The 115,343-nt window shown below is 72.9% G+C and carries 100 protein-coding genes, 1 rRNA gene, 1 pseudogene and 1 riboswitch (1 of these 103 running past the window's edge); of the genes and pseudogenes, 56 read left to right on the top strand and 46 right to left on the bottom strand.

What is annotated here, in order from left to right; genetic code table 11:
* Together rrf and HNP84_RS45235 are read left to right on the top strand one after the other, a co-directional pair.
* Nucleotides 1-92: ribosomal RNA gene (rrf, locus tag HNP84_RS45230) — 5S ribosomal RNA — on the top strand; the annotation flags it as partial.
* Nucleotides 93-1,414: 1,322 nt separating this feature from the next.
* Complete coding sequence (locus HNP84_RS45235; protein ID WP_185056394.1) at nt 1,415-1,798, top strand: cell division protein SepF; 384 nt, start codon at nt 1,415-1,417, stop codon at nt 1,796-1,798.
* Nucleotides 1,799-1,844: 46 nt separating this feature from the next.
* Here HNP84_RS45235 and HNP84_RS45240 read toward each other — a convergent pair whose 3' ends face one another.
* The 5 genes from HNP84_RS45240 to HNP84_RS45260 form a co-directional block, all read right to left on the bottom strand.
* Complete coding sequence (locus HNP84_RS45240) at nt 1,845-3,146, bottom strand: hypothetical protein (RefSeq protein WP_185056306.1); 1,302 nt, start codon at nt 3,144-3,146, stop codon at nt 1,845-1,847.
* 205 nt (nt 3,147-3,351) lie between these two features.
* Nucleotides 3,352-5,079: an arginine--tRNA ligase gene (gene argS, locus HNP84_RS45245; RefSeq protein WP_185056307.1), complete on the bottom strand. Its 1,728-nt coding sequence runs from the start codon at nt 5,077-5,079 to the stop codon at nt 3,352-3,354.
* 4 nt (nt 5,080-5,083) lie between these two features.
* A complete protein-coding gene (locus HNP84_RS45250; RefSeq protein ID WP_312927142.1) occupies nt 5,084-7,474 on the bottom strand; it encodes an HAD-IC family P-type ATPase in 2,391 nt (796 codons plus the stop codon).
* A gap of 138 nt (nt 7,475-7,612) precedes the next feature.
* Nucleotides 7,613-8,659 (bottom strand): phosphate acyltransferase PlsX, encoded by a 1,047-nt coding sequence (gene plsX / locus HNP84_RS45255; RefSeq protein ID WP_281396491.1) that lies wholly within the window; start codon nt 8,657-8,659, stop codon nt 7,613-7,615.
* Between the two features lie 117 nt (nt 8,660-8,776).
* Nucleotides 8,777-9,391: a DUF1707 SHOCT-like domain-containing protein gene (locus HNP84_RS45260; protein WP_185056308.1), complete on the bottom strand. Its 615-nt coding sequence runs from the start codon at nt 9,389-9,391 to the stop codon at nt 8,777-8,779.
* A 248-nt stretch (nt 9,392-9,639) separates the two neighbouring features.
* Between HNP84_RS45260 and HNP84_RS45265 the strand changes: the two genes are divergently transcribed.
* A complete protein-coding gene (locus tag HNP84_RS45265) occupies nt 9,640-10,962 on the top strand; it encodes a KamA family radical SAM protein (RefSeq protein ID WP_185056309.1) in 1,323 nt (440 codons plus the stop codon).
* 30 nt (nt 10,963-10,992) lie between these two features.
* Here HNP84_RS45265 and HNP84_RS45270 read toward each other — a convergent pair whose 3' ends face one another.
* The 4 genes from HNP84_RS45270 to HNP84_RS45285 all read right to left on the bottom strand — a co-directional run bounded on the left by HNP84_RS45270 (nt 10,993) and on the right by HNP84_RS45285 (nt 14,495).
* Entirely contained in the window at nt 10,993-11,202 is a 210-nt protein-coding gene (locus HNP84_RS45270; protein WP_185056310.1) for a hypothetical protein, read from the bottom strand.
* Nucleotides 11,203-11,472: 270 nt separating this feature from the next.
* On the bottom strand, nt 11,473-12,006 hold the full coding sequence (locus tag HNP84_RS45275) for a YbhB/YbcL family Raf kinase inhibitor-like protein (RefSeq protein ID WP_185056311.1): 534 nt from the start codon (nt 12,004-12,006) through the stop codon (nt 11,473-11,475).
* 688 nt (nt 12,007-12,694) lie between these two features.
* Nucleotides 12,695-13,486: an ABC transporter ATP-binding protein gene (locus HNP84_RS45280; protein ID WP_376772042.1), complete on the bottom strand. Its 792-nt coding sequence runs from the start codon at nt 13,484-13,486 to the stop codon at nt 12,695-12,697.
* Between the two features lie 58 nt (nt 13,487-13,544).
* Entirely contained in the window at nt 13,545-14,495 is a 951-nt protein-coding gene (locus tag HNP84_RS45285; RefSeq protein WP_185056313.1) for an ABC transporter permease, read from the bottom strand.
* Between the two features lie 533 nt (nt 14,496-15,028).
* Between HNP84_RS45285 and HNP84_RS45290 the strand changes: the two genes are divergently transcribed.
* The 5 genes from HNP84_RS45290 (at nt 15,029) to HNP84_RS45310 (ending at nt 20,783) form a co-directional block, all read left to right on the top strand.
* Nucleotides 15,029-16,663: a peptide ABC transporter substrate-binding protein gene (locus HNP84_RS45290; protein ID WP_246519462.1), complete on the top strand. Its 1,635-nt coding sequence runs from the start codon at nt 15,029-15,031 to the stop codon at nt 16,661-16,663.
* A gap of 119 nt (nt 16,664-16,782) precedes the next feature.
* On the top strand, nt 16,783-17,724 hold the full coding sequence (locus HNP84_RS45295; protein WP_185056314.1) for an ABC transporter permease: 942 nt from the start codon (nt 16,783-16,785) through the stop codon (nt 17,722-17,724).
* Nucleotides 17,717-18,733 (top strand): ABC transporter permease, encoded by a 1,017-nt coding sequence (locus HNP84_RS45300; protein WP_185056315.1) that lies wholly within the window; start codon nt 17,717-17,719, stop codon nt 18,731-18,733. The genes HNP84_RS45295 and HNP84_RS45300 overlap by 8 nt, the downstream gene beginning before the upstream one ends.
* 12 nt (nt 18,734-18,745) lie before the next feature.
* Complete coding sequence (locus HNP84_RS45305) at nt 18,746-19,783, top strand: ABC transporter ATP-binding protein (protein WP_185056316.1); 1,038 nt, start codon at nt 18,746-18,748, stop codon at nt 19,781-19,783.
* On the top strand, nt 19,767-20,783 hold the full coding sequence (locus HNP84_RS45310) for an ABC transporter ATP-binding protein (protein WP_185056317.1): 1,017 nt from the start codon (nt 19,767-19,769) through the stop codon (nt 20,781-20,783). The genes HNP84_RS45305 and HNP84_RS45310 overlap by 17 nt, the downstream gene beginning before the upstream one ends.
* Before the next feature lie 135 nt (nt 20,784-20,918).
* Here HNP84_RS45310 and HNP84_RS45315 read toward each other — a convergent pair whose 3' ends face one another.
* From HNP84_RS45315 to HNP84_RS45340, 6 genes are all read right to left on the bottom strand, one after another.
* Entirely contained in the window at nt 20,919-21,152 is a 234-nt protein-coding gene (locus tag HNP84_RS45315; protein WP_185056318.1) for a hypothetical protein, read from the bottom strand.
* Between the two features lie 196 nt (nt 21,153-21,348).
* Nucleotides 21,349-22,548, bottom strand: coding sequence for a lipid-transfer protein (locus tag HNP84_RS45320; RefSeq protein WP_312927149.1), 1,200 nt, complete (start codon nt 22,546-22,548; stop codon nt 21,349-21,351).
* Nucleotides 22,530-22,946 carry a Zn-ribbon domain-containing OB-fold protein gene (locus tag HNP84_RS45325; protein WP_312927151.1) on the bottom strand — a complete coding sequence of 139 codons (417 nt, stop codon included), beginning with the start codon at nt 22,944-22,946 and terminating at the stop codon, nt 22,530-22,532. Before HNP84_RS45325 ends, HNP84_RS45320 begins: the two co-directional genes overlap by 19 nt.
* 43 nt (nt 22,947-22,989) lie before the next feature.
* The gene (locus HNP84_RS45330; RefSeq protein ID WP_221337573.1) at nt 22,990-24,303 is read right to left on the bottom strand and encodes a S8 family peptidase; all 1,314 of its coding nucleotides are present in this window, start codon (nt 24,301-24,303) and stop codon (nt 22,990-22,992) included.
* Nucleotides 24,300-25,037 carry a hypothetical protein gene (locus HNP84_RS45335; RefSeq protein WP_185056319.1) on the bottom strand — a complete coding sequence of 246 codons (738 nt, stop codon included), beginning with the start codon at nt 25,035-25,037 and terminating at the stop codon, nt 24,300-24,302. Before HNP84_RS45335 ends, HNP84_RS45330 begins: the two co-directional genes overlap by 4 nt.
* Nucleotides 25,038-25,230: 193 nt before the next feature.
* On the bottom strand, nt 25,231-26,037 hold the full coding sequence (locus tag HNP84_RS45340; protein WP_185056320.1) for an SAM hydrolase/SAM-dependent halogenase family protein: 807 nt from the start codon (nt 26,035-26,037) through the stop codon (nt 25,231-25,233).
* 294 nt (nt 26,038-26,331) lie between these two features.
* Between HNP84_RS45340 and HNP84_RS52220 the strand changes: the two genes are divergently transcribed.
* Together HNP84_RS52220 and otsB are read left to right on the top strand one after the other, a co-directional pair.
* Nucleotides 26,332-26,577, top strand: a complete 246-nt coding sequence (locus tag HNP84_RS52220) for a DUF3263 domain-containing protein (RefSeq protein WP_221337588.1) — start codon at nt 26,332-26,334, stop codon at nt 26,575-26,577.
* Nucleotides 26,578-26,598: 21 nt separating this feature from the next.
* Nucleotides 26,599-27,468 (top strand): trehalose-phosphatase, encoded by an 870-nt coding sequence (otsB, locus tag HNP84_RS45350; protein ID WP_185056322.1) that lies wholly within the window; start codon nt 26,599-26,601, stop codon nt 27,466-27,468.
* Here otsB and HNP84_RS45355 read toward each other — a convergent pair.
* Nucleotides 27,465-28,898, bottom strand: coding sequence for an alpha,alpha-trehalose-phosphate synthase (UDP-forming) (locus tag HNP84_RS45355; RefSeq protein ID WP_185056323.1), 1,434 nt, complete (start codon nt 28,896-28,898; stop codon nt 27,465-27,467). The two genes, otsB and HNP84_RS45355, sit on opposite strands and share 4 nt — an antisense overlap.
* 105 nt (nt 28,899-29,003) lie before the next feature.
* On the opposite strand from HNP84_RS45355, the gene HNP84_RS45360 reads away from it, so the two are divergent.
* The 5 genes from HNP84_RS45360 to groL all read left to right on the top strand — a co-directional run bounded on the left by HNP84_RS45360 (nt 29,004) and on the right by groL (nt 35,903).
* Entirely contained in the window at nt 29,004-29,564 is a 561-nt protein-coding gene (locus HNP84_RS45360; RefSeq protein WP_185056324.1) for an RNA polymerase sigma factor, read from the top strand.
* Nucleotides 29,565-29,675: 111 nt separating this feature from the next.
* Nucleotides 29,676-29,818, top strand: a riboswitch (SAM riboswitch).
* 14 nt (nt 29,819-29,832) lie between these two features.
* Nucleotides 29,833-31,101, top strand: coding sequence for a threonine synthase (thrC, locus tag HNP84_RS45365; RefSeq protein WP_185056325.1), 1,269 nt, complete (start codon nt 29,833-29,835; stop codon nt 31,099-31,101).
* Nucleotides 31,102-31,153: 52 nt separating this feature from the next.
* The gene (locus HNP84_RS45370; RefSeq protein ID WP_185056326.1) at nt 31,154-31,432 is read left to right on the top strand and encodes a MoaD/ThiS family protein; all 279 of its coding nucleotides are present in this window, start codon (nt 31,154-31,156) and stop codon (nt 31,430-31,432) included.
* A 2,105-nt stretch (nt 31,433-33,537) separates the two neighbouring features.
* On the top strand, nt 33,538-33,738 hold the full coding sequence (locus HNP84_RS45375) for a cold-shock protein (RefSeq protein ID WP_055507665.1): 201 nt from the start codon (nt 33,538-33,540) through the stop codon (nt 33,736-33,738).
* A gap of 539 nt (nt 33,739-34,277) precedes the next feature.
* Nucleotides 34,278-35,903, top strand: a complete 1,626-nt coding sequence (groL, locus tag HNP84_RS45380) for a chaperonin GroEL (RefSeq protein WP_185056327.1) — start codon at nt 34,278-34,280, stop codon at nt 35,901-35,903.
* 54 nt (nt 35,904-35,957) lie between these two features.
* On the opposite strand, the gene HNP84_RS45385 is transcribed toward groL, so the two are convergent.
* Nucleotides 35,958-37,166, bottom strand: a complete 1,209-nt coding sequence (locus tag HNP84_RS45385; protein ID WP_221337575.1) for an MFS transporter — start codon at nt 37,164-37,166, stop codon at nt 35,958-35,960.
* Nucleotides 37,167-37,249: 83 nt separating this feature from the next.
* Here HNP84_RS45385 and HNP84_RS45390 point away from each other — a divergent pair, with 83 nt between their 5' ends.
* The 3 genes from HNP84_RS45390 (at nt 37,250) to HNP84_RS45400 (ending at nt 39,478) form a co-directional block, all read left to right on the top strand.
* Nucleotides 37,250-37,723: a winged helix-turn-helix transcriptional regulator gene (locus HNP84_RS45390; protein WP_185056329.1), complete on the top strand. Its 474-nt coding sequence runs from the start codon at nt 37,250-37,252 to the stop codon at nt 37,721-37,723.
* A gap of 143 nt (nt 37,724-37,866) precedes the next feature.
* A complete protein-coding gene (locus HNP84_RS45395; protein WP_185056330.1) occupies nt 37,867-38,631 on the top strand; it encodes a protein-sorting L,D-transpeptidase LdtCP in 765 nt (254 codons plus the stop codon).
* 46 nt (nt 38,632-38,677) lie between these two features.
* Nucleotides 38,678-39,478: a choice-of-anchor P domain-containing protein gene (locus HNP84_RS45400; RefSeq protein ID WP_185056331.1), complete on the top strand. Its 801-nt coding sequence runs from the start codon at nt 38,678-38,680 to the stop codon at nt 39,476-39,478.
* A gap of 428 nt (nt 39,479-39,906) precedes the next feature.
* On the opposite strand, the gene HNP84_RS45405 is transcribed toward HNP84_RS45400, so the two are convergent.
* The 3 genes from HNP84_RS45405 to HNP84_RS45415 form a co-directional block, all read right to left on the bottom strand.
* A complete protein-coding gene (locus tag HNP84_RS45405) occupies nt 39,907-40,338 on the bottom strand; it encodes a GNAT family N-acetyltransferase (RefSeq protein ID WP_185056332.1) in 432 nt (143 codons plus the stop codon).
* 36 nt (nt 40,339-40,374) lie between these two features.
* Nucleotides 40,375-41,046 carry an Abi family protein gene (locus HNP84_RS45410; RefSeq protein ID WP_185056333.1) on the bottom strand — a complete coding sequence of 224 codons (672 nt, stop codon included), beginning with the start codon at nt 41,044-41,046 and terminating at the stop codon, nt 40,375-40,377.
* A 180-nt stretch (nt 41,047-41,226) separates the two neighbouring features.
* Entirely contained in the window at nt 41,227-43,272 is a 2,046-nt protein-coding gene (locus HNP84_RS45415; protein WP_185056334.1) for a HelD family protein, read from the bottom strand.
* A gap of 135 nt (nt 43,273-43,407) precedes the next feature.
* Here HNP84_RS45415 and HNP84_RS45420 point away from each other — a divergent pair, with 135 nt between their 5' ends.
* The gene (locus tag HNP84_RS45420) at nt 43,408-43,731 is read left to right on the top strand and encodes a hypothetical protein (protein WP_185056335.1); all 324 of its coding nucleotides are present in this window, start codon (nt 43,408-43,410) and stop codon (nt 43,729-43,731) included.
* A gap of 245 nt (nt 43,732-43,976) precedes the next feature.
* Here HNP84_RS45420 and HNP84_RS45425 read toward each other — a convergent pair whose 3' ends face one another.
* The 3 genes from HNP84_RS45425 to HNP84_RS45435 form a co-directional block, all read right to left on the bottom strand.
* On the bottom strand, nt 43,977-45,623 hold the full coding sequence (locus tag HNP84_RS45425) for a DNA repair helicase XPB (RefSeq protein WP_185056336.1): 1,647 nt from the start codon (nt 45,621-45,623) through the stop codon (nt 43,977-43,979).
* 120 nt (nt 45,624-45,743) lie between these two features.
* Nucleotides 45,744-46,337 carry a hypothetical protein gene (locus HNP84_RS45430; RefSeq protein ID WP_185056337.1) on the bottom strand — a complete coding sequence of 198 codons (594 nt, stop codon included), beginning with the start codon at nt 46,335-46,337 and terminating at the stop codon, nt 45,744-45,746.
* 85 nt (nt 46,338-46,422) lie between these two features.
* Entirely contained in the window at nt 46,423-48,813 is a 2,391-nt protein-coding gene (locus tag HNP84_RS45435; protein WP_185056338.1) for a helicase C-terminal domain-containing protein, read from the bottom strand.
* Between the two features lie 101 nt (nt 48,814-48,914).
* On the opposite strand from HNP84_RS45435, the gene HNP84_RS45440 reads away from it, so the two are divergent.
* Nucleotides 48,915-49,973, top strand: a complete 1,059-nt coding sequence (locus HNP84_RS45440; protein ID WP_185056339.1) for a hypothetical protein — start codon at nt 48,915-48,917, stop codon at nt 49,971-49,973.
* Between the two features lie 3 nt (nt 49,974-49,976).
* Here HNP84_RS45440 and HNP84_RS45445 read toward each other — a convergent pair whose 3' ends face one another.
* Entirely contained in the window at nt 49,977-50,600 is a 624-nt protein-coding gene (locus HNP84_RS45445) for a TetR/AcrR family transcriptional regulator (RefSeq protein WP_185056340.1), read from the bottom strand.
* A 173-nt stretch (nt 50,601-50,773) separates the two neighbouring features.
* Between HNP84_RS45445 and HNP84_RS45450 the strand changes: the two genes are divergently transcribed.
* Together HNP84_RS45450 and HNP84_RS55645 are read left to right on the top strand one after the other, a co-directional pair.
* Complete coding sequence (locus tag HNP84_RS45450; RefSeq protein ID WP_185056341.1) at nt 50,774-51,391, top strand: HAD family hydrolase; 618 nt, start codon at nt 50,774-50,776, stop codon at nt 51,389-51,391.
* A gap of 125 nt (nt 51,392-51,516) precedes the next feature.
* Nucleotides 51,517-51,912, top strand: a complete 396-nt coding sequence (locus HNP84_RS55645) for a cold-shock protein (RefSeq protein ID WP_185056342.1) — start codon at nt 51,517-51,519, stop codon at nt 51,910-51,912.
* A gap of 69 nt (nt 51,913-51,981) precedes the next feature.
* Here HNP84_RS55645 and HNP84_RS45460 read toward each other — a convergent pair whose 3' ends face one another.
* Entirely contained in the window at nt 51,982-53,538 is a 1,557-nt protein-coding gene (locus HNP84_RS45460) for an MFS transporter (RefSeq protein WP_312927163.1), read from the bottom strand.
* A gap of 1,015 nt (nt 53,539-54,553) precedes the next feature.
* On the opposite strand from HNP84_RS45460, the gene HNP84_RS45465 reads away from it, so the two are divergent.
* Nucleotides 54,554-55,399 (top strand): DUF3027 domain-containing protein, encoded by an 846-nt coding sequence (locus tag HNP84_RS45465; protein WP_312927165.1) that lies wholly within the window; start codon nt 54,554-54,556, stop codon nt 55,397-55,399.
* A 127-nt stretch (nt 55,400-55,526) separates the two neighbouring features.
* A complete protein-coding gene (locus HNP84_RS45470) occupies nt 55,527-58,508 on the top strand; it encodes a sacsin N-terminal ATP-binding-like domain-containing protein (protein ID WP_185056344.1) in 2,982 nt (993 codons plus the stop codon).
* Between the two features lie 10 nt (nt 58,509-58,518).
* Here the strand turns inward: HNP84_RS45470 and HNP84_RS45475 are convergent, their stop codons facing one another.
* Complete coding sequence (locus HNP84_RS45475) at nt 58,519-59,412, bottom strand: AraC family transcriptional regulator (protein WP_312927199.1); 894 nt, start codon at nt 59,410-59,412, stop codon at nt 58,519-58,521.
* A gap of 47 nt (nt 59,413-59,459) precedes the next feature.
* Nucleotides 59,460-59,747, bottom strand: coding sequence for a DUF2530 domain-containing protein (locus tag HNP84_RS45480; protein ID WP_312927167.1), 288 nt, complete (start codon nt 59,745-59,747; stop codon nt 59,460-59,462).
* Between the two features lie 143 nt (nt 59,748-59,890).
* Between HNP84_RS45480 and HNP84_RS45485 the strand changes: the two genes are divergently transcribed.
* The 5 genes from HNP84_RS45485 to thpR all read left to right on the top strand — a co-directional run bounded on the left by HNP84_RS45485 (nt 59,891) and on the right by thpR (nt 64,987).
* Entirely contained in the window at nt 59,891-61,405 is a 1,515-nt protein-coding gene (locus HNP84_RS45485) for an NCS2 family permease (RefSeq protein ID WP_185056346.1), read from the top strand.
* Nucleotides 61,406-61,504: 99 nt separating this feature from the next.
* A complete protein-coding gene (locus HNP84_RS45490) occupies nt 61,505-62,308 on the top strand; it encodes an ABC transporter ATP-binding protein (protein ID WP_312927169.1) in 804 nt (267 codons plus the stop codon).
* Between the two features lie 60 nt (nt 62,309-62,368).
* Nucleotides 62,369-62,830, top strand: coding sequence for a MarR family winged helix-turn-helix transcriptional regulator (locus HNP84_RS45495; protein WP_185056347.1), 462 nt, complete (start codon nt 62,369-62,371; stop codon nt 62,828-62,830).
* Nucleotides 62,737-64,371 (top strand): MFS transporter, encoded by a 1,635-nt coding sequence (locus HNP84_RS45500; protein WP_312927171.1) that lies wholly within the window; start codon nt 62,737-62,739, stop codon nt 64,369-64,371. The genes HNP84_RS45495 and HNP84_RS45500 overlap by 94 nt, the downstream gene beginning before the upstream one ends.
* Entirely contained in the window at nt 64,325-64,987 is a 663-nt protein-coding gene (gene thpR / locus HNP84_RS45505; RefSeq protein ID WP_185056348.1) for an RNA 2',3'-cyclic phosphodiesterase, read from the top strand. Before HNP84_RS45500 ends, thpR begins: the two co-directional genes overlap by 47 nt.
* A 105-nt stretch (nt 64,988-65,092) precedes the next feature.
* Here the strand turns inward: thpR and HNP84_RS45510 are convergent, their stop codons facing one another.
* The gene (locus HNP84_RS45510) at nt 65,093-66,061 is read right to left on the bottom strand and encodes an aldo/keto reductase (protein WP_185056349.1); all 969 of its coding nucleotides are present in this window, start codon (nt 66,059-66,061) and stop codon (nt 65,093-65,095) included.
* 85 nt (nt 66,062-66,146) lie between these two features.
* On the opposite strand from HNP84_RS45510, the gene HNP84_RS45515 reads away from it, so the two are divergent.
* Nucleotides 66,147-67,292 (top strand): YjiK family protein, encoded by a 1,146-nt coding sequence (locus HNP84_RS45515; RefSeq protein ID WP_312927173.1) that lies wholly within the window; start codon nt 66,147-66,149, stop codon nt 67,290-67,292.
* Nucleotides 67,293-67,384: 92 nt separating this feature from the next.
* Nucleotides 67,385-69,721: an SCO7613 C-terminal domain-containing membrane protein gene (locus tag HNP84_RS45520; RefSeq protein ID WP_185056350.1), complete on the top strand. Its 2,337-nt coding sequence runs from the start codon at nt 67,385-67,387 to the stop codon at nt 69,719-69,721.
* 144 nt (nt 69,722-69,865) lie between these two features.
* Here the strand turns inward: HNP84_RS45520 and HNP84_RS45525 are convergent, their stop codons facing one another.
* Nucleotides 69,866-70,228: a hypothetical protein gene (locus tag HNP84_RS45525; protein ID WP_185056351.1), complete on the bottom strand. Its 363-nt coding sequence runs from the start codon at nt 70,226-70,228 to the stop codon at nt 69,866-69,868.
* 183 nt (nt 70,229-70,411) lie between these two features.
* Between HNP84_RS45525 and lhgD the strand changes: the two genes are divergently transcribed.
* The 3 genes from lhgD to HNP84_RS45540 are packed head-to-tail and all read left to right on the top strand — an operon-like array spanning nt 70,412 to nt 73,757.
* Nucleotides 70,412-71,602: an L-2-hydroxyglutarate dehydrogenase gene (lhgD, locus tag HNP84_RS45530; RefSeq protein WP_312927176.1), complete on the top strand. Its 1,191-nt coding sequence runs from the start codon at nt 70,412-70,414 to the stop codon at nt 71,600-71,602.
* Between the two features lie 26 nt (nt 71,603-71,628).
* Nucleotides 71,629-72,342 (top strand): response regulator transcription factor, encoded by a 714-nt coding sequence (locus tag HNP84_RS45535; RefSeq protein ID WP_185056353.1) that lies wholly within the window; start codon nt 71,629-71,631, stop codon nt 72,340-72,342.
* Nucleotides 72,342-73,757: a sensor histidine kinase gene (locus HNP84_RS45540; protein WP_185056354.1), complete on the top strand. Its 1,416-nt coding sequence runs from the start codon at nt 72,342-72,344 to the stop codon at nt 73,755-73,757. The genes HNP84_RS45535 and HNP84_RS45540 overlap by 1 nt, the downstream gene beginning before the upstream one ends.
* A gap of 27 nt (nt 73,758-73,784) precedes the next feature.
* On the opposite strand, the gene HNP84_RS45545 is transcribed toward HNP84_RS45540, so the two are convergent.
* On the bottom strand, nt 73,785-75,362 hold the full coding sequence (locus HNP84_RS45545) for an efflux RND transporter periplasmic adaptor subunit (protein ID WP_185056355.1): 1,578 nt from the start codon (nt 75,360-75,362) through the stop codon (nt 73,785-73,787).
* A 145-nt stretch (nt 75,363-75,507) separates the two neighbouring features.
* Between HNP84_RS45545 and HNP84_RS45550 the strand changes: the two genes are divergently transcribed.
* The 6 genes from HNP84_RS45550 to HNP84_RS45575 are packed head-to-tail and all read left to right on the top strand — an operon-like array spanning nt 75,508 to nt 81,586.
* Nucleotides 75,508-76,644 carry an efflux RND transporter periplasmic adaptor subunit gene (locus HNP84_RS45550; protein ID WP_185056356.1) on the top strand — a complete coding sequence of 379 codons (1,137 nt, stop codon included), beginning with the start codon at nt 75,508-75,510 and terminating at the stop codon, nt 76,642-76,644.
* Nucleotides 76,641-77,372 (top strand): ABC transporter ATP-binding protein, encoded by a 732-nt coding sequence (locus HNP84_RS45555; RefSeq protein ID WP_185056357.1) that lies wholly within the window; start codon nt 76,641-76,643, stop codon nt 77,370-77,372. Before HNP84_RS45550 ends, HNP84_RS45555 begins: the two co-directional genes overlap by 4 nt.
* Nucleotides 77,369-78,658 carry an ABC transporter permease gene (locus tag HNP84_RS45560; RefSeq protein WP_185056358.1) on the top strand — a complete coding sequence of 430 codons (1,290 nt, stop codon included), beginning with the start codon at nt 77,369-77,371 and terminating at the stop codon, nt 78,656-78,658. Before HNP84_RS45555 ends, HNP84_RS45560 begins: the two co-directional genes overlap by 4 nt.
* A gap of 28 nt (nt 78,659-78,686) precedes the next feature.
* On the top strand, nt 78,687-79,310 hold the full coding sequence (locus tag HNP84_RS45565) for a hypothetical protein (RefSeq protein ID WP_185056359.1): 624 nt from the start codon (nt 78,687-78,689) through the stop codon (nt 79,308-79,310).
* A gap of 22 nt (nt 79,311-79,332) precedes the next feature.
* The gene (locus tag HNP84_RS45570) at nt 79,333-80,043 is read left to right on the top strand and encodes a response regulator transcription factor (RefSeq protein WP_185056360.1); all 711 of its coding nucleotides are present in this window, start codon (nt 79,333-79,335) and stop codon (nt 80,041-80,043) included.
* Nucleotides 80,018-81,586: a sensor histidine kinase gene (locus tag HNP84_RS45575; RefSeq protein ID WP_185056361.1), complete on the top strand. Its 1,569-nt coding sequence runs from the start codon at nt 80,018-80,020 to the stop codon at nt 81,584-81,586. The genes HNP84_RS45570 and HNP84_RS45575 overlap by 26 nt, the downstream gene beginning before the upstream one ends.
* Before the next feature lie 10 nt (nt 81,587-81,596).
* Here the strand turns inward: HNP84_RS45575 and HNP84_RS45580 are convergent, their stop codons facing one another.
* The gene (locus tag HNP84_RS45580; protein WP_246519464.1) at nt 81,597-82,406 is read right to left on the bottom strand and encodes an ABC transporter permease; all 810 of its coding nucleotides are present in this window, start codon (nt 82,404-82,406) and stop codon (nt 81,597-81,599) included.
* Complete coding sequence (locus HNP84_RS45585; protein ID WP_312927182.1) at nt 82,403-83,344, bottom strand: ATP-binding cassette domain-containing protein; 942 nt, start codon at nt 83,342-83,344, stop codon at nt 82,403-82,405. The genes HNP84_RS45580 and HNP84_RS45585 overlap by 4 nt, the downstream gene beginning before the upstream one ends.
* 113 nt (nt 83,345-83,457) lie before the next feature.
* Here HNP84_RS45585 and HNP84_RS45590 point away from each other — a divergent pair, with 113 nt between their 5' ends.
* The 4 genes from HNP84_RS45590 (at nt 83,458) to HNP84_RS45605 (ending at nt 88,439) form a co-directional block, all read left to right on the top strand.
* A complete protein-coding gene (locus tag HNP84_RS45590; protein ID WP_185056362.1) occupies nt 83,458-84,201 on the top strand; it encodes a TetR/AcrR family transcriptional regulator in 744 nt (247 codons plus the stop codon).
* 110 nt (nt 84,202-84,311) lie between these two features.
* The gene (locus HNP84_RS45595) at nt 84,312-84,797 is read left to right on the top strand and encodes a hypothetical protein (protein ID WP_185056363.1); all 486 of its coding nucleotides are present in this window, start codon (nt 84,312-84,314) and stop codon (nt 84,795-84,797) included.
* Nucleotides 84,798-85,131: 334 nt separating this feature from the next.
* A complete protein-coding gene (locus tag HNP84_RS45600) occupies nt 85,132-86,880 on the top strand; it encodes a P-loop NTPase family protein (protein ID WP_185056364.1) in 1,749 nt (582 codons plus the stop codon).
* Complete coding sequence (locus HNP84_RS45605) at nt 86,877-88,439, top strand: YfjP family GTPase (RefSeq protein WP_185056365.1); 1,563 nt, start codon at nt 86,877-86,879, stop codon at nt 88,437-88,439. Before HNP84_RS45600 ends, HNP84_RS45605 begins: the two co-directional genes overlap by 4 nt.
* A gap of 5 nt (nt 88,440-88,444) precedes the next feature.
* Here the strand turns inward: HNP84_RS45605 and HNP84_RS45610 are convergent, their stop codons facing one another.
* From HNP84_RS45610 to HNP84_RS45650, 9 genes are all read right to left on the bottom strand, one after another.
* Nucleotides 88,445-88,891, bottom strand: a complete 447-nt coding sequence (locus HNP84_RS45610) for a CBS domain-containing protein (protein WP_185056366.1) — start codon at nt 88,889-88,891, stop codon at nt 88,445-88,447.
* A gap of 9 nt (nt 88,892-88,900) precedes the next feature.
* On the bottom strand, nt 88,901-89,866 hold the full coding sequence (locus tag HNP84_RS45615; protein ID WP_185056367.1) for a helix-turn-helix transcriptional regulator: 966 nt from the start codon (nt 89,864-89,866) through the stop codon (nt 88,901-88,903).
* Nucleotides 89,867-89,921: 55 nt separating this feature from the next.
* Nucleotides 89,922-91,007: an SPFH domain-containing protein gene (locus HNP84_RS45620; RefSeq protein WP_185056368.1), complete on the bottom strand. Its 1,086-nt coding sequence runs from the start codon at nt 91,005-91,007 to the stop codon at nt 89,922-89,924.
* Nucleotides 91,008-91,011: 4 nt separating this feature from the next.
* On the bottom strand, nt 91,012-91,443 hold the full coding sequence (locus tag HNP84_RS45625) for an NfeD family protein (RefSeq protein ID WP_185056369.1): 432 nt from the start codon (nt 91,441-91,443) through the stop codon (nt 91,012-91,014).
* Between the two features lie 161 nt (nt 91,444-91,604).
* A complete protein-coding gene (gene fahA, locus HNP84_RS45630; protein ID WP_185056370.1) occupies nt 91,605-92,798 on the bottom strand; it encodes a fumarylacetoacetase in 1,194 nt (397 codons plus the stop codon).
* Nucleotides 92,795-93,664 carry a hypothetical protein gene (locus tag HNP84_RS45635; RefSeq protein WP_185056371.1) on the bottom strand — a complete coding sequence of 290 codons (870 nt, stop codon included), beginning with the start codon at nt 93,662-93,664 and terminating at the stop codon, nt 92,795-92,797. Before HNP84_RS45635 ends, fahA begins: the two co-directional genes overlap by 4 nt.
* Nucleotides 93,661-94,833: a homogentisate 1,2-dioxygenase gene (locus HNP84_RS45640; RefSeq protein ID WP_185056372.1), complete on the bottom strand. Its 1,173-nt coding sequence runs from the start codon at nt 94,831-94,833 to the stop codon at nt 93,661-93,663. The genes HNP84_RS45635 and HNP84_RS45640 overlap by 4 nt, the downstream gene beginning before the upstream one ends.
* Nucleotides 94,834-95,019: 186 nt before the next feature.
* Nucleotides 95,020-95,655, bottom strand: coding sequence for an IclR family transcriptional regulator (locus tag HNP84_RS45645; protein ID WP_246519465.1), 636 nt, complete (start codon nt 95,653-95,655; stop codon nt 95,020-95,022).
* 25 nt (nt 95,656-95,680) lie between these two features.
* Nucleotides 95,681-96,811, bottom strand: coding sequence for an NAD(P)/FAD-dependent oxidoreductase (locus HNP84_RS45650; protein WP_185056373.1), 1,131 nt, complete (start codon nt 96,809-96,811; stop codon nt 95,681-95,683).
* A gap of 157 nt (nt 96,812-96,968) precedes the next feature.
* On the opposite strand from HNP84_RS45650, the gene HNP84_RS45655 reads away from it, so the two are divergent.
* Entirely contained in the window at nt 96,969-98,285 is a 1,317-nt protein-coding gene (locus HNP84_RS45655; RefSeq protein ID WP_185056374.1) for a hypothetical protein, read from the top strand.
* A 38-nt stretch (nt 98,286-98,323) separates the two neighbouring features.
* On the opposite strand, the gene HNP84_RS45660 is transcribed toward HNP84_RS45655, so the two are convergent.
* Nucleotides 98,324-98,704 (bottom strand): pyrophosphohydrolase domain-containing protein, encoded by a 381-nt coding sequence (locus tag HNP84_RS45660; RefSeq protein ID WP_185056375.1) that lies wholly within the window; start codon nt 98,702-98,704, stop codon nt 98,324-98,326.
* Entirely contained in the window at nt 98,701-98,916 is a 216-nt protein-coding gene (locus HNP84_RS45665) for an EF-hand domain-containing protein (RefSeq protein WP_185056376.1), read from the bottom strand. Before HNP84_RS45665 ends, HNP84_RS45660 begins: the two co-directional genes overlap by 4 nt.
* A gap of 226 nt (nt 98,917-99,142) precedes the next feature.
* Here HNP84_RS45665 and HNP84_RS45670 point away from each other — a divergent pair, with 226 nt between their 5' ends.
* From HNP84_RS45670 to HNP84_RS45690, 5 genes and pseudogenes are all read left to right on the top strand, one after another.
* Nucleotides 99,143-100,822: an alpha-amylase family protein gene (locus tag HNP84_RS45670; protein WP_185056377.1), complete on the top strand. Its 1,680-nt coding sequence runs from the start codon at nt 99,143-99,145 to the stop codon at nt 100,820-100,822.
* 26 nt (nt 100,823-100,848) lie between these two features.
* Nucleotides 100,849-101,847, top strand: coding sequence for a DNA polymerase ligase N-terminal domain-containing protein (locus tag HNP84_RS45675; RefSeq protein ID WP_185056378.1), 999 nt, complete (start codon nt 100,849-100,851; stop codon nt 101,845-101,847).
* 76 nt (nt 101,848-101,923) lie between these two features.
* On the top strand, nt 101,924-102,733 hold the full coding sequence (locus tag HNP84_RS45680; protein WP_185056379.1) for a methyltransferase domain-containing protein: 810 nt from the start codon (nt 101,924-101,926) through the stop codon (nt 102,731-102,733).
* A gap of 70 nt (nt 102,734-102,803) precedes the next feature.
* Nucleotides 102,804-103,955, top strand: a complete 1,152-nt coding sequence (locus HNP84_RS45685) for an FAD-dependent oxidoreductase (protein WP_185056380.1) — start codon at nt 102,804-102,806, stop codon at nt 103,953-103,955.
* 143 nt (nt 103,956-104,098) lie between these two features.
* Nucleotides 104,099-105,142 (top strand): annotated as a pseudogene (locus HNP84_RS45690) (RNA polymerase sigma factor); the annotation flags it as partial.
* A 34-nt stretch (nt 105,143-105,176) separates the two neighbouring features.
* Here HNP84_RS45690 and HNP84_RS54350 read toward each other — a convergent pair.
* Entirely contained in the window at nt 105,177-105,725 is a 549-nt protein-coding gene (locus tag HNP84_RS54350; protein ID WP_312927189.1) for an ATP-binding domain-containing protein, read from the bottom strand.
* A 39-nt stretch (nt 105,726-105,764) separates the two neighbouring features.
* Nucleotides 105,765-107,270, bottom strand: a complete 1,506-nt coding sequence (locus tag HNP84_RS54355; protein WP_312927190.1) for a HelD family protein — start codon at nt 107,268-107,270, stop codon at nt 105,765-105,767.
* A gap of 57 nt (nt 107,271-107,327) precedes the next feature.
* Between HNP84_RS54355 and HNP84_RS45700 the strand changes: the two genes are divergently transcribed.
* The gene (locus tag HNP84_RS45700; RefSeq protein ID WP_185056381.1) at nt 107,328-107,948 is read left to right on the top strand and encodes a TetR/AcrR family transcriptional regulator; all 621 of its coding nucleotides are present in this window, start codon (nt 107,328-107,330) and stop codon (nt 107,946-107,948) included.
* Nucleotides 107,949-108,365: 417 nt separating this feature from the next.
* Here HNP84_RS45700 and HNP84_RS45705 read toward each other — a convergent pair whose 3' ends face one another.
* Nucleotides 108,366-109,280 (bottom strand): helix-turn-helix transcriptional regulator, encoded by a 915-nt coding sequence (locus HNP84_RS45705; protein WP_185056382.1) that lies wholly within the window; start codon nt 109,278-109,280, stop codon nt 108,366-108,368.
* A 214-nt stretch (nt 109,281-109,494) separates the two neighbouring features.
* On the opposite strand from HNP84_RS45705, the gene HNP84_RS45710 reads away from it, so the two are divergent.
* The 5 genes in view from HNP84_RS45710 to fxlM are tightly spaced (at most 40 nt apart) and all read left to right on the top strand, a layout consistent with a single transcriptional unit that may run on beyond the window.
* Nucleotides 109,495-110,445 carry a carbohydrate ABC transporter permease gene (locus HNP84_RS45710; RefSeq protein WP_185056383.1) on the top strand — a complete coding sequence of 317 codons (951 nt, stop codon included), beginning with the start codon at nt 109,495-109,497 and terminating at the stop codon, nt 110,443-110,445.
* Nucleotides 110,445-111,266 carry a carbohydrate ABC transporter permease gene (locus HNP84_RS45715; protein WP_185056384.1) on the top strand — a complete coding sequence of 274 codons (822 nt, stop codon included), beginning with the start codon at nt 110,445-110,447 and terminating at the stop codon, nt 111,264-111,266. Before HNP84_RS45710 ends, HNP84_RS45715 begins: the two co-directional genes overlap by 1 nt.
* Nucleotides 111,267-111,295: 29 nt before the next feature.
* Complete coding sequence (locus HNP84_RS45720; protein ID WP_221337578.1) at nt 111,296-113,911, top strand: alpha-L-rhamnosidase; 2,616 nt, start codon at nt 111,296-111,298, stop codon at nt 113,909-113,911.
* 2 nt (nt 113,912-113,913) lie between these two features.
* Nucleotides 113,914-115,188, top strand: a complete 1,275-nt coding sequence (locus HNP84_RS45725; protein WP_185056386.1) for an ABC transporter substrate-binding protein — start codon at nt 113,914-113,916, stop codon at nt 115,186-115,188.
* 40 nt (nt 115,189-115,228) lie between these two features.
* Nucleotides 115,229-115,343, top strand: the 5' portion of a protein-coding gene (gene fxlM / locus HNP84_RS45730) for a methyltransferase, FxLD system (RefSeq protein WP_221337579.1). 1,076 nt of this gene lie beyond the right edge of the window; only the first 115 of its 1,191 coding nucleotides appear in the window; it begins with the start codon at nt 115,229-115,231; its stop codon lies beyond the right edge, outside the window.

Below are 115,343 nucleotides of genomic sequence, written 5' to 3' on the forward strand. Positions count from 1 at the left end.
CACCCGGTTACATTCCGAACCCGGTAGTTAAGCCCTCCAGCGCCGATGGTACTGCACTGGGGACGGTGTGGGAGAGTAGGTCACCGCCGGACAAACATTGATCCGAAAGGAGTCGCCCGACTGGGCGGCCCCTTTCGTGTTTTCCGGCACGGGTTGGGCCTTCTGGCGCTGGTGGGGGGCGCGATCGGGAGGTTGGGGCACGATCGGGGCCGTGGCGGTTCTTCGGGTGTGCCGGCCGATTCAGATGCGGTCGTGCGGCGAAAGGGGGCCCTCCTACAGGGGTTCCTTCTGCAGGGGTTCCTTCTGCAGGGTCACTCCTGCGGCGAATGTGCTGCCGACGGGAGGTGCGGTCGTCTGGGGGCGGTCGTGCGGGGAAATCCAGCCCTGCGGCCAATCCAGCCCTGCGGCCAATCCAGCCCTGCGGCCTCCGGCCCTGCGGCCAATTCGGCCCTGTGGGGAGTGCGGCAGTGTGGGAACGAGGTTGTGCGGTACCCCTCCTGCCGGGGCAGGTGCAGGGCGAGTCGGCGCTCTGCCTCACAGGGGCGATAGCGCACGCATCCCGGAGCCCTGCGGCCTCTCCACCCGGATGGCAGTGCCGGAGAACGGCCAGAACGGGCTCCCGCCTCCAAACCCCCCTGGCTCCATCCCCGCGGCCGGCCCTGGTGGGCACGCGCGGGCGTCGGTCGGCTCCATGTGCGACGTCACGCGAAGTGTCGTAGGCGGCGAGCACAACTCGCTCGTCGAGCCGTCCCGCCGGGTATCGCCGAACCGGGCCCATGGAAGCGGCGCTCATTCGCGGCGGCACCCGGGGCAGGCGCCCTCATATCGGAAGCACGCCGCCCAGAGCCACCATGCTCGTCGGGTACACACCGGCGGGCCCCACATCCCCCGGCGGGGGGCGCACTCCCCGCAGGGCCACGTTCGCCCCACGACGGTGCTCCGGTTCCGGGACGGGAGTTCCAAAGGGGATCGGATGGGCAGAGGGATCGTGTCTGAGTGGGATGCGAACCTGGAGGCGGGTTGTGGCGTCTAAGCGGGTAGCAGGGTGCGGAATGGTGCCTTGACAGGAGGTGTCGTGACGCGATTTGCCGGTTGTAATTGGACGCCGTCGTGGAACCGGGCGTCATTGGCGCCGATCGCCGTAGGTGAGCGTATGTTGTCGGCGGGTGATGTGCGCAGGTCGGAGTGGGTGCGGCTACGCTGGAAAAGATGCTCGGGGCGGCTGGTACGGCCGGGGGCGCTGAGCGGGGCGGGTTATCGGGGGTCGCGGATAACCGGTCGAGCGCGAGAGGCGCGACCGTACAAAATGGAAAAAGCGTTGGGCGTGTCGCGCGGCGGGCGCTGAATCGTCGGTTACCGTCCATTGTGTCGGGACTCGCCGGATGCGGCGCGTTCCTGAGGAAAGGACATGCCGATGGGGGCAGTGCGCAAGGTGGCGACCTACCTTGGCCTGGGCGGAGTCGACCAGTACGACGAGGCCTATGACTACGACGGCGTCGAGGAGGACGAGTGGATGCCCGCAGCCGAGCGGGCGGCTCGCCGCTGGCAGTCTGTCGAGGAGCCCGCGCGGATCGTGATGCTGCGGCCGACGCAGTACAGTGACGCGCCGACCATCGGAAGGCACTTCCGCGAGGGTAAGAGCGTGATCATGGATGTGAGCGGCATGCCCATGGCGGAGGCGACCCGGATGGTCGATTTCGCGGCCGGTCTCGCCTACGGATGCGAGGGGCGGATCGAGCGGATCGCGGAGAAGGTGTTCCTGCTCACGCCGGTGGACGTGGAGGTCACCAGCGAGTAAGGGCAGTCCGCCCGGGGTCGGGGGGCTCGTGGGCGGACTGCTCTGTTTATGCGGCTCTGGGGCCGCGGCGAATCAGCCTGGTCAGTTCGGCCAGGTCGGTGGCCGCGGCCTTTTCCTTTTCCGCGGCCTCGCGGGCGTACTCGTGCAGGGCCCAGACCGCGCCCTCGGCCAGCTCACGCAGCTCGCTGAGCTGGGAGGCGACGTACTGCTCGTCGGCCTCCTGCTGCAGCCGGGCGCGGTGCAGCAGGTAGGCGCCGGCCGCGCCCAGGACCACGGCGGCGACCAGCAGCAGGAGCGTGGTGACGAAGGCGGCCAGCAGGGCCACGGCGCCGCTGCCCAGCGCGGCGTAGGCGGGCCACCACTGGTGCGGGCGCCGGGGCACGCCCTGCGCGCCGATCCGGGCCTCCGCCGAGGCCAGGGAGGCCGGGTCGGGGCCTTCGGGGCGCAGGACGACGTCGTGGCCCAGGATCGGGATGGTCACGGTGGAGGGCGGGTCGAGGTGGGTGGCCTGGGCCAGTTCCTCGGCCACCCGGCGCACGATCGGGGCCACGACGTGCAGCGCGCAGGCCGCCAGATCGGGGTCGGCGCCGGGGCTGAGGTCGTCCAGCAAGTGGGAGGTGAGCGTGCCCATCGGGCGTTCGGGGCCGCCGGAGCCGACCAGCATGCGCAGCACCGCGAGGGGTTCGTCGTGGGAGGAGGCGGCGGGCGTGCGGGAGCCGTCGCCGGGCCGTCGTGGCGCGGTGATCTCGGCGCACCGGCCGCGCAGCCGGGCGAGCCGGGCCGCGGCCTGGGCCGGACGGGCCAGCGCGGGGATCTCGGCCAGTTCCGGGAAGTCGGCGAAGGAGCGCGGCACCACGACGGCGGGCTCGCTGGGCACCAGGGAGCCGAGCCAGCGGTCGGCATCCACCTTGGCGGGCACGGCCACCGCGTCGAGCTTGCGCAGCACGAAGATCTTGCCCGCCGGCCCGTACGCCCCCCGCGCCGCGGCCACCCACAGCGCCCGCTGCCCGTGCGTGACCGGCCCCTCGGCGGACAGGTCGCCGAAGGCGATGCCGAGCCACGAGGCGTGGATGCGGTCGCCCTGACCGGCGACGGCGAGCGCCAGGCACAGGAACAGCGCCGTACGCCGCTCGTCGCGCTGCGCGGCCCGGGTCAGCGCCTCCAGGGCCTCCTCACCGGCGGTGATCGCCATGAGGGCTTCGATGGCCGGCGGCAGCCAGTAGCCCTCGACGTCGTTGATCCTGGGGAGGGCGAACGGCGTGGTGCCGCCGGCTGCGAGGTGCGCGAGGAGCGCTTCGGCGCTGCGTTGCAGTTCCGTCGCGGCGCGCGGGCTCGCGGTCAGATCCATGCTCAATGCGGAGAACTCCCCGACACGTTTGGGAGCGCCCGGACATGGGAGACCCCAGCCGGTGTCTCACGCCGGACATTCCAATGACCGCGCAAAGCCTAACCCGGCCTCTCTTCATGTCCACGGAGGCGCGCCCGGAGCCCTGTTTTCCGGCATTCACGGCGAGCCGGTCCACATCCGCTCCGGGCGGCCTGGTCGTCGTCGGTCACATGCGGCTGGGCACCTGGACGCCCAGCAGGCCGAGGCCGGTCTCCAGGACCTTGAGCGTCAGCGCGCACAGCGCCAGCCGGGATGCCCGGGTCTCGGCCGGGACGTCGTCGCGCAGCACCGGGCACTTCTCGTAGAAGCCGGTGAACGCGGTCGCGGTGTCGAACAGGAACCCGCACAGCCGGTGCGGCTCGGACGCGTCGGCGACCTGCTGCACCACCGCGCCGAAGCCGAGCAGTTGCAGCGCCAGGGCGCGCTCGGCCGGCTCGCCGAGCACGATCGGGCCGGTCGCGGTCTCGGGGTCGATGCCGCCCTTGCGGAAGATCGAGCGTACGCGGGCCGCGGCGTACTGCAGGTAGGGGGCGGTGTTGCCGGTGAAGGCGAGCATGCGGTCGAAGTCGAAGATGTACTCGCTGTCGTGGCTGACCGACAGGTCGGCGTACTTCACCGCGCCCATGCCCACGGCCTGGGAGATCTCGGCCTGGGTCTCCTCGTCGTAGCCGCGGGCGGCGATGGCGGCCGAGGCCCGCTCGACCGCCTCGTCGAGGAGGTCCATCAGCTTGACCGACTCGCCGGAGCGGGTCTTGAACCGGCGGCCGTCGGCGCCGAGCATCATGCCGATCTGGACGTGCTCGGCGGAGACGGTCTCGGGCAGCCAGCCCGCCAGCCGGGCCGCGGCGAAGACCATCTGGAAGTGCAGCGCCTGGTCGGCGCCCACGACGTACAGGATGCGGTCGGCCTTGAGGTCGTGCACCCGGTAGCGGATCGCGGCGAGGTCGGTGGTGGCGTAGCCGTAGCCGCCGTCGCTCTTGCGGATGATCAGCGGCAGCGGCTTGTCGTCGCTGCCGGTGAACCCGGGCGGGAACACGCACAGCGCGCCCTCGCTGACCACCGCCACGCCGGCGGCCTCCAGGTCGTCGCAGACCGTGGCCAGCATCGGGTTGTACATGCTCTCGCCGGCGATGTCGTCGTCGGTGAGGGTGACGCCGAGCATGGCGTAGACCTTGTTGAAGTAGCGGATGGTGGCGTCCATGAAGACGTGCCACAGCCGCAGGGTCTCGGGGTCGCCCGACTGCAGGGTGGTCACCCGCTCGCGCGCCCGGCGCTTGAAGTCGTCGTCGCCGTCGAACTTGGCCCGCGCCGCCTGGTAGAACGGGGTGCCCTCACCGGCTTCGAGCTGGGCGACGGCCTGCTCCTCGCCGACGTCGAGCAGGTGCTCGATGAGCATGCCGAACGGCGTGCCCCAGTCGCCGAGGTGGTTCTGCCGGACCACCTGGTTGCCGAGGTGCTCGTGCACCCGGGCCAGCGCGTCGCCGACGATGGTGGTGCGCAGGTGGCCGACGTGCATCTCCTTGGCCGCGTTGGGCGCGGAGTAGTCGATCACGATGGTCTGCGCCGGCGCGGCCACGCCGACGCCGAGCCGCGGGTCGGCCAGGGTCTCGGCGGCCCGCTCGGCGATCCAGCCGTCGGCGAGCGTGATGTTCAGGAACCCGGGCCCGCTGACCTCGACCGTGCCCGGGAAGTCGCGCAGCTCGTCGGCGATGGCCTGGGCGACCTCCCGCGGCGCCCGTCGCAGCCGCTTGGCCAGGCTCAGCGCCACGTTCGCCTGGAAGTCGGCGAACTGGGAGGGCCGGATCAGCGGATCTGCGTCGGCGAAGTCCGCACCGAAGGCGGCGCCCAGGGCTGCCTGGACGCGCTCGGTGAGGACGAGCTGCGGGTCGGTCATGCGTCTAGGGTATCGGCTGCGCGCAACCCGATTCGGCCTTACGGGCGCGCCTGCGCACGTACGCGATGGCGGCCGACAGGGCCACGGCGGCGAGCGCGCCGAAGCCGACCGCCACCAGGTCGTTGCTCAGGTCCTCGGGGCGCAGCGCGAACAGCTCGCGGCTCGCCGGCACGGCCAGCGCCACCGCGAACAGCCCGGCCATGGCCGCGACGAGCACGACGCGCCACCAGGTGAGCGGCATCGCGATCAGCACCAGCACCCACCACGAGGCCAGGAAGAGCGTGATGACCGCGGCGGTGCGGTCCTGGTCCAGGCTGGAGGTGCCGGTGTGGGCGAGGGTGAAGGAGGCGAACATGGCCAGCGCGCAGATCACCCCGGCCGGTACGGCGAAGCGCAGCACGCGCGGCACGAACCCGGGCCGCGAGCGTTCCAGGCTGGGCGCGAGCGCCAGGAAGAACGCCGGGATGCCGATGGTCAGCGCGTTGACCAGCGTGGAGTGCCGGGGCGCGAACGGGAAGGCCAGCCCGGCGACGCCGGTGAGCAGCGACAGGACGATCGCGTAGAAGGTCTTGGTCAGGAACAGGTTGGAGACCCGCTCGATGTTGGCCAGCACCCTGCGGCCCTCGGCGACGACGTGCGGCAGGGTGGCGAACCGGTCGTCCAGGAGCACGACCTGCGCGACCGCCTTGGTGGCGCCGCTGCCGGAGCCCATGGCCACGCCCAGGTCGGCGTCCTTGAGCGCGAGCACGTCGTTGACGCCGTCGCCGGTCATCGCGACGGTGTGGCCGCGCGACTGGAGAGCACTGACGAACAGCCGCTTCTGCCGCGGCGTGACCCGGCCGAACACGGTGGTGCGGTCGAGGATCTCGGCGAGCTTGTCCGGGTCGTCCTCGGGGAGCGTGCGCGCGTCCACGGCGTGCTCGCCGCCGGGGATGCCGAGGGAGGTGGCGATGGCCTTGACCGACTCGGGGTTGTCGCCGGAGATGACCTTGATGGTGACGTTCTGCTCGGCGAAGTAGCGCAGCGTCTCGCGTGCGTCGGGCCTGATCCGCTGCCGCAGCACGACCAGCGCGGCGGCCTGCGGCGATCCCTCTCCGCCGGTCAGGGCGTCGGGCGCGTCGAGGGCGCCGTCGGGCACCCGGCACAGCACCAGCACCCGCAGGCCGGTGGCGGCCAGCTCGCCGGCCCGCTCGTACGCCGGGGTGCCGGGCGGCAGCAGCACGTCGGGCGCGCCCAGGATCCAGGCGCCGTGCTCCTCGAACCGGGCCCCGCTCCACTTGCGCGCGGAGGAGAACGGCACGCCGAACCGTACGCGCCAGCCCGGGTCGTCGCCGTAGCCGGCCCGGATCGCAAGCGCGGTGGGGTTGGGACGCGGGTCGCAGGCGGCGAGGGCGGCCAGCGCCCGGTCCACCGGCAGGCCGGGCTCGCCGACCGGGATCACCTGGTCGAGGTCCATGCCGCCCGCGGTGAGCGTGCCGGTCTTGTCCAGGCACAGCACGTCCACCCGGGCCAGGCCCTCGATCGCGGGCAGCTCCTGCACCAGGCACCGGCGGCGGCCGAGGCGTACGACGCCGACGGCGAAGGCGATGCTGGTCATCAGCACCAGGCCCTCGGGGATCATGGTGACGACGCCGGCGACGGTGCCGGTGATCGCCTCGGCGAAGGAGGAGTCGCGGGTGAGCTGGCTGTAGGTGAGCAGGGCGCCGATCGGCACCACCGCCCAGGTGATGTACTTGATGAACCGGGTGATGCCCTCGCGCAGCTCGGAGCGGGCCAGGCTGAACGCGCTGGCCTCCTCGGCCAGTTTGGCGGCGTACGCGTCGGTGCCGACCCGGGTGGCGGTGTAGCAGCCGGTGCCGGCCACCACGAAGCTGCCCGAGAGCACCTCGTCGCCCGGCTGCTTGTGCACCGGGTCGGCCTCGCCGGTGAGCAGCGACTCATCGACCTCCAGGCCGTCGGAGGCGGTGACGGCGCCGTCCACGAGCAGCCGGTCGCCGGGGCCGAGCAGCACCAGGTCGCCGAGCACGACCTGGCGGGGCGGGATCTCGCGTTCGGCCCCGTCGCGGCGTACGCGCACGGGGGCCTCGTTGACCACCGCGAGCCGGTCCAGGGTGCGCTTGGCGCGCAGCTCCTGCACCACGCCGATCGCCGTGTTGGCCACGATGACCAGCCCGAACACGCTGTCCTGCCACTCGCCGAAGATCAGGATGAGGGCCCACAGCACGCCGATGACGCCGTTGAACAGCGTCAGCACGTTGGCCCGCACGATCGCCGACAGCGACCTGCTGGACCGGCGCGGCACGATGTTGACCTGCCCCGCCGCCACCCGCTCGGCCACCTCGGCCGAGGTGAGCCCGTCGCGGACCCCCGTCAGCTCCGCCGTGTCTCCACCCACGTAGTCCCGCCCCTCCGTCCCCGGCTACTCAGGGTACGTGCCGAGGCCGCCGCGGGCGGCGGGAACGGTTCAGTCCGTGCTCATCATCCCGTGCTCATCATCCCGTGCTCATCATCAGGGGCTCGTCACAGGCGGTATTCACCACAGGCGGTGGGACCGCCCGGCCGCGGCGACGCGTTCGCCCGTGCGCGCGACGGTGCGCGCCGCGGCGAGGGTGGCGGCGAGGGCGCAGGCCGCGGCGATGCTCCCGGCCCTGGCCGCGCCGTGGGCGATCACGACGGTGCCGTTGAGGCCGAGCAGGACGGCGCCGCCGTACGCGTCGGGGTCCAGCCGGTGCCGCAGCCGGCGGATCTTGGAGCGTTGCAGGAGCGCGCCGAGCCGGCTCAGCGGGCCGCTCTCGACCGTGGCGCGCAGCTCGCCGAAGGCGTACCGCACCGCGCCCTCCATGGTCTTGAGCGCGACGTTGCCGGTGAAACCGTCGGTGACGACGACGTCCACCTTGCCGGTGAGCAGGTCGTGGCCCTCGACGTTGCCCGCGAAGTCGAGACTGGGCGCGGCGGCCAGCAGCTCGTGGGCGCGTTTGACCACCTTGTCGCCCTTCTCGGCCTCGCTGCCGATGGTGAGCAGGCCGACGCGGGGGTTCTCGACGTGCAGGGCGCTTTCGGCGTACGCGGTGCCGAGGTGGGCGAACTGCAGCAGCATCTCCGGCTTGACCTCGGCGTTCGCCCCGGCGTCGAGCAGCACGGTGGGGCGGGGGCGCGTGGGCAGCGCCACGGCGATGGCCGGGCGGAGCACGCCCTGCTGGCCGCGCAGCCGCAGCCGGGCGGTGGCCACGATCCCGGCGGTCGAGCCGGCCGACACGACGGCGCAGGCGTCGCCGCGGCGTACGAGGTGGCAGGCGACGGCGATGCTGGAGCGGGGGCGGCGCAGGCTGGCCAGGGCGCCCTCGTGCATGGCCAGCGCCTCCTCGGCGCGCACGATCGGGATCTCCCGGGTCGCGTCGTGCGCGGCCAGCGCCTCGGCGAGGGGGCGCGGCGCGCCCACGAGCACGACCGGCACGCCGTGCTCGCGCACGGCGGTGACGGCGCCGGCCACGATCTCGTGCGGTGCGTGGTCGCCGCCCATGGCGTCCAGCGCTACCGGAGCTGCCACCGGAGTGACGCCGGGACGGCCGGTGTCGGGCAAATAGTCACCTCACGCACCTCATGCGGAATCAGTCTCACCGCATCGTAGGCATGCGGGTGATGCGTACTTACTGCCGGGTACGCCCTGTATGTGGGCTACGGATACCTCCGCCTGCACCTACCAATAGCCGTCGTTCGCGCGCAAGACGACCACTTTGCCGAACGTTGCCCGTCCGGTCAGCCTGATGAGCGGGCCGGACGCGTCGCCTGTGCCGGGCTCGCCCCCCGAGACCGCGCGCTTGGCGAACAGCGCCCCGCCCTCGTCGATGACCCGGGCGTCCTCGGGCACGCGCACGATCAGCTTGCCGAACAGCGCGTTCAGCTCCAGCGTGACCTCGCGGCCGGGCAGCACGGCCTCGGACAGGTCCACGATCAGGGCCCCGAACGTGGAGCGCAGCTCGGTGCGCCGGCCGGGCACCCACCGGCCGCGCCGGATCACCTTGCTGAACACGGCGGTCACCCGCTGCCGGTCCAGGCCGGGAGGCGCGCCGGCGGCCACGTCGGGCAGGTCGGCGGTGATGGGGGCGAGGTCGCCCACGGTGACGGCGGAGTAGGCGGCCTCCAGCCGGTCGGCGTGCTCCACACTGGTCAGCCGCCCGGTGGCCAGGGCCTCGCCCAGCACGGCGGCGACGTGGTCGCGGTCGGCGTCGGACGCCCGCTGCTGGAGCGGCGCGGCGTACGCGGCCTGGGCCGGGGTCCGCCCGGAGGGGGACGGCGCGGAATGCGGGCTCATGAGCCGAGTGTACGTCGAGACGAGATATGTCGCGAGTGTCCTCCGGTCGAATGCGGGTTTCCGCCCACACCCGCTCCGACCACCGCATTCGCGGCACGACGCGGGTTCTCCCCGCGGGCATCACAAGAAACTTGCACCTCTCCTGGAACCAGGACCAGGGGTCACGGCGTCGGGTATATGAAGCACCCAGACGCGCGAGTGGGCCGAACGGTTTACATCCCAGACCAACTAGGGAGGGGAAGAACCTAGTGATCTTGAAACAGACTGGTAGCCGTGGGTTCCGTGCCTATACCAGTAAGCACCTGGACGAACTGCTGAAGCGCGCCGGCCTCGACGATGGCGAGCGGCTGCGGATCCGAGCGGTCGCCACCGTGCTGCCCTTTCGCACCAACGCCTACGTCGTGGACGACCTCATCGACTGGGCGGCCGTTCCGGACGACCCGATCTACCGCCTCGTGTTCCCGCAGGCCGACATGCTGCCGGCCGACGACGTCAACAGGATCGCCGACCTGCTGCGCGGAGGTGCGTCCACCGCCGAGGTGAACGCGGTCGCCCACGAGGTGCGGATGCGTCTCAACCCCCACCCCGCGGGGCAACTCGACCTCAACCTCCCGCGGATCGGCCACGAACCGATCCCCGGGATGCAACACAAATATCCCGAGACCGTCCTGTACTTCCCCAAGCAGGGGCAGACATGCCACGCGTACTGCACCTACTGCTTCCGCTGGGCGCAGTTCGTGGGCGAGCCCGACCTCAAGATGGCCTCCGACGACGTCCACCAGCTCACCGGCTACCTCAAGGAACACCCCGAGGTGACCAACGTGCTGTTCACCGGCGGCGACCCCATGATCATGGGTGAGCCGGTGCTGAGCCGCTACGTCGAGCCGCTGCTCGGCCTGGAGCAACTGGAGTCGATCCGGATCGGCACCAAGTCGCTGGCCTACTGGCCGCAGCGGTACGTCACCGACCCCGACGCCGACGACACGCTCCGCCTGTTCGAGCGCGTCGTGGAGTCGGGCCGGAACCTGGCGTTCATGGCCCACTTCTCCCACCCCCGCGAGATGGAATCGCCCATGGTGGAGAAGGCGGTCAGGCGCATTCTCGACACCGGCGCGGTGATCCGCACGCAGGCGCCGCTGATCCGCTCGATCAACGACGATCCCGCCACCTGGCAGACCATGTGGCGGCGGCAGCTCAGCCTGGGCATGGTTCCGTACTACATGTTCGTGGAGCGTGACACCGGACCGCAGGACTACTTCGCGGTACCGCTCGCGCGGGCGTACGAGATCTACCGGGACGCGTACTCCAGCGTGTCGGGGCTGTGCCGCACGGTGCGCGGCCCGTCGATGTCGGCCACTCCCGGCAAGGTGTGCGTGGACGGCGTCGCCGAGATCGCCGGCCAGCGCGTCTTCGTCCTGCACCTGATCCAGGCCCGTGACCCCGAACTCGTCGGACGGCCGTTCTTCGCCAAGTACGACCCGCGCGCGACCTGGCTGACCGACCTGCGCCCGGCCTTCGCCGACCGCTTCCCCTACGAACCCGCCATCCCCTCGGCCCGCCTGTCCGCGTGACCCCGCCCGTCGCGCGTCGCGGGTGTCGCCTCAGGTCCCGGCGCCGGTGCTCGCACCGACGCCGGGACCGGGACGGCGTACGCTCGTCCGGCGCGCGATCTGCGCCTGGAGCCGCGCCATCTGCCAGTGCAGCTCAAGCAGTTGCTCGGTGAGCTGGGCCCGCGGGATCTCGGCGGGATCCTCGGCGGCAAGGTAGTCGATCGCGGTGGACAGCTCTCGCATCGCGCGCCCCCACTCCATGACGGCGTCTCCTGATCGAAATTACGTTCGAATCATAGCGGAACGCCGCCGCTGATGTCAGCGAGTCGGATGGGACACGCGGAGTGCACGCGACCACGTCCGCACCGAGGAACGCCAGGGAGCCGGAGCGACGCCGGAAGGCACGCTCTCAACGGCCGCCCAGCCCGCGGGATCAGGGCCCCAGACGGGCGGCCCAGGGTGGTGGCGGTAAGGTCCGCCAGGTTCCACCCGCGGTCGTCGTGGAAGCCTGAGGGCGCGTCGCGGCGGGACTCAGGTGGCGTACTCGGGAGCGATGAACCCGCGGGCCAGCGTGTTGGCGGTGATGTTGAACCCGATCACCGCCGCCGAGGCGTCGGCCCCCACCCCCAGCTTCTCCACACCCAGCGCGTGCACCGCGAAGATGTACCGGTGCGGCGTCCCGGGCGGCGGCGCGGCCCCGCCGTAGCTGTTGAGCCCGTAGTCGTTGCGCCCGTGCACGGCCCCTTCCGGCAGCCCCTTGAACTCCCCGGCCCCCGCCCCCGAGGGCAGCTCGGTGACGCTCGCCGGGATGTCGTACAACAGCCAGTGCCAGAACCCGCTCCCGGTGGGCGCGTCGGGGTCGAAGCAGGTGACCGCGTAACTCCTGGTCCCCTCCGGCCCCGCCGACCACCGCAGGTGCGGCGAGACGTTCTGCCCCGTCATCCCCCAGTCGTCGAACACGTGCGCCTCGGACATGGTCTCCCCGTCACGCACGTCGTCACTCTCGACGCTGAGCGCGGGAACCTGCGGCAGGAAGTCATAGGGAATCGGTGGCCGCTGAGACACGGGTTACCTCCGATGAATGGTCGGCCGAGTAGATCCGTCCCCATCTTGCTCGCCCAGCCCTCCCAGAACAAACGCCCGCACCCGAGCCCGCCACCCCGGGGCGGAGGTCGTAGCCATTCGCGGGCGAGGGCCGGTGGCCCCCGAGGACCGGTGTGAGGGCGGCCGTGCCCATGCGGTTCGGAGTGGGCGGAGGCACGCCCGCTCGTGCCACCGGTCCTGAACCGGCGTGCCGAGAGGGGCGCTGAAGCGCGGGCCATGAGCACAGCCCTCGGTGGGGGCGGCGCGGGAGCGCGGTGTGCCGGTGCGGGGCGCGGGCCATGAGCACAGCCCCCGTGGGGGCGGCCCGGGAGCGTGGCGTGCCCGTGCGGGGGGCGGGCGCGGGGGCACGGCCTGCCCGTGCGGGGCGCGGCCCCGGAGCGCGGTGTGCCCCTGCGGCGCGCAGGCCATGAGCACAGCCTTCCCCCTGTGTGGGGGCGGGCCGGGAGCGCAGCCTGCCCGTGCGGTGCACGGTGTGCCCGTGGGGGGCGGTGTGCCCACACGGGGGACGGGTGGCCGTGCGGGGGCAGCCTGCCTGTGCGGTGCACGGCGTGCCCTTGGGGGGGCGGTGTGCCCACACGGAGCACGGGTGGCCTTGCGGGGCGCGGCCTGCCCTTGCGGAGCGTTGGGGGCGTTAAGGGCGGCGGATCGGTTACGCGCGGTTGTAGGCGGCCAGGACCGTTTGGGGGTCGCCGTCCATCTTGATTTTGCCCTTGTGGAGCCAGATGACGCGGTTGCAGGTCTCCTCGATGACGTCGAGGTTGTGCGCGACCAGGAAGACGGTGCCGGCCTGGGCGCGCATGGCCTTGATGCGCTCCTGGCTCTTGCGCTTGAACTCGCGGTCGCCGGTGGCCAGGGCCTCGTCGATCAGGAGGACGTCGTGGGTCTTGGCGGAGGCGATGGCGAAACGGAGGCGGGCGCCCATGCCGGAGGAGTAGGTGGACATGGGGAACTGGACGAACTCCCCGATGCCGGAAAAGTCGACGATGTCATCGTATTTTGCTTTGACCTGGGCCGGGGTCATGCCCATGGCGTAGCAGCCGAGGACGATGTTGCGCTCGCCGGTGAGCTCGCGCATCAGGGCGGCGTTGACGCCGAGGAGCGAGGGCTGGCCGTCGGTGTAGACGGCGCCCTGGTGGGGCGGGAGGAGGCCGGCGATGGCGCGCAGCAGGGTGGACTTGCCGGAGCCGTTGCGGCCGATGATGCCGATCGCGTCGCCGTGGTGGGCGACGAAGGACACGCCCTTGATGGCGTGGACCTCGCGCATCTGGGGGCGGCCCTGGCGGCGGAGCATGCGCAGCAGCGCGTTGGCGGCGTTGCCCTTCTCGGCGTCGGAGGCCGCGCCGTAGACGCGGTAGACGATGTGCAGGTCGTCCACGACGACGGTGGGCGTGCCGGCGGGCGCCGGCGGCTGGGCCGGCTTCGGCTTGGGCGAGGTCTTCACTTCCTGCTTCGGGTCCCCCGGCTCTTCGGCCTTCACGTGCGACAGCTCCTTGGTCAGCTCAGCCACGGCCGTACCTCTCTTCGGCGCGCCAGAAGTACCAGAAGCCGACGAGCAGTGTGAACACTGCCCAGAATACGCAAGCCATCCATACCCACTCACGCGGGCTGTGCCCCGCGATCAGCAGGTCGCGCATGAACTCGATGTAGGCGGCCGCTGGGTTCAAGTACATGATGTCGGCGACCCACTGCGGCAGGCCCGCCGAGGCGACCACCTTGTCCTGGATGGAGAAGAAGACGCCGGAGGCGTAGAGCCAGGTCCGCATGATGAACGGCAGGAGCTGGTTCAGGTCGCGGGCGAAGGCGCCGACCCGGGCCATGATGAGGCTGAAGCCGATGTTGAACATCGTCTGCAGGAGCAGGGCCACCGGGATCAGCAGCCACAGCGTGGTCACCGGCTCCTGGGTGAGGAGCACGAGGCCGATGAGCACGGCCATCGAGATGAGAAGCTGTTGCAGCTCCTGGACCGTGTACGCCAGGGGGAGCGCCGCGCGCGGGAAGTGCAGCGCCCGGATCATGGACAGGTTGCCCGAGATGGACTTGGCGCCGCCGCTGACCGAGCGCTGGGTGTAGGTGAAGACGAACATCCCGGTGATCAGGAACGCGGGATAGTTGTCGATGCCCCTGCTCGCACCGAGGATGAGCCCGAACATCAACCAGTAGATCGCCGCGTTCAGCAACGGGGTCAGCACCTGCCAGAGCTGGCCGAGTGCGGTGTTGCTGTACTTGGTGACGTTCTTGGAGGTGGCGTACGTCAGCACGAAATGGCGACGCTGCCACAGTTGGCGAGCGTACGAGGGCAGACTGGGCCGCGCGATGGCACGACGAAGCCCGTATCGTGCGGCGAGCTCGGCCAGCGACTCCTTGCCCGGGGCGTTGGGGCCCTGGGACGAGGTGCCGTCTTTGCGGCCGCGCGCCTTGGCGTCCGCGACCGCGGATTCCGGCTGGCTCATGGCAAGGACTCTATTGGATGGAGGTGGACGGGGTGCCTGGGGTTACCTGGGGGTGACTACGGCTCTTGGCGGCGCGGCGGGTGCCGCACCAGGAGTTGGACGTTGTCGTTGTGAGACTGGTTCCAGGGCGATTGCGTGGTTTTCTCCCCTCTACGCCTTGCCGTACACGCGATCAGGTCAACCGTAGCCCAGGTGATGGTGCGATGTCGGCAATGGCGTGACCAGTGTCCTCGTGGAGGTACTTTTACCCGTCAGTTCTAGCCACGCTTGGGGGGAACTGTCGCAAATGTCGCTGATCACGGCTTTGTGCCCCCGTCAGGACGTATGCGGTGTGACGTCGCACACTCACACGTGTGACCGAACTGCAACGCGCCAGAGACTCCCTGGTGAGAAGTAGTGGGGAATAGTCGCGATCGACTGGCAGGGCGTCAACCGACTTGACCGTGTCAGCCAAAACGAGGGGAACCAGGCTCTCGTCAGGCTGTTCGGAGGACACAGAAGTCCACGTGCGACGCCCACCTGAGAGGGAGGAAATGTCCACAATGCGTGTGACCAAGGGCGCACAGATCATCGCCGGTACCGCGCTGCTGGCCCTGGCGGTCGCCGCGTGCGGCGGCGGCGGGGGCAGCTCATCGGAGTCCTCGGGCGCCGACCAGCCCGTCCGGATGGAGATCGGTGAGCCGCAGAAGCTGTTCTACCCGAGCGACACGACGGAGACCGAGGGCTCCGAGGTTCTTGCGGCGATCATGACACCTCTGGTCAGCTATGATGACAACAAGCAGACCGTCATGGAGCTGGCCGAGTCGATCGAGTCAGATGACAACATCACCTGGACGATCAAGCTGAAGCCGGGCTACACCTGGCACAACGGCGAGCCGGTCATCGCGCAGAACTACGTGGACGCGTGGAACTTCGCGGCCAATGTGGAGAACGCTCAGTCGGCCAGTTACTTCTTCGGCCGCATCGACGGCTACGCCGACCTGAACCCCGAGGACGGCAAGCCGACGACCAAGGAGATGAAGGGCCTCAAGGCCATCGACGACAGCACCCTTGAGGTGAAGCTGTCGGCGCCGTTCTCGCAGTTCCCGACCATGCTCGGCTACACCGCGTTCTACGGCCTGCCCAAGGCCGCCTTCGACGCCAACGGCAAGGTCACCGAGGCCTACGCCAAGCAGCCGATCGGCAACGGGTACTTCCAGTTCACCAAGCCGTACAACAAGGGCACCGACCAGACGATCGACCTGAAGCTGTACGACAAGTACCCGGGCGAGAAGCCGAAGTTCCAGAACCTGCAGTTCAAGATCTACACCAGCACCGAGACCGCGTACAACGACCTGCGGGCCGGCAACCTGGACATCATCGACCAGCTCGCCGCCTCCTCGATCGCCAGCGCGAAGACCGAGCTGGGCGACCGGTACATCGACCAGCCCGACGCGGGCATCGGCTACATCGGCTTCCCGCTGAAGTACAACGACATCTACAAGGATGTCCGCGTCCGCGAGGCCATCTCCATGGCGATCGACCGCAAGACGATCTCCGAGACCGTCTTCTCCGGCACCCGCGCCCCCGCCGACGACTTCATCAACCCGGCCATCGCGGGCTACCGCCAGGGCGCCTGCGCGGTCTGCACCTACGACCCCGCCAAGGCCAAGGAGCAGTACGCCGCCGCCAACGGTCCCAAGACCCTGGAGCTCGGCTACAACAACGACGGCGGCCACAAGGAGTGGATCGAGGCCGTCGCCAACAACCTGCGGGCCAACCTGGGCGTCGAGGTCACGGTCAAGCCGTTCGAGAAGTTCCAGGCGATCCTCGACGAGCTGGACGCCAAGAAGTACGGCGGCATGTTCCGGATGGGCTGGGCGATCGACTACCCGTCGCCGGAGAACTACCTGACGCCGATCTTCTCCACCGAGGCCGCGAAGACGGGCTCGAACTACGCGGGCTACTCCAACAAGGACTTCGACGAGCTCCTGAAGAAGGGCGACACCGCCTCCACGCCGGAGGAGGGCCTGAAGTTCTACCAGGAGGCCGCCGACATCCTGATCAAGGACCTGCCGTACATCCCGGTTTACTTCTACCGGGTGAACGCGGGCTTCTCGCAGCACGTCAAGGGTGTGAAGATTAACCTGCTCAACCAGGTTGAGTGGACGTCTGTCGAGAAGGTCTGACGATGCCCTGACGGGCCGGGCGCGAGCCCGGTCCGCAAGGCCCGCTTTGGGGGCAGCCCGCTTGGCACCGTGACCCCGGGTGACGAGGGGCTGCCCTCAGGCATGTACGGGAGGCTTGTATGGGCCGTTACATCATCAGGCGCTTGATCCAGGCGATCCCGGTACTGCTGGGATCCACCCTGCTGATCTTCGCCACCGTCTTCGCGCTGCCTGGCGATCCCATCGCGGCGCTGGCGGGAGAGAAACGGCAAGACCCCAAGGTCGTAGAAGTTCTACGAGATCAATACCACCTCAACGATCCGTTCTTCGCGCAGTACTGGCACTACATCAGCGGTGTCTTCCGCGGCGACTTCGGCCGCACGTACGCCGGCGTGGAGGTCTCCGAGCTGATGGCGGCCAAGTTCCAGGTCACCATCAACCTGGCCATGACCGCGCTGGTCATGGAGGCGATCATCGGCGTCGGCCTCGGGCTGTGGGCGGCGCTGCGCCGGGGCCGCGCGACCGACAGCGCGATCCTCGCGTCCACGCTGATCCTCATCTCGGTCCCGGTCCTGGTCACCGGGTTCGTGCTGCAGCTTCTGCTGGGCGTGCAGCTCAAACTGGTCACCGGAATCGACTTCTTCCCGGTGGCCGGCGTCTTCGACGGCTGGCGCAGCTACCTGCTGCCCGGCTTCGTCCTCGCGGGCACCTCGATCGCCTACCTGACCCGGCTCACCCGGACCAGTCTGGTGGAGACCCTGCGCGCCGACTACGTGCGCACGGCCATCGCCAAGGGCATGTCCCGAAGACGGGTGATCGGCCGCCACGCGCTGCGCAACGCGCTCATCCCGCTGGTCACCTACCTGGGGGCCGACCTGGGCACGCTGATGGGCGGCGCGGTCATCACCGAGACGATCTTCAACATCCAGGGCATCGGCCAGGAGCTGTTCCGCTCCGTGTACGAGCGCCAGCAGCCCGTCGTCGTGGGTATCGTGACGCTTCTGGTGCTGGTGTACATCCTCGCCAACCTGGTCGTCGACCTGCTGTACGCCGTGCTCGACCCGAGGATCCGCTATGAGTGACATCCGACCCGTGGGACCCGCGCATCCCGAGACCGAGCAGGACGCGCCGGCCGACGCCCAGGTGACGGCCGTCGGCGTACCGGAGGCGCCGCCGCTCCAGGAGCGCCCCGAGCAGCCCGACGCCGTGCCCGTCAAGCCCAAGGGCAGGCGCGACAAGCCGGCCAGCCTGTGGTCCGACGCGTGGTACGACCTGCGCAGGCGCCCGCTGTTCCTCGGGGCGTCCGTCCTGATCGCCGTCCTGCTGGTCATGGCGATCTTCCCGCAGCTCTTCACCTCCATCGACCCCTACGACGCCAAGACCTGCGTCCTGGCCAACGCCCGGCAGGACATCAGCGCGGCGCACTGGTTCGGCACCGACAACCAGGGCTGCGACGTGTACGCGCGCACGATCTACGGCGCGCGCAACTCGATCGTGGTCGGCGTCAGCACCACCGTCGTCACCGCGCTCGTGGGCGGGCTGCTCGGCCTGATCGCCGGCTTCCGCAGCGGCGCCACCGACACCCTGCTGTCCCGGACCACGGAGATCTTCTTCGCGATCCCCCCGATCCTGGGCGCGCTGCTCATCCTGGCCATGTTCCGCACCGGCAACGTGTGGACGGTCATGCTGGCGCTGGCCGTACTGGCCTGGCCGATGACCTTCCGTATCATGCGGGCCGCGGTCATCACGGCCAAGAACCAGGACTACGTGATGGCGGCGAGAGCACTGGGGGCGGGCCCGTGGCGGATCATGTTCCGGCACATCCTGCCCAACTCGATCGCGCCGGTGATCGTGGTGGCAACGATCAACCTGGGCAGCTTCATCGCCGCCGAGGCGGCGCTGTCGTTCCTCGGCGTCGGCATCCGCTCACCCGACATCTCCTGGGGCCTGATGATCGCCGAGGCGCGTGACAGGTTCCTGGAGGCGTGGGAGCCGCTGCTGTTCCCGGCGTTCATGCTCAGCCTGACGGTCCTGGCGTTCATCATGCTCGGCGACGCCGTGCGTGACGCGCTCGATCCGAAACTGCGGTAGGAGGGGGGTACCGTGAAGAACACTGCGACCGACGTGTTGCCCGCCGAGGGAGGGCTGGGCAACGAGCCGCTGCTCGCCGTGGACGACCTGCACGTGGAGTTCGTCACCCGGGGCGGCCTGGTCAAGGCGGTCAACGGGGTGAGCTACACGCTTCAGCCCGGCGAGACCCTGGCCGTGCTCGGCGAGTCCGGCTCGGGCAAGTCGGTGACCGCCCAGGCGATCATGGGCATCCTCGACATGCCGCCGGCCAGGATTCCCAAGGGCGAGATCCGCTTCCGCGGCACCGACCTGCTGAAGCTGCCGGAGGACGCCAAGACCCAGATCCGCGGCCAGCGCATCGCGATGATCTTCCAGGACGCGCTGTCGGCGCTCAACCCGGTCTTCACCGTGGGCTGGCAGATCGGCGAGATGTTCCGGGTGCACCGGGGCATGTCCAAGCGCGACGCCGAGAAGAAGGCGGTCGAGCTGATGGACCGGGTGCGCATCCCGGCCGCCAAGGCGCGGGTGCACGACTACCCGCACCAGTTCTCCGGGGGCATGCGCCAGCGCATCATGATCGCCATGTCGATCGCGCTGGACCCCGAGGTGCTGATCGCCGACGAGCCGACGACCGCGCTCGACGTGACCGTACAGGCGCAGATCATGGAGCTGCTCGCCGAGCTGCAGCGCGAGAGCAACATGGGCCTGATCCTGATCACGCACGACCTGGGCGTGGTCGCCGACGTCGCCGACAAGATCGCGGTCATGTACGCGGGGCGCATCGTGGAGAACGCCCCCGTGTTCGACATCTACAGGCACCCGGCCCACCCCTACTCCAAGGGCCTGCTGGAGTCGATCCCCCGGGTCGATCTCAAGGGCCAGGAGCTGTACGCGATCAAGGGTCTGCCGCCGAACCTGCTCAACATGCCCACGGGCTGCGCCTTCCACCCCCGGTGCCCGTACCGTCAGGACAACTGCGTGACCGACGTGCCCGAGCTGTACGAGATCAGCCCGGTGCGCAACAGCGCCTGCCACTACTGGAGGGAGGTCCTCGATGGCACCGACGGATGAGGTCATCCTTGAGGTACGCGACCTGGTCAAGCACTTCCCGCTGACGCAGGGCATCCTCTTCAAGCGGCAGATCGGCGCGATCAAGGCCGTGGACGGCGTGTCGTTCGACCTGCACCGGGGCGAGACCCTGGGCGTGGTCGGCGAGTCGGGCTGCGGCAAGTCCACCCTGGCCAAGCTGCTGATGGCACTGGAGCGCCCGACCAGCGGCTCGGTCAAGATCAACGGCCGCGACATGGCGCGGGCCAGGGGCGGCGAGCTCAAGCGGATGCGGCGCAACGTGCAGATGGTCATGCAGGACCCCTACACGTCCCTGAACCCGCGCATGACCGTCGGCGACATCATCGGCGAGCCGTTCGAGATCCACCCCGACGTGGCCCCGAAGGGCAGCCGGGCGCGCAAGGTGCAGGAACTGCTCGAAGTGGTGGGCCTCAACCCCGACCACATCAACCGCTACCCGCACCAGTTCTCCGGTGGCCAGCGCCAGCGCATCGGCATCGCCCGGGGCCTGGCGCTCCAGCCGGAGATCATCATCTGCGACGAGCCCGTCTCCGCGCTGGACGTGTCCATCCAGGCCCAGGTCATCAACCTGCTGGAACGGCTGCAGGACGAGTTCAACCTGGCCTACATCTTCATCGCGCACGACCTGTCGGTGGTCCGCCACATCTCCGACCGCGTCGCCGTGATGTACCTGGGCAAGATCGTGGAGCTGGGCAAGGACACCGAGATCTACGACCGCCCGGCGCACCCCTACACGCAGGCGCTCCTGTCGGCCGTCCCGGTGCCCGACCCGGAGGGCCGGCAGAACCGCGAGCGCATCATCCTCCAGGGCGACCCGCCGTCCCCGGCCAACCCGCCCTCGGGCTGCCGCTTCCGCACCCGCTGCTGGAAGGCCCAGGACATCTGCGCCACGGAGGAACCCCTCCTGCAGATCCGCCCCGGCACCTCCCACGAGAGCGCCTGCCACTTCGCCGAGTCGCACGACGTGGTCCACTCGGCATAAGCCATCAGCCAAGTGGGCTGGGCCCTCGGTGCGCCCGAGCCCTGCGTATTGCGAAGCAATCGCCAAAAGCACGCGACAACCCTCCACAGGCCGGTCTTGTGGAGGGTTGTCGCGTGGTGTGGTGGTGAGGTGGTGTTACTGGAGGCCGCCGCCGAGGGCGCCGGTCACGCCGCCGAGGCCGCCGGCGCTGGAGCCGCCCAGGACGCCCCCCAGCGCGTTCTGGCCGGACTGGCTGCCCAGCAGGCTGCCGATCAGGTCGTTGACCGGGTCGGCCGACATGGGCACGTTGGTGTGGGCGGAGGCCGTGCCGGCGGAGCCGAGGACGGCGAGGCCGGCGATGGCGGTGGCGGCGAGAATGCGACGGATCATGGTGTTCCCCCGGATCGTGTTCCCGGGCGGTCCCTTGTCGGACCAGGCGTGGCGGGTGGACGCCGCGGATGCCGGACGTCTCCTTCGCCGGACGTCCACCAGCGGTCTGCCGTGCCCGGGTGGTTGGGTTCTGTTACGTCGGCCAGCCTGACAGCGCGGGCGGCCCCCGCGTCCCCTTCTTGACGGTTCGCTCACGTCAAACTGTGGCGATGATGGCAGAGCCATGACCGAACAGCCCCTGATTGGCCGCCAGACCGGCCCGCGGGTCCTCGATCTGACGGGGGCCGGCGGCGCCGCGGAGCTGGCGGGCCAGCTCGCACACCTGGGCGAGGGCCTGGGCGGGGATCGCCTCGCCGAACGACGCCAGGCCGCCGGAGGGGTTGACCGGCACCCGGCCGCCCAGGGCGGTGTCTCCGGCGCGCAGTAGCTTGGCGGCCTCGCCGGGCGGGCACAGGCCGATGTCCTCGCACCAGTCCAGCTCCAGGGCGGTGGACAGGTCGTACACCTCGGCGAGGGACAGGTCGCCGGGGCCGAGCCCCGCCTCCTCGTACGCCGCCTGGGCGATCGAGGCGCGGAAGGCGCGCGGCGGCGTGGCCCCGGGCAGCGCGTCGGTGGCGAAGTCGGGCAGCCCGAGCACCGGGTCTGGGTAGGACGGGGTGACCGTGGAGACCGCGGCGATCCGCACCAGCGGGCGGGGCGCGCCGTGACGGCGGGCGTACCGTTCGGAGGCCAGCACCATGGCGGCGCCGCCGTCGGAGGTCGCGCAGATGTCCATCAGCCGCAGCGGGTCGGCCACCATGGGCGAGGCGAGCACCTCGGCGGCGGTGACCGGCCGGCGGTAGCGGGCGAGCGGGTTGAGCGCGCCGGCGCGGGCGTTCTTGACCTTGACCGCGGCGAAGTCGGCGGGGGTGTCGCCGTACACGGCCATGCGGCGGCGGGCGTACAGGGCGAAGTACGCCGGGTTGGTGGCGCCGAGCAGGCGGAAGCGCAGCCAGTCGGGGTCGTCGGGCCGCTCGCCGCCGACGGGGGCGAAGAAGCCCTTGGGGGTGGAGTCGGCCCCGACGACCAGCGCGAGGTCGCACAGCCCGGCCAGGATGCGCGTACGCGCGATGTCCAGGGCCTGCGCGCCCGAGGCGCAGGCGGCGTAGCAGGAGGCGACGCGGGCGCCGGTCCAGCCGAGTGCCTGGGCGAAGGCGGCGCCGGAGACGAAGCCCGGGTAGCCGTTCCTGATGGTGTCGGCGCCGACGACGTACTGGATCTCGGGCCACTCCACGCCGGCGTCGGCCAGCGCCTCGCGGGCCGCGGCGAGGCCGTAGTCCAGGAAGGGGCGTCCCCACTTGCCCCAGGGGTGCATGCCGATGCCCAGCACGACGACGCTCACGACGGCGGCCCCCACATCCAGACCGTGGCCCCGTCGGCGAGCGGGCCGCTGGTGAGTTCGACTTCCATGCCGACGCGCAGATCGGCGACGGTGAGGCCGGGGATGGTCTGGCCGAGCACGACCAGGCCCTCGGGCAGTGCCACGGCGGCGAGGGTGATCGGCGTGTACGGGTCGGCGGCGACGTACGGGGCCGGGGGCGGGTAGCAGGCGTTGGTGTAGGACCACACCGTGCCCCGGCGCGACAGCCGGGTCTCGGTGAGGCCGGTCGCCCCGCAGCGGGGGTTGCGGCAGTGGCCGCCGCGCGGCGGGAACCACAGGGCGCCGCAGGCGGTGCAGCGTGTGGCGAGCAGGTGGGTCGCGCCGTCCTCCACGATGAACCACCCGCGAACCGCCGGTTCGCCGATCCGGGTCACGCGCCCATCCTCGCACGTGGCCAAGCGCTTGCTCAAGAGAGGGTCATCGCCGCCTGCTCCGGATCACCACCGTCGCCGCCATGGCCAGCGTCAGCATGACCAGCGCGGCCCCGATGGCCGGGCGCGAGCCCTCCGACTCCACCGGCGCAGGGCCGCCGCCGAAGTACATCCGGCCGAGGTCGGCCCCGCCCGGCACCGCGGGCAGGGCCTGGCGCGGGGGCGCGGCCGTCGTGCCGGGGACGGCCGGCGCCCCCGCGCGCCGGGCGATGCGGGCGGCCTCGCGCAGCGCCAGCGCGGCGTTGACCACGCCGTGCCCGTACGCCGGGTCGTGCGCGTGCCCGGGAAAGCGCCCGTACCTGGTGGCGCGGTCGGGGGCCGCCCGGTACGCCGGCGAGGCCGCCGGGCGGCGGGTGACGCCCTGCTCGATGGCCCGGCGGACCTGGGCCGGGCGCAGGGCGGGGTACTCGGCCCGGATCAGCGCCGCCACGCCCGCCACCAGCGCCGCGGCCGAGCTGGTGCCGTCGCCCACGACGTACGACGTCGTGCCGTCGGCGCTGACGATCCGCGCACCGGGCGCGGTCACCGACACGTACGGCTGCCGGTTGGAGAACGAGGTGATCCGCAGCCGCTCGTCCACCGCGCCCACCGCGATCACCCCGGGGTAGGCGGCGGGGAAGTTCTTCCGGTTGGCGCCCGCGCCGTCGTTGCCCGAGGACGCCACCAGCACGGCGCCGCGGCGCAGGGCGTACTGCACGGCCTCCTCCTCGGCCGCCGAGCCCTCCCAGGTGCCGCTGCCGCCGCCCAGCGACATGCTGATCACGTCGGCGCCGTGGTCGGCGGCGTACCTGATGCCCCTGGCCAGCGCGTCGGAGCCGACCGGCCTGGACCGCGAGCGCAGCGGGTCGTCGTTCTCCAGGGTGACCCGGATCGAGAGGATCTCGGCGGCGGGGGCGATGCCGAGCACGCCCCGCTCCCTGCCGGGGCCGTGGCCGCGTCCGGCGATCAGGCTGGCCATGGCGGTGCCGTGGTGGCCCCAGTGGCGGGAGTCGCGCCGGCCGCCGGTGAGGTCGGGCCCCTGGGTGACCACCCCGGCGAGGTCGGGGTGGCGCGGGTTGACGCCGGTGTCGAGCACCGCGACCACGACGCCCTCGCCCTGGCTGCGCCGCCACGCCTTCTCGGCCTCCAGCGCGCGCAGCGGCCACTGCTGGGCGCGCGCGGTGGTGCCGATGTCGTCGCCGGGCCAGGCGCCCAGGTCGCCGGGGCGGGCCGGGGACGCGCCGCAGGAGGCGGGCACGGCGATGGCCAGGCACACCAGCGCGCACAGCACGGGTGCGAGCCGGGCCGCCGCCGGGGTCAACGGGTGAGCTCCCGGTGCAGGGCGCGCGCCAGGTCGCGGGCCGCCCTGGCCACCCGCGGGTCGGCGCGGCGGCCGGGCTCGTACGGGCGGCCGTCGGCGTGGCCGGCGGCGGTGAGCACCACGTAGCGGTCGTAGCCGGCGGCCACGGCCCCGGCGACGTACTGGCGTTCGCCGAACCTCTCGGCGGGCCCGCCGGGGAACGCGGCCGGCAGCACGGTCGGGGGCCGTTCGGGGGCGTGGCGGCCCGCCTTGGGCAGGGCGAGCCCGTGCACGTCGAGCCCGCCCGCGAGGGGCGGGGGCGCGGCGGTGGCGGCGTCGGACAGCACGGCGATGCCCGCGGTCACGACGTAGGTCTCGGTGACGTCGGTGTAGGTGGCGCGCAGCGTGGTCAGGCAGCCGAGCGGGGCCAGCGCGCGGGCGGCGGCGGGCTGCAGCGCGCGGGCGCAGGGGGCCTCGGCCGCCACCCCGGCCAGGACGTAGCGGACCCGGGCGCCCGACGGGCTCGTGCCGGGCAGCGAGGGCGGGAAGACCCGGGCCACCGGCCAGGAGCGCCACCGCTCGCGCACCGGCGGGCCCGCGCCGCCGTGGGCGGGCGGCCAGGAGAACGCGACCAGCACGGCCAGCGCGAGCAGGACCGGCGGCACGAGCGCCCAGGCGGACGGCCTGCGCCTGCGGCGGCACCCGTGGCGACCCCGGCGGCCCGGCCCGCGGATCTGGTGACGTGCTTCGGTCACGGCGCCTCGGTCAAGGTCGTGCCCGGCTCGTGGACGAGGGGCGGTGGTACGAGGGCACCGGGCCTGGGCCGGTGCGGGGCTCATTCTGACACGGGGTCCCGCGAATAATCAGGCGCATCGGTAAACACGTAGATACGCGGAGTAACGAGAATTCTGCGCCCCTAAATCGCCATATTGCGTGATATGTCCGGCACTACGCTGCCGGCGCCAGCCGTACGTGCGCCCCCGGCGGCAGCCCGAGGAGCTGCGCCGCGTCGCCCGAGTTGACCGCGAAGGCCACGAGCCCGGCCGAGTCGGCGAACGCCACCAGCTCGCCCGGCGGCACCGACGCGAAGCTCTCCCGGAACGGCATGGACAGCCGTCTGCGCCCCAGCCACACCGCGATCGTGTCGCCCGGCCGCACGCCGAGCGCGGCGACGTCCGCGGCCGTGATCGACAGTTGCGTGTTGCCGTAGCCGTCCACCGAGACCACCTCGCCCTCGACCGAGCCCTCGCGCAGGTGCGAGGTCGGCTCGGGCAGCGACACCAGGCGGCTCAGCTCCAGCTCGGGCCCGAGGTCGGCGGGCCTGCGCCCGGTCACCAGGTGCGCGGCGACCGGCGCGAACACGTCGCGGCCGTGGAAGGTCGGCGAGACCGGTTTGCGGAACAGGGCGTCGTTGGTGATCTCGTACGCCGCCGTCGCCCCGCCGCTGGCGTGGATCGCCCACGACAGCAGCCCGTTGTCGGGCCCGAGGAACACCCGGTCACCCGCCTCGACGGCGACCGCGCGGCGCGGGCCGCCCGCGTTCGGATCGACGAGCCCGACGTGCACCCCGGGCGGCAGATAGGGCACGGTCTGGGCGAGTATGGCGGCCCCGCGGCGCACGTCTCCCGCGGGGACGAGGTGGCAGACGTCGATGATGCGCGCCTGCGGCGCTATGCCGGCGATGACGCCGTGACAGGAGGCCACGAAGCCGTCTTCGAGGCCGTAGTCGGTGAGTAGCGTTATGACAGTGGTCACACTTTGTGACTGTACGTCGCGGCATCGCCCGGGAACAGCGGCCGGTCGCGGACTACGATGGCTCCGGGCCGCGTGCGCGTGGCGCGAATCGCCGCGCGCCCGACGCGAGGAGGAAGCATGGACGCTGCACCGGTCAACGGTGACAGTGCCGCACCCCAAGCAGCCACACCCTCAGCCACAACCGACGCCATACCCGACCCGTCCCCCGCCACGATCCCCCCGGCCGACCATCCCGAGACAGGCCATCCCGAGACAGGCCATCCCGAGACAGGCCATCCCGAGACACAGCATCCCCTGACCGGCCGCGACCGTGACCTCCTCGCCTTCGAGCGCCAGTGGTGGCGTCACGCGGGCGCCAAGGAGCAGGCGATCCGCGAGACCTTCGGTATTTCGGCCACCCGTTACTACCAACTGCTCGGCGAGCTCATCGACAGGCCCGAAGCGCTCGCCCACGATCCCATGCTGGTCAAGCGCCTGCGCCGGATGCGGGCCGACCGCAGGCGCGACCGCGCCGCACGCCGCCTCGGCATGCGTCCTTGATCCACCGGGTAAGGAGAGCGGATGACCGACGAGGTTGCCTCCGTGTTGCCGCCCGCCCGTACGGCCGCGGGCGCCGTCGGGCTGGACGCGATCGTGTCCGACCCGTCCGGGGCCGTGATCGGGCTCGACTTCGACGGCACCCTGTCGCCGATCGTGCCCGACCCGGCCTCCGCCCGCGTCCATCCCGAGGCGCCGGGCGTACTCGCCGAGCTGGGCCCGATGGTCGGCGCGATCGTGGTGCTGACCGGACGCCCCGCGGCCGTCGCGATCGAGTACGGCGCTAGCCCGGGGCCCGGTCCCGGCCTGACCGACGTGCCGGGGCTGGTGGTCCTCGGGCAGTACGGCGCCGAGCGCTGGGAGGCGGGCGAGGTGACCTCCCCGCCGCCCCCGCGCGGTGTTGACGCCGTCCGCGGCGCCCTGCCCGGGGTGCTGCTCTCGCTCGGCGTGCGCGATGCGTACATCGAGGACAAGGGCCGGGCGCTGGCCGTGCACACCCGCAGGTCCGCCGACCCCGACGCCACCCTCGGCGCGCTGCGCGGCCCGCTCGCCCGCCTCGCCCGCGAGCACGGCCTGACCGTCGAGCCCGGCAAGATGGTCATCGAGCTGCGCCCGCCGGGCGTGGACAAGGGGCACGCGCTGCGCGCCTTCCTGGCCGAGCGCGGGGCGCGCTCGGTGCTGTTCGCCGGCGACGACCTCGGCGACCTCGCGGCGTACAACGCCGTGCGCGAGTCGGGCCTGCCCGGCGTCACGGTGTGCAGCCGCTCCCACGAGACCGCCCCCGAGCTCGCCGACCGCGCCGACCTGATCGTCGAGGGCCCCGACGGCGTCGTGGCCCTGCTCCGCGCGCTGACCCGGGTGCTCGGCAAGGGCCAGGCGGCTCAATACGGTTAGGGCGCCGGCTCCAGGGCGGCGAGCTGCTCGGCGAACCACAGGCCGGGCGGCAGGGCGGTGGCGGCGGCGCGCAGCCGCTTGCCCCGCTCCAGCCGCTCCTCCTCGGGCATGACCAGGGCCTCGTGGATCGCCTCCGCGGTGCCGCACACGTCGTACGGGTTGACCAGCAGCGCGTCGGCGCCCAGCTCGGCCGCCGCCCCCGCCTCGCGCGAGAGCACCAGCGCCGAGCGCGGCGACAGGATCGGCCCCTCCTTGGCCACCAGGTTCATGCCGTCGCGGATCGGGTTGACCAGCAGCACGTCGGCCAGCCGGTACGCCGCCAGCGAGCGCGGGTAGTCGTCGTTGACGTTGAGGATCAGCGGGTCCCAGTCCTCGGTGGCGTACTCGTCCTCGATCTCCTTGGCGCAGCGCTGCACCGCCGCGGTGTACTCGCGGTACTCCGGCAGGTCGTGCCGCGAGGGGTAGGCGAAGGCGAGGTGCACCACCTTGCCGTGCCACTCCGGGTGCGCGGCCAGGAACTCCCGGTACGCGGCCAGCCCGCGCACGATGTTCTTGGACAGCTCGGTGCGGTCGATGCGCACGATCAGCTTGCTGTCGCCGACCTCCTGGCGCAGCGCCGCCATGTGCGACTCGACGTCGGGCTCGACCGCCCGCGCCCACAGCGCGTCGCCGTCCACGCCCAGGCCGTGCACGCCGATGCGGGTGGTGCGGCCCTCGTGCGTGACCGTACGCGCGCCGCGATCGACGTTCGCGCCGAGCAGCGCCTCGCAGCAGTCCATGAACGCCGCGGCCCACCGCGCGGTGAGGAACCCGGCGTGGTCGGCGCCCAGGATGCCGCACAGCACCTCGACCGCGACCTCGTCGGGCAGCAGCGAGAAGTACTCCGGCGGGGCCCACGGGGTGTGCGAGAAGTGCGAGATGCGCACGTCGGGCCGCTCGCCGCGGAGCATGCTCGGCGCCAGGGTGAGGTGGTAGTCCTGCACCATCACCCGCGCGCCGGGCCCGGCCTCCTCGGCCAGGGCGAGCGCGAACGCCGCGTTGTAGGACTGGTAGGACTCCCACTCGCGCCGGAACCGGGTGTCGAACTGGGGCGCGGTCGGCGTGTTGTACAGCAGGTGGTTGACGAACCACAGCGTGGAGTTGGCCACGGCGTTGTACGCGCGGTGGAAGGTGGAGGGCGGGATGTCCAGCATGCGCAGCGGGCCGGTGTCGTAGCCGGCGTGGTCCAGCCGGCCGCCGGGCGCCAGGCGTACCGCGGATCGGTCGCCGTCGGACAGGGCGGCGCAGACCCACAGCACCTCCATCTCCTTGACCACGCCCGACAGCCCGGAGACCAGGCCGCCGCCCCCTCTGCGCATGGTCAGCGCGCCGTCCTCCGACAAGGTGAAGGAGACCGGGCCTCTGTTCGACGCAACCAGCACCGCATTCATGATCGACCTACCGTTCCCTCGCCTGGGACGCTTGCCGGAAGGTTAACCAACCTTGACGCCCGACCATAGGATGTCCTCGACCATACGCAGGATGGGGACCCCGGAATGGCGCTGGACGAGACGACCGAAGAGCTGGCCCGCGCAGCGGCCCAGGGCGATCACCGCGCGCTCGGTGAGCTGCTGCGGCGGATCGAGCCCGACGTGCTGCGGCACTGCGGCCGCATCCTGCCCTACCACCAGGACGCCGAGGAGGCGTGCCAGGACACCCTCCTGGCCGTGGCGCGCAACATCGGGCGGTTCGAGGGGCGGGCCCGGTTCAGCACGTGGTTGCACATCGTGACGGCCAACTGCGCCCGCACCACGTACCGCTCGCTGAAGCGGCGCGCGGCCGAGCAGAGCTCCGACGAGCTGCCGCTGCAGAAGCCCGACGTACGCCGGGTGAGCGTGATCGCCGGCTCCCGGCTCGACCTGCTCGACGCGATGGAGGCGCTGGAGGCCGACAAGCCCGAGCTGGCCCAGGCCCTGGTGCTGCGCGACATCTGCCAGCTCGACTACGCCGAGGTGGCCGACCAGCTCAGCATCCCGCTCGGCACCGCCAAGTCGCGCATCCACCAGGCCCGCAAGTACGTCCAGAGCGCGCTCGGCGACGCCTACTCCGGCCTGTAGCCGCTCACGCCTCGGCCGCTGACGTCTCACATCCCGAGACGCCAGGTGGTGCGGGCCGATCGGCGAGGTAGAGTGCTTGCAGGCCCGCGTGTAAGGCCCATAACTTCATATTGCTCATCCAGAGGGGTGGAGGGACCGGCCCTGTGAAGCCCCGGCAACCCTCCCGGTTACCGTGCTCGCGACAATGCCGAGGCCGGCCGGGACAGGTGCCAATTCCGGCCCGCGGCCAAGGTGGTCGCAGGCGAAGATGAGGGAAAGGCCTCGCTTCATGGCGCTCGCAAGCACGGAAACCACCGCTACGACCATCGACTTCGGCCCCGCCGCGGCGCTGTCGTGCCGCGAGTGCGGTGCCCGCTACGAGCTCGGCCCGAGCTTCGCGTGTATCGAGTGTTTCGGCCCGCTGGAGATCGCCTACGACTTCGGGGCGGTGAGCCGCGAGCAGATCTCCGCGGGACCCACGAACATCTGGCGCTACCGCTCGCTGCTGCCCGTCCCGGCCGACGTCGCCGACAAGCCGAACATGGCCCCCGGCTGGACCAAGCTGGTGCGGGCCGACCGGCTGGCCCGCGAGCTGGGCATCCGCTCGCTGCACGTCAAGGACGACTCGGGCAACCCCACCCACTCCTTCAAGGACCGGGTGGTCGCCATCGCGGTCGAGGCCGCGCGCAACTTCGGCTTCCACACCCTGTCCTGCTCCTCCACCGGCAACCTGGCCGGCGCCGTGACCGCCGCCGCGGCCCGCGCGGGGCTCGACGCGTGCGTGTTCATCCCGGCCGACCTGGAGCAGGCCAAGATCGTCATGGCCTCCGTGTACGGCGGGAAGCTGGTCGGCATCGAGGGCAGCTACGACGAGGTCAACCGGTTCTGCTCGGAGCTGATCGGCGACCCGCTCGGCGACCGGTGGGGGTTCGTCAACGTCAACCTGCGGCCGTACTACGCCGAGGGGTCCAAGACCCTGGCCTACGAGATCGCCGAGCAGCTCGGCTGGCGCCTGCCCGACCAGATCGTGATCCCGGTCGCCTCGGGCTCCCAGCTCACCAAGATTGACAAGGGCTTCGGCGAGCTGATCAAGCTGGGGCTCGTGGAGGAGAAGCCGTACCGGATCTTCGGCGCCCAGGCCGCCGGGTGCTCGCCGGTGTCCACCGCCTACCGGGCCGGGCGCGACGTCATCCAGCCCGTCAAGCCCGACACGATCGCCAAGTCGCTGGCCATCGGCAACCCGGCCGACGGGCCGTACGTGCTCGACATCGCCCGGCGCACCGGTGGCGCGGTGGAGGACGTCACCGACGAGGAGATCGTGGACGCGATCCGGCTGCTGGCCCGCACCGAGGGCATCTTCGCCGAGACCGCGGGCGGCGTCACCGTCGGCGTGCTGCGCAAGCTCGTCGCCGAGGGCCGCCTCGACCCCGACGCCGAGACCGTGGTCCTCAACACCGGCGACGGGCTGAAGACCCTCGACGCCGTGGCGGGCCACGCCCGCCCCACCGCGGTCATCCGTCCCTCCCTGGACGCCTTCCGCGCGGCCGTCGCCGGCTGAAGCCCTTCTCCCCTACCGCCTCAAACCCGCGATAACGAAAGCGAGCTGGCTAATGAGCGTTTCTGTGCGGATTCCCACGATTCTGCGCACATACACGGGCGGCGCGGCCGATGTCAGTGGCGATGGCGCGACGCTGCGTGAAGTCCTGCAGAAGCTCGACGCCGACTACCCGGGCATCGGCGCCCGCATCCTCGACGAAAACGGAAAGCTGCGGCGTTTTGTCAACGTCTATGTAGGGGATGAGGACGTCCGTTTCGCCGACGGCCTGGACACCGCGACCCCGCCCGGCACCCAGATCTCGGTAATCCCCGCGGTGGCGGGCGGCCAGTAACCGACCGCGCAGGACCGGCCCCGCCCCGCACGCGACCGAAACCGCACCCCGGGTGAGGCCGGCACCGGCTCTCACGCGACCGCCACACCTTCGTTACCCCGCTTATCCGCCTTCTCGAACGGCACCATTGCCGGTCTCCCGGCACAGGCCACGGGCCCCACGCACCTCGCGCGGGGCCCGTGGCCGTTGTATTCGCCCGTCATAACCCGCCCTACGGGCATCCGAATCAGGCCCGAAATCCCCCTGTGATCTGCGCACTCTGTTCTGCTCGCGGTAGCGGTCCTTACGGGAGTGCGGCGGCTAGCCCGTGGGGAAGAAACCGCTGGATCGCACCGGGCGCGCCGCGGCCCCGTCGCGGGGCCCATGGCCTGCGCTGCCTGTGGCTTGCGCTGGGTGTGGCTTGCGCTGCGCGGCGTCTGGGCTGTGCGTGGCCTGCGCTGTGCGTGGCCTGGGCTGCGCGATGTCTGGGCTGTGCGTGGCCTGGGCTGCGCGGCGTCTGGGCTGCGCGTGGCCTGCGCTGCGCGTGGCCCACGCCGCACACGGCCCGCGGCCCGCGCCCCACGCGGCCTGTGGCCGCCTCGACTCCCCGGAGGATTTCCCCCTTCCGGCCTGGCCCTGCGCGGCCCGCAGAGCGCCATCAAGCGGCCTCGACGGCCCCCTGCTTCCTGGCCCGGCACGGGCCCTCTTCCCGGTCCTGTGCCGCGCCTCTTTCCCGTCGGTGCGGGTTGGCCTTCGCGGTCCTGTGCGGGCCCTCCTCCAGTCCTGTGAAGGCTCTCGTCCCGGTCCTGTGCCGGGCCTCTTTCCGCTGGTGCGGGCTGGTCTTCGCGGTCCTGTGCGGGCCCGCATCCGACCCTGTGAGGGCTCTGTTCCGGCGCTATGTGGCATGTCCTGCGTCGGGCTCTTTCCCGCCGTGCTGCGAGCCCTCTTCATGGCCCTGTGCGGCCCTCTTCCTTGCCCTGTGCCGGGCCCCCTTTCCCCGCCGGTCGGGCTGCCCTTCCCGGTTCTGTGGCTCTCGTTCCGGTCCTGTGCTGGGCCCCCTTCTCGCCTGTCAGGGCTGGCCTTCCTTGCCCTGTGTGGGGCCCTCTTCCGGCCCGTGCCGGGGGCCTTTATCGGCCCCGTGCAGGGTCCGCTTCCGGCCCCTTCCACGCCCCCTTTACCCGCCCCGACCTGGCCTTTCCGGCTCTGTGCCGGCGCCTCCCGGCCGTCCATGGGCAGCCCAGAGAGGATTGCCCCTGGCCTGGCCTATCCGCGCGGCGGGGCGGCGCTCGGCGGCTTGGCCAAGAGCAGCCTGGGGAGGTCTGGGCGGCCTGGGGCAGTGCAGAGGGGCCTTCCCTGGGGCCGTCCCTGGTCACCTCGCAGGGACATTCCCCTGCCCGCCTGGCCCTTTCCGTGGCCGTCACCGACCGGAGCGTCGTCAGGGGCCTGGGCGGGCCCTCCCTGGCCGGAGCCCGGTCGCCACGCTCCCGCGCTCTCGTCCGATCTCCTGGCGGGGCGGGCTGCGTCGCGAGCGGGGGCGGCGGGGGCGGTGTATGTGCGGTGACGTGTGTGCTACGCCATACCTTCCGGGGGCGGGCGCATGGGTTGCAGGGTTTTGCGGTATCTTGCGGGCGCGGGGATGATCACGAGCCTGGTGTGGGGATGCGAAGGGCGAAACGGGATTATGGCCGTCCCGAACGTACCGGTACGGGGTGCATACCTAAGGTGAGCGGCCTGCGCGGAACGTGGGGAAAGGGTTGCAATGCGTGGGGAATCAGGGGTTAACCACGGGGATTGCCGGGCGTAGGACGCCCCGCGTGACAGGCGCAATGGGGTTCCGTCTCTTTGGCGTCATACACAATGATGCAACGTTTAACTAAGTATTCGTCAGAAGAAAAGTCTCGTCGTGCCGCCGTGAGCGAACGCAAAGGGCGAGTTTCCGCTCTGACACTGTTGCCCAATGCCGTACCACAGGTATGGTCGAGGCGATCGACGTAGCTGGGTCCGTAAGAAGTTGACTCCCGGGTTAACGGATGAGTTCCGAACTTCACGCGGTAACTCCGCCTCAGAGATCATGGGCCGCGCAGAGGAATGGGCGCGGTCCGGAGCCCAGTAAGAGGAGTCGGAAAGTGGCGCAGGGCACCGTCAAGTGGTTCAACGCGGACAAGGGCTACGGCTTCATCGCGGTAGACGGTGGTAAGGATGTGTTTGTCCATTACTCGGCAATCTTGATGGACGGCTACCGTGCCTTGGAGCAGGGGCAGCGCGTCGAGTTCGAGATCACCCAGGGCCAGAAGGGTCCGCAGGCGGAGTCCGTCAGGACCGTCTGAGCAGCCGGGTAGATCGGCTCGCGGGCGTACGAGGGGCGTGCCCCGGGTCGCCGTGTGAGCGAGACACTCACGGACTCGCCGGCGGGCTCTGGCAGATCACGCGGCAGCGCAGTCCGCGCGGATCTGCCGGAACTCCGCCGGCCGGCTGAAGGGTCCGGCCGTCCTCCCAGCGGCCGGGCCCTTCTCTCACCGCTGCCGTGTCGTCACTCCACCTAGACTGGTGGGCGCGACGCGTAACCGGTCACCCGGTCCCTCCGAGAGGTCGGCGGACGAGCCGGGCGGGCCGGGGCGTGACGCCGTTCCCGGGCGGGTTCGGGAACGGGTTCTACCCAGGTCAGCAGGGTGTGCGCTTGCACTCGATTAGGTAGAGTGCTAGACAGTTCGTTGGCACTCTCATGTGTAGAGTGACAACCGGGTCGAGGCGATGGGGCCTCGCCGACCACGGCGACCGGTGTCGTGGGCCGGCGGGTCCACATGCCGTCGCGGGCGTCGGCTCGATCCACCGCAAGCCACCCTGTGTTACTGGGAGGTCTAGCCGTATGGCAGCCAAGATGATCGCGTTTGACGAGGACGCCCGGCGCGGTCTCGAGCGCGGTATGAACCAGCTCGCCGACGCCGTCAAGGTGACCCTGGGCCCCAAGGGCCGCAACGTCGTGCTGGAGAAGAAGTGGGGCGCTCCCACGATCACCAACGATGGCGTGTCCATCGCCAAGGAGATCGAGCTGGAGGACCCGTGGGAGAAGATCGGCGCCGAGCTGGTCAAGGAAGTCGCCAAGAAGACCGACGACGTCGCCGGTGACGGCACCACCACGGCCACCGTGCTCGCTCAGGCGCTGGTACGCGAGGGCCTGCGCAACGTGGCCGCCGGCGCCAACCCGATGTCGCTGAAGAAGGGCATCGAGGCCGCTGTCGAGCGGGTCAGCGAGGAGCTGTCCAAGCTGGCCAAGGACGTGGAGACCAAGGAGCAGATCGCCTCCACCGCCTCCATCTCCGCCGGTGACACGGCGATCGGCGAGATGATCGCCGAGGCCATGGACAAGGTCGGCAAGGAAGGCGTCATCACCGTCGAGGAGAGCAACACCTTCGGCCTGGAGCTGGAGCTCACCGAGGGTATGCGCTTCGACAAGGGTCTGATCTCGATGTACTTCGTGACCGACCCGGAGCGGATGGAGGCCGTCCTTGAGGACCCCTACATCCTGATCGTCAACTCCAAGGTCTCCGCCAACAAGGACCTGCTCCCGCTACTCGACAAGGTCGTGCAGGCCGGCAAGCCGCTGCTGATCATCGCCGAGGACGTCGAGGGCGAGGCCCTGGCGACCCTGGTGGTCAACAAGATCCGCGGCCTGTTCCGCTCCGTGGCCGTCAAGGCCCCGGGCTTCGGCGACCGCCGCAAGGCCATGCTGACCGACATCGCCACCCTCACCGGTGGTCAGGTCATCGCCGAGGAGGTCGGCCTCAAGCTGGAGACCGCCACCCTCGACCTGCTCGGTCGCGCCCGCAAGGTCGTCGTGACCAAGGACGAGACCACGATCGTCGACGGCGCCGGTGACGCCGAGCAGATCGCCGGCCGGGTCAACCAGATCCGCGCCGAGATCGAGAACACCGACTCCGACTACGACCGCGAGAAGCTGCAGGAGCGTCTCGCCAAGCTCGCGGGCGGCGTGGCGGTCATCAAGGCCGGCGCGGCGACCGAGGTCGAGCTGAAGGAGCGCAAGCACCGCATCGAGGACGCCGTCCGCAACGCGAAGGCGGCCGTCGAGGAGGGCATCGTCCCCGGCGGTGGTGTGGCCCTGCTGCAGGCGGGCGCCAAGGCGTTCGACAAGCTGGAGCTCCAGAACGACGAGGCCACCGGCGCCGCGATCGTGCGCAAGGCCCTTGAGGAGCCGCTGAAGCAGATCGCCGTCAACGCCGGCCTTGAGGGCGGCGTCGTGGTGGAGAAGGTCCGCAACCTCACCCCGGGCGAGGGCCTCAACGCCGCCACCGGCGAGTACGTCAACATGTTCGACGCCGGCATCATCGACCCGGCGAAGGTGACCCGTTCGGCGCTGCAGAACGCGGCGTCCATCGCGGCCCTGTTCCTCACCACCGAGGCCGTCATCGCGGAGAAGCCCGAGAAGGCCGCTCCGGCGCCGGCGATGCCCGGTGGCGGAGACATGGACTTCTAAGTCCACCTGCTCTCCTCCAAGAGGGGGCGGCTCCAGTAATGGAACCGCCCCCTCTTAACGTCTCTCCTCCGGTCGGCCGACGGCCCATACCATCAGGGCCAGCAGGCTGAAGGCGGCGCCGAGCAGGCACACGGCTCCCCAGCCGGCGGCGGCGTACAGGGTGGTGGAGGCCCACGCGCCCACGGCGCTGCCGATGGAGTAGAAGATCATGTAGCCGCCGATCACACGGCCCCCGGCTGCCGGGCGGTGGGCGTAGATGATGCTCTGGCTGGTGACGTGCACGGCCTGGACCGCCAGATCGAGCAGGACGGCGCCGATCGCCAGCGCCCACAGCGACTGCCGGGTGAAGGCCAGCGGGACCCAGGAGAGCGCCAGCAGGAGCAGGGCGGCCCCGGTGGTGGCTCGGGCGTGGCCGCGGTCGTGGAGGCGCCCGGCGGGTGCGGCGGCCAGGGCGCCGGCCACCCCGGCGAGCCCGAACGCGCCGATGGCGGTGTGCGACAGGGACAGCGGCGGAGCGCTGAGCGGCAGCGCCACGCCGCTCCACAGCGTGCTGAACGACGCGAAGATCAGCAGGGCGAGCAGGGCCCGGGTACGCAGCACGCGCTCGTGGCGGAACAGGGCGACGGTGGACCGCAGCAGGTCGCGGTAGCGCATGCGCGGCGGGATCGCGGCCCGGCGGGGCAGGGCGTGCCGCAGGGCCAGGGTGAGGAGCAGGGTCACGGCGGCGGAGGCGAGGTAGACCGCACGCCAGCCGGCCAGGTCCGCCAGCACTCCGGAGACCGTGCGGGCGAGCAGGATCCCCACGACGATGCCGCTGGTGACCTGGCCCACGACGCGGCCCCGCCGGTCGGCCGGGGCCAGCGCGGCGGCGTACGCGACCAGCGACTGGGTGACGACGGCCAGGAAGCCCACCGCGGCGGCCGAGGCCAGCAGCACGGGCAGGTGCGCGGCGGCGCCCACCGCCGCCAGTGCCGCGGCCAGCATCAGTGACTGCGTGGTGACCAGCCTCCTGCGGTCGAGCACATCGCCGAGGGGCACCAGCAGGAACAGTCCGAGCCCGTAGCCGAGCTGGGTCGCGGTCACCATGACGCCGAGCGTCCCGGGGGCCATGCCGAACTCCCGGCCGAGCGTGGCCAGCAGAGGGTGGGCGAAGTAGACGTTGGCCACCGCCGTACCGGCCGCCACGGCGAACAGCGCCGTGGTCGCGCGCGACGGGCCTGCCGCGGCCGGGGGAGCCGTACTCGCCGGGCACTCCGTGACCATGCATCCTCCAGATGGTTTCAAGTTGCTACCACCCTCGACCTTAGAGATTGCTGGTAGCATGTTGCAACTAGGAGGGGTGGCCAATGGTGAAACGGACCCGGCTCGACGACAGCGACTGTCCCGTGGCGCGCTCGGTGGACACCATCGGCGACTGGTGGTCCCTGCTCATCGTGCGCGACGCCTTCGACGGAAGCCGCCGGTTCGGGCAGTTCCAGCGCAGCCTCGGGGTCGCCAAGAACATCCTGGCCGCCCGGCTGCGCGCCCTCGTGGCCGCGGGCATCTTCGAGGTGGTGCCGGCCGCGGACGGGAGCGCCTACCAGGAGTACGTCCTCACCCCCAAGGGCCGGGACCTGTTCCCGGTCATCGTGGCCCTCCGGCAGTGGGGCGAGACCCACTCCTTCACGCCCGGCGAGCCGCACTCCCGGCTCGTGGACCGGCTCACCGGACGTCCGCTGGCCCCATTGCGGGTCGAGGCGGACGACGGACGTGCCGTCGAACCCGGCGACACCGTCGTGATCAAGGTTGACCGGGAGTCGCCGAGGGCCAAGAGCGGGTAGCCCGGATTCAGGATCTGTGCGGGCGGTGGGGGCTCGTGCCAGTGAGCCGTAAACCTTGGGTCTGCTCTGTTCTGCTCGCCGTTCGCGTCTGACGGGGGATCGATAGCCTCCCCGCGAACGGTCAGCCGTACAGGGGAGCTTTCATGGGCCTTCGCGTGCCGAAGGGGATACCGCATCGGCGGATCCTCTGCGTGGCCGCTCTCCTCGCGCTCGCGACTGGGTCGAGTGTGTCGTTCGCGACGGGGGCGGATTCCCTGCCGCAGGCGACCACGTACACGACGCTGCCGCGGGCGCCTCGGGACACCGCGCCCTTCAGTGCGGGAACGGGCGTGGTGGTCCATCCGACCGCTCCGCGAGTGGTCCGCGCCACGCCCGGCGGGGCCGCCGTGGCGGTGCTGCCCAGTCTGCAGCTGGGCAATCCGACCTGGGTCCCGGTCGTGGACACCGCGCCGGGGTGGATCAAGGTCCTGTTGCCGTCGCGTCCCAACCGCGCGACGGGATGGATCTCCGGGAGAGGGGACGATCTGCAGGTCGCCCGGACTCCCTATCTGATCAAGGTCGAAACAGGCGCCCGACGGCTCACGGTTCTGAAATCCGGGCGCGTGACGGGGCAGTGGACTGTCGCGGTGGGTGCCCCCGGCACGCCCACGCCGCTCGGCCGTACGTTCCTGCTCGCCTCGCTCTCCGCGAGCGACCAGAGGTCTGGCTCGCCGGTCCTGCCCACGGGGGCGCACTCGGCGACGCTCGACACCTACGGAGGCGGGCCGGGGACGGTCGCGTTCCACGGCTGGCCGAGGAAGACGGTCTTCGGCAAGGCCGTCAGCCACGGGTGCGTGCGAGTGCCCGACGACGCGCTGCGCGCGCTGTCGCGGGTACCGCTCGGCACCCTCGTCATCATCACCCGCTAGGCCCTCACCTAGCGACCAACCAGGTAGCTCACACCCAGGGGGAAGTATGGGGATAAGAAGGAACCTGCTCGCGGCGTCGGCGCTCGTCGTCGGGGCCGCCGCGGTTCTGGTCGGCGCCGCCACGATGTCGCAGGCGGCGGCCGACGAAACGCCCGGCGTGCCCGGCACGGCGTACGGCCTGTCGGCCGAGGGCCCGGTGCGCATCCAGCCGATCCCGGCGGCGGTGTCGCGGGACGGCAAGACCGTGCACCGCAGCGTGCTGCGCCCGAAGAACCCGCTGGTCAGCGCCTCCGCCATGGAGGTGACCACGAACGGGCGGAACTCGCAGGCGAGCGCGGCGGACGTGAGCACGTTGCAGCGCCAGGTCGCCGCGAACGCGGTGTCCGCGCGGTGCGAGAACGGGCGGGGCGTCTCCAACCTGGCCGGGGCCGTCATCGGCGGACGTGACATCGACGCCAACCCGGCGCCGAACACCACGATCCCGGTCACGATCGAGCGGGTCGGCACGGCCTCGGTGACGCTGAACAAGCAGGTCCGCCAGGCGGACGGCCGGCTCGCGGTCACCGGCCTGTCGATCGACATGCCGATGTCGAACGGCAAGAGGCAGACCATCGACGTCGCCTCGGTGGTCTGCGGGACCCCCACGGACGCCTCCTCCACCAACGAGGCGTCCGGCGACATGGAGGGCCCGCTGGGCGACATGGACGACTCGGGCCGTCCCCGCGAGACCGGCGACACCATCACCGGCCCGACCCGGGACGTCTCCACGCAGGTCCAGCAGGAGCGGGTCGAGAAGCAGGCACCCGCGCCGATCCCGGCCAAGGTCAACCTGCCGGTCGCCGGCTGACGCGGTTCCCCACGGCACCGATGATCGGACGGCCGGGCCGGTGGAGGTCCGACCCGCCACCGCGACGATCCCGCGGTCAGGCCGTCCGGGAGTCGTGCCAAGGCCGCCCGCCGACCGGTGACGGTCGTACCGCGGCCGTCACGCACGGGCCGCGACAGCGGCCCGCGGCAGACACGCCAGACGCGTCGGACACGCCAGACGCGTAGACGCGTCAAATGCGGAAGACGCGTAGACGCGTCAAATGCGGAAGACGCGTAGACGCGTCAAATGCGGAAGACGCAGCAGGCCGCCGGGGCCTTTCCCGGCGGCATGGGGGATGAGCAGGGAACATCGGGACGCCGGCCGGTATCACGCGTTCCGATGTTCCGCCCGTCCAGGCCCGGGTTCAGGTCTCAGGTGCGGGCTCAGGTGCGGGCTCGGGGTCTGGCTCAGGCCCGCAGTGGCTTGACCCAGCGGCCCCATTCGGGCTGGCGGGTATAGCCGGCGGCGGCCCAGGCGTGGTGGGCCAGGACGTTGTCGTGCAGCACCATCGCGTCGGCCCGGAACGCGCCGAACGCCGCGAACCGCTCCTCGGCCGCCTTGAGCAGCGTGGTGGCGATGCCCTTGCGCCGGTGCGCGGGATGCACGGCGAGGCGGTACAGGTGGGCCCGCCACCCGTCCCAACCGGCGATCAGCGTGCCCACCAGCTCGCCGTCCAGCTCGGCGACCAGCAACGCCTCGGGGTCGCGCTCGATCAGCGCCTCCACCTTGGCGGCGCTGTCATGACGGTCGGTCCCCTCGGCCGCCTCCAGCCAGAAGGCGAGCACCCCCGGAATGTCTCCCGGCCCGCCGAACCGTACATCTACCCCGAACTCTCCCACAGCGCCCGAAGCTACCACGGCCCCAGAGGCCGCCCCTCAGAACCGCGTCGCGGCCAGGCCCGCGCAGACGTCGTCGCGCCGTGCCAGGACCTCGGGAACGCGGTCGTTCCGGGCCGCCCAGGTGGCCGCCTCGGGCGAGATGTAGCCGAGCAGGCGCAGGATCGAGGAGTGGTCGGCGGCCAGGTGGCGCTGGTGGATGGGTTCGTGGTGGGCGATTCGGTTGCGCAGCCGCCGCAGGTGGTACAGGTCGCTGTGCACGGGCCGGCGTGGCCCCCGGTAGGCGGGGAACGCCTGGTGCAGCGCGGGCCGCCAGAGCCGCATCTCGTAGGCGTGCCTGGAGGAGAGCAGGGTGGTCCAGAAGCCGAAGGACAGTTCGGCGATCACCCGGCCGGGCGTCGGTGTCATGTGCAGCGCCGCGATCGTGCGCTTGGCCGCGTCGATCTTCTCGGAACTGGTCACGTCGAGCGGGACGGCCGGGGAGTGCCACCAGTCGGCGCGTCCGGCCAGTGCGGTGAGCTCGCGGTGCATCGCGTTGCGGAGCGTGACCTCCAGAAGGTGCAGGGGGCCCAGAATCGCCCCGGAGATCTCCATGTTCCAGGCGTACAGCCGCAGCGCGCGTTCCCGGCAGTGACCGGACGCCGCGAGGTAGGGGGCGAAGCGTTCGGCGGAGATGGCCTCCGCGATGCGATTCGTGACGGGGGTGGCCACGATGTGTCCTCTCCTGATAACCTACAGTCAGGTGCCCCGGGATGAGCCTCTGCAATGCACGCCTCCCGGGGTAAGCACTTTTCTGGGCCAAAGTGCCGCGGTCACGCATTGTGGCGTGACCGCTACCATAGGTTAGCTCTCCGAACACGGGTTCGGAGAGCTTTTCCGTCTCCGGCCTCGCTACGTGAGCTGGGGTGGGAGCGGGCCCGTGTGCAGGATGGTGAGCTTGGTGACGGCTCGGGTGAGGACCACGTAGAGGCGGGCCAGGCCGCGGGGTTCGGCGGCGACTATGTCGGCGGGCTCGGTGACGATGACGTGGTCGTACTCCAGGCCCTTGGCCAGGGTGGCGGGGATCACCAGGAGGCGGTGGTCGGCGGTGGTGTCGGGCGACAGCACCTCGTGGTCCAGGAGGGCCAGGGCGGCCGAGACGGCGGGGACCAGGGCGTCGGGGGCGATGACGCCGATCGAGCCGGGGCGGGCCAGGGCGTCCTGGACGGCCGTCAGGAGGGCGGGGGCCAGGTCGGTGGCGGGGCGTACGGACAGGGAGCCGGTGCCGGGGCGCAGGCTGCGGGGGGCCGCCAGGCCGGGGGCGATGTCGGGGAGCAGGCGGGCGGCGTAGTCGAGGATCTCGCGCGGCACGCGGAAGCCGAGGGTGAGTTCGGTGACCGCGCCCGACGGCTGGCCCAGGTGTTCCAGGACGGTGGTCCAGGAGCGGGTGGACCAGGGGGTGGTGCCCTGGGCGAGGTCGCCGAGGACGGTGGCGGAGCCGGTGCGGCAGCGGCGGCCGAGGGCGCGCAGTTGCATTTCGGACAGGTCCTGCGCCTCGTCCACCACGAGGTGGCCCAGGGACGGGGTGCGTTCGATGAGGTCGGCCAACTCGTCGAGGAGGGCGGCGTCGGCGGCGGACCACTTGGCGGAGCGCCAGGAGCGGGGCGGCTTGCGCCACAGCAGCAGTTCGCGTTCCTCGTCGGTCAGGTCGGTACGGGCGCTGCGGGCCAGGAAGTCGGCGTCGGACAGCAGGCGGTGCAGCACCTGCTCCGGGGTGAGCTTGGGCCACACCTGGTCCACGACCTGCTTGACCGGCTTGGAGCGGGCCACGGCGTCCTGCACGCGGTCGTCGGGCGACTCGCCGCGCTGTTCCATGCGCACCAGTACGGCGTGCGCGAGCCGCTGCGCCAGGGCCGCGCGGCCGGGGCCGTAGCGGGTGGTGCCGCGCAGCGAGGCGACGATCTCGCGGACCTCGTAGTCGGGCACCCGGTAGCGGTTGGAGCCCCGGGTGACCAGTACGCCCTCGGTGGGCTTGACGATGTGCGCCCACAGCGCCCGCTTGAGCACGGCCGCCATCCGGGCGTCGCCCTTGAGCGCGGACACCGCCGGGTCCTCGGGGGCGGAGTGCTCGCCCACCAGGCCCGCGACCGTGGTCTGGTCCACCTTGACCTCGCCGAGCGCGGGGAGCACGGAGGAGATGTAGGACAGGAAGGCCCGGTTCGGGCCGACGATCATGACGCCCGACCGGGCCAGCTTCTCGCGGTGGGTGAACAGCAGGTACGCCGCCCGGTGCAGCCCGACCGCGGTCTTGCCGGTGCCCGGCGCCCCCTGCACGCAGACCGTCTGGCCGAGGTCGGCGCGGACGATCTCGTCCTGGTCGGGCTGGATGGTGGCGACGATGTCGCGCATGGGACCGGTGCGCGGGCGCTCGATCTCCTCGGTGAGGATCTTGGAGGTGGTGAGCGAGCCGCCCTGGTCCAGCGGCTCGTCCTCGTACGCCGTGAGCTCCCCGCCCTGGTAGCCGAACCGGCGGCGCAGCCGCAGCCCCATCGGGTCGGCCGGGCTGGCCTGGTAGAAGGCCCGGGAGACCGGCGCCCGCCAGTCGATCACCAGGGCGTGGCGGTGCTCGTCGTGCACGTGCCGCCGCCCGACGTAGATGGTCGGGGGCAGGTCGCCGTCGCCGGCCCTGTCCTCGGCCCTGTCCTCGGCACGGTCCAGGCGGCCGAAGAACAGCGGGGTGTCGGGGTGGTCGGCGAGGGCGGCGACCCGCTGGTCGAGCAGGCTCTGCAGGATCTGCTGCGACACCCAGTCGCCCGCCGCGTTCGCCGACAGCGACTTGGCGTGCTCCCGCATCGCCGTGAGCGCGGCCCGGGAAACGGCCAGATGGGCGCGTTCGGCTTTCAGAATCTGGTCGGGGTCCTGGCCGGCTATGTCGGGGGCCAGTTGGTGTGCGGGCATACGAACAGTCCTCCTTGACGCACTAGGAGTAGGCGGATGGTCGGGGGCGAACTATCCACCTTAGCGATGGCCCGGAAATGACTCCACGCATTAATCGCGTGACTGGCGGAGTGTGCGGACGGGTACCGAGTCAGGATGAAGTATGGGCGTGTCGGCTTGTCGCCGGCCATTCCGACCGTCGCCGTGTTGCTGCTCGCGGCGCTGTGGGGGTTGTCGGCGTACGCCGGTTGGGGGCTGGAGGCGTTCTGCGCGGATGACGAGAGCTCACGTTCCTGTGCCGAGCGGCTGGAGACGGTGGCCTCGTTCTCCGGGCTGTTCGCGGTGGTGGGAGCCGGGTGCGCGGCGGTCGCGTGGCTGATTCCGGCGCCCCGCGGGTTCATGCCGCTGATGGGCACGGCAATAGCGGCGTGGGTGGTGGCGGAGGCGGTATTGTTCGCGGGAGGAATGCTCGTGCGGTAACCATTCCTGCACCCTGCGTCAAAGTCGCGAAATTTGTCGAGAAACCAAGGCGAAACCGGTGACTTGCGCAGATCATGGGGTATGTCGCTGTTGGTCAGGGAGACCAAGCGAGGGGGTGGTTCGATTGTCCAGGAGCCGCGGGATTTCGTGGACCTGACGACGACGACGTGTTCGGCCAGCGCCGGCCCTGACCGCCGCCCCGCCGGCCCCGCGGCCCCGCCACGGGCCGGGGACCGCGGGCAGGGCTAGTCGCCGGCGAGCACGTCGTCCGCGTCCACGATCTGGTACGCGTACCCCTGCTCGGCGAGGAATCTCTGCCGGTGCGCCGCGAAGTCCTGGTCCACGGTGTCGCGGCTGACCACCGAGTAGAACCTGGCCCCGCCGCCGCCCGACTTCGGGCGCAGCACCCGGCCGAGCCGCTGGGCCTCCTCCTGGCGCGAGCCGAAGGTGCCCGAGACCTGGATCGCCACCGACGCCTCCGGCAGGTCGATGGAGAAGTTGGCGACCTTCGACACCACCAGGACCTGGATCTCCTTGTCGCGGAACGCCTGGAACAGCCGCTCGCGCTCGCGTACGCGGGTCTCGCCCTTGATCACCGGCGCGCCCAGGTGCTCGCCCAGCTCGTCGAGCTGGTCGATGTACTGCCCGATCACCAGCACCTGCTCGCCCACGTGCCGCCGCACCAGCGCCTCGGTCACCCGGGTCTTGGTCGGCGTGGTCGAGCAGAACCGGTAGCGCTCCTCCGACTCGGCCATCGCGTACGCCAGCCGCTCCTCGTCGGTCAGCGTGACCCGCACCTCGACGCAGTCGGCCGGCGCGATCCAGCCCTGGTTCTCCATCTCCTTCCACGGCGCGTCGTACCGCTTGGGGCCGATCAGCGAGAACACGTCGCCCTCGCGGCCGTCCTCGCGCACCAGCGTGGCGGTGAGCCCGACGCGCCGCCGGGCCTGGAGATCGGCGGTCATCCGGAAGATCGGCGCGGGCAGCAGGTGCACCTCGTCGTAGACGATCAGGCCCCAGTCGCGCGCGTCGAACAGTTCGAGGTGCCGGTAGACGCCCTGCCGCTTGGTGGTCATCACCTGGTACGTGGCGATGGTGACCGGCCGGATCTCCTTCTTGGCGCCGGTGTACTCGCCGATCTCGTCCTCGGTCAGCGTGGTGCGGCGCAGCAGTTCCTGCTTCCACTGGTGGGCGCTGACCGTGTTGGTGACCAGGATCAGCGTGGTCGCCTGGGCGTGGGCCATGGCCGCGGCGCCCACGATCGTCTTGCCCGCGCCGCAGGGCAGCACCACCACGCCGGAGCCGCCGTGCCAGAAGGCGTCGGCGGCCTCGCGCTGGTAGGGGCGCAGGGTCCAGCCGTCCTCGGCGAGGGCGATCGGGTGGTGCTCGCCGTCAACGTATCCGGCCAGGTCCTCGGCCGGCCAGCCCAGCTTGAGCAGCGCCTGCTTCAGCGTGCCGCGCTCGGAGGGGTGCACGATCACCGCGTCGTCGCCGACGCGCTCGCCGAGCATCGGCTTGATCTTCTTGGCGCGCAGCACCTCCTCCAGCACCGCCTTGTCGGTGGTGGTGAGGACGAGCCCGTGCACCGGGTGCTTCTCCAGCTTCAGCCGGCCGTAGCGGGCCATGGTCTCGGCGACGTCCACCAGCAGCGCGTGCGGCACCGGGTAGCGGCTGTAGGTGATCAGCGCGTCGATCACCTGCTCGGCGTCGTGCCCGGCCGCGCGCGCGTTCCACAGCGCGAGCGGCGTGACCCGGTAGGTGTGGACGTGTTCCGGCGCGCGCTCAAGCTCGGCGAACGGCGCGATGGCCTTGCGGCAGGCGTCGGCCGCCGCGTGCTCCGCTTCGAGCAGCAGCGTCTTGTCCGATTGGACGATCAGCGGGCCGTCGTTCAAGGGTGTACTCCTGTGTCCTGCGCTCACGCACCGCTATGGCGACTCCTGCGGTGACGCACCGCTATGGCAACAAGGTACGGCCCCGAATCAGTCCCGCGCCCGGCGGTCGCCGGCCGAGTCCTAGTCGAGGTTGCCCGTCGCGCCCAGGAAGATGATCGTGGCCACGCCCAGGATGATCAGCCCGACGTTGATGCCGATGCTGATCCAGGCCCACTTGAGCAGGTTGCCGGCCTTCTGGGGTTCGAGGTCGGCCTTGCTCAGCGCGATCCCGGACAGCACCGAGGCGGCGAGGCCGCCGGGCGTCACGTAGCAGCTCATCGCCAGCACGATGCTGATCACCAGCGCGACGATGGCGTGCGTGCGCTTGCCGTCGGCGTCGGGGTGGCGCGGCGGCTGGGCGTAGCCGTACCCGTAGCCGTAGGGCTGCTGCGGTTGCTGGTACGGCGGCGGCTGCTGGTAGTACTGCTGTTCCCCATAACCGGGGTACTGCTGCTCGCCGTAGCCGGGGTACTGCTGTTCCCCGTAGCCGGGAGTCCCGTACGCGCCGTAGCCGCCGGGCTGGGTGTTCTGCCCCTGGTAGGGGTTGTGCCCGTACGGCTGCTGCTGCTGCCCAGGCTCCGGGGCGTCGGACGGCTCACCGGCGCCGTAACGGCCCTGCTGGTCGTCCGGGTAGCGCGGGCCCTCGGGGTGGCTGGTCACGGTCTGGCCTTCCACTCAGGTTCGGTCGGGCAGTCAAGAGATACCACGATACGTACGATGCCGGGCGCCGCGATCGGGTTCGGTGATGGATTCACGGCGTTCAGGTCAGGCCGCTGACGCCGGTGATGCGGTGCAGCGCGAAGCGGTGCACGGCCGCCCGCGTCTCGTCGTACGCGGTGAGGTAGCCGCCCTCCATGCGGGCCGGCTCCAGGATGCGGCTGGTCGCGTTGCCCTGGCCGTCCACGTAGCCGATCCAGACCCGGGTGCCCTGCCGGATCGCCTCCTGCAGCAGGGCGATCGTGGCGGTGTTGGGCGAGCGCGGCACGGGCCCGCCCGGCTCCTTGACCGGGGTGAGCCTGGCGAGGTGGGCGGAGTCGCCGGCCCGCATCGCGCGCACGGCCGCGGCCACGACGTCGTCGTCCAGCGCGTTGACCACCGCCGACGCGCGGGCCGGCGGGGCCACGTCGGTGCGGCGCGCGTCGAGCTGGGAGACGATCACATCGCCGTCCAGGGACTCGGCCACCGGCGCGTAGCCCATCGCGCGCAGGCTGTCGACCAGCGTCGCCCGCGACGAGCGCGAGGCGATCACCGTGGGGGCCAGCCGGCGCAGCCGCAGCGGCGCCGCCCGCCGGTCGGCGAGCACCTGGTCCAGCACGGCCGGGTCGTCGCAGCGGATGTACGCGCTCGCCGTGCCGACCCGGACCCGGCCGTGGCGGCGGGCGACGTCGGAGACGAGGTAGCGCAGCGGCTGCGGCACCGGGGCGGCCGAGTGGCGCTCCAGCATCGCCAGCAGCTCGTCGGCGCCCTGGCCGGCGTCGAGGGCGCGGCGCACGGACTCCTCGCCGAACCGGTACACGGTCGCGCCGCCGGTGGACTCGACGTCGGCGGCCAGCATCAGCCACCGGCGCAGCTCGCCGGTCAGCGGGCCGGGGGCGACGGCGGTGAGGTCGGCCTGGAGCAGCACGTGGTCCACGGGCTCGGGCAGCAGCGGGGCGAGCAGCTTGGCGGCGGCGGGATCGCCCGCGGCCAGCGCCCGCCCGTGGGCGGACAACACGCCCAGGCCGGTCAGGCCGATCTGCTCGGCCTCGCGCAGGGTGAACTCCACGAGCTGGTCGCGGTGGTGGCCGCGCCGCCGGGGCTGCTCCCACGCCAGCCGGGCGCGTACGGACTCGGGGGTGGGGGCCAGGCCAGGGCCGGCGGCGGCCAGCACGGCCAGCGTGGTCGCGCGCACCTCGGGGGCGGCGTTGCGGCGCAGGTCGGGGTGGAGCGCGCCGCGCAGCCGGTCGCGGTCGTCGCGCTCGCCGACGAGCCCCGGCGCGCGGTCCATGGCCAGCCAGGTGGCGGCGAGCGAGGCCCAGCGGTCCTCGGTCGCGCGGACCCGCCACGCGTCGTACGCGGGCGTCGGCAGCCACTCGCCGTCGGCGCTGCCCCCGGCCGCGATCAGGCCGGCCGCGAACGCCACCTCGATCACCAGCGCCGCCGACCACTCGGGCAGCTCCAGGAGCTGCGAGGTGCGCTTGAGGTCGCGTACCGAGAGCCCGCCGGTACGCAGCACGCCCGGCGGATCGACGCTCCAGCGCTCGCACAGCTCCTCCACCGAGCCGGCGAACGTGAACGCCTGGCCCGCCGCCGTGCGGTCGGAGAGGGACTGCGGGCGCTCGGCCCCGGTGAGGGGCGGCGGGGTGGGGGACAGGTCGCGGTGCAGCCGCCCGCCGCGCAGCCGCAGCGCGACCTCGCGCGGCAGCGCAACGGTCTCCTCGCCGGTCGCGCCGAGCAGGGCGCGGGCGAGAAGCTGCTCGATCGGCGACTGCGCCGTGGCCACCCGCACCTCGCGCCGGGCCTTGGGCAGCCGCCCGGTCGGCGGCCCCCAGGCCAGCTCGTCCAGCGCCGCCCGCGCCTGCGGCGAGACCTCGGCCACCAGGCGGTCCACGGTCTCGGGCGCGGCGAGCAGCTCCGCCAGCCGGGCGCGGGGGTCGTCCCCGGACGAGCCGGACGAATCGGGGGAGCCGGGGGAGATGTCGGCGATCAGCTCGTCCAGGCGCTCGGGCGCGTAGTGGCGGAACACCTCGACGGCCGGCGGGCCGAGGCCGGCGGGGGCGTCGAGCACCTCGCGCACGCCCGGCGCGGGTTCGAGCGCGTCGTCGGGGCCGTAGGCCAGCGCCATCGTGCGCAGCCGCTCGACGGCCTCGGCAAGCAGGGACTCCAGCTCCGAGGAGCTCGGGTCGCCGTCCGGCAGCGCCCGCCGGAACAGCGCGCGCAGTTCCGACACCGGCGTGGGCGGCGGCAGCACCGCCAGCGCCTCGACGGCGGCCAGCGTGAACCGGTCGAGCCGGTCCAGCGCCCGCCCGATCGCGGACGGGCTGGAGGCCCGCGCCGCGAGGCCGGCCAGGTGGGCGGGGACCGGCGTGATCAGCTCCGGGCGTGCGGAGACCAGTGCGCGCAACTGCCCGTCGTCGCGCCCCCGCAGCCACTCGGCGAACTCCGCGCTCATGAACCCACCTTCACCCTTCTCATGGTATGCGCGGGTTCATCAGCGATGATCGCCCCCGGGTGGGCGGGAACGGGTCGCGGATCGCGCCTGGCAGGAGGAACATGGCCAAGGTGACGGAACGTGCCGATCGCCTCGTTCTCGACTACGTGAGCCGGGCGGCCGACATCGCCCACGGGGTGTTGCGCCAGGAGCAGCGGCTGGAGTTCGTCCGCGCCCTGCGCGCCCGGATCGAGGCCGAGCGGGCGGGCAGCGACGACCCCCGGGTGGTGTCGCGGATTCTGGCCCGGATCGGCGATCCGGGCGCCCTGGTGCGCGCGGAGGCCGCCCGCGTGGCCGCCGCCCCGCCCTCGTCCCCGTCTCCTCCGCCCCCGTCCCCGTCCCGTCCGGGGGAGCCGCCGCTCGCCGCGCCGGTCGTGTACCCGCAGGACGCCGACCCGGCCACCGCGGCCTTCCCCCGGGTGCGCGACGACTTCCCCCGGGTGCGCGACGACGTGGACGACGGCGTGGACGACGGCGTGGACGACGGTATGGACGACGGCGAGGACACCGCCGCCCTGCCCGGCTACCCGTCCCCCGCCGCCGGGGAGGGGGCGCGGCGTGCGGTGCCGGCCGGGGTGGCGCGGGCGATCGCCGAGGCGCGGCGCGGCCATGAGCGCCGGATGGCGCGGCGCGGCCGGGAGGGCCCCGTGACGCGCCGCGCCCGCGTACGCAGGCGCCTCCGGCTGCCCGGACGCAGGCTGCGCCGGGCGGCGATGGCCGGCGCCAACCCGATGGCCACCGACGGCAGGGACGCCCGGACGATCCTGATCTACAACGCGCGCGAGAGCGCGGGCATGCTGGTGCTGATCGCCGCCGCGCTGCTGCTGCCGCTCGACCTGCGGCCGATCGCGATCTTCCCGGTGCCGGTGCTCGTGTGGGCCGTGGGCGCGGTGATCGTGCTGCTCGGCGAGGGATGGCGGTTCGGCGACCGGCTGGTGGGGCTGGGCGCGCCGATGTTCGCGTACGTCGTGGGCGGGCTGGTCTTCGGCGGCCTGCGGGCCGGCGACGGCCGGTCGCTGCTGGACGCGTTCTTCGGCGTCAGCGGGGTGATGTTCATGCTGGGCACGGCCGGGGGCGTGTGCTGGCTGGCGTACCGGCTGTTCAACCCGCCCGAGGGGTGAGGCTCACGCCGTCGGGGTGACCGCGGGGGCGGGGAGCAGGCCGAGCGCCAGGCGCACCCACGCCGCCACGAACTGGTCGCGGTCGGCCCGGCCCGGCGACTCGCCCACGGTCTCCTGGAACAGCCGGTAGTGCACCACCGCGCCGCCGAGCACGGCCGCGATGGCGTGCCAGTCCTCGTCGGCGCCGGCGTACTCGGGCTGGGCGCCGAACCAGGTCACGATCGCGTCGTACATGGGCTGCAGCAGCCCCTCGCGAACCACCGCGACCAGCTCGGGGAACTGGCTCAGGTCGCGGAAGAACACCCGGGTCAGCTCGCTCTCCTCGCGCACCTTGGCCAGCCCGGCCTTGCACAGCCGCGCCAGCCGGTCCTCCAGCGCGAGCGAGGCGCCCACGGAGTTGACCTCGGTCAGCGTCTCGGCGATCTGGGCGCGGGTGCGGGTGGCGTGCTCGTTCACGGCGGCGGCGAGCACTTCGTACTTGGACTTGAAGTGCCGGTACAGGCCGCCCGCGCCCGGGGACAGGCCGGACGCCGCCTCGATCTCGGCCACGGACGTGGCGGCGTAGCCCCGCTCGGCGAACAGCCGCAGGGCTTCATCGACGATCCGCTCGCGCGTGGATCTGGTCATCTCGTGCCGTTACCTCCGACATGACCTTAATGGGCAGGTCTATGTGAGCGTTACCAGTAGTACGCCGTGGGCCGGTGAGGAGCGGACGTGCGGTGACGAGTGAGCCCTTTCGTCAAAGCTGCCATACGCGGGCCCGTTGCGTGTAGTGCCGCGGGCTTTGGCATGCTGCGTACGTGCATGCGGTGGGATTCGACCTCGATCTGACGCTGGCCGACACGCGGGCCGGCATCGCGGCCGTGTACGAGGCGCTGGCCGCCCGGCTCGGCGTGCCGATCGACGTCGAGACCGTGGTCTCGCGGCTCGGCCCGCCGCTGGAGCAGGAACTGGCCCACTGGCTGCCGCCCGAGGACATCCCGGCGGCGGCCGATCTGTACCGCGAGCTGTACGCCGGGATCGCGGTGCCGGCGACCACCGTCATGCCGGGCGCGCACGAGGCGATCGACGCCGTACGCGGCGCGGGCGGCGGCGTCATCGTGGTCACCGGCAAGAACACCCGCGACGCCTGGCGCACCGTCCGCGCCCTGGGCCTGAATGTGGACGAGGTCGCGGGATCGGTTTTCGGGGCCGGAAAGGGCACGGCTCTCGCGTCTTTCGGCGCGGCGGCATATGTTGGAGATCACGTCGCCGACATAGCGGCGGCGCGCGCGGGCGGGAGCGTCAGCGTGACGGTGGCCACCGGTCCCTATACGGCAGGAGAACTACGTGAGCATGGAGCCGACGTGGTGCTCGCCGACCTGACCGAGTTCGGCGGCTGGTTCCGTACGTGGAGAGCCGACGCCGCCGGGGTATGAACGAACGGGTGGCGGGCCGCCGCCGGGGTAGGAATTTGTCGGCAAAATACACGGTCGCCCCGCGCGCGCCGTGGGCATAACCTACATCCATTCACCTTCACGACAGTCTGAACGAGGTCACCCCTGTGCCGAGTGGCAAGGTCAAGTGGTACGACGCCGACAAGGGATTCGGCTTCCTCACCCGCGACGACGGCGGTGAGGTCTTCGTGCATTCCTCCGCGCTGCCCAGCGGTGTGGACTCCCTCAAGCCCGGCCAGCGTGTCGAGTTCGGCGTGGCCGAGGGCCGCAGGGGTCAGCAGGCGCTGTCGGTACGCGTCCTGGACCAGCCTCCCACGCTCGCCAAGGGCAAGCCCAAGGGCAAGCGCAAGAAGCCGGATGAGATGGTCGTCATCATCGAGGACCTGATCAAACTGCTCGACGCGATCTCGATGTCCTACCAGAAGGGCAAGCACCCCGACGCGCAGCACGCCAGGCAGATCGCGGCCGTGCTGCGCGGCGTGGCCGACGACCTCGACCCCTGACCTCAGGGGACCCCTGCCCCGGCGCCCCTTGAACCGGTGACCGATGACCCGGTGACCGATGGCCGCTGATCAACCGTGCGGGTTGGTCAGCGGCTTGGTCGATCCGGGCCGGTCGCCCGGCGGATCGTACGGCACCGCCAGCTCGGTGGTGGTCACGTCGCTCGCCGGGCGCTCGCGGCGCTTGGCCCGGCGTACCCGGTCGTCGAGGGCGCGCAGCCTGCGGCGGCGGGTCACCAGCAGCCAGACCAGCGCCGCGGCCAGCACCACCGTGATCGCCCACATGGCCGTGGTGCCCGAGGGCAGCAGCGACATCAGCAGCCCGAGCAGGCCGCCGAACACCCAGGCGAGCTGGAGCAGCGCCTCGACCACGCCGAACGTCGAGGAGCGCACCTCCTCGCCGATCTCGCGCTGCACGATCGCGTCGAGGGCCAGCTTGCCCAGCTCCTGGGCGAACCCGGCGATCAGCGCCACCGCCAGCGCCGCCCACAGGCCGAACAGGATCGCGGTCGCCACCCCGGTCGCGGTCGCGACCGCCAGCGTGACCAGCACCACGATCTGCGGCGAGTGGGTGCGCACCCAGTTGGCCGCCACCGCCCCGAGCAGGCCGCCCGCGCCGGCCGCGCCCGCCAGGGCGCCGATCGTCAGCGTGGGCTCCAGACCGGGCAGGTGCTCGTCCTTGACCAGGAAGAGCAGGAAGAACAGCAGGTAGCCGGAGAACACGCGGATCGCCGCGTTGGCCCGCATCGCCTCGGCCACGGCCGGGCCCACGTTGAGCAGGGTGCGCCACCGCCGCGCCCGGGGCTCGCGCTCGTGCTCCTCCTCTTCCTCCACCTCGTCCAGATCGGGGGAGTCCACGTGCCGCGGCAGCCGCATGGCCTGCACCCCGGCCAGGAAGAACAGCGCCATCGTGCCGCGCAGCACCCACTCCGGCCCCAGCCACGCGGCCAGCCCCGCCGCGATCGGGGCCGTCACCCCCGCGGCGGTCAGGGTGAACAGCGCCACCCGGGCGTTCGCGGTCACCAGGGTGATGTCGGCGGGCAGCACGCTCGGCATGATCGCCGCCCGCGACACGTTGTACGCCTTCGACAGCACCAGCACCGCCAGCGCGGCCGGGAACAGCGTGACGGCGTCGCCCGAGACCACCGCCGCGGCCATGGCCCAGCACAGCAGGCCGCGGGCGAATAAGGTACCGGCCATGATGAACCGGCGCCCCGACCGGAACCGGTCGAGCACCGGCCCCACGAACGGCGCCACGACCGCGAACGGCGCCATCGTGATCAGCAGGTAGAGCACGACCTGGCCGCGCGCCTGGTCCACCGGCAGGCCGAAGAACAGCGTGCCCGCCAGCGCGACCGTGACCAGCGCGTCACCCGCCGCGTGGGCCGCGCTCAGCTCGATCAGCCCGCCCAGCCCGGTGCGGCCCGCCCCCTGGGCGTGGGTCAGCCGCCTGGCCGCCCGCCCCAGCGACCGGGTGCCCCCGACCGCGGCCCGCCCCGCCGTACGCGTGCCACTGGCGGTGGCCCTGCCCGCGCGCACCGTAGCCCGCCCCGCGGCCGCGGCCGACCGCCCGAGCCGCCGCGAGACGTCGCCGGCCGTACGCCACGCGCGTTCCCAGCCACCTGCCACGCATCCAGTCTTACCCGACGCACCCGAAACGCGCCGTAACCGCCCCCACACCCACCCCCGAAAGTCGCCACGACCCCCACACAGGCCCGGGCTCCCGCCACCCCCTCCCGGGAGTGTCCGGGCAATGGGTGGATCTTCCGCAAGGCGGGATGGGGGCGGGTGACGGAAACTGCGCGAACGCGACGCCCTCCCACCGCCCCCTCCCGAACACGGACACACCCTCCCCGTGGGTCGCCACCCCGCAAGGTCCACTGTTACGTGCGGTGGGGTGTGTCACCGTTCGGGAGGAGGCGGCCGGAGGGCGTCGCGTTTCCGCAAGTCCCGGCATCCACCCCCATCCCGCCGTGCGGAAGATCCACCGTTGCCCGGACACTCCCGCGCGGTGCGGTGTTGCGCGCGGTGGGGTGTTACGCGGTGAGTATTTCGCGTGGTGGGGTGTTGCGGGCGGTGGGGTGTTTCGCGAGGTGGGGTGTTGCGTGCGGTGGGGTGTTTCGTGCGCTTGGGTGTCCCGTGGGGTGGGGTGCCTCGCGCGGCCCGCCCGCCCTCGCCGGCGGTGTGGCCCGCCACCCCCGTGGCCCGCTGCCCACGCCCGGGGTGGGGCCTGCGGTCCCGCTAGGTCTGCTGCCCGGCGATGCGCGCGCCCCGCGCGGACCGAGGTCCGCCCCCCTCCCCGAGGCTCGCCAGGCCGCGAGGTCCGCCGCCCCGCGAGGCGCGTTGGCCGCGCTCGGGGCGGGGCCTGCTGCCTGTGTGGCGGGCTGCCCCGCGCGAGGCGCGCGGCTCCGGGTGGCCCGCCGCCCCCCGCTCGCGGTGGGGCCCAAGGCGGGGCCGTCGTCGCCCGGTGTGCCGTCCCCTTTGTGAGGGCGGGTGGCGGGCCCGCCGTTCGTACCTGCGGAATGAGGTGGAGTGGGGCGGACCCGGGTGCTGACAGGTCCGAGGATGGGTGAGAATGAAGTGTGAACTTGCGAGCGGACTGCCGAGCGGACTGCGCCGACCTCCGGCGAGCGGGGGTGGCCTCGTGATTCGCACCCGGACCCGGAGCGCGCCCGCCGATGCGGCCTGCGCCGCCGCGGTCGACCTGGCACGCGCCGCCGCCGAGCAGATCGCCAGGCCGGGCGAGGTGGGCGAGCACCTCGGATTCGAGCCTGAGGGCGACCGCGTCGGCACCCATTACTTCGCCTGCCTCGACCGGGCCTACCGGGGCTGGCGCTGGGCCGTCACGGTCACGCGCGCCTCGCGGGCCAAGATCGTAACGGTGAGCGAGACCTGCCTGGTTCACGGCCCCGGCTCGCTGCTCGCGCCCCAGTGGGTGCCGTGGAGCGAGCGACTGCGCCCCGGCGACCTCGGCGTGGGCGACCTGCTGCCCGCGCCGGCCGACGACGACCGGCTCGCCCCCGGCTACACCGAGACCAGCGACGACGTAGACCGTCAGATGATCTTCGAGTACGGCCTCGGCCGGGCCAGGGTGCTGTCGGCGATCGGCCGCGACCGTGCCGTGCGGCGCTGGCACTCCGGCGAGTCCGGCCCCCACACGCCGATCGCGCACGCGGCCCCCGCCCAGTGCTCCACCTGCGGCTTCTACTGGCCGCTCGCCGGTGCGCTGCGGCTGGGCTTCGGCGTGTGCGCCAACGAGTACGCCCCCGACGACGGCCGGGTGGTCGCGGCCGACCACGGCTGCGGCGCCCACTCCGAGGCCGCCGTCGTCACGCACAGCGTGGAGCAGGCCCCGCCCATCCTCGACGACCTCGGGTTCGACCTGATGGAGGAGCCGGTGGGCGAAGCCGAGGGCGGCGTCGCCGAGGGCGAGCCCGACCTGAGCGGCTCGGTGGACGAGGAGTCGTCGGAGCCCCTCGGCCACTCGTGAGGGCGGCGCCCCGGCCGTCCGTACCACACCGCCCCGCGCATGCCGCCGGCGCGGTCCCCGTCCGTGCACGCATGACGTGACACCACCCCCCGGATCACGTCGTCACGAATGTGAGCTGGCATTCCCTATGACCGATATCTTCGCCACAGACCGGGTACGCGCCGCCGTACTCGCCGCCTGGGTCGCCTCTCCCGCGCGCTTCCGCGAGGACGCCAACGCCGAGGAGGACTTCGCCCTCGGCGGCTACCGCGACCGGCTGATCGTCGAGCTGGCCCAGAACGCCGCCGACGCCGCCCTGCGCGCCGGCGTCCCCGGACGGCTGCGGCTGTCCCTGCGCGACGGGGTGCTCACCGCGGCCAACACCGGCGCCCCGCTCGACGCCGCGGGCATCGAGGGCCTGTCCACGCTGCGCGTCTCCGCCAAGCGCGACGACGTGGGCGCCGCCGGGCGCTTCGGCGTCGGGTTCGCCGCCGTGGTCTCGGTCACCGACGCCCCCGAGATCGGCTCGTGGGCCAGCGGCGCGGTGCGCTGGTCCCGGGAGGAGACCGCGGCGCTGGTGGCCGCCGAGCCCGCGCTCGCCGGGGTGCTCGCCGAGCGCTCCGGGCACGTGCCCCTGCTGCGCCTGCCCTTCCCCGCCGAGGCCGTGGACGTCCCCGAGGGCTTCGACACCGTCGTACGCCTGCCGCTGCGCGACAAGGCCGCCGAGGAGGCCGTACGCCGGATGCTGGCCGAGACCAGCCCGGCGCTGCTGCTCGGCATGCCCGCCCTGGCCGCGATCGAGATCGACGTGGAGGGCGAGGAGCGCACCGTCGTCGCCGAGGGCTGGCATGTCGTGGCGGCGTCGGGCGAGTTCACCCCCGCCCAGGTCGCCGAGCTGTTCGCCGACCGGCCCACCGAGGAGCGCGCGCGGCCGTACTGGATGGTGCGCTGGGCGGTGCCCGAGTCGGGGCCGCTGCCCGCGACCGTGCCGCCGGTGGTGCACGCGCCCACGCCCAGCGACGAACCCCTCGACCTGCGCGCGTTGCTGATCGCCAGCTTCCCCATGGCCACCGACCGCAGGCACGTCGCCCCCGGCCCGCTGACCGACTTCCTGGTGGAGCGGGCGGCGGAGACGTACCTCGACCTGCTGGCCTCCCTGCCGCGCACCCCGCGCCTGCTCGACCTGGTCCCGGGCCCGATGGGCAAGAGCGAGCTGGACGCCGCGATCCGGCGTGCCATCCTGCGCCGCCTGCCCGACGCGCCCCTGCTCCCGGCCCTGTCGGCCCCCGCCGACCCCGCCGAGGACCGGGCGGCGGGCGACGGCTGGGTGGTCGCGGGCCGCGAGGCGTCCGTGGTGGCCGGGCCCGCCGCGTTCCTGGACACGATCGCCGAGATGGTGCCGGGCCTGCTCCCGGCCGACTGGCCGCCGCGCCACCCGGCGCTGGGCGCGCTCGGCGTACGCCGGGTGGAGCTCGCCGACGTGATCGACATGCTGTCCGGCGACGCCGTCGAGAACAAGGACCCCGCCTGGTGGCGCTCCCTGTACGACGTGCTGCCCGCCGACGACCCCGAGGCGATCGGCGCGCTCCCGGTGCCGCTGGCCGACGGCCGCCTCGTACGCGGGCCGCGCGGCACCCTCGTCCTGTCCGAGGGCAACGCGCTCGACACCGCCGCGCTCGCCCCGCTCGGCCTGCGCATCGTCCACCCCGACGCGGCCCACCCGCTGCTGCTGCGCCTCGGCGCGGCCGAGGCGACCCCGCGTACGGTGCTCGACGACCCGCTCACCCGGGCGGCGGTCTCGGCCTCACTCGACTCCGACGACCCCGAGCCGGTGGCCCGCGCCGTGCTGTCCCTGGTCGCGGCGGCCGGCCTGGTCGCCGGCGAGGCCCCCTGGCTGTCCGACCTGGCGCTGCGCGGCGCCGACGGCGAACTGTACCCGGCGGGCGAGCTCCTGCTCGGCGGCGGCGCCCTGGCGGGCGTGGTGGACGCCGAGGACAACCCGTTCGGCACCGCCGCCCCCGACCTGGTCGAGGCGTACGGGTCGCGGGTGCTGGCGGCGGCGGGCGTACTCGACGGGTTCGCCGTGGCCAACGACGCCGACGTGCTCCTCGATCCCGACGAGTGCGACCACGACCTGGACCGCGAGGACGAATGGCTGGAGGCCGTCCTGGACCTCCTCCCCGACCTCGACGTCCCCCCGGTCGCGCCCGAGTTCAGCGCCATCCGCGACCTGGAGTACGTCGCCGACTGGCCGGCCGCGCTCGCCATGCTCACCCGCCCCCCGCTCCGCGCCGCCCTCCAGCCCCTGCGCGTGGTCGCCGGCGGCGAGGTGGTGGAGGTCCCGTCGTACACCGCGTGGTGGCTCAGCACCCACCCGGTCCTGGGCGGCAAGGTCCCGACCTCCCTGCGGGTCCCCGGCGGCGACCCGCTGCTGTTCGGCCTGTACGACGACGCGCCCGCGGGCCTGGACGAGGCCGCCCTCGCCATGATCGGCGTACGCACGACGCTGCCGGACCTGCTGGCGAGCCACGGCGGCCCCGAGGAACTGCTCGACCTGATGGCCGACCCGTCGATCGAACTGGACCGCCCCCAACTCCGCGCCCTGTGGATCGCCCTCGCGGCCGTGGACCCCTCCCGCGCCGCGCCGCCCAAGGCCGTACGCGCGATCCTCGACGGCGAGATCGTGGTCGCCGACGCCGACCGGGCCGTGGTCGTCGAGGCACCCGACCTCCTCCCCCTGGTCGCCGGCCACCCCCTGATCCTGGCCCCCTTCGACCTGGCCGAGGCCCTGTCCGAACTCCTGGACCTCCCTCTGGCCGCCGAGACGACGGCCGGCGAGGTGACCTCGACGGGACAGGAGAAGCAGGTCCCGGCCGAGGTCCGCCGCCTCCTCCCCACGGCCCCGGCGACGTACGTGGAACACGAGAGGCTCACCGTGGACGGCGTGGAGGTGCCCTGGCGCTTCTACGACGGCGTGGTGCACGCCAGCGGCGTGGAGGGCCTGGCCCGCGGCCTGGCCTGGGCCTCGGGCCAGTGGAGCGACAGGCTCGCCGTCAGCGCCCTGCTCCGCGACCCGGCGGCCGTCCCCCTCCTCCTGGCCGAGAACGACCTGGACAGCCTGCCGGGCTGAACCGCCGGGTTCACCTCGGGGGGTCCGCGCGGAGGCGCGCGGCGTCCTGGCCCGGTGGCGCGCCGAACAGGCGGCGGTATTCACGGGTGAACTGCGACGGGCTGTCGTAGCCGACGAGATGGGCGACGCCGGCGATGTCTCCCGCGCGGGCGACCAGCAGCGAGCGGGCCTCCTGGAGGCGGATGCGTTTCTGGTACTGCAGGGGGCTCATGGCCGTGACGGCGCGGAAGTGGCGGTGGAAGGCGGAGACGCTCATTCCGGTCAGGCGGGCGAGGTCCTCGATCCGCATGGGCTCGGCGTAGTTGTCGCGGATCCAGTGAATCGCCCGGTGGACGTGGGACAGGCTGCTGCCCGCCAGGCCGACCTGGCGGATCATGTCGCCGTGCGGGCCGGTGAGCATCCGCCAGAGGATCTCCCGTTCGATCAGCGGAGCGAGCACGGGAGCGTCCGCGGGATGGTCGAGCAGCCGCAGCAGCCGGGTCACGGCGTCGAGCAGGTCGGGACCGGCCTCGCCGGTCGCGATGGCGGGCTGGACTGTCGTGCCGCGGGACCGCTGCCGGGCCGGGACCTGCGGCAGCAGCGGGGCGATGGCGTCCGGCCGCAGCGCGAGGGCCATGCCCAGCGCCGGGGTCTGCGGGCTCGCGTCGATGAAGTGGCCGGTGACGGGCAGGTTGGCGGTCACCACGAGGAACTGCCCCGCCCGGTACTCGAACACCTGGTCGCCGAGCAGAAGGCGTTTGCCGCCCTGGGCCAGAACGACCAGCAGCGGCTCCGTCAGCGAGTAGTCGGGCTCCTCGGTCTCCACTTTGGAGATCGACAGACCGGGGATCGGCGTCCGCAGGTCCGGCCGGGCATGGGTGGCGATGAGGCCGCGGATCTCGTTCAGGACGTCGAAGCTACGCACACCCAACGAAAGCATTCGCGGTGCCGCCGGGCAAGCCCGTCAGGCCGTCACTGGAGGTTCTTGGTGTTGGGCGGGACGGCGGTGCTCGGCTCCACCGGGGGGTCGGACGGCGGGGTGGGGGCGCGGCGGTTGCGGCGGCGGACGTAGAACAGGCCGAACAGGCCGCCGGCGATGCCGGCCAGGCAGGTCCACAGCCACCAGCGCTGGTCGGGGGAGGGCTGGACGATCAGCAGGACGATCGCGGCGACCGCCCACAAGGCCGTGCCCGCCAGGAAGGTCGCCGAGTCGTTGGTCTTCATCGGCTCCAGGTCGGGGCGGCGGTGTGGCTGGGTCACGTGGTCCAGCGTAGGCGACGGGGGACGGATCGACGCGGGTGGTGGTGGGGTACGTCCGCGGGTTGGCCACGAATCGGTTGCGGAAGGGTCAAAATCGGCAGTTGACTCTTTCGAATCGTGTAAGCGGCTGACACTGTGCGGCCGTGAGTGACACCACAGCCTCCCCGAAAGACTCGCCTACACCACCACCGCCGACTCGTACCGGCTTCGCCGGATTTCTTGATCGCTATTTCGAGGTCTCGGGGCGCGGTTCGACGTTCGCCGCCGAGATCCGCGGCGGGTTCGCCACCTTCTTCACCATGGCCTACATCGTGGTGCTGAACCCGATCATCATCGCCGCGGTGCCCGACAAGACCGGGCAGTTCCTCGGTGACGGCGCGGCGCCGAACTTCCCGCTCGTCGCCGCGGCCACGGCGTTCGTGGCGGGCGTGCTGACGATCCTGATGGGCGTGATCGGCCGGGTGCCGTTCGCGCTGGCGGCCGGGCTCGGGCTGAACGCGTTCGTGGCCTACAGCATCGCCTCCCAGATGTCCTGGGAGGACGCGATGGGGCTGGTGGTGCTGGAGGGCATCGTCATCCTGGTCCTGGTGCTCACCGGGTTCCGCACCGCGGTCTTCCACGCGATCCCCAACGCGCTGAAGACCGCGATCAGCGTCGGCATCGGGCTGTTCATCGCGCTGATCGGGTTCGTGGACGCAGGGTTCGTGCGCAAGACCGCGGCGGGCACCGTGCCGGTGCAGCTCGGGTCGCTCGGCACCGGGTCGCTGATCGGCTGGCCCACGCTCGTGTTCGCGGTCGGGCTGCTGGCCACGGCGTTCATGGTGGCGCGGAAGCTGAAGGGCGCCATCCTGATCGGCATCCTGGGCACCACCGTGCTGGCCGTGATCGTCGAGGCCATCGCCGACGTGGGGCCCCAGGTTGTGGACGGCAAGGTGGTCGATCCCAACGCCTGGTCCCTGATCGATCCCGGGATACCGGGCCAGATCGTGGCGACGCCGGACCTGTCGCTGCTGGGGCAGTTCAGCCTGTTCGGCGCGTTCGCCGAGACCGGCGTGGTGGCGGCGGTGCTGCTGGTGTTCACGCTGATGCTGGCCGACTTCTTCGACACGATGGGGACGATCGTGGGCGTGGGGCGGCAGGCCCATCTGGTCCGCCCGGACGGCACTCTGCCGCGGACCCGGGAGATCCTGCTGGTGGACTCCCTGGGGGCCGCCGCCGGTGGGGCGGGGTCGGTCTCGTCCAACACCACCTACGTCGAGTCCGCCTCGGGCGTGGGCGAGGGCGCGCGTACCGGGCTGGCCAGCGTGGTCACGGGGCTGCTGTTCCTGCTGGCGATGTTCCTCGCGCCGCTGACCGAGGTCGTGCCGTCGGAGGCGGCGGCCCCGGCGCTGATCATCGTGGGCTTCCTGATGATGACCCAGGTCCGCGAGATCGACTTCAACGACTACGAGATCGCGATCCCGGCCTTCCTCACCATCGTGCTGATGCCGTTCACGTACTCGATCACGGCCGGCATGGGCGCGGGCTTCGTGACGTACGTGGTGATCAAGGCGTTGCGCGGCAAGTCCCGCGAGGTGCACCCGCTGATGTGGCTGGTCGGGGTGCTGTTCCTGATCTACTTCACGGTGGAGCCGATCCGGCAACTGCTGGGGGTCTGAGTCCACTTCCGCGTTCGATGGGCGAAATAGTGCGGTAAATCCGGCAAGGCAGGATTTACCGCACTATTGCGTTTCGCTGAAGGGGGAGGGTGGGTCGCCGTGGCCTTGCCGCAGGGAGCGCTCGATCACCGGTACCGGGGTGAGCATCCGGTACGCACGCTGGCGTACCTGTTCACGGACGAGCGCGCCCGGGTCGCGCTCGCCGTGCTGGCGTTCGACGACGGCACCCCGGCCGTGGTGGACTTCGACCTGTCCGTACGCCCCGGCGAGACGGTCGCGCTGGTCGGCGCGTCGGGCGCGGGCAAGTCCACGATCCTGAACCTGGTGATCGGGTTCATCCGGCCCGACGCGGGGCGCATCCTGCTCGACGGGCGCGACATGAAGGAGCTGGACCTGCGCTCCTACCGCCGTTTCGTCTCCGTCGTGCCGCAGGAGTCGATCCTGTTCGAGGGCAGCATCCGCGACAACGTGGCGTACGGGCTGCCGGACGTCTCCGACGACGTCGTACGCCGTGCGCTGCGCGACGCCAACGCGCTGGAGTTCGTGGACCGGCTGCCCGAGGGCTTGGACACGCTGGTGGGGGAGCGGGGCGCCCGGCTGTCGGGCGGGCAGAAGCAGCGCCTGGCCATCGCCCGCGCGCTGATCCGCGACCCCCGGGTGCTGGTCCTGGACGAGGCCACCTCGGCCCTGGACACCCGCTCCGAGGCGCTGATCCAGCAGGCGCTGACGCGGCTGCGCGCGGGCCGTACGGTGTTCGTCGTCGCGCACCGGCTGTCCACGATCCGCACCGCCGATCGCATCGTGGTGCTGGAACGCGGCAGGATCGTGGAGGTGGGCACGCACGACGAGCTGCTGCGCCGGCGCGGCGCCTACTCCGGCCTTCAGGCCGCGCAACTCGGATAGCAGGCCCTGACCTGGAAGGAATACCGCGGTGCCGCGTATAGTTAGCAAAGGTAATGACTCATGCTAACGAACACCCCAAAGAAGGACCCCGTCGTCAACCTACGCAGCGACGCCGGTCTGGCAGCCGCCCTGCGCGTGTCCATGGCGCGGCTGAACCGGCGATTGCGCCGCCAGTCCACGGTGGGCTCGCTGACCCCCACGCAGGTCGCGGCCCTCGCGGCCGTCGAGCGCAGCTCCGGGATCACGCCCGGAGAGCTGGCCGAGCTGGAGAAAATGCAGCCGCCCTCGATGACCAGGGTGATCGCCGCCCTGGAGGAGCGGGGGCTGGTCTCGCGCACCCCGCATCCGACCGACCGGCGGCAGGTCACGGTGACCGTCACCGAGGCGGGCTCGGCCTTGCTGAAAGAGGAGCGCCGCCGCAAGGAGGCGTGGCTGACCCAGCGCCTGAAGGAGCTGACTCCGGAGGAGCGCTCGGTGCTGCGCGCCGCGGCGCCGATCCTGGAGAAGCTGAGCCGGATCTAGCCGCGGTTCGCGCCGAGGGCGCCTCCGCCGGCGCCGCGGGCGAGGACGACGCCGTCACGGGCTCCCGCGAGGAGTCCGACGAGCCCGAGGAGCCCGAGGAACCCGGCGCGGCGGCGTCCACGGTCACCGCCGACGCCGTCGCGGACATCCCGCGGAGGTCTCTCCGCACCCGGCTGCGCCGCCGCCTGCCGCGCCGCCGCCGGGCGGCCGAACGGGCCGCGGCGCAGGAGATCCAGGCCGCCGGATCGGGCGGCGCCCAGGTCGTGCCCGAGGCGAAGGCGGCGGGCGGCATGTTCCGCTCGCTGCGCAACTACAACTACCGGCTGTTCGCCTCCGGTGGCGTCGTGTCCAACGTCGGCACGTGGATGCAGCGCACCGCCCAGGACTGGCTGGTGCTCGACCTGACCCACGGCAGCGCCGCCGCGCTCGGCACCACCACGGCGTTGCAGTTCGCGCCGCAGCTCGTGCTCGGGCTGTGGGGCGGCATGCTCGCCGACCGGTACGCCAAGCGTCCGCTGCTGATCGCGGCCCAGAGCGTCATGGGCCTGCTCGCGCTCACCCTGGGCCTGCTGACCGTCACCGGCAACGCCCAGGTCTGGCACGTGTACGCGATGGCGCTGCTGCTGGGGATCATCTCCTGCGTGGAGGTGCCCACCCGGCAGTCCTTCGTGGTCGAGATGGTCGGCCGCGACGACCTCGCCAACGCCATCGCGCTGAACAGCTCCAGCTTCAACCTGGCCCGGGTCGTCGGCCCGGCGCTCGCCGGCGTGCTGATCTACGCGCTGGGCGGCACGGGACCGATCTTCCTGCTGAACTTCCTGTCCTTCGCGGCGGTGATCAGCAGCCTGCTCCTGATGCGCCGGTCCGAGCTGCGCACGCCCGAGCCCGTGCCCAGGGCCAAGGGCCAGCTCCGCGAGGGACTGCGCTACGTGCTGGACCGGCGCGAGCTGCTCGGCCCGATCCTGCAGATCGCGTTCATCTCGATGTTCGTGCAGAGCTTCTCGATGTCGATCGCGCTGATGGCCAGGACCGTCTTCGGCGCGGACGCCTCCTCCTTCGGCGTGGCGTCCAGCGCGTTCGCGGTCGGAGCGCTCGGCGGCGGGCTGCTGGCCGCCCGGCGTACCCGGCCGAACCGCAGACTGCTGGTCGGTGGCGCGCTGGCGTTCGGCGTGTTCCAGATCCTGGCCGGGGCGGCGCCGTCGTACCCGGTGTACCTGGCGCTGCTCGTGCCGGCCGGCATCGCGATGATCACCGCGAACACCGCCGCCAACGCCACCCTGCAGCTCGGCACCACACCCGAGATGCGCGGGCGGGTCATGGGGCTGTTCATCCTGGTGTTCACCGGCGGCGCCCCGATCGGCGCGCCGCTGATCGGATGGCTGTCCGACCTCGCCGGGCCGCGTACCGGTGTCATGATCGCCGGAGTGATGAGTGTGGCCGGCACCGGACTGGCCATGCTGATGACCAGGGTCATCAGCAACAGGAGGAAGTCCCATGCGGTTGTTCGCGGCGCTGCTCCCGCCGCCGGCGTCGCTCGATGAGCTGGCCGGCGCGATCGAGCCCCACCTCGGCGGGTGGCCCGGCCTGCGCTGGCTGCCGCGCGAGAACTGGCACGTGACCCTGGCCTTCTACGGCGAGGTGCCCGAGCAGGTCCTGCCCGGCCTGCGCGTACGCCTGGCGCGCGCCGCCTCGCGCTACGAGCCGATGACGTTCGCCTTCGCCGGCACCGGCGCGTTCCCCTCCGCGCGCCGGGGCCGGGTGTTCTGGTGCGGCCTGTCGGGGCCGCGCGACCCGCTGTCGCGCCTGGCCGACTCCCTGGCCGCCGCCGGACGCCGCGCCGGGGTGCAGATGGGCGAGCCCAAGAGGTTCCGCCCCCACCTCACCCTGGCCCGCGCCCGCGCCGACGTGGACGTGCGCGAGCTGGTCGCCGTCCTGGACGCCTTCGCCGGCACGCCCTGGGAGGTCACCGAGATCCACCTGGTGCGCAGCCACCTCGGCGCCCATGTGCGCTACGAGACCCTGGAGTCCTGGCCGCTGGGCCGCCGCGCCCCCGGGCCGGGCGCACGCCGGGACCGGGGCGGCGGCCGGAGCAGGGAGCGGGGCAGCGGCGGGAGCGGAGAGCGGGGCAGCGGCGGGAGCACAGCCGAGGGCGGCTAGGCTCACTGCGTGGACCGACCCCGACGCTGGCTGCTGCCCACGGTGCTCGCCGTGCTCGTCCTGATCGTGGTGCTCGGCGCCCTGCTCACGTAGCGGCCGGGCGCCCTACCAGGCGTAGTCCTCCGGCGCGGTCTTGTGGCCGGGGAAGATCTCGTCCAGACGGGCCAGCGCCTTGTCGTCCAGCTTGATCTCCAGCGTGCGCATCGTGCCGTCGAGCTGCTCGATCGTGCGCGGGCCGATGATCGGCGCGGTCACCGCGGGCTGGTGCAGCAGCCAGGCCAGGCCGACGTGTGCCGGGTCCTCGCCCAGCTCGTCGCAGAACGCCTCGTACGCCTCGATCTTCTCGCGGTGCTTGTCGAGCTGACGCTCCATGTGCTCGGCCGCCGAGCGGCCCTTGTCGATCTTACGCAGGACGCCGCCCAGCAGTCCGCCCGCCAGCGGGCTCCACGGGATCACGCCGAGCCCGTAGTCCTGGCAGGCCGGCAGCACCTCCAGCTCGACCGTGCGGGTGAGCAGGTTGTAGTGGCTCTGCTCGGAGACGAAGCCCAGGAAGTTGCGCCGTGCGGCGGCCTCCTGCGCCTTGGCGATGTGCCAGCCCGCGAAGTTGGACGAGCCCACGTAGATGATCTTGCCCTGCTGGCGCAGGACCTCCATCGCCTCCCAGAACTCCTCGTAGGGGGTGTCGCGGTCCACGTGGTGCGCCTGGTAGATGTCGATGTAGTCGGTCTGCATGCGCTTCAGCGAGGCGTCGCAGGCCCGGCGGATGTTCAGTGCCGAGAGCTTCTCGTCGTTCGGCCAGTTGCTCATCTTGCCGTTGAGCTTGGTGGCGATCACCGTCTTCTCCCGGCGCCCGCCGCCCTTGGCGAACCAGCGCCCGATGATGTTCTCGGTGATCCCCTCGCCGAGCTTCCAGCCGTAGACGTTGGCCGTGTCGAAGAAGTTGATGCCGAGGTCGAGCGCCCGGTCCATGATCGCGAAGGAGTCCTCCTCCGTCGTCTGGGGACCGAAGTTCATCGTGCCGAGACAGAGCCGGCTGACCGAAAGACCGCTGCGTCCTAGGTGCACATATTCCATGACCTCACCATAAGAACCTTGAGTGCACTCCAGTCGAGCCCGTCGCGCACGTCTCGGTGAGCGGGAAACGGGGCATGATGGCGGGGTGGGGATCAGACCGGGGGCGATCATCGTAGCGCTGTGCGCGCTGGTCATGCTGCTCGTCACGGCGCCGGCCGCGACGGCGTCGGGGGCGGCGGCAGTGTCGGGGGCACGGGCGGTGTCAGGGGCGCTGTCCGGGCCGACGTCGGTGCCGGCTTCAGGGCCGGCGTCGGTGGGGCGTGACGACGGCGAGCGGCTGCTGTTCCGCTTCCAGGACCCGGCGATCACCGAGTCGAGCGGGCTGGCCCTGTCGCCGGCGCACGAGGGCGTGATCTACACCCACAACGACAGCTCGGCCGGGCCGATCTTCTTCGCGGTCGGGCCGAAGGGCAAGACCCGGGCCACGTTCCGGCTGAGCGGGGCGGCGGCGCGCGACTGGGAGGGCATGGCCGTCTCCACCGACCCCGCCACCGGGCGCGGCGTGCTCTGGTTCGCCGACATCGGCGACAACTTCGACGGCGGCTGGCCCGACGTGTCGGTCTACCGGGTGGACGAGCCCGCCACCCTGCGCGACGCCACCCTGCCCGCCACCCGCTACCGGTTCCGCTACGAGGACGGCGGGCGCAACGCCGAGGGCGTCATGGTGCACCCGCGCACCGGGCGGCTCTACATCGTCAGCAAGGAGTTCGCCGGCGGGGTGTACGCCGCGCCGCGCAAGCTGCGTACCGACCGGGTCAACGTGCTGCGCCGCGTCGGCTCCGCGCCCATCATGGCCACCGACGCCGCGTACGCGCCCGACGGCTCGGGCTTCGTGATCCGCACCTACTTCTCCGCCACGATCTACAGCGAGCCCGGCAAGAGCGTGGGCAGGGTGACCATGCCCTCGCTGGACCAGGCCGAGTCGATCGCCTACACCCGCGACGGCAAGGCCCTGCTGACCGGCTCCGAGGGCGCCAAGAGCCCGGTCTACCAGGTGCCGATCCCCACCGGGGTGCTGGCCAAGCTCGCGCCCGCCACCGCGAAGGCCGCCGCGCCGGCCACCTCCCCGCCCGCCTCCCCGCAGGCCCGTGAGCGGAGCGCGGGCGCCAGTGAGGTCTCGGCCGCCGGGCCCTCCGGCAGCGGCGTGCCGGTGCGCATGATCTTCCTGTGGCTGGCCGTGGCCGTGTGCGCCACCGTCATCGTGGCGCTGATCGCGCGCACCGCCCGCTGATCGCGCTGCCGTACTCACCGCGCTGCCGTACTCACCGCGCCTGAGTACGGCAGCGGATGAGGGCGCGGCGGCCGATGGGGCATGGTTGCCCCATGATGCGAGCGAGTGGCCGGCCGGCGTGCCCCGGATGCGGGGCCGAACTGCCGGACGGCGCCACGGGGGAGCCGGCCTGCCCGGCGTGTGGGCTGGCGCTACGGGGGCCGGCGGCACACGAGCTGTGGCAGGTCGATCAGGCCCTGGCCGGGCTGGAGGCGGAGCGGGAGCGGCTGCGGGCGCGCAGGGCGTACCTGCTGTCGGTGCTGCGCCACCAGCCGCCACCGCCCGGGGCGCCCGTGCCCCCGCCCGTGCCCGTGGGGGCGGTGCCGCCTGGGGTGCCGCCGCGGCCGGAGGTGTCGGCGCGCGGGGCGCAGAACGTGCTGCTCGCGATCGGCGGCGTGTTGCTGACCGTGGCCGCGATCGTGTTCACGGCGGTGAGCTGGGGGCGGCTCGGCATCGGCGGGCGGGCGGCGGTGCTGGCCGGCTTCACGGCGCTGGCCCTGGCGGTGCCGGTCGCGCTGCTCCGCCGCGGCCTGCGCGCCACCGCCGAGACCGTGGCCGGCCTCGCCGCCGTCCTGCTGCTTCTGGACGCGTACGCGCTGTGGCGGCTCGACGCGGGCGGGGTGCGGGCCGTCGAGACGGCCGACTACGTGGCCCTGACCTGTGCGGTCGTCGGCGCGATCCTGGGGGCGTACGGCGGCGCGGCGGCCCTGCGGGTCCCGGTGGCCATCGCCGTCGGGCTCGGCCAGTTCGTGCTCCCCCTGGCCTTCGGCGACACCCTGGACGCGATGATCGCCATGCTGACCGCCACCGTGGCACTCGATCTCGTCCTGGCACGCTACGTCCGCGTGCCCGCCACGGCCTGCGGGGCGGCGGTCTTCGGCGTGGCGCTCGCGCTGGGCGTCGCCGGCGCGCTGATCGCGCAGACCTGGCAGGAGGCCCTGCCCCGCTCCGCCCTGCTCACCGCCCTGGCCGCGCTCGGTGTGCTCGCCGCCGCCCGCCGCGACGCCACGGGCGTGTTCCGCCTGTGGCAGGCCGCGTGCGGCGTCGTCGTCGCGGTGGCGCTGATCACCGCGCTGGTGGCCCCGTCGCGCCCGATGGGCGACTGGCGCGGCGACTGGCAGCTCGCCCTGGTCGCGCTCGCCGCCCTCCTGGTCGGCGCGGCCATGGCCGCCTGGACGCCGTGGCGCCCCACGCGGGCGGGCGGCATGTGGACCGCGGGCGCGGTCCTCGGCCTGGTCGCCCTGGTGCCCCTTGCCGGCGTCCTGGAGAGCCTGGCCCGTCCGTTCGAGCTGTGGGCCGGCACCCTCGGCGCCGGGGCGTGGCCCGACCGGCTCCCCGACCCGCTGTGGCACGGCGCCACCGCCGCCGGCCCGGTCGTCTACGGCCTGGCCGCGCTCGCCCTGGCCCTGCTGTCCCGCTCCCTCCAGGACGCCTCCGCCGCGTCGGCGTCGCGGATCGCCGCCGTGGCGGTCGCGGCGGTGGCCGTGGCCTGCGTGCCGGACGCCTACGGGCTGCCGTACCCGGCGGGGCTCGGGGTGCTGGTCGCGCTGGTGGCGGGGCTGGTCGTGGCCGCCCGGTGGGTGCGGCCCCCGGCCGGGGCCGCGGCGGTCGCGGCGGTGGCGGCGGCGCTCGCGGGCGCGTACGCCTTCGGGCACGTGGCCGCCACGCTGGCGGTGCTGCCCGCGCTGGCGCTGCTCGCCGGGCTGGTCGCGTGGCGGTCCCGGGGCCGCCTCCGCGACGGCGCCCTCGGCGCGGGGGTGCTGCTGCTCGGCCAGGAGGGCATGGCCGTGGGGCTGGCCCTGGGCTGGTCCCCGCCGGTGGCGGCGAGCGTGGGGTGTTCCGTGGCGGGCGTGCTGCTGGGCGGCCTCGCGGTGCGCTCGCGGCGCCCGCGCGCCGGATACCTGGCCGCGGCGTTCCTGGTGCTCGCCGCCTGGCTGCGGATCGGGGCGGCGGAGGTGACGGTGGTGGAGGCGTACACCCTGCCGTGCTCGGTGGCGCTGCTCGGCTTCGGCTGGGCGGCGCGGCGCAGGGTGGAGTCGTCGTGGACGGCCTACGGGGCCGGGCTGTCGGTGACGCTGCTGCCCAGCCTGGCCGCGGTCTATCTGGGCGAGGGGTGGCTGCGTCCGCTGCTGCTCGGGACCGTCGCGCTGGGGCTGCTGCTGCTCGGCGGGGTACGCCGGGTGCAGGCGCCGGTCGTGCTCGGCGGCGGCACGCTGCTGGGCGTGGCGGCGCACGAGCTGGCGCCCTGGGTCGCGGAGGTCGTGCTCGCGGTGCCGCGCTGGGTGCCGATCGCGCTCGGCGGGCTGCTGCTGGTGCTGGCCGGGGCGACGTACGAGGCGCGCAAGCGGGACGTGCGCCGCCTGCGCGACCTGCTCGCCCGGATGCGCTGAGGCTCGCCCGGATGCGCTGAGGCTCGCCCGGATGCGCTGAGGCTCGCCCGGATGCGCTGAGGCTCGCCCGGATGCGCTGAGGCTCGCCCGGATGCACTGAGGCTCGCCTGGATGCACTGAGGCGCCCATGCTGACTACAGCCGATCACATGCGGGGGACGAAGGGCTCGCCGCGCAGGGCGCGCTCGACCAGGTCGATCGAGGCGGCGAGGCGGACCAGGCGCGGCCCCTCCTGCCGGTACGCCTCCAGCACCGCCTCGATCGCGTGTGGCGGCAGGTGGTCCTTCAGGTCCACGGCCGCGCCGCGGTAACCGGCCCGAGCCGCCTCGATGGCCGAGCGGACGTGGTAGCCGGCCATGCGGGCGAGGGCCAGCGGGTGGCGGCGGAGCACGCCGTAGGCGCGGTAGTCGGGCGGCACCGCGTCGAGCAGCCAGGCCACGGCCGAGGACTCCCAGTCGGGGTCGCCGGGCGGGCGGACCTCGGCGGGCCAGCCGGGTGGCACGTACACGCCTCCATGCACCCCTCCATGCTACCGAACTGCTGTTCGAGCGGCCGGGCGGTGCCTACCGGCCGGTTTCGCAGATGCGCGCAATCGGGTCATACGCATCTATTACGCTCTGACCAGGGACGCCGTGCCCCGGCGGCGTCACCCGATCATGGAGGTGCTCGGCATGCCCGCGAAGGAGGCGACGTGACCGAGCGGATCGGGGTGATCGGAGCGGGCATCGTCGGGCTCGCGGTGGCCCGCGAGCTGGCCCGCACCCGCGGCGCGACGGTCACCGTCCTGGACAAGGAGGACCACGTGGCCGCGCACCAGACCGGCCACAACAGCGGGGTCGTGCACGCCGGCATCTACTACGCCCCCGGCTCGCTCAAAGCCGCCCTGTGCCGGGAGGGCGTGGCCATGCTGCGCGCCTACTGCGCCGAGCACAAGCTGCCGTACGAGGAGGTCGGCAAGCTGGTCATCGCCGCCACCGCCGCCGAGCGCCCCGCCCTGCGCGGGATCGCCGAGCGCGCCCGCGGCAACGGCGTGCCCGGCATCGCCGAGCTGGACGCGCTCGCGCTGCGCGACGTGGAGCCGCACGCCGTGGGTGTGGCCGCGGTGCACTCGCCGCACACCGCCATCGCCGACTTCCCCGCCGTCGCCCGGCGGCTGGCGGCCGACGTCGAGGAGCTGGGCGGCGGCATCCGCCTGTCGCACCCCGTCACCGCGCTGCGCGAGACCGCCGCCGGGGTCGAGGTGCTGGCGGGCGGGCGCAGATTCGTCTTCGACCGGCTGATCGCGTGCGCCGGGCTCGGCACCGACGCGGTCGCCAGGATGGCCGGGCGCGACGGCGAGGTGCGCATCGTGCCGTTCCGCGGCGAGTACCTGTCGCTGGTCGGCGGGGCCAAGGACCTCGTGCGCGGCCTGATCTACCCGGTGCCCGACCCGCGCTACCCCTTCCTCGGCGTGCACCTGACCCGGCGGATCGACGGCGAGGTGCTGGTCGGGCCGAACGCGGTGATGGCGCTGGCGTTCGAGGGCTACTCCTGGGGCCGGGTCAAGCCGGGCGACCTGCGCCGCATCCTGACCTACCCGGGCACGCTGCGGCTGGCGGCCCGCCACTGGCGCACCGGCCTGCGCGAGGTCTACGGCTCGCTGGTCAAGCGGTCCTTCCTGGCCGCCGCCCGCCGGTACGTGCCCGAGCTGAGCGCCGCCGACCTGGCCCGCGCCGGCGGCGGCGTACGCGCCCAGGCGGTGCGCCGCGACGGCACCCTCCTGGACGACTTCGCCATCGACACCCATGGCCGCATCGTGCTGGTCCGCAACGCCCCCTCGCCCGCCGCCACCTCCAGCCTGGCCATCGCGCGCCACATCGGCCGAGTGGTCTCGCGCGCTTAACGGGATTCTTAGGGAGCACCGCCAGGATGGACCCCGTGACCGATTCCCCCGAGGCACGACTGCTGATCGTCGAGGACGAGCCCAACATCCTCGAACTCCTCGCCGCGAGCCTGCGCTTCAACGGGTTCGAGGTGGCCACGGCCAAGAGCGGGCTCGACGCGGTGGCCGCGGTGCAGCGGCACCGCCCCGACCTGATCGTGCTCGACGTGATGCTGCCCGACATGGACGGCTTCGACGTCGTACGCCGGCTGCGCGGCGGCGGCACCCACACGCCGGTGGTGTTCCTCACCGCCAGGGACGCCACCGAGGACAAGATCCGCGGCCTGACCCTGGGCGGCGACGACTACGTGACCAAGCCGTTCAGCCTGGAGGAGGTGGTGGCGCGCATCCGCGCGGTGCTGCGCCGCACCAGCGGCGACCCCTCGCTGCCGCCGCCCCGGCTGACCTTCGCCGACATCGAGCTGGACGAGGAGAGCCACGAGGTGTGGCGCGGCGGCCGGCCGGTCTCGTTGTCGCCCACCGAGTTCAAGCTGCTGCACTACTTCATGACCAACGCGGGCCGGGTGCTGTCCAAGGCGCAGATCCTGGACCACGTGTGGAACTACGACTTCCGCGGCGACGCCGCGATCGTGGAGTCGTACGTGTCGGTGCTGCGCCGCAAGGTGGACAACTGCGACCCCCGCCTGATCCACACGCTGCGTGGGGTGGGGTACGTGCTGCGCGTGCCCCCGACCGCCTGATGCGGCGCGCGCCCCTCCGCGTCAAGCTGATCGCGGTCACGCTGGCGCTGCTCGCCTTCGGCCTGGTGCTGACCGGCGTGAGCAGCGTGTCGGTGCTGCACGGCTACCTGATCGACCGGGTGGACGCGCAGCTCACCATGATCGGCGGCGACGTGGTGCGGCGCAGCAGGCGCGGCCCCAACTCCCTGGCCAACATCCGCCTGCCCCCCAACGCGATCGTGCAGCTCCGAGGGCCGGGCGACCAGGTCCTGCTCACGCTGAGCGGCATGGACGCCGAAGGCCGGCCCCCGCCCCGGGTGCCCACGCGGGCCCCGGTAGAGCCGTTCACCACGGACGCCGTCACCGGCGACGGCCAGTGGCGGGTCCGGGTGACCGCGCTCGGCGAGTCGGGCGGTTTCGTGGTGGCGACGGACCTGGCCGAGGTGCGTCAGATCACCTCGCACCTGATCCTGATCGAGGCGCTGGGCGGCGGCGGGATCATGCTGATCCTGGCCGCCGTGGGCGTCGTCATCGTCCGCCGCAGCCTGCGGCCCCTCGCCGAGATCGAGCGCACCGCCGAGGCCATCGCGGCCGGGCAGCTCGGCCGCCGCGTGCCCGACCTCGACCCGGGCACCGAGGTGGGGCGGCTGGCCCGTTCGCTCAACGGCATGCTGGCCCAGATCGAGGCCGCCTTCCGCGCCCGGTCGGAGTCGGAGGCCAACGCCCGCAGGTCGGAGGAGAGCGCCCGCCGCTCCGAGGAGCGGATGCGCCGCTTCGTCGCCGACGCCTCCCACGAGCTGCGCACCCCGCTCACCTCCATCCGCGGCTTCGCCGAGTTCTACCGGCAGAACCCCGAGGGCGACCCGGTGGCGCTGCTGCGCCGCGTCGAGGACGAGGCCGCCCGGATGGGCCTGCTCGTGGACGACCTGCTGCTGCTCGCCCGGCTGGACCGGCAGCGCCCCCTCGCCGCCGACCCCGTGGACCTGCTCGCCCTGGCCGCCGACGCGGTGCAGAGCGCCCGCATGCTGGCCCCCGACCGCGAGATCACCCTCGGCGTGGACGGCGCGGCCCTGATCGTCCCCGGTGACGAGGTGCGGCTCCGCCAGGTGATCGGCAATCTGATGACCAACGCCCTCACCCACACCCCCGACGGCACCCCGATCGCGGTCCGGGTGGGCGCGGCAGGCGAGCGCGCGTACCTGGAGGTGGCCGACGAGGGCCCCGGCCTCGCCCCCGAGCAGGCCGAGCGGGTCTTCGAGCGCTTCTACCGCGCCGACAGCGCCCGCAGCCGCGAGGGCAAGGCGGAGGGCGGCACCGGCCTGGGCCTGGCCATCGTCGCCGCCCTGGTCGAAGCCCACGGCGGCACGGTCGCGCTCACCTCCGCCCCGGGCGAGGGCGCCTGCTTCCGGGTCGAACTCCCCCTCGACACCGGCTGATCGACACCGGTCGAACCATCGAGATCGTCACATCCCCGGCCAGGACGGGTCGGGGAACGCGGTGGCGCCGGCGGAGGGGAGCACGACCTGGTCGCGCTCGCTCAGGCCGCTGACCACCTCGACGTACAGGTCGCCGCGGACACCGAGCTCGACCGGGCGCTCCACGGTGCCGGAGGGGGTGCGCACGGTCACCGTGGTCGCGCCGCCGGGGCCGGTGTGGACGGCGCGCGCCGGGATCGAGATGGCGTTCCCGGCCTCCTCGGTGGTGACCTCCACGATGGCGGTCTGGCCGACCAGGACGTCGGCCGGCGGCCTGTCGAAGGCGATCATCACGCCGTAGCGGACCAGGTCGCCGTCCACGCTCGCGGCCGGGTCGATGGCGGCGACCTCGCCGGTGTACTCCTCGCCGGGGCGGGTGGCCAGGCTCACCCTGGCCTTCTGGCCGATCTTCAGCTTGCCCACGTCCGTCTGCGAGAACATCGCCTCGACCTGCGGCTCGTCCAGGTCGCCGAGCGTGATGAAGGTACCCGTGCCCGGGTCGGCGCCCACCCCGGCCGCGACCGACAGGATCGTGCCCTTCACCGGGGCCTTGATCGACACGCCCGCCAGCGCCTCCTCGGCGTCCTCCAGGTCGTTCCTGGCCTCGGCGAGGTCCGCCTCGGCCTGTGCGACGGTCGTGACGCGCTGGGCGCCGCCGGTCCGCGTGCCCTGGACCGGGGCGGTCTGCTGCCCCTGCTGTCCCTGCGTGTCCTGCTCGCCGGTGGACGCGCAGGTGGGGGCCGCGGTCGGGGACTTGGCGGTGGGGGTGGCCGTGGGGGTGGGTGTCGGGGCGGGCGGCGTGGTCTCGGGCCGGGTCTCCTCGGGCCGGGGCGAGAGCGCGTACGTCGGCTCGGGGAGCGGGCCGGGCCGGCGGGCCGTCGGCGCGGGCTCGGGCCGCTCCTGGCCGGCCGTACGGGTGGGGGTGGCCTCGGCGGGCGGCGGGGAGTGGTAACCGGCCGGGGCGACGGCCGCGGCGGCCTTCGGCCTGCCCGAGCCGCCCGAGCCGCCCGCCGAGGGACGGGCCGTGGGCTGCGCGCTCTGGGCCGGCGCGCAGGTCGTGCCCATGGAAGGGCCGGTGGAAGGGCCGGTGGAAGGGCCGGTGGTGGCGCGGGTGCCGGTGCCCGTGCGCTGGTCGCCCTGCGTCTGCTGGTCGCCTTGCGTCTGCTGGTCGCCCTGCGCCTCGGCCTCCTCGGACTGCTCGGCCTCCTCGGCCTGGTCCACCGCCTCCTCGGCGGCGGCGACTGCGGCCTTGGCGGCGGCGTACTGTTCGCGGGCCACGGTGTCGTCGATGGTGGCCAGCAGGTCGCCCGCCTCGACCTTGTCGCCAGGCTTGACGTACACCTTCTCCACCGCGCCGGCCGCGCCGAAGGACAGCTCGCGCGTGTCGGCGGTCACGGTGGAGCCCGCCGCGGAGACCGCCGAGACGACCGTGCCGCGCGTGGCGGCGACGAGCCGGGGGGCGGCCGTGGCCGGTTCGCCGGAGTCCGCGAACGACAGCACGCCCGCGCACGCCACGGCGGCGACGGCGAGGCCCACCCCTGCCGCGCGCAGGGCGATCGATCTCATGGCGGTCATCTTCGACCGCGCAGTCCGGGCGCACGCTCAGCCCGAGCTGAGAGTTTGCTGTGTAGCCGGGCGATCCGATTCCTGGCAGGAAACGCTCAGGGAAGGCTGAGCTGGGGCCAAGCGGCGGGCTCCATCGTGGTCGCTTGTGAAGCTGTCGTTGCGGCGCAGAGCGCTGATCGTGAACGGCGCCCTCGCGGTGCTGCTTGCAGGCGGCGTGGGAGCCGCTTATGCCTCTCTCACCGGGGAGACCGGAGCAGGCGCCGCCCTCCCGGCCACCGTCGCGGTCACGCGCGGCACGGTCATGGCGTCGGTGTCCGCCTCCGGTTCGGTGGAGAGCGCGCGGACCCGGTCGCTGGACTTCACCGGCGGCGGCACCGTGGAGTCGATCAACGTCAAGGCCGGCGACCGGGTGAAGAAGGGCCAGGTGCTGGCCAGGCTGGACGACACCGAGGCCGCCGAGAACCTGGACGCGGCCAGGGCGAGCCTGGAGGCCGCAGAGGACGGCGACACCGGCACCGCCTCCGGCTACTCGCAGTACGTCAACGCGCTCAACGCCTACAAGCAGGCCAAGCGCGCCTACGAGGGCACCGTGCTGAAGGCGCCCTTCTCCGGCACGATCATCTCGGTGAACGGCACGGCCGGGGGCTCGGTCGGGGGCTCGTCCGGGGGTACCGGCGGCGGCTCGACCGGCTCGACCGCTTCGACCGGCTCGACCACGGGGGCCACCGGGAGTGGCGGGTTCATCGAGCTGGCCGACACCGGCAAACTGCGCATCGTGGGCACCTTCACCGAGGCCGACGTGACCAGGCTGAAGGTCGGCCAGGCGGCGACGGTCTCCTTCGACGCGCTCCCGGGCGTCTCCGCGGGCGGCAAGGTGACCCAGATCGACCCGGTGGCGCAGACCAGCGACAACGTCGTGCGGTACCCGGTGACGATCTCGCTGTCGGACGTGCCCGCGCAGGTGCGGCTGGGCCAGACGGCCAGTGTGCAGGTGGTGGTGGACCGGGCCGAGGACGTGCTGACCGTGCCCAGCACCGCGGTGCGCACGGCGGGCGGCCAGAGCACCGTGATCCTGGTGCGGGGCGGCACGCAGACCACGGCCCGGGTCGAGGTCGGGGTGAAGGGCGACCAGGCCACCGAGATCAGGTCCGGGCTGAACGAGGGCGACCTGGTGGTGCGCCAGGCGAACGCGACCGCCACGACCGGCCAGCAGGGGTTCCCCGGGCTCGGGGGCGGGCTCGGCGGCGGCGTCCGGATCGGCGGGGGAGGCGGTAACCGATGACGGCCCCCGTGCTGGCCGTACACGAGGTGACCAAGGAGTACGGCGCCGGCGACGCGCGGGTGCGCGCGCTGCGCGGGGTGAGCCTGACCGTGGACCGGGGCGACTACGTGGCGATCATGGGCGCGTCCGGGTCCGGCAAGTCCACCCTGATGAACATCCTCGGCTGTCTCGACGTGCCGACCAGCGGGACGTACCTGGTGGACGGCACCGACGTGGGCGCGCTGGACGAGCGGCGGCTCGCCATCCTGCGCAACCGCAAGATCGGGTTCGTGTTCCAGTCGTTCAACCTGATCCCCCGGATGTCCGCGCTGGCCAACGTGGAGCTGCCGCTGGCGTACGGCGGGGTGAGGGCGGGGGAGCGCAGGCGGCGGGCCCTGGCGGCGCTGGAGCGGGTCGGCCTGTCGGAGCGCGTCCACCACGAGCCGAGCGAGCTGTCGGGCGGCCAGCAGCAGCGGGTGGCCATCGCCAGGGCGCTGGTCACCGCGCCGGCGCTGCTGCTCGCCGACGAGCCGACCGGCAACCTCGACACCGACTCCACCCGGGACGTGCTGACGATCCTGGACCACCTGAGCGTGGGCGGGCGCACCATCGTGCTGATCACGCACGAGGACGACGTGGCCGAGCACGCCAAGCGGGTGATCCGGCTGGTGGACGGCCGCATCGTCGAGGACCGGCGCAACGCGCCCGTGGACGGCCCGCCGCCCAGGCGCGCGGGGGTGGGCGCGTGAACGCCCTGGAGGTCCTGCGCTTCGCGGCGCGCGGGCTGGCCGCGAACAAGATGCGCAGCGTGCTGACCACGCTGGGCATCCTCATCGGCGTGGCCGCGGTGATCCTGCTCACCGCGGTCGGCGAGGGCTCCTCGCGGGCCATCACCGCCGACATCCAGGCGCTCGGCGCCAACACGCTTACCGTCTCGTCGTCCACCGCGGGCGGGGGAGGCGGGGGAGGCGGCGGGTTCCGCGCGCTCCTCGGCGGCGGGCCGCCCGGCGGGGGCGGCGGGCAGCAGAACAGCGGACCCCGCACCCAGGCCAGGCCGCTGACCCTGGACGACGCCAGGGCGCTGGCCGACAAGGCCGACGCGCCGTCGGTGCGCAGCGTCTCGCCGGTGGTCACCGCCCAGCAGCAGGCCGCGGTGTACGAGGGCGCGAGCCACACGATTCAGCAGCTCGTCGGCACCTACCCGGCGTACTTCGAGGCGTCCAACAAGCCGGTAGCCAAGGGCGGCTACTTCACCGCCGACGACGTGCTCGCCGCCCGCAAGATCGTGGTGATCGGGCAGACCGTCGCGGAGAACCTGTTCGGGACCGTGGACCCGATCGACAAGCGGATCACGATCGGCGGCGTGCCGTTCACCGTGGTCGGGGTGCTGAAGGAGGCGGGCTCGTCCTCGGGGTTCCAGGACGCCGACGACGTGGCCATCGCCCCGCTGCCGGCCGTGCAGCAGAGCCTGACCGGCTTCGGCCCGCTCGGGCAGGTGATCGTCCAGGCGACCTCGGCCGCCACCGTGGACGCGGCGCAACGCGAGATCACCGCCGTGCTGAACCAGCGCCACGGCATCACCGGCGACCAGAGCGCCGACTACCGCATCCTGAACCAGGCGACGCTGCAGGAGACGGTCACCGCGGCCACGGGCACGTTCACCGTGCTGCTCGCCGCGGTCGCCGCGATCAGCCTGCTGGTCGGCGGGATCGGCATCACCAACATCATGCTGGTCACGGTCACCGAGCGGACCCGGGAGATCGGCATCCGCAAGGCCATCGGCGCGCCCAAGGGGGCGATCCTGGGCCAGTTCCTCGCCGAGGCGACCATGCTCAGTCTCGTCGGCGGCCTGCTCGGCGTGGCCCTCGGCGTGCTCGGCAGCCAGTTCACGATCGCCGGGGTGCGGCCGGTGGTCGTGCCCGCGTCGGTGGCGCTCGCGCTCGGCGTGTCGGTCGCCATCGGCCTGTTCTTCGGCGGCTACCCCGCCGGCCGTGCCGCCAGGCTGCGGCCGATCGAAGCGTTGCGGCACGAGTAGGCGGCAGGAGTAAAAGGTGATGAGGCAGATGAGCAGGGACCGGCGCGAGCACGAGCGCGGCGAGGGCGGCGAGGGCGGCGGCACGATGACCGCCGAGGAGCTGCTCGACACCTCGCCCTTCCGCGGTGACCTGGAGGAGGATCTGGCGGCCGGGCCGGAGCGCCGTCCGCCGTCCGGCCTTACCCTGGGCCTGGCCGCGGCCGTGATCCTGGTGTTCGGGGTGCTGGTGGGCATCCAGGCGCACAAGACGTTCGGCTCCGGCGCCGGCCAGGCCGCGGCGGCGCTGCCGGGCGGCGGCCAGCGTCTCGCGGGCGGCTACGGCGGGGACCAGGGCCTGGGGTATGGCGGCCGGCGGCCCCCAGGCGGCTACGGCCAGGGGCAGGCGCAGCAGGGCGGCCCGGCGGCGGATCTCACCGCCGGCACGGTCAAGCTCGTGGACGGTGAGAAGATCTACGTGCAGACCTCCGACGGCGCGACCGTGACCGTCACGACCTCCTCCGACACGAAGATCCAGGTGACCAAGGAGGGCAAGGTGTCCGATCTCAAACCGGGGACCACGATCGTGGTGCAGGGCGAGAAGGGCGAGGACGGCAGCGTCGCCGCGACGTCCGTCAACCAGGGCGGCGGTCTCGGCGCCAGGGGCACGCGGTGAGCGGCGTGCAGGGGCGGCGGCGATGAGCCCGGCGGCGCGGGGCGGCCTGCCGGAGGCCAGGCTGCTCGTCGTGGACGACGAGCCGAACATCCGCGAGCTGCTGTCGGCCAGTCTGCGCTTTTCCGGCTTCGAGGTCGTGGCCGCCGCCGACGGCCGCGAAGCGGTGCAGCTCGCCGAGCGCGTACGCCCCGACCTGGTCGTGCTCGACGTGATGCTGCCCGACCTGGACGGCTTCGCGGTGGCCGAGCGCCTGCGCGCGGTCGGCCGCCGCGTGCCGGTCGTGTTCCTGACCGCCCGCGACGGCACCGACGACAAGGTGGCCGGGCTCGCGCTCGGCGATGACTACGTCACCAAGCCGTTCAGCCTGGAGGAGGTGCTGGCCCGCATCCGGGCCGTGCTCCGCCGCACCCGGGGCGACCTGGAGCTGCCCACCCGGCTCCAGGTGGCCGACCTGGAACTGGACGAGGACGCGCACCAGGTCTCGCGCGGGGGCCGCCCGGTCCGCCTGTCGCCCACCGAGTTCAAGCTGCTGCACTACTTCATGGTCAACGCCGGGCGGGTGCTGTCCAAGGCGCAGATCCTCGATCACGTGTGGAACTACGACTTCGGCGGTGACGCCGGGGTCGTGGAGTCGTACGTCTCCTACCTGCGGCGGAAGATCGACAAGGAGGAGCCCCGGCTCATCCACACCCTCAGGGGCGTGGGCTATGTTCTTCGCGCGCCGCGCCAGTGACACCCGCCGGCTGGTGCGGGAGGCGAAGCGGCGGCTGGCCCGTACGCCGCTGTGGCTGCGGCTGGTCGCGGCCACGCTGCTGCTGGTCACCCTGGCCGTGACGCTGACCGGCCTGTTCGCGGTGCAGCTCCTGCGCGGCTACCTGCTGGACCGCACCGACCAGCAGCTCCGCGCCGCGAGCGCGCCGCTGCGGCCGGAGAACGAGGAGCCGCACGCCGACCCGCGTACGCCGGATACCAAGACCCAGCGCCTGTACGGCCTGTTCTACGTCGTGATCCTGAACGAGGACGGCACCGTACGCCGCACGCTGGCGCAGTCCACCGACGGCGCGGTGCCCGACCTGCCCGCCCTGACCGTCGCCGAGGTGGCCCGCCGCGGCGGGCGGCCGTTCACGGTGGATTCGGTGGGCCACGCCGGCCACGCCTGGCGGGTGGTCGCGGTGCCCGCCCGCACGACCGGCAGCCGGGTGGTCGGGATCAGCCTGAGCGACATCGACACCACGGTCTCCCGTCTGGCCGTCATCGTGGCCTGCGTCGGCGGCGCGGTGCTGGTCCTGCTCGGCTTCGCCTGCCACTGGCTGGTACGCCGCAGCCTGCGCCCCCTGGGCGAGATCGAGCGCACCGCCCAGGCCATCGCCGGGGGCGACCTGTCGCGGCGGGTGCCGCTGCGGCACCGGCGTACCGAGATGGGGCGGCTGGGCCGGGCGATCAACGGCATGCTGGTCCAGATCGAGAAGGCGATCAGGGACCGCTCGGAGTCGGAGGCCGCCGCCCGGCGCTCGGCGGAGCAGGCCAGGGAGTCGGCCGAGGCCGCGCGGCGCTCGGCGGAGGCCGCGCGCAGCTCCGAGGAGCGCATGCGCCGGTTCGTCGCCGACGCCTCGCACGAGCTGCGCACCCCGCTCACCTCCATCCGGGGCTTCGCCGAGCTGTACCGGCAGGAGGGCTCGCGCGATCCCGACGAGGCGGCCCGGGTGCTGCGCCGGATCGAGGGCGAGGCCGAGCGGATGGGCCTGCTCGTGGACGACCTGCTGCTGCTGGCCCGGCTGGACCAGCAGCGCCCGCTCCAGCGCGGCCAGGTGGACCTGCTCAGCCTGGCCGCCGGGGTGGTCCTGGACGCGCAGACCCTGGCCCCCGACCGGCCGATCGAGCTGGTCCGGCTGGACGGGGCCGACGCCCCGGTGTCGGTGACCGGCGACGAGGCCAGGCTCCGGCAGGTGATCGGCAACCTGGTCGGCAACGCGCTGCGGCACACCCCGGCCGGCACGCCGGTGCTGGTCGGCGTGGGCGTGGACGGCGCCGACACCGTGGTCGAGGTCGCCGACGAGGGCCCCGGACTGCCGGAGGGCTCGGCCGAGCGGGTCTTCGAGCGCTTCTACCGCGCCGACCCGGCCCGCACCCGTACGGACGGCGGCGGCGCGGGCCTGGGCCTGTCGATCGCCGCCGCCCTGGTGCACGCCCACGGCGGCACCATCACCGTGGACAGCGCCCCCGGCCAGGGCGCCACCTTCCGGGTGCGCCTCCCGTCGCGACCGCCGGCCGGCTGAGCGCACGGGCTCAGGCGGACGTACGGCGCCGGAACCGCGCCGCCGCGAGCGGGGTCGCGACCACCACCGCCCCGGCGAGCCAGGCCGCCGCGATCCACCCGGAGTCGCCGATCGGCCGGTCGAGCAGCAGCCCGCGGAGCGTCTCGACCAGCGGCGTGATCGGCTGGTGCTCGGCGAACGCGCGCAGCGCCCCCGGCATGGTCTCCGCCGGCACGACGGTGTCGGACAGATAGGGCAGGAACAGCACCACGAAGCTGAACGCGCCCGCGGCCTGCGTGGAGGTGACCATCAGGCCCCACAGCACCGCGAGCGCCGACATGGCCAGCACGTACCCGGCGACCACGGCCGCCGTCAGCACCCACCCGGCCGGGGTGGCGTCCGGCCGGAAGCCCAGGACCACGGCCACGGCCAGCGCGATCCCGGTCGTGGCCACGTTGCGGACCACCGAAGCGATGACCAGGGCGGCCGGGACCGTCCAGGCGCCGATGGGCAGGGTGCGGAACCGGTCGATCATGCCGCCGGTCATCTCCTCCGCCATGCTCACGGCGGTGAGCGCGGCGCCGTACCCCGCGCACATCACCAGCACGCCGGGCACCGCGAAGTCGATGTACTCCAGGCCGCTGGAGCCGGTGGTGATCGCCCCGCCGAAGACGTACACGAAGACGACCATGATGGCCACCGGCATCGCGATGTTCACGATGAGGGCGTCCACCGTGCAGGTCTCGTGACGCAGTGCCCGCGCGATCAGCCGGCCCAGGTCGCCCGCCCCGGAGCCGCGCCGCCCCGCCGCCGCCGCCGCCGTCGTCGTCATCGCGGTCATGCCGCCACCGCCTTGGTCAGCTCGAAGAACACGTCGTCAAGGGTGGGCGCGCGCAGTTCCACGCGCTCGGGCGCGACCCCGGCCCGGTGCAGCAGGTCCAGGACGCGCCGCAGGTGGTCGGGGCCGTGCAGCGCGAGGGTGACCTCGGACGGGTCGTCGCCGGGGGAGCGCCGGGCGTCCTCGCCCTGGGCGGCGAGCACGGCGGCGGCGCGGGCGGCGTCCTCGTCGCCGGCGAGCCGCAGCACCAGCCGCTCCGAGCCGACCTGCCGCTTCAGCGCGGCCGGGGCGTCGTCGGCCACGACCCGCCCGCCGTCGAGCACCGCGATGCGGTCGGCGAGCTGGTCGGCCTCGTCGAGGTACTGGGTGGTGAGCAGGATCGTCGTGCCGGAGGCCAGCAGCTCGCGGATCACCGCCCACAGCTCGGCCCGGCTGCGCGGGTCGAGGCCGGTCGTCGGCTCGTCCAGGAACAGGATGCGGGGCGCGCCCACCATGCTCGCGGCCAGGTCGAGGCGCCGGCGCATGCCCCCGGAGTACGCGCCGGCGCGGCGGTCGGCCGCGGTGGTGAGGTCGAAGCGCTCCAGCAGCTCCTGCGCGCGCCGGCGGGCCTCCCGCCGCCCCAGGTGGTACAGCCCGGCGAACAGCTCCAGGTTCTCCCTGCCGGTGAGCAGGTCGTCCACGGTGGCCTGCTGCGCGGTCAGGCCGATGACCCGGCGTACCCGGTCGCCCTCGCGGGCCACGTCGTACCCGCCCACGGTCGCGGTGCCGCCGTCGGCGCGCAGCAGCGTGGTCAGGATGCGCACGGTGGTGGTCTTGCCCGACCCGTTGGGCCCGAGCAGGGCGAGCAGGGTGCCGGTCGGGACGGTCAGGTCCACCCCGTGCAGCACCCGCGCGCGGCCGAACGCCTTGCGTAACCCGCGCGCGTGGATCGCACTCTCCACGATCGCTCCTTTCTGTGTACGTCCTTCTGCGTAGGTCGTTCTGTGTACGGCTTACTGTGTATTACATATATAGATTAGACTGTACCCCGCCGGATCGCGAGAAGAGGAGTCCGATGGCGAAGGAGAAGGCGCTGCCGCCGGTCGTCGCGCGGATGTGGGGCCGCGAGGCGGCGTCGCGCCGGGGACCGCGGCCACGGCTCGACCTCGCCAAGATCACCTCCGCCGCCATCGAGATCGCCGACACCGAAGGGCTGGCCGGGGTGTCCATGGCCGCCGTCGCCGCCCAGGTCGGCGTGGCCCCCATGGCGCTGTACCGCTACGTCGGCAGCAAGGACGAGCTGCTGATCGCCATGGGCGACGCCGCGATCCCCGACCCGCCCGAGATCGGCGAGCTGTCCTGGCGCGAGTACCTCGGGCTGTGGACCCGGGCCAACCGCGACTTCCTGATCAGCCGGCCCTGGCTGCTGTCCGTCATCCGCCTCGCCCCGCCGCTCGGCCCGGCGAGCATGCGCTGGCTCGACCGCGCCCTGGCGGCGCTGGCCGGCACCGCCCTGGACGAGGGCGAGAAGGTCAACGTCGCCACCACCCTCACCGGCTACGCCCTGACCGACGCCACGCTCGTGGCGGGCCTGGTCCTCGGCGGCCCCGCGCTCGACGAGGCCGGCGTCATCAGCGCCGGCGACTACGGCGACATGCTCGGCCAGGTGATCGACCCCGAGGGCTACCCCGCCCTGACCACCGCCGTGCGCGCCGGAGCCTTCGCCGGCGGCGAGGGCTGGGTCGAGGACGCCGACTTCCGCTTCGGCCTGGACCTGCTGCTCGACGGCGTGGAGGCCCTGATCCGGCGCCGCACCTGATCGCTCACCGAACTGCCAGCCGACGCTGAGCTGGGCCGGATGTGCCGCTGAGGTTCATCGCCTGTGATGGGAGTCGCACCACCCCCACCCCGGCCCCAGGAGCGCATCTCGTGTCAGCGGTATCCCGATCGCTCGTCGGTGCGACGGCGCTGGGCCTGGTGCTCCTCGTCTCCGGCTGCGGTGGAGACGAGGGGACGGCCGCCGCCCCGCAGGGCGGCGGCGACCAGCGGGCCGCGTTCCGCGACTGCCTCAGGGAGCACGGGGTGACGATGCCCACCGCCCGGCCGAGCGACGCCCCTGGCGCTCGGCCGGACGGCGGGGCCACCCCCGGCGCCCGGCGCTCCACGGACCCGGCGGCGCGGCAGGCCATGCAGGCGTGCGCGTCCCTGCGCCCCAGCGGCGCCCCCGGGCCGGGCGACCGCGCCGGCCGCCGCGCCCTCGACCAGTCGGCCCTCCGGGCGTTCCGCACCTGCATGAAGGACAACGGCGTCACCCTGGCCACCGACGCCCCCATCCCCAGAGCCGGCGACACCGACGCCACGACCGCCAAGGCCCTGGAGAAGTGCCGCCCCCTCCTGCCCACCCCCACCCCCTGATCCCCAGGGAGGACAACCCGGCCCGGGAGGGACGCTGGGCGCCGGGGAGCGCGACGCCCATGAGCGCCGCTCACCACCGCCCTTTTGATCCCCCGAGAGGACAACCCGGCCCGGGAGGGCGCTACGGGAGCGCCGCCCACCCCCGATCCTCCCGGGAGGACGACCTGGTCCGGGAGGGGCGCCATCGGAGCGCCGCCCACCCCCGATCCTCCCGGGAGGACAACCCGGCCCGTCTGGGGGCGCTACGGGAGGGGCGTCCACTCTCCTCCCCTGATGCCCTGGACAGACAACCCCGTCTAGGAGGGGCGTTATGGGGCAGTAACGGCGTGTGGCCGTGGCAGGGGGACTGCTTGAGGACGTCGAGGCGCTCCGGGGGCGTCTCGGCGGTGACCTGCTGCCGTTCGCGCTTCCCCGCGCCGGGGACGACCGGGGCGCGCTGCGGGAGCTGACCGGGCAGCTCGACGACTACGTCCTGCCCCGGCTGCGGGCCATCGACGCGCCGTTGCTCGCCGTGGTCGGCGGCTCGACCGGGGCGGGCAAGTCCACCCTGGTCAACTCCCTGGTCGGCGCCGATGTGACCGAGCCCGGCGTGCTGCGGCCGACCACGCTGGTGCCCACGCTGGTGACCGCCCCCGCCGACGCCCCCTGGTTCACCGCGCAGCACATCCTCCCCGGCATGCCCCGGGTGACCGGCGGCGACGGGAACCCGGGCCGGAGCCCTGACGGGAGCGCCGGGCGGCCGGTGCTGCGGGTCGTCGTCGCCGGGGCGCTGCGTCCCGGCCTGGCCCTGCTCGACGCGCCCGACATCGACTCCGTCGTCACCGAGAACCGCGCCCTGGCCGCCCAGCTCCTGGCCGCCGCCGACCTGTGGCTGTTCGTCACCACCGCCGCCCGGTACGCCGACGAGGTGCCCTGGGGATACCTGCGCGAGGCGGGCGACCGCAGCACGGCGCTGGCCATCGTGCTGGACCGGGTGCCGCCCGAGGGCGCCCGGGTCGTGGCCGCCGACCTGGCCCGGCTGATGCGCGAGAACGGGCTCGGCGGGGCGCGGCTGTTCGAGGTGCCCGAGGTCGCGCTGCCCGAGGAGAACGCGCGCCTGCCCGCCGAGGTCGTCCGCCCGATCGCCGAGTGGTTGTCCGGGATCGCCGCCGACGCGGAGGCGCGGGCCCAGGTGGTCCGGCAGACCCTGGCCGGGGCGCTGGCCGGGCTCGCCACCCGGGTCCCGGCGCTGGCCGACGCCGTGGACCGGCAGCTCGCCGCCGAGCGGGAGCTGCGCCGTGCGGTGACGGCGGCGTACGACGAGGGGATGGCCCGGTTCGACGCCGGCATGCGCGACGGCGCCCTGCTGCGCGGCGAGGTGCTGGCCCGCTGGCAGGACTTCGTCGGCACCGGCGACCTGATGCGCGGGCTGGAGAGCCGCGTCGGCCGGCTGCGCGACCGCCTGGGCGAGTTCGTCACCGGGCGCCCGGCGTCCGGCGCCCGGTTGCGGGTCGCCCTGGAGAGCGGCCTGGAGTCGCTGATCCGCGACGCCGCCGACGGCTCCGCCGAGCGCGCGTACGAGGCGTGGTCAGCCGACCCGGCGGGCCGCGACCTGCTGGAGCGCGCCGGGGTCGGGGCGGCGGGCCGCCTCGCCCGCGCCGCCCAGGACCTGCCCGAGCGCGCCGAGGCGACCGTGCGCGCCTGGCAGGGCTACGTGCTGGACCTGGTACGCCAGGAGGGCCAGGGCCGGCGCACCGCGGCGCGGCTCGCCTCGTACGGGGTCAACGGCACCGGCCTGCTGCTGATGATCGCGGTGTTCGCGTCCACCGGCGGGCTGACCGGGATCGAGGTCGGCATCGCGGGCGGCACCAGCGTGCTGAGCCAGAAGCTCCTTGAGGCCGTCTTCGGCGACCAGGCCGTGCGCACGCTCACCGCCAAGGCCCGCGACGACCTGCGGCGGCGGGTGCGCGTCCTGCTGGACGAGGACGCGTCCCGCTTCACCGCCCGCCTCGACGCCGTACGCCCGGCCGGCGACGCGCCCGGCGCGCTGCGCGCCGCCGCCTCCACCCTGCGCACCCACCTGCCGGCGGTGAGGCACGGGTGAAGATCCTGCCGCGTCGGGACACGCCCCTGGACGACCGGCTGGAGGCGCTGGCCGAGGCCGTGACGGCGGCGGGGGACCGCCTGCCCGAGCCCGAGGTGTCCGCCGCCCGCGCCGTGGTGGAGCGGGCCGGCGCCCGCCGCGGCCTGTCGCTGGACCACACGGTCGTCGCGCTCGCGGGCGCGACCGGCAGCGGCAAGTCGTCGCTGTTCAACCTGCTGGCCGGGACCGAGCTGGCCGAGGTCGGCGTCACCCGTCCCACCACCGGCGCCGCCCAGGCGGCGGTGTGGCGGCCGGACGGCTCCGGCCCGCTCCTCGACTGGCTCGGCGTGCCCCGGCGGCACGCGCTCGCGCCGCCCCCCGAGGGCCTGGTCCTGCTCGACCTGCCCGACCACGACTCCATCGACCTCGGCCACCACCTGGAGGTGGACCGGCTGGTCACGCTGGCCGACCTGATCGTGTGGGTGGTGGACCCGCAGAAGTACGCCGACGCCGCGCTGCACGAGCGCTACCTGCGCCGACTCGCCCGGCACCGCGAGGTCACCTTGGTCGTGCTGAACCAGATCGACCGTCTCGCCCCGGCCGCCGTCGCCCGCTGCATCGCCGACCTGCGCCGTCTGCTGGACCAGGACGGCCTGCCCGGCGTGCCGGTGCTCGGCGTGTCGGCCCGTACGGGGGCGGGGGTGGAGGCCCTGCGGGCCGTGCTGGAGGAACGGGTGGCCCGCCGCCGCTCCTGGGCGGCCCGCCTGGCGGCCGACGCCGCGACCGCCGCCGACGCCCTGGCGTCCTGCGCCGCCGGCCCGCCGCCGAAGATCCGCGAGGGTGACCTGACCGCAGCGCTGGCCGAGGCCGCGGGCGTGCCCGTGGTCGTGGAGGCGGTGGCGAAGGCGCACCGGCACCGGTCCGTGGCCGCGACGGGCTGGCCGGTCACCCGGGGGCTGCGCCGCCTGCGCCCCGACCCGCTGCGCAGGCTGCACCTGGTGCCCGGACCCTCCCGCAGTTCCCTGCCCGCGCCGTCGCAGGTGCAGCGGAGCCGGGTGGACACCGCGATCAGGAACCTGGCGGAGTCCGCGACCGCGGGGCTCCCCGAACCGTGGGCGGCGGCCGTGCGCCGTGCCGCCCGCGCCGGAACCGACGACCTGGAAGACGCCCTGGACCGCGCGGTCACGACCACGGCCCTGTCCGCCTCCGCCCGTCCCCGCTGGTGGCGGGTGGCGGGGGCGGCCCAGTGGGCGGCCCTGGCCGCGCTGGTGGCCGGCGCGCTGTGGCTGACGGCGCTGTTCGCGCTGGACTACCTGCGGCTGCCCGAGCCCCCGACCCCCACGGCCGGCGAGACCCCCTGGCCCACGGTCCTGCTGCTGGGCGGCGCGGCGGCGGGCGTGCTGATCGCCCTGCTGTGCCGCCTGGTGGCCCGGATCGCGGCCCGCCGCCGGGCCCGCCGGACCGCCAGGGCGCTGCGCGCGGCGATCCGCGAGGTGGCCGAGACCCTGGTGCTGGCGCCGGTGCGCGCCGAGCTGGACCGCTACGCGACCTTCACCCGGGCCCTGGAGCGAGCCCGCTGACGGCGTCAGGTGACGGCGAGGAGGCGGCGCAGCAGGCCGGAGGTGGTGATCGCCCCCTGGTACTCGCCGTCGTCCACCACCGCCACCAGCGGGGTGTGCGAGGCGGCCATCAGCGCCGCGATCTCCATGGTCGTGGCGTCGGGATCGACCACCGCGAGCGGCCGGTGATCGGCGGGCAGCACGTCGCGCACCGTCTGGTCGGCGAGCTTGGCGCACATGAGATCGGCGTGCCGCTCGTCCACCACCCGGGCCAGCGTGGGATCGGCCCGGACGTAGCCCGGCACGATCCCGCCGAGAAGCTGCGACCCGGGCAGCACCGCGAACGGGTGACCGTCGTGGTCGAGCACGATGACGCCGACCAGACGCTGCTCCGCCAGCAGCCGCGCGGCGTCCATGGCCGCGGCGTCGATGCCGACGGTCGGATACGGCTCGACCAGATCCGAAGCGCGCACACTCAGAACCTACCTCAGGGGGCCCTCGGTGGCGCGGGTGTAGCGGCGGGCGATCGTCCGCAGGTGCTCGATCAGCTCCGGCGGCTCGTGCACCACGAAGTCCAGGTCGATGAAGCCCAGGAAGAGGGCGAGGGCGTGCACCGTGTCGGCCCCGGTGACCAGCAGGCAGGTCCGCTCGTCCACGGCCTCCACGAGGCCGTCGTCGGGGCCGATCCTGGCGGAGACCTCGGCGGCGGGCGCGTACAGGGTGACCGTGGCGCGCAGCCGCCACAGCGCGTGCGCCAGCCCGCGCCGCACGTACTCGGCGAAGCCGCCCTCGGGGGGCTCGCGCGGGGTGAAGCGCGGCCCGTTGGGGGTGCGCGGCCGGATGCGGTCCACCCGGAACGTCCGCCAGTCGCCCCGGCTGCCGTCCCAGGCCACGAGGTACCAGCGGCGGCGGGCGTGCACCAGCCGGTGCGGCTCCACCTCGCGTACGGACTCGGCGCCGTCGTGCCCGGCGTAGTCGAACCGCAGCCGCTCGTGGTCGCGGCAGGCGGCGGCGATGGTGGTCAGCGTGCCCGCGTCCACGGTCGGGCCGTCGCCCGGCACGGGCACCGTGTACGTCTGCAGCGCGTTCACCCGGTGCCGCAGCCGCGACGGGAGCACCTGCTCCAGCTTGGCCAGCGCCCGCACGGACGTCTCCTCGATCCCCGCCACGCTCCCGCCCGCCGCCGTGCGCAGCCCGACCGCCACGGCCACGGCCTCCTCGTCGTCCAGCAGCAGCGGTGGCAGCGCGGCCCCGGCCCCCAGCCGGTACCCGCCCGCGACCCCCGGCGTGGCGGCCACGGGATACCCGAGGCTGCGCAGCCGCTCCACATCGCGCCGCACCGTACGCCGCGCCACCCCCAGCCGCTCCGCCAGCTCGCCGCCGCTCCAGTCACGCCGCGTCTGCAGCAGTGAGAGCAGGCGCAACAACCGCGCCGAGGTCTCCAGCATGCCCGCCAGTCTGCCCCGGAACGCGGCCGGATCCTGACCTCATCGGCCCGCCGGGCTACCGCTCCGCGTGCTTCGGGTTCGCGTGATCGGGGTCGGTGAGGGTGGCCAGCGGGTCGGCGGTGGCGCGGGCGCGGTCGAGCTGGCGGGGGCCCGGTTCGGCCTCGCCGGCGTCGGCGACGGCCTCCTCGGCGGCCCTGCTCGCCTGGGCGGCCTCCTCGGCGGCGGCCTGCGCGACCTGGGGGGTCTCCTCGCGGGTGGCCTGGGACGGCGGGAGGGACTGGGTGAACGCCTTGCTCACGCCCTGCAGCGCCGAGGTGACCTCGCTGGGGATGACCCAGAAGGTGTTGTTCTCGCCCTTGGCGAGCTGCGGCAGGACCTGGAGGTACTGGTAGGCCAGCAGCTTGGGGTCGGGGTCGTTGCGGTGGACGGCCTGGAAGACCTGGTCGATGGCCTGGGCCTGGCCCTCGGCGCGCAGGATCGCGGCGGTGCGCTCGCCCTCGGCGCGCAGGATGTTGGACTGCTTCTCGCCCTCGGCGGTGAGGATCTGCGACTGGCGGTTGCCCTCGGCGGTGAGGATCGCGGCGCGCTTGTCGCGTTCGGCGCGCATCTGCTTCTCCATGGCGTCCTTGATGGTCTTGGGCGGGTCGATGGCCTTCACCTCGACCCGGTTGACCCGGATGCCCCACTTGCCGGTGGCGTCGTCCAGCACGCCGCGGAGCTGGCTGTTGATGGTGTCGCGGGAGGTGAGGGTCTTCTCCAGGTCCATGGAGCCGATGACGTTGCGCATCGTGGTGACGGTGAGCTGCTCTATGGCCTGGATGTAGTTCGAGATCTCGTACGCCGCCGCCCGCGGGTCGGTGACCTGGAAGTACAGCACCGTGTCGATCTCCACGACCAGGTTGTCCTCGGTGATCACCGGCTGGGGCCGGAACGAGACCACCTGCTCGCGCAGGTCGATCATCGGATACACCCGGTCGATGTACGGGATCACGAAGTTCAGGCCCGGCTGGAGCGTGCGGTGGTAGCGGCCCAGGCGCTCGACGTTCCTGGCACGGGCCTGCGGCACGATGCGCACCGCGCGCAGGACCGTGAACACGGCGAACAGCACGATGACGAGTCCGGCGATGAGCAGGGCGTCCATGACATCACTCCCGCGGATAGACGAGGGCGGTCGCGCCCTCGATCTCGATCACGTCCACGGCGGCGCCCTCGGGGATCACCAGGGTCTCGTCGTAGGCGCGGGCGGACCATTCCTCGCCCCCGATGCGCACCCGGCCCTCGCGGCCGTTCACCTCGTGCACGACGTACGCGGTCTTGCCGACCAGGGCCTGCACGCCGAAGCGCTGCATCGGCACCTGGCGCAGGTGCCGGGTGGCGATCGGCCTGATCAGCAGCAGCCCGGCCGCGGAGGCGGCGGTGAAGACCAGGAGCTGCACCGGCATGGGCAGCCCGAGCGCCGCCACCAGAGAGGTGATCAGCGCGGAGACGCCGAGCAGTCCGAGCGCGGCCGTCAGCGTGAAGATCTCCGCGACGCCCAGCGTGACCGCCAAGACCAACCAGATGACCCAGTCATCCATCTTCCGGCCCTCCTGCTATAGAACAACGGGCCAATGGGCTGAGGGGTTCCCTCTGTCTCCACCGTAAATCCACCGTAACCCGTCCGCATATGGTGCGGATTCTCGCATCCGAGCGGGGGTGAGATCACGGTCTTTCCGGTTGCCGGGCGGCGCGGTTTCGGTCAGCCGGGAAGGATCGTGCCGCTCACCTCACCCAGCGTGATCCGCTCGCCGCCGGAGCCGGGAGCGGTGGCACGCAGCGTCACCGTGTCGCCGTCCTCCAGGAAACCGCGCACGTCGCCCTCGCTCAGCTTGACCGGCTCGGCGCCGTTCCAGGTCAGCTCGATCAGGCTGCCGCGCTCCTCGCGCCGGGCGCCGGAGATCGTGCCGCTGGCGAACACGTCGCCGGTGCGTAGCGAGGCGCCGTTGACGGTCATGTGCGCGAGCATCTGGTCGGGCGTCCAGTACATGTCGCGGTACGCCGGGCGCGAGACGGTCGTGCCGTTCAGCACGATCTCGACGGCGATGTCCAGCCCCCAGGGCTCCCTCCGGCGCAGGTACTCCAGCGGCTCGGGGTCCTGGGCGCGGCCCTCGACCCGCGCCTCCTCCAGGGCTTCGAGCGGGGTGATCCACGGCGAGATCGAGGTGGCGAACGACTTGCCCAGGAACGGGCCCAGCGGCACGGTCTCCCACGCCTGGATGTCGCGGGCGCTCCAGTCGTTGAGCAGGGTGACGCCGAAGACGTGCTCCTCCAGCGGCCCCGGGCGGGAGCCGAGCGCGGTCGGCACGCCCACGACGTACGCCAGCTCGGCCTCGATGTCGAGCCGGGCGCACGGGCCGAAGTCGCCGGGCCCGCGCTGGCCCCGCGGCCGGGGGATCGGGGTGCCCGACACCACCACCGTGCCGGCCCGGCCGTGGTAGCCGATCGGCAGATGCCGCCAGTTGCGGGTCAGCGGCTCGCCGTCGGGCCTGAAGATCCGCCCGACGTTGGAGGCGTGCTCCAGCGAGCAGTAGAAGTCCACGTAGTCGGCGATCTCGACGGGAAGGTGCAGCGTCACCTGGTCGAGCGGGATGAGGTGCGGCTCGACCGCGGCCCGGTCGGCCGCGACGTCGGCGGCGGCCCCTTCGGCGCTGAGCAGCCGGCGCAGCCGCCGCCGGGTCTCGGCCCAGGCGGTGCGCCCGCGCGCCAGGAACGGGTTGAGCGCGGGCGCGGCGAACGCCTCGTCGTGCAGCACGGGGGCCAGGTCGAGCACGTACGCGCCGACGCGCACCCCCGCGCGCGGGGCCTCGCCGTCGCGGGAGAACACGCCGAACGGCAGATGGTTCAGGCCGAAGCCGGAGCCCTCGGCCCGCGGCACCCAGGTCGCCTCGCTCATGCCGTCCGCTCCGCGCCCGCGCCCGCCGCCGCCGGGCGGTCGATCAGGCCCAGCTCGGCGAGGTCGTCGAGCGGGGCGGCGGTGTTGCACGACCCGTAGCACACGAACAGCGCGCGGGCCCGGCGCGCCTCCGGCGGCGAGACGGCCCGCGCCAGGCGTACGAGCTGGGCGGGGTCGCCGAGCTCCAGCACCGGCACCGGGTCGCGGTCCTCCACGGCGGCGCACGTCGCGAGCAGGAGGTTCAGGAACCCGTGCCGGTAGACGCCGAAGCTGGGATCGGGATGGCGCACGGCGTGGTGCAGCCCGGCGGTGGCCTTGAACGGCACGCCGTGGCGCGCGCAGTAGCGGATGAAGTGGCCCAGCAGGTGCGCGCTCGGGAACGCCTTGGGCTCCAGGCCGCCGCAGCGGACCTTCAGCCCGACGCCGGGCTCGGTCCACATCGGCAGCGCGTCGGGGGTCACCTCCACGAACAGCCGCGCGCCCTCCGGCAGCCACGGGGCCAGCCGCCGCGCCGACGCCGAGGCCAGCCCTTCCGGCTCGGCCGGGGCGTCGGGATGGTTGCGCTGCGGCGGCACCGGCCCGGACGGCAGGCGCACCTCGACGGTGTCCACGGTGACGCCGGGCAGGCCGGTCAGGTCGGGCTCGCCGGGGCCGTCCACGATCAGGCCGAGCCGCAGCGGGCGGTCGGGCAGGTGCCTGCGCAGGTCGTCCAGGCGGCTGGTCGGGCACAGGAAGCGGTGGGTGAGCACGGGGCTGCCGGCGTCGGCGTCGGCGAGGTGCCGGGCCAGCGCGTCGCGCATCGGCAGCGAGGTCGGCGGGAACAGCCCCGCGTCGTCCACCAGGTCGGCGAGAAGTGCAGTGGTCATCGGGCCCAGCTCCAGGCGTACGAAGGATCCTCGCGGGCCAGGGCGGCCGTCCCGAGGTCGAGGGGGCGGAAGGTGTCTATCATCACGGCCAGCTCGGTGGTCTGTGACACGCCGCGTTCGACCGCGTCGATCACCGCCTCGACCGCCCCCGGGGCCGGGCCGTGGGTGAATCCGGCCGGGTGCAGCGAGATCGAGCCGACGTCGATGCCCGAGCCCCGGCGCGCGCTGTAGTCGCCGCCCACGTAGAACATGAACTCGTCGGAGTCCACGTTGTGGTGGTTGTAGGGGATCGGCACCGCCTCGGGGTGGAAGTCCAGCGGGCGCGGGCAGAACGAGCAGATCACGAAGCCCGGCCCCTCGAAGGTCTGGTGCACCGGCGGCGGCGCGTGGGTGCGCTTCACGATGGGCTCGAAGTCGTCGATGTTGAACGCGTACGGGTACAGGTAGCCGTCCCAGCCCACCACGTCGAACGGGTGGTTCTTGTAGACGAGCCGGCTCAGCCCGCCCCGCGTGCGCACCAGCACCGGCACGTCGGAGCCCTCGCGCAGCAGCGGCTCACCCGGGGCGCGCAGGTCGCGCTCGCAGTACGGCGCGTGCTCAAGGAACTGGCCGTACTGCGACAGGTAGCGCTTGGGCGGCCGGATGTGCCCGGACGCCTCGATCGCCAGCGCGGTCACCGGCCCGTCGAGGGGCACCCAGCGGTGGATCGTCCCGGTCGGGATCACGACGTAGTCGCCCTCGCCCGCCTCGATCGCCCCGTAGGTGGACTCGAACAGGACCCGGCCGGAGGCGATGTAGACGCACTCGTCGCCCTTGGAGTCGCGGTACAGCTCACTGGGCGCGTCGGCCGCGATGTACGACAACCGGACGTCGGCGTTGCCCGCCAGGGTCTGCCGCCCGGTCACCATGTCACCGCCCACGGGCAGATCCCGGGTGCGGAAATGCCGCGGCGCCAGGGGCAGATTGGGGGTCAGCGCCTCATCCGCACCGGCCGTCACGGTCTCGGCCTTGACGATGGCGGTCGGAAGGTTGCGGTGGTAAAGCAGCGAGGAGTCGGAGGAGAAGCCCTCCTCGCCCATCAGCTCCTCGGCGTAGAGCCCGCCGTCAGGCCGCCGGAACCTGACATGCCGCTTGCGCGGCACTTCCCCGACGACGCGATAGTACGGCATCGGTAAAGCCCTCATTCCGTCCGTTTAACGGACATCGACGTCCTCTATACGTACGACAATCCGGGATTGGCCCGGTAATGTCAACAGCCAGGTTGAAACCGGATAGAAGTGCGCCGATGGTGCCTGCTGGGCTTGTGGTGCCGCTGTGCAGGCGGGGGCGCGTGCGCGGTGAGGGAGGGACGCCGGTCAGGCCAGTGCGGCGGTCAGGGCGTGGGCGGCTTCGGACACCTTCGGGCCGACCTCGGCGGCGTCCAGGGGGCCGAAGGTGACCACGCCGACCGATGCCTCCAGCCAGGGGAGGCCCGCGACCGGGGCGGCGAGCCCTCGGGCGCCGTCCTGGAGCTGGCCCTCGGTCACGACGTATCCGGAGCGGCCCTCGCGCAGGGCGAGGATCGCCTGGCCGGCGGCGCCGCGGGTGAGGGGGTGGCGGGAGCCCTCGCGGTAGGCCACGTGCATGTCGGTCCAGGACGGCTCGGCGACCGCGACCGCCAGGCCGTCGTCGCCCTCGGCGACGGTGAGGTGGGCGGTCGCGCCGACCTGTTCGGCCAGGGCGCGCAGCGTCGGCAGGGCGGCGGCGCGGAGCAGGGGCTGCACCGCTCGGGCCAGCACGAGCACGCCGAAGCCCAGGTGCACGCGTCCCTCGCCGTCGCGGCGGACGTACCCCTCGCCGGCCAGGGTGGTGATCAGCCGGTAGACCGCGGGGCGGCTCACGCCGAGCCGGCCGGCCAGCTCGGTGGGGGTGCGCCCGGTGTGCCCCTCCGCGAGGAGCCTCAGCAGGCGCAGCCCGCGCTCTAGCGTCTGCGAGGACTCCGCGGCCATCATGGCGCAATTGTGGCACCTGCTGTGACTACATGACGCTCCCGCTGGTGCGCAGGCCGCGCACGGCGGTGCGGCCCTCCGGGGCGAAGCGCGGCTCGGGGCCGTACTCGCCCTCCAGCAGCCCCGCCACGTACGCGGCCAGGGCCGGGGCGTGCTTGAAGCCGTGGCCGGAGTCGCCGCCGAGGACCCACGTGCCCTCCGACACCTCGGTGATGATCCACTCGGCGTCGGGCGTCAGGGCGTACTGGCAGACCTGGCCGAGCTGCACCGGCGCGGCGGCCAGGGCCGGGAACCTCGTGCGCAGGTACGCCCGCGCCGCCCGCTCGCTCCCCGGCGCGATCAGCCGTTCCCCGCCCTCCGGGTCGAACGGCTCGCCCTCCGCGTCGGAGGTCGCCTTCAGCCCGGCGCCGTCCACGTCGCCGTGCCCGTATGCCGAGGCGTCGTAGTCGATCCAGGCGGGCGTGGGCGGCGTGCGCCACTCCTCGCCCGGGGCGGCGAAGTGCAGTGTGTCCTGCCGGGTCACCGTCATCCCGGCGGTCGCCGCGAGATCGGGGAAGGCGCGCGGCAACCACGCCCCGCACGCCCACACCACCCGGTCGGCCCGCAGCACGTCCCCGCCGAGCACGACCTCGCCGTCCGGGCCGGGCCGCGCCCGCCCCGTCACCAGGCGCACGCCGGCGTCGCGGGCCAGCCCCGCCGTCACCTGGACCGCGCGCCGGGCGCGCAGCACCCCGGCGTGCGGCTCCCACAGCGCGAACGCCAGGCCGGCCACGCGCACGTCCGGGAAGCGGGTGGCGAGCCGGTCGGGGTCCCACACCTCGTACGGCACCCCGGCGCGCTCCAGGGCCGCGGTGCTGAGCCGCTCCGCGCCGTCCATCCGGTGCGCGAACCACACCAGCCCGGCCTCCAGGTACAGGTCCTCGCCGGCCCGCCGCTCCAGCGCCCGCCAGCCGTCGCGGGCCCGCCAGGCCAGCCGGGCGTACCACTCGTCGCCGCCGTGGGCGCAGCGCAGCAGCCGGGTCTCGCCGGCGCTGGCCTGGCGCAGATGGCCGGGGAAGCCGTGCTGCTCGACCAGCGTCACGTCCCACCCGGTGTCGGCGAGCCGCAGCGCCACCGACGTGCCCCAGATCCCCGCCCCGACCACGATGGCACTGTTCATCCTCCGGCCCGCCCCCTCGTACGCTCGCGCGGTGTTTTCTGGCAACCGTGGCTTAATGTCCCTTTCTCCGGCAAGATGCGTGCGAACCCTGGCCGCCTCCCGGGGAGATCTGTAGGGTTTGGTGCGATCTTGTGTGTTGGACGCCCGGGAGCATGAGATGCGCTGGAACCTCCGCAGGACCCTCGCCGCCGGCGCGGTCCTGACCGTGCTCGGCATCGGCCTGCCCGCCGGCGCGGCCTACTCGCAGGACGACCCGCGCAGCTGCAACGACCTGCTGGGCGAGGACACCCCGGCGTACGTCGTGTGCACCTGGCTGGCCACGCCGGAGGAGGCCGCGGACATCGCCAGGTTCTGGCTGGGCAACGACAGCGAGAACCTCAAGGCCGCCGAGCCGGTGCCGGGCAACATCGTCGACTGCGCCCAGCAGGGCAACTCCTGCCCCGGCGACCTCGAAGGCGACGGCGAGCCCCGCGACGAGGGCGACGCGCTGCCCGACGGCTACCAGGAGCCCGGCGACGAGGCCCCCGAGTGCGACCCGCCCGGCTCCCAGTGCTCCGCCGCCCCCGACGAGGTGAAGGTGAGCGCCGCCGAGGTGCAGTCGGCCGCGCAGACCCCCGACGGCAAGGGCGTCGGCGCCGCCACGGCGGCCGGCCTGCGCGTGTGGGTGGACACCGACCTGTCCGAGGAGTGGAAGGCGGGCGAGGAGCAGTTCACCGCGGCCGTCAAGAAGACCGCCGCCCTGGCCCTGCAGCCCGGCGTGGTCGGCATCCGCTTCGCCTCCCAGCTCGGCTTCTCCAAGGGCGCGATCACGACCGCCGACGAGGCCAGGACGTTCGTCCGCGAGGCCGCCGCGGCCCTGCGCACGGCCGCGCCGGGCCGCAAGCTGGCCGTGCACACCCTGGTGCCCGAGTTCGGCTGCGGCGCCGACGACACCTGCAAGGCGGCGATGGCGCAGAAGTACCCGCTGCTCGCCCCGGACGTCGTCGCCTCCTACGTCTCCTCGGTGGACCAGCTCTCGCTGGACAGCGGCCTGGCCCGCACCGAGTACGAGCCCTACAAGATCACCGCCGCCGAGGCGCTGCGCAACCAGTGGATCCAGGTGCGGGCCCGCGCCTGGGACGCCGACACGCACATCGCCGCCGAGGACGCCGCGTTCACCGGCCCCGGCCAGTCGCAGTTCACCGAGAAGGAGGCCGCCGACGCCATCGCCGAGCGCGTCTCCGGCCCCCTGATGGACGACGCCGCCGAGACCGTCACCCTGTGGACCCGCTGGCAGGACGCCTCCGGGCAGGTCTACCGGGTCATGGGCGAGAAGCTGGCCGCCAACCCGACCTGGGACGCCCTGGCCAAGCTGGACGCCGTCCAGCCCCGGCTGGCCACCCTCTACAACCCGGCGACCCCCGAGGTGGACAACCAGACCGACCTGAAGAAGCTGGCCGAGGCGTTCGGCACGGTCTACGTGACGGTCCCCTGACTAGGTGAGGGTGCCCTGACTAGGTGACGGTGCCCTGACTACGTGACGGGGCCCTGACCCGGCGCGTAGAGGGCCCCCGCGACGTCCGGCGGGACGAAGCCGGGGCCCTTGCGGGCCTTGCCGCCGCTGGGCGGTGACTTGGTCATGTTGGCGCGGTGGATCTCGGCCAGCACCCGGTCCAGGTCGATCCCGTACGTGACCGCGGTGCCGTAGGCGACGTACACGACGTCGGCCAGCTCGTGCGCGATGGCCACGAGGTCGCCCGACTCCACCGCCTCGTCCAGCTCCCGGACCTCCTCGTGGAGGAGCCGCCGGCGGAGCTCCGCCTGCTCGGGTGGGAGGAGGGCCGGGGAGTCGGCGACCCCCAGCCCGAGCTTGTCGTGGAACTCCCTGACCGAGCGCGCTATGGAGTCGGTCACTGGTTGGCGGCTAGATAGGCCGCGAACTCCTCCAGGTCGATCAGCCCGTCGCCGTTCGCGTCGAGCCGGGCGACGGCGGCCTGGGCGGCGTCGGGGCCGATCGGGCGGCCGAGCACCTCCATCAGCCGCGCCATCTCGGGCGCGGAGATCATGCCGTCGTCGTCGGAGTCGACCAGGTCGAAGGTCGCGGCGTACTCGGTCAGATCCGCCATGGGAGAACCGCCTTCCGGGCCTGCAGTCGCCAGTGCGCCGCACCGGCGGGGGCGCGGCGCGATCAGAGGCATCCTAGCGATCCGGCCCCACCCGCGCCGGTCATCCCGCAGCCCCGGAGGATCGGCGGGGCCGCCCGATTTTGAGGTGCCTTTACCCGTTCGGGAGGTCCTGCTGGGGGTAGCGCGCCTGTGTGCTCGCTGAGCCTGGCTGAGGAGGGGAGACCGGATGCGGCTGACGCTCACGTCGGATCTGTGGTGGAAGAACGCCGTCGTCTACTGCCTGGACGTGGAGACGTTCAAGGACGGCAACGGCGACGGGGTGGGGGACTTCCGGGGGTTGGCGCAGCAGGTCGATCATCTGGGGCGGCTGGGCGTGACGTGCATCTGGCTGATGCCGTTCTTCCCGAGCCCCCAGAAGGACGACGGGTACGACATCACCGACTTCTACGCCATCGACCCGCGGCTCGGCACGTTCGGCGACTTCGTGGAGTTCATGCGCACGGCCCGCGACCGCGGGATGCGGGTGATCGCCGATCTCGTCGTCAACCACACCTCCGACCAGCACCCGTGGTTCGTGGAGGCGCGGTCCGGCCGGAACTCCCGCTACCGCGACTGGTACGTCTGGTCGGACACCCCCGAGCCGGACACCGACGCGGTGGTCTTCCCGGACGAGGAGGACAGCCTGTGGGCGTGGGACGAGCAGTCGCGGCAGTACTACCTGCACAGCTTCTACTCCCACCAGCCCGACCTCAACGTCGCCAACCCCGAGGTGCGCGATGAGATCAGCCGGATTTTGGGGTTCTGGATGGAGCTGGGGCTGTCGGGCTTCCGGGTGGACGCGGTGCCGTTCCTGATCGAGAACGTGGGCAACAAGCTGCCCGATCCGCACGCGTTCCTCGCCGAGCTGCGCGCGTTCATGAACCGGCGCGACGGCAGCGCCATCCTGCTGGGCGAGGTGAACGTGCCGTACCCGGAGCTGCTGACCTACTTCGGCAACGGGCTGGGGGACCAGCTCACCATGTGCTTCGACTTCATCGGGATGCAGCGGACGTACCTGTCGCTGGCGCGGGCGGACGCCCGGCCGCTGACGAGCGCGCTGGCCGAGCGGCCGGAGCTGCCCAAGGACTGCCAGTGGGCGACCTTCCTGCGCAACCACGACGAGCTGACGCTGGACAAGCTCTCGCCGGAGGAGCGGCAGGAGGTGTTCGACGCGTTCGGGCCGGACCCGGGGATGCAGATCTTCGGACGCGGGCTGCGGCGGCGGCTGCCGACGATGCTGAACGGCGACCTGCGCTGGCTCAAGATGGCCTACAGCCTGCTGTTCTCCCTGCCCGGCACGCCGGTGCTGTTCTACGGGGAGGAGATCGGGCTGGGGGAGAACCTGGACGCCAAGGGCCGCATGGCGGTCCGGGTGCCGATGCAGTGGAGCCCGGGGCCGGGCGGCGGGTTCACCAGCGCCGATCCGGAGCGGCTGCGGGTGGCGATGCCCGGCGGCGCGTTCGGGCCCGACCACGTCAACGTGCACGACCAGCGGCGCGATCCGGACTCGCTGCTGGCGTGGATGACCAAGCTGATCGAGCGCTACCGCGAGTGCCCGGAGCTGGCCTGGGGGAAGTGCACCGTGCTGGAGACCGGTGACCACGCGGTGCTGGCGCACCGGGCCGACGTGGACGACGCCACGATGCTCGTGCTGCACAACCTCGCCGACGAGGAGACCGAGGTCACGGTGGTGCTGGCCGGGATCGACGGCGGCACCGAGCTGGGCGACCTGTTCGGCGACGACGCCTTCAAGGTGGGGCCGGAGGGCGAGGTGCGGGTGCCGCTCCCGCCGTACGGGTGCCGGTGGCTGCGCGCGACGTTCCCCGGCATGCCGCCGGAGGAGGCCGCGCCGAAGGCCAATGCCTGATGCCGCGGCAGGGTACATCTTCCGACGTGCCGGACAAGCTTGGGCGATACCGTCGCAAGCGCGACCCGGAGCGTACGCCGGAGCCGGTCCCGGCCGAGGGCCCGCTCCCGCGCGGCGACGACGACACCTTCGTGATCCAGGAGCACCACGCCCGGTCCCTGCACTGGGACCTGCGGCTGGAACGTGACGGCGTGCTGGTCTCGTGGGCCGTGCCCAAGGGGCTGCCGCCCGACCCGGCGATCAACCACCTCGCCGTGCACACCGAGGACCACCCGCTGGAGTACGCCACCTTCGAGGGCGAGATCCCCAGGGGCGAGTACGGCGGCGGCACCATGACGATCTGGGACCGCGGCAGGTACGAGACCGAGAAGTGGACCGACCGCGAGGTCAAGATCGTGCTGCACGGGTCCCGGGCCTCGGGCCGGTACGTCCTGTTCCAGACCAGGGGCAAGAACTGGATGATCCACCGGATGGACCCTCCGGACGCCTCCTGGCAGCCGCCTCCGGCCCCGCTGGCGCCGATGCTGCCGGTGGCGCGGGACCGGCCGCCGCGCGACCGCGACGCGTACCAGGTCGAGTTCGCCTGGGGCGGCGCCCGCGCGCTGGCGTACGTCGAGGGCGGGCGGCTCACCCTGCGCTCCGGCGACGGCTTCCGCGACGTCACCTCCGAGCAGCGCTGGCTGCGGCCCATCGGCGGCGCGCTGGGCAGCCGCGCGGTGGTGCTGGACGGCGAGCTGATCTCGCCGGCCGGCGACGGCACGCCCATCTACGTCTGTTACGACCTGCTCTACGACGACGGCCGCGCGCTGCTGGCCGAGCCGTACGCCCGCCGCCGCGCGGCGCTGGAGGCCCTGGAGATCGCGGGCCCGCGCTGGCAGACCGCGCCCGCCTGGCCGGGCGGTGAGATCGGCGCCGTGCGCCAGGCCGCCCGCGAGCAGGGCCTGCCCGGCGTGGTCGCCAAGCGGCTGGACGCCCCGTACGAGCCGGGCGCCGAGTCCTCCGCCTGGATCTTCGTGTCCACATAGTGATACGCGTTTCTTGAGATGTGAGATGCGTTGCTAGGGTGGCGGTCGTCCGAATGGGACGAACGAGGAGGACGCGATGGCGCGCAAGCAGGCGGTCTACACGCACGGACACCACGAGTCCGTGCTCAGGTCGCACCGGTGGCGGACGGCGGAGAACTCCGCGGCGTACCTGCTGCCGCACCTCGCGCCCGGCATGTCGGTGCTCGACGTGGGCGCCGGCCCCGGCACCATCACCGCCGACCTGGCGGCGCTGGTCGCGCCGGGGCGGGTGACCGCGGCCGAGGTGACCGCGGACGCGCTGGGGCTGGCGCGCGAGGAGATCGCGGCGCGCGGGCTGGAGAACGTGGACTTCGCGGTGGCCGACGTGCACGCGATGACGTTCCCCGGTGGCTCCTTCGACGTGGTCCACGCGCACCAGGTGCTCCAGCACGTGGCCGACCCGGTGGGGGCGCTGCGCGAGATGCGCCGGGTGTGCCGGCTGGGCGGCCTGGTGGCGGCCCGCGACAGCGACTACCACGGCTTCGTCTGGTACCCCGAGTCGCCCGAGCTGGACGAGTGGCTGGCGCTGTACCAGAAGGTGGCCAGGGGCAACGGCGGCGAGCCCGACGCTGGGCGGCGGCTGCTGTCCTGGGCCCGCGCCGCCGGGTTCACCGACATCACCGCGACCGCCTCCACGTGGTGCTTCGCCACCCCGGAGGACCGGGCCTGGTGGGGCGGCATGTGGGCCGAGCGCATCCTGTCCTCCGACATGGCCGCCCAGGCCCTGGCCTCCGGCGCGGCGACGGAGCAGGACCTGCGCCGGATCTCCCAGGGCTGGCGCGCCTGGGCCGCCGCCGAGGACGGCTGGCTCACCATCGTGCACGGCGAGATCCTCTGCCGGGCCTGACCGCCGCTGACCACCGTTACCTCCCGGGCTCCTGGGTAGGGCGTGTGAGGCATGCGGGAGGAGGACGGGCGTGCGGGTCGTGGTCATCGGGGCCGGGGTCGGCGGGCTGGCGCTGGCGCGCGGGCTCGTCGCGGCCGGGCACCGGGTGACGGTGTACGAGCAGGCCGACGGGCTGCGCACCGACGGCGGCTCGGTGACGCTGTGGAGCGGGAGCACCGCGATCCTGCGCGGGCTCGGCGCCGACCCGCTGCCGCTCGGCCGCCGGATCGACGCCCTGGAGGCCCGCGCCGCCGAGGGCGGCACGCTGTTCACCGTCGATCTCACCCGCGCCGCGGCGGCCTTCGGCGCCCCGGCCGTGCACGTGCTACGGCAGAGCCTGGTCGAGGCGCTGGCCGCCGGCCTCCCCGAGGGCACCGTCAGGTACGGCCGCCGCTGCGTGCGGGCCGCCGGGGGCGGGCTGGTGGAGTTCCAGGACGGCTCGGCGGCGGACGGCGACGTGGTGGTGGGCGCGGACGGACGGCGGTCCGTGGTGCGCAAGCACGCCCTGGGCGGCGATCCGGCGCGGCCGACCGCGTGGATCACCTGGCAGGGCGTCGCCGAACTGCCCGCCGGGCTCGCCGCCGGCACCCGGGGGGTGCTGATCAGCGGCAGGGAGGGCCTGTGCGGGCTGATGCCCGCGGGCGCGGGACGCCTGCTGTGGTGGTTCGACGAGCGGGCGGAGGAGGGGGAGCGGGGGCGGCGCGCCGGTTGGCGCACCCACCTGACCGAGCGGTTCGGAGGCTGGGCCGCGCCCGTGCCCGAGGTGCTCAAGGCCGCCGCCGACGGCCCAGAGCCCGACTACTTCCCGCACTACCGGCAGCGGGTGCCGCGCGTGTGGGGGCGCGGGCCGGTCACGCTGATGGGCGACGCGGCCCACTCCATGCCGCCCACCATGGCCCAGGGCGCCAACCAGGCGATCGAGGACGCGTGGGCGCTGACGCGGGTCCTGGCCGCCGTCCCGGAGGGCGTGGACGTGGCGGGGCGGCTGCGGGCGTACGAGCGGGCGCGGGCTCGCCGGGCCCGCTCGGCCGCGCGCGTCTCGGGCACCGAGGGCATCGACAGGTACGCCCCGCCGCGCCTGCTCCGGGCGGTGCCCGACGCCGTGATCGCGCGCGCGTACGCCGCCTGGACCCGCCATGTCAGCACCTACCTTTCGGCCCGGCATCGGAAAATGCGACTTTGAGCACGTCATCGGGGAATCGACCACGATGCGGGCGACGTTAGAGCTGATACCGAAGTTAGGTCCGCTCCGCAGTGCGGCAGCCACGACAGACCAGGCTCCATGCCTAGGAGGTATCCGTGTCGCCCGCCCGCTCGACTCGCGCCGAGTCCAACGCGACGGTGTCCGAGGGTCCGCTTCCCCCGGAATCCTCAGAGGAGGACGAGGCCTTCGTTCTGCTCGAAGACGACGATGACGATGACGACGGAGCGCCGGTCGCGCAGATAGCCACGGCAGGGGCCACCGCCGACCCGGTGAAGGACTATCTCAAGCAGATCGGCAAGGTCCCCCTGCTCAACGCCGAGCAGGAGGTCGAGCTGGCCAAGCGGATCGAGGCCGGCCTGTTCGCCGAGGATCAGCTCGCCACCGAGGGCGACAAGCTCCCGGTCGATGTCCGGGCCGAGCTGGAGTGGATCGCCGAGGACGGCCGCCGGGCCAAGAACCACCTGCTGGAGGCCAACCTGCGGCTCGTGGTCTCGCTGGCCAAGCGCTACACCGGGCGGGGCATGCTGTTCCTGGACCTGATCCAGGAGGGCAACCTGGGGCTGATCCGCGCGGTGGAGAAGTTCGACTACACCAAGGGCTTCAAGTTCTCCACCTACGCCACCTGGTGGATCAAGCAGGCGATCACCCGGGCGATGGCCGACCAGGCGCGGACCATCCGCATCCCGGTCCACATGGTGGAAGTGATCAACAAGCTGGCACGGGTGCAGCGGCAGATGCTGCAGGACCTCGGCCGCGAGCCCACCCCGGAGGAGCTGTCCGCCGAGCTGGACATGCCGCCGGAGAAGATCGTCGAGGTGCAGAAGTACGGCCGGGAGCCGATCTCACTGAGCACCCCTCTCGGCGACGAGGGCGACAGCGAGTTCGGCGACCTGATCGAGGACTCCGAGGCCATCGTGCCCGAGGACGCGGTCAGCTTCGCCCTGCTCCAGCGCCAGCTCCACTCGGTGCTCGACACGCTCTCCGAGCGCGAGGCGGGCGTGGTGGCGATGCGGTTCGGGCTGACCGACGGGCAGTCCAAGACCCTGGACGAGATCGGCCGGGTCTACGGTGTGACGCGCGAGCGCATCAGGCAGATCGAGTCCAAGACCATGTCCAAGCTGCGCCACCCGTCGCGCTCCCAGGCGCTGCGGGAGTACCTGGACTGAGGGCGGCGTAGGCCGTGCCGGCGGCCCGGGGCGATCAGCCCCGGGCCGCCGTCGTGTCCGGGCTCTCCGGCGCGGCGTCCACTGGGGTCGTGTCCGGTTCCTCCAGGTGCGGGATCGGGCGGCAGTGCAGCACGTCCAGGCGCGAGACGGCCCGGGTCAGGCACACGTACAGGCGGTTGAGGCCGCGCGGCCGCGACTCGGCGATGCGCTCGGGCTCGGCCAGCACCACGTGGTCGTACTCCAGGCCCTTGGCCAGCGACGCCGGCACCACCGTGATCCGCCCGGCCCGGCCGTCCCGTACCGGGGCGACGTCCAGGCCGGCGTCCCACAGCGCAGCGATCACGCTCTCCTCGGTCGCGTCGGCGGTGAGCACGCCGATCGAGCCCTCGTGGGCCAGCGCCTCGCGCACGGCGGCGACGACGGCGGGCAGCAGGCCCCCGGGCTCGACCCGGCGCATCCGCAGCCGGCCGTCGGCCCGGAACGAGCGCGTGGCGGGCACGTCCACGTCCAGCGCGGCGAGCAGCCGGTTCGCGACCTCCACCACGGCGGCCGGCACCCGGAAGCCGGTCGTCAGCGCGACCACCCTGGCCTGCGGCTTGCCGAGGTGCGCGAGCCGGTCGGGTCAGTTCGGGGCGGCCCACGGCGTGGTGCCCTGGGCCAGGTCGCCGAGCACCGTGATCGAGCCGTGCTCGCTGCGCCGGGCCACCGCGCGGCACTCCATCGGCGACAGGTCCTGCGCCTCGTCCACGATCACGTGCCCGTACCCCTTCGGCCGCTCCAGCAGCCCGGCCACCTCGTCGAGCAGCACCAGGTCGGCCTGCGACCAGCGCGCGCCCCGGTACGTCCGCGGCGGCCGGCGCCACAGGATCGCGGCCTGCTCGGCGGGGGTCAGCACGCCGTCGGCCGCCTCCGCCAGCGCGGCGGCGTCGCCGAGCAGCCCGGCCACGACCTCCTGCGGGCGCACCGCGGGCCAGATCGGCTGGATCAGCGTCCCGACCGCGCGGGTGATCTTGGCGGTCCAGGCGGCGTTGGGGGTGTGGCCGCGCGCCTCGGCCTGGCGGCGCATCAGCTCCACCGCCCGGGAGACGACCCGCTCCCGGCCGACCGCGTACGAGGTCGTCTCGCGCCGCGTGTCGTCCACGATCCGGCGCAGCTCGTCCTCGTAGACCCGCCACCGGTACGACCCGTCGGGCACCGCGATCGGCTCGACCGGCTTGACGATCCGGGCGTACAGGGCCCGGCGCAGCACCGTCGCCATGCGGGCGTCGTGCTTGACCGCCGCGGCGTCGGGATCGTCGGCCGCCTTGACCGGCGACTGCGGGTGGTCGCCGGCCAGCAGCGCCGTCATGGTGGTCTGCTCCACGTCCACCTCGCCGAGCGCGGGGAGCACGGCCGAGATGTAGCCGAGGAAGGCCCGGTTGGGGCCCAGGATCAGCACGCCGTCGCGCTGGAGCCGCCGCCGGTGCGCGTACAGCAGGTACGCGGCCCGGTGCAGGCCGACCGCGGTCTTGCCGGTGCCGGGCGCGCCCTGCACGCAGATCGACTCCTCCAGCGGGGCGCGTACCAGCTCGTCCTGCTCGGGCTGGATGGTGGCCACGATGTCGCGCATCGGCCCGACGCGGGGCCGCTCGATCTCGGCCGCCAGGATGCGGCTCACCGCGGCCGGGGCCTCCCCGGTGTCCAGGCGCTCGTCCTCGTAGCCGGTCAGCTCCACCGCGTTCGCGGCCCAGCCGAACCGCCGCCGCACCGCCACGCCGCCCGGCTCGCGGGCACTGGCCCGGTAGAAGGCCCGCGAGACCGGTGCCCGCCAGTCGATCACCAGCGGCGCGGGGGCGCCGCCCTCGCCGGGGATGTGCCTGCGCCCGATGTAGTACCGCCGCCCGGCGTGGTCGCCGGCCTGCGGTCCCGCGCCGAAGTCGAGCCGGCCGAAGAACGGCGGCCCGTCGGGCTCCTCGCTCAACTCCTTGGCCAGGCTTTTGAGGTGGCGGCCCAGCCGTTCGGCGCTGTAGCGGTCGCCCGCCACGGTCTCTCCGATGATCACGTTGTGCCGGGCTCCGTCGAGCATCCGCCGGATGCCCTCCCGGCACCGCGCCAGGTACTCCCGCTCCTTGGCCAGCTCGCCGTCCACGATGCCCTCCCGAAAGTGTTAACCGAGTTAAGATATTAACTCGGTTAGAATGAGGGCATGACCGGACTGCGGGAGCTCAAGCGGCAGCGCGTACGCGAGGCGATCTCGGCCACGGCCATCGCGCTGTTCCTGGAGCGGGGCTTCGACGAGGTCTCGGTGGCGGAGGTGGCCGCGGCGGCGGAGGTGTCCAAGCCGACGCTGTTCAAGTACTTCCCCACCAAGGAGGACCTGGTGATGCACCGCATCGCCGACCACCGCGGCGAGGCGGCCCGGGTCGTACGCGCGCGCGGGCCGGAGGAGACGCCGCTCGGCGCGCTGCGCCGCCACTTCCTCGACGGGCTCGCCCGGCGCGACCCGGTGACCGGCCTCAACGACCACCCCGCGGTCCTGGCCTTCCACCGCATGATCTTCGAGACCCCGAGCCTGGCCACCCGCGTGCTGCACTACACCGCCCAGGACGAGCGCGCCCTGGCCGAGGCCCTGCGCGGCCCCGGGGTGGACGGCCTCACCGCCCGCCTGGCCGCCTGCCAGATCCTCGCCGTCCAGCGGGTCCTGGCCCGCGACAACTGGCACCGCCTCCACGACGGCGAGCGCGCCGACGACGCCTACCCGCACGCCGTACGCGCGGCCGAACGCGCCTACGACCTCCTCGCCACCGGCCTGGCCCCCGCCCTGTAGCCCCCGCGCCAGGAGTCGGGCACCTGGCGGTGAGGTTCGCCTTCCGCCGCCTTGGAGCACGCCGGAACATCACGCACAGTGATGATGTGGATACGGCATGGCCGCGACCGGTCCGCCGGCGGGGCCGGAGCGGCGCGGCGCGGCACCGCCCCGGCCCCGCCCACACCCCCCCTCACTCACACACCCGCCCCGCGCGCTCACCCCCGCCTCCGCTCACACCGCGCCCCGCTCACGCACCCGGCCCCGCGCTCACACCCGGCCCCGCCCCCGCCCCGCTCACGCCCCGCCTCCGCTCACGCCCCGCCCCTCACACCCTGCCCCGCCCACGCCCCCGCCCCGCTCACACCCCGGCCCCGACCACACCCCGGCCCCGATCCCGATCCGCCCGTACCCCCCCGGCCTGCCAGGGTGTCGGGGTCACTGGTGTTCGGCCAGGCGGAAGGCGTTGCTGGAGAACCTGGCCCGGTACGCCGTCGCGCTCATGCCGAAGTGGGCCTTGAAGCGGCGGGCGAAGTAGTTCTGGTCGGACCAGCCGACCGACTGGCCGATCTCCGAGACCGACTGGCCGGTGCCGAGGAGCAGCGCGGCGGCGGTCTCGGCGCGCTGCTGGGCCAGGTAGGCCATCGGAGGCAACCCCACCGAGGACTTGAACAGGCGCACCAGGTAGCCGGGGGCGAGGTGCAGTTCCTCGGCCAGCTCCGACAGGGTCCAGCGGTGGTCGAGGCGGGTCTCCAGCAGGCGCATGCCCTGCACCACGGCCGGGTGGATCGGGCCGCCGGCGTCGTCGAACGCCTTGCCCCGGGTCTGGGCCGCCGCGCGGGCCAGGTGACTCAGGAACAGCGAGAGCCGGCCGATGACGTCCCCGCGGTGCCGGGCGGCGGGCTGCCGGCCCAGTTCGTCGAGCGCGTCGAGGTGGACCAGGCACTCCTCGAACGCGAAGGGGTCCAGGTGGGCGGTGAGCACGCCCCGGCGCTCCAGCGAGTACGGCCCCGTCCACAGCAGGTAGCCCAGCAGCGGGTCCTCCCGGGTCCAGGCCAGCTCCCGGTGCAGCAACTGGGAGCTGAAGCAGCAGTTGAACATGTCCAGCCCGCGGCACTCCTCGTACCCGTGCCAGACGCCGGGCCGCAGCAGGATCACATCGCCGCGCCGCAGCCGCTGCCTGCCCGCGACCGAGTGGTGCACCCCCTCGCCGCCGACCGCGAGGGTGATCTCGACGAAGCTGTGGGTGTGCACCGGGTGGGTGTTCTCGTGCACCCAGTGCCCGGCGTAGGCGAGGGTGCCGTCGGTGAAGTAGAAGAGCCCGCTGGTCGCGCCGACGGGGGGTTCGCGCATCTTGCGAAGATACATCCGGACACCCCCTGAGGTGAATTTTGTGCTAACTCAGGTGCATTTCGGGCTAGCTGGACGCCTGTGACCAGGCGCATCATCCTGTCCTAAGGCGATGCGAAACCTGCCCGAAACACCCACCCCATCTGGCCGCGCCTTCCGTGTCCCCCCAGTTAAAACGATTTCTCCGGGGCGGCGCGGCAGGCGGGGAAGAGAGAAGATGGCAGACACGTACGAGGCCACCGCGGCTCCCCCGGCCACCGGAACCTCCACCGAGGCGGCGCCGCGGGCGCGTGCCCGGCGCTCCCGCGGCCGGGCGCCGTGGTGGTTCATGATCCCCGCGCTGATCCTGTACGCGTACGTCGTGCTGATCCCCTCCGTGCGCGGCGCCGGCTACGCGTTCACCGACTGGTCGGGGCTCGGGGACGCGATGTCCTTCGTCGGCCTGGAGAACTTCCGCAAGATCCTGGACGACTCCGCCGCCACCGACGCCCTGGTGCAGACCGTGCTGATCACCCTGGCGATCACGATCGTGCAGAACCTGATCGGCCTGCTGCTCGCGCTGGGCGTGCACACCCAGATCAAGAGCCGCAACTTCCTGCGGGTGCTGCTGTTCGCCCCGGCCGTGATGACCCCGGTCGTCACCGCGTACCTGTGGCGCTACATGTACGCCCCCGACGGCGCGATCAACGGCCTGTTCGAGGCCGTCGGCCTCGGCGGACTGGCGCAGAACTGGCTCGGCGACCCCGACATCGCGCTGTGGTCGGTGGCCGCGATCGTGATCTGGCAGTTCGCCGGATACTCCATGGTCATCTTCCTGGCCGGGCTCCAGGGCGTGCCCCGCGAGCTGCACGAGGCGGCCGGCGTGGACGGCGCGGGCGCCTTCCAGCGCTTCTGGCACATCACCCGCCCGATGCTCGCCCCCGCGATCACCATCAACCTGATGCTCTCGCTGATCGGCGGCTTCAAGATCTTCGACCAGGTGTACGTCACCACCGGCGGCGGCCCCGGTCACTCCACCGAGACCCTGTCCACGCTGATCTACAAGAACGCCTTCCAGTTCGACGAGTACGCCTACAGCACCGCCATCGCGGTCGTGCTCGCGGTGATCGTGGCCGCGGTCTCGGCCGTGCAGTACCGCGGCCTCCAGCAGCAGAAGGGCGCCGCCTGATGAGCCGCTACACCCGCAAGACGCTGCTGCTCGAGATCCTGATGATCGCGGTCGGGCTGGCCTTCGCCTTCCCGATCTACGTGCTGGTCAACCTGTCGGTCCGGCGGGCCGGCGACACCTCCTCGCCGATCGCGCCCACGACCTCGCCCACCCTGGCCAACTACGCCGACGCCTGGAACGCCGCCGGGCTCGCCGGCGCCCTGGGCAACAGCATCGCGGTCACCGCGATCAGCCTGGTCGTGATCATCCTGGTCTCGTCGCTGGCGGCGTACCCGCTGGCCCGCGCCACCGCCCGCTGGTCGCGCTGGGCGTTCCTGCTGTTCGCGCTGGGCCTGCTGCTGCCCGCGCAGCTCGCCCTGATCCCGCTCTACCAGAGCGTGCGCGACCTCGGCCTGCTCGGCACGGTCTGGTCGCTGGTGCTGTTCTACTGCGGGCTGCAGGTGCCCTTCAGCGTCTTCCTGTACGCCGGCTTCCTGCGCGCGATCCCGGCCCAGTACGAGGAGGCCGCCGCGATCGACGGCTGCGGCCCGGTGCGCACGTTCTTCTCCGTCGTCTTCCCGCTGCTGCGCCCGGTCACCGGGACGGTGGCGATCCTGAACGCCATCTTCATCTGGAACGACTTCCTGACCCCGCTGCTGTACCTGTCCGGCAGCCCGCAGCAGACGATCCCGGTGGCCGTCTTCCAGTTCGTCGGCCAGTACGTCGCCGACTGGCAACTCGTCTTCGCCGGGCTGGTGATCAGCGTCGTGCCCATCCTGCTCGTCTACTTCCTCATGCAGAAGAGGATCATCCAGGGCTTCGCCGGAGGGCTCAAGGGATGACCCGCGACCACGCGACAAGGAGTTCCTACGTGCCCGACACGCTCACGCCGTACGACCTGGCCTGCGAGGGCCGTACGACGCCGCTCGGCCTGGACGAGGCCGTGCCCCGGCTGTCGTGGAAGCTCGCCGACGGCAGGCCGGGCCAGCGGCAGACCGCCTACCGCCTGGTGATCGAGGGCGGAGGCGGGCGGCACGACAGCGGGATCGTGCGCGCGGAGGAGTCGCTGCACGTGGTGCCGGAGGGGTTCACCGCCGCGCCCGCCACCCGCTACGCCTGGACCGTCACCGTCTGGGACGCCGACGGCGCCGAGGGCGCGAGCGCGTCGTCCTGGTTCGAGACCGGCCTGCTCGGCCCCGAGGGCTGGGCCGGGGCGAGCTGGATCGAGCACGATCCGGCGCTGGACCCGATGATGGACCCGCCGACGTTCGGCGAGCCGCTGCCCGAGCGGCTGGGCTCCTGCCCGCCGGCCCGGCTGTACCGGCGCGCGTTCACCGCCCGCGAGGCCCCGGCCTCCGCCCGCCTGTACGTCACCGCCCGCGGCATCTACCTGCCCTACCTCAACGGCGTCCGGGTCGGTGACGCCGAGCTGGCCCCCGGCTGGACCGACTACCGGCACCGCGTCCAGTACCAGACCTACGACGTCACCGAGCTGGTCGCGGCCGGTGAGAACGTGCTCGGCGCGCAGGTCTCCGACGGCTGGTGGAGCGGCTACCTCGGCTTCGACCGGCGCAGGCAGGCCGAGCACTACGGCGTGCGCCCGCAGCTCATCGCCCGCCTCGTCATCGACTACGGCGACGGCGGGCGCGACGTGGTCGTCACCGACGCCGCCTGGCGCGAGCACGACGGCCACGTGCGGCACGCCGACCTGCTGATGGGCGAGGTGCACGACGCCCGCCTGGAGCGCTCCACGGCCGGGCGGTGGAGCCCCGGCTACGACGACTCCGCCTGGCGCCCGGTCCGGATCGCCGGCGCCGACCACGACACGCTGATCGGCATGCTGGACGAGCCGGTGCGGGTCACCGAGGAGATCAGCCCCGCCGCCGTCACCGCACTGCCCGGCGGCCGGATTCTGGTGGACCTGGGGCAGAACATGGTCGGCCGGGTCAGGCTGCGGGTACGCCGGGCCGCCCCCGGCACCCGGGTCACCCTGCGGCACGCCGAGGTCCTGGACGAGTCCGGCGAGCCGTACGTCGCCAACCTCCGCTCCGCCGAGGCCACCGACCTCTACATCGCCGCCGGCGAGTCCGAGGAGGTCTACGAGCCCGCGTTCACCGTGCACGGCTTCCGCTACGTCGAGATCAGCGGCCACGACGACGTGGACGTGACCGGCCGGGTCCTGCACAGCGACACCCGCTTCACCGGCGAGCTGGTCACCTCCGACCCCGAGGTGAACCGGCTGCTGGCCAACATCCGCTGGGGCCAGCGCGGCAACTTCGTCTCGGTCCCGACCGACTGCCCTCAGCGGGACGAGCGGCTCGGCTGGCTCGCCGACGCCCAGGTGTTCCTGCCCACGGCCTGCTACAACGCCGACGTCTCGGCGTTCTTCGCCCGCTGGCTGCGCGACGTGATCGACGGCCGCCACCCCGGCGGCGCGTTCCCGGACGTGGCGCCGGTCGTGGACCGCTACCCGGTCAACCGCGAGGGCGCGCCCGGCTGGGGCGACGCGGGCGTGCTGATCCCCTGGCACCTCTACCGCGTGTACGGCGACGTGCGCACGCTGGAGCGCTGCTTCCCGGCCATGGCCGGCTGGATCGACTGGATCGAGTCGGGCAACCCCGACCTGATCTGGCGCGACCGGGTCGGCAACCACTACGGCGACTGGCTGCAGATCGGCGCGGAGACCCCGCGCGAGGTCCTGGCCACCGCGTACTTCGCGCACAGCGCCACGCTCGTCGCCCGCGCCGCCGACGTGCTGGGCCGCGCCGCCGACGCCGAACGGTACGCCGGGCTCGCCCAGCGGGTGCGCAAGGCGTTCGCCGACGCCTTCGTCGGCGCCGACGGCTCGGTCACGGGCGACACCCAGACGGCGTACCTGCTGGCCCTGGCCTACGACCTGCTCCCCGACGAGCTGGTGGAGCCGGCCGTGGCCCGGCTGGTGGACGCCATCAGGCGCAACGGCGACCGCCTGAGCACCGGCTTCCTCGGCGTGGCGCTGCTGTGCCCGGTGCTGAGCGCGCACGGCCACGACGACCTGGCGTACACGCTGCTGCACCAGCGCGAGTTCCCCTCCTGGATGTACTCCATCAGGCACGGCGCCACCACGATCTGGGAGCGCTGGGACGGCTGGACCGCCGAGGCCGGCTTTCAGGCCACCGAGATGAACTCCTTCAACCACTACTCCCTCGGCTCGGTCGGCCAGTGGCTGTACGCGCGGGTGGCGGGCATCGACCAGGCGCCCGGCTCGGTCGCCTTCCGCGACCTGGTCATCGCGCCGGTGCCGGGCGGCAGGCTCACCTCGGCCTCCGCCAGGTACGAATCCCCGCGCGGTCTGATCGCGACCGCGTGGGAGCTGAAGGACGGCGCCTTCAGCCTCGATGTGACCATCCCGCCGGGGGCGCGGGCGGTCGTACGGCTCCCGATCGGCGGCGGCACGCACGAGATCGGTTCGGGGACCCACCGCTTCACCGTTCCTCAAGGAGACTGATCATGAAACGACTGACGCTCGGCGCGTCCTGCGTCCTGGTGGCGGGCGTCGCGCTCGCGGGGTGCAGCAGCACGGTCACCCCGCCCGGCTCGACCGGCGCCTCGTCCGGGTCCACGATCCGGCTCTCCGCGGTGGCCAGCGACAAGGAGGCGATCGAGGGCACGATCGCCGCGTTCGAGAAGGCGAACCCGGGCGTGAAGGTGCAGGCGACGTTCGCGGACGTGGACCCGTACCAGAGCACCCTGCGCACCCAGCTCTCCTCCGGCACCGCCCCGGACGTGTTCTTCGCCTGGCCCGGCAACGGCAACGCGGGCGCGGTGGAGGTGCTGGCCCCCGGCGGGTACATGGAGGACCTGTCGAACCGCCCCTGGGCCGCCAAGATCCCCGAAGGGCTGAAGCAGGTCACGCAGGTGGACGGCAAGACCTGGATCACGCCGACCACCTTCACCGGCATCGGCGTCATCTACAACAAGAAGACCCTCGCCGACGTGGGCGGCGAGGTGCCGACCACCTGGACCGGCGTGCTGGAGCTGTGCGACGCCGCCAAGGCCAAGGGCAAGGTCGCCTTCGCGCTGGGCAACCAGACCCCGTGGGTCACCCAGCTCGTGGACTACGCCCTGGTCGCCACCACCGTCTACGCGAACTCGCCGAACTTCGACGCCGACATGGCCGCCGGCAAGGCCACCTTCGCCGGCTCCGGCTGGAAGACGGCGATGGAGAAGTACCTGGAGATGAACAAGCGGGGCTGCTTCTCCAAGGACCCGCTGGGCACCAGCTTCGAATCGGCGGTCGCCCAGGTCGGCAAGGGCGAGGCGGTCGGCGTGGTGCAGGTGACCGCGGTCGCCACCCAGATCAAGGAGGCGTCCCCGGCCGGCGCCGAACTGGCCATGTTCGCCCTGCCCGCCACCGACAACCCCGACGAGACCCGCATGCCGGGCGCGGCCGGCGGCGCGTACGCCGTCAACGCCAAGAGCCCGAACAAGGAGCTGGCGCTGAAGTTCGTGGACTTCCTGGCCGAGCCCGCGAACATGAACGCCTACGCGACCGTCGCGAACGCCGCCCCGGCGATCCCGAACGACTCCTTCACCCCCGACGCCGCCTTCCAGACCCTCATCGACCACCAGCAGGCCGGCAAGACCGCGACCTTCATGGACCAGCTCTGGCCCAACCCGAAGGTGCAGCAGGTCCACCTGACCGGCGTGCAGGACCTCTTCTCCGGCAAGGCCACCCCGGACGAGGTGCTGGCCGAGATGGACGAGACCTACAAGAGCGGCTGACCCTTCCCTTCCCGCCCGGAACCTGATAGGCAGGGCGACTGTGACCGACGCCGACACGCTGCGCGCGAACATGGTCGCCCGCCTCCAGGCGGCCCACGGCTTCGGCGAGCCCGTCGCCGCCGCGATGCGGGCGGTGCCACGGCACCTGTTCGTGC

Origin of the sequence: Thermocatellispora tengchongensis (assembly GCF_014202315.1) — a bacterium.
GTDB classification, from domain to species: Bacteria; Actinomycetota; Actinomycetes; order Streptosporangiales; family Streptosporangiaceae; genus Thermocatellispora; species Thermocatellispora tengchongensis.

Coding starts and splice junctions, on each gene's coding strand:
- HNP84_RS45235 (WP_185056394.1), top strand. CDS start 1,415: ATGGGGGCAGTGCGCAAGGTGGCGACCTACCTTGGCCTGGGCGGAGTC.
- HNP84_RS45240 (WP_185056306.1), bottom strand. CDS start 3,146: ATGGATCTGACCGCGAGCCCGCGCGCCGCGACGGAACTGCAACGCAGC.
- argS (WP_185056307.1), bottom strand. CDS start 5,079: ATGACCGACCCGCAGCTCGTCCTCACCGAGCGCGTCCAGGCAGCCCTG.
- HNP84_RS45260 (WP_185056308.1), bottom strand. CDS start 9,391: ATGAGCCCGCATTCCGCGCCGTCCCCCTCCGGGCGGACCCCGGCCCAG.
- HNP84_RS45270 (WP_185056310.1), bottom strand. CDS start 11,202: ATGGAGTGGGGGCGCGCGATGCGAGAGCTGTCCACCGCGATCGACTAC.
- HNP84_RS45285 (WP_185056313.1), bottom strand. CDS start 14,495: ATGAGCCAGCCGGAATCCGCGGTCGCGGACGCCAAGGCGCGCGGCCGC.
- HNP84_RS45290 (WP_246519462.1), top strand. CDS start 15,029: ATGTCCACAATGCGTGTGACCAAGGGCGCACAGATCATCGCCGGTACC.
- HNP84_RS45295 (WP_185056314.1), top strand. CDS start 16,783: ATGGGCCGTTACATCATCAGGCGCTTGATCCAGGCGATCCCGGTACTG.
- HNP84_RS45300 (WP_185056315.1), top strand. CDS start 17,717: ATGAGTGACATCCGACCCGTGGGACCCGCGCATCCCGAGACCGAGCAG.
- HNP84_RS45310 (WP_185056317.1), top strand. CDS start 19,767: ATGGCACCGACGGATGAGGTCATCCTTGAGGTACGCGACCTGGTCAAG.
- HNP84_RS45315 (WP_185056318.1), bottom strand. CDS start 21,152: ATGATCCGTCGCATTCTCGCCGCCACCGCCATCGCCGGCCTCGCCGTC.
- otsB (WP_185056322.1), top strand. CDS start 26,599: ATGACCGACGAGGTTGCCTCCGTGTTGCCGCCCGCCCGTACGGCCGCG.
- HNP84_RS45355 (WP_185056323.1), bottom strand. CDS start 28,898: ATGAATGCGGTGCTGGTTGCGTCGAACAGAGGCCCGGTCTCCTTCACC.
- HNP84_RS45360 (WP_185056324.1), top strand. CDS start 29,004: ATGGCGCTGGACGAGACGACCGAAGAGCTGGCCCGCGCAGCGGCCCAG.
- thrC (WP_185056325.1), top strand. CDS start 29,833: ATGGCGCTCGCAAGCACGGAAACCACCGCTACGACCATCGACTTCGGC.
- HNP84_RS45370 (WP_185056326.1), top strand. CDS start 31,154: ATGAGCGTTTCTGTGCGGATTCCCACGATTCTGCGCACATACACGGGC.
- groL (WP_185056327.1), top strand. CDS start 34,278: ATGGCAGCCAAGATGATCGCGTTTGACGAGGACGCCCGGCGCGGTCTC.
- HNP84_RS45385 (WP_221337575.1), bottom strand. CDS start 37,166: ATGGTCACGGAGTGCCCGGCGAGTACGGCTCCCCCGGCCGCGGCAGGC.
- HNP84_RS45390 (WP_185056329.1), top strand. CDS start 37,250: ATGGTGAAACGGACCCGGCTCGACGACAGCGACTGTCCCGTGGCGCGC.
- HNP84_RS45395 (WP_185056330.1), top strand. CDS start 37,867: ATGGGCCTTCGCGTGCCGAAGGGGATACCGCATCGGCGGATCCTCTGC.
- HNP84_RS45400 (WP_185056331.1), top strand. CDS start 38,678: ATGGGGATAAGAAGGAACCTGCTCGCGGCGTCGGCGCTCGTCGTCGGG.
- HNP84_RS45415 (WP_185056334.1), bottom strand. CDS start 43,272: ATGCCCGCACACCAACTGGCCCCCGACATAGCCGGCCAGGACCCCGAC.
- HNP84_RS45420 (WP_185056335.1), top strand. CDS start 43,408: ATGAAGTATGGGCGTGTCGGCTTGTCGCCGGCCATTCCGACCGTCGCC.
- HNP84_RS45435 (WP_185056338.1), bottom strand. CDS start 48,813: ATGAGCGCGGAGTTCGCCGAGTGGCTGCGGGGGCGCGACGACGGGCAG.
- HNP84_RS45440 (WP_185056339.1), top strand. CDS start 48,915: ATGGCCAAGGTGACGGAACGTGCCGATCGCCTCGTTCTCGACTACGTG.
- HNP84_RS45445 (WP_185056340.1), bottom strand. CDS start 50,600: ATGACCAGATCCACGCGCGAGCGGATCGTCGATGAAGCCCTGCGGCTG.
- HNP84_RS45470 (WP_185056344.1), top strand. CDS start 55,527: ATGACCGATATCTTCGCCACAGACCGGGTACGCGCCGCCGTACTCGCC.
- HNP84_RS45495 (WP_185056347.1), top strand. CDS start 62,369: ATGCTAACGAACACCCCAAAGAAGGACCCCGTCGTCAACCTACGCAGC.
- thpR (WP_185056348.1), top strand. CDS start 64,325: ATGCGGTTGTTCGCGGCGCTGCTCCCGCCGCCGGCGTCGCTCGATGAG.
- HNP84_RS45510 (WP_185056349.1), bottom strand. CDS start 66,061: ATGGAATATGTGCACCTAGGACGCAGCGGTCTTTCGGTCAGCCGGCTC.
- HNP84_RS45520 (WP_185056350.1), top strand. CDS start 67,385: ATGATGCGAGCGAGTGGCCGGCCGGCGTGCCCCGGATGCGGGGCCGAA.
- HNP84_RS45535 (WP_185056353.1), top strand. CDS start 71,629: ATGGACCCCGTGACCGATTCCCCCGAGGCACGACTGCTGATCGTCGAG.
- HNP84_RS45540 (WP_185056354.1), top strand. CDS start 72,342: ATGCGGCGCGCGCCCCTCCGCGTCAAGCTGATCGCGGTCACGCTGGCG.
- HNP84_RS45545 (WP_185056355.1), bottom strand. CDS start 75,362: ATGAGATCGATCGCCCTGCGCGCGGCAGGGGTGGGCCTCGCCGTCGCC.
- HNP84_RS45555 (WP_185056357.1), top strand. CDS start 76,641: ATGACGGCCCCCGTGCTGGCCGTACACGAGGTGACCAAGGAGTACGGC.
- HNP84_RS45565 (WP_185056359.1), top strand. CDS start 78,687: ATGAGCAGGGACCGGCGCGAGCACGAGCGCGGCGAGGGCGGCGAGGGC.
- HNP84_RS45570 (WP_185056360.1), top strand. CDS start 79,333: ATGAGCCCGGCGGCGCGGGGCGGCCTGCCGGAGGCCAGGCTGCTCGTC.
- HNP84_RS45575 (WP_185056361.1), top strand. CDS start 80,018: ATGTTCTTCGCGCGCCGCGCCAGTGACACCCGCCGGCTGGTGCGGGAG.
- HNP84_RS45580 (WP_246519464.1), bottom strand. CDS start 82,406: ATGACCGCGATGACGACGACGGCGGCGGCGGCGGCGGGGCGGCGCGGC.
- HNP84_RS45590 (WP_185056362.1), top strand. CDS start 83,458: ATGGCGAAGGAGAAGGCGCTGCCGCCGGTCGTCGCGCGGATGTGGGGC.
- HNP84_RS45615 (WP_185056367.1), bottom strand. CDS start 89,866: ATGCTGGAGACCTCGGCGCGGTTGTTGCGCCTGCTCTCACTGCTGCAG.
- HNP84_RS45620 (WP_185056368.1), bottom strand. CDS start 91,007: ATGGACGCCCTGCTCATCGCCGGACTCGTCATCGTGCTGTTCGCCGTG.
- HNP84_RS45625 (WP_185056369.1), bottom strand. CDS start 91,443: ATGGATGACTGGGTCATCTGGTTGGTCTTGGCGGTCACGCTGGGCGTC.
- fahA (WP_185056370.1), bottom strand. CDS start 92,798: ATGAGCGAGGCGACCTGGGTGCCGCGGGCCGAGGGCTCCGGCTTCGGC.
- HNP84_RS45635 (WP_185056371.1), bottom strand. CDS start 93,664: ATGACCACTGCACTTCTCGCCGACCTGGTGGACGACGCGGGGCTGTTC.
- HNP84_RS45640 (WP_185056372.1), bottom strand. CDS start 94,833: ATGCCGTACTATCGCGTCGTCGGGGAAGTGCCGCGCAAGCGGCATGTC.
- HNP84_RS45645 (WP_246519465.1), bottom strand. CDS start 95,655: ATGATGGCCGCGGAGTCCTCGCAGACGCTAGAGCGCGGGCTGCGCCTG.
- HNP84_RS45650 (WP_185056373.1), bottom strand. CDS start 96,811: ATGAACAGTGCCATCGTGGTCGGGGCGGGGATCTGGGGCACGTCGGTG.
- HNP84_RS45655 (WP_185056374.1), top strand. CDS start 96,969: ATGCGCTGGAACCTCCGCAGGACCCTCGCCGCCGGCGCGGTCCTGACC.
- HNP84_RS45665 (WP_185056376.1), bottom strand. CDS start 98,916: ATGGCGGATCTGACCGAGTACGCCGCGACCTTCGACCTGGTCGACTCC.
- HNP84_RS45670 (WP_185056377.1), top strand. CDS start 99,143: ATGCGGCTGACGCTCACGTCGGATCTGTGGTGGAAGAACGCCGTCGTC.
- HNP84_RS45680 (WP_185056379.1), top strand. CDS start 101,924: ATGGCGCGCAAGCAGGCGGTCTACACGCACGGACACCACGAGTCCGTG.
- HNP84_RS45700 (WP_185056381.1), top strand. CDS start 107,328: ATGACCGGACTGCGGGAGCTCAAGCGGCAGCGCGTACGCGAGGCGATC.
- HNP84_RS45705 (WP_185056382.1), bottom strand. CDS start 109,280: ATGCGCGAACCCCCCGTCGGCGCGACCAGCGGGCTCTTCTACTTCACC.
- HNP84_RS45710 (WP_185056383.1), top strand. CDS start 109,495: ATGGCAGACACGTACGAGGCCACCGCGGCTCCCCCGGCCACCGGAACC.
- HNP84_RS45715 (WP_185056384.1), top strand. CDS start 110,445: ATGAGCCGCTACACCCGCAAGACGCTGCTGCTCGAGATCCTGATGATC.
- HNP84_RS45725 (WP_185056386.1), top strand. CDS start 113,914: ATGAAACGACTGACGCTCGGCGCGTCCTGCGTCCTGGTGGCGGGCGTC.